This window comes from Kitasatospora sp. NPDC004723 (assembly GCF_040609255.1).
Classification (GTDB): domain Bacteria; phylum Actinomycetota; class Actinomycetes; order Streptomycetales; family Streptomycetaceae; genus Kitasatospora.
On sequence record NZ_JBEXJT010000004.1, the window covers coordinates 113218 to 228560 of the forward strand.

Genomic DNA, 115343 nt, shown 5'->3' on the forward strand with positions numbered 1-115343 from the left:
CCAGGTCGACCTGGTGGAGCCGGACCCGGCGGCGTCGACGTTCCTGCGGCTGGCGAAGCGCTACGGGGTGGAGGACGCGACGGTCCCGCCCGACGCGCCGTCGCGCGTCGTCTACCGGATGACGCCGCGGCACGTCACGTTCCAGTGACCGACGCGTCGACGGGCGGCAGTTCGTCGGCCGGCGGCTCGGTGAGCGGACGGTCCGCCAGGACCAGGTCCAGCAGGCCGGGGAACTGCTCGTCGAACTCCGCCCGGCGCAGCCGGTTGAGCCGGCGCGAGCCGTCGTCGTGCTGCAGCAGCAGCCCGGCCTGCCGCAGCACGGTGAAGTGGTGGCTCAGCCCGGACTTGCGGATCGGCAGATCAAAGGTGCCGCAGGCGAGTTCGGCGGGTTCGGCGGCTGCGAGCTGCCGCAGCAGGGACAGCCGCACCGGATCGGCGACCGCCTGCAGCACCGTCAGCAACGGCACCTCACACGGATGACGGTGCGTCAGAGTGGCGGCCCGAGCGGTGACTTTCGCATCCGACTTGCGCGAAGTGGTGTTTGAGCGGGATCGTACACTCCTAGGATCTGTTTGATTCATGTCGTACACCTTACCCGGCCGGTCCCGTCCTGGCCGCCCGTCAACGAAGGAAGACGCCCATGACCTCGACCGCCTTACCCCAGGACGACGTCCGCCGGCCGGGGCTGACGCTCCTCGCCATCTGCCTCACCGTGGTCCTGTTCCCGCTGGCCATCACCGGCGCGTCGGTCGCACTGCCGTCGATCGGCTCCGACCTCGGCAACTCCCTGGCGGCGGGGCAGTGGGTGGTCAACGGCTACGACCTGACCTACGCCGGCTTCATGCTCGCCAGCGGCTCGATCGCCGACCTCGTCGGCCGCCGCAAGGTGTTCCAGGTCGGCCTGGTGCTGTTCGGCGGCGGCGCCCTGATCTCCGCGCTGGCGCCGAACATCCTCGTCCTCGACCTCGCCCGCGCGGTGGCCGGCATCGGCGCCGCCGCGGCGACCACCAGCGGCAGCGCCATCCTCGCCCACGCCTTCGACGGCCCGGCCCGGGCCCGCGCCTTCGGCCTCTTCGGCACCTCGATCGGCCTGGGCCTCGCCTTCGGGCCCAGCATCGCCGGCCTGCTGACCAGCAACCTCGGCTGGCGCTCGGTCTTCCTGGTGCCCGCGATCATCGGCCTGGTCGTGCTGCTGCTCACGCCCACCCTCGCGGACTCCCGCAACCCGGCGGCGAGCAAGGTCGACCGGCCCGGCACCATCACCTTCACCCTCGCGCTGCTGCTGCTGATCCTCGGCCTGGTCGAGGGCCCGCAGGCCGGCTGGAGCAGCCCGCTGGTGCTCGGCAGCTTCATCGGCTTCGTCGTCCTGCTGGTCCTCTTCGGCGTGGTCGAGCAGCGCCAGTCGGAGCCCATGTTCGACCTGGGCCTGCTCAAGCACCGCAAGTTCGTCGGCGTCTCGCTCGCCACCATCCCGGTGGTCTTCGGGTTCACCCCGCTCGCGGTCTACCTGCCCTCGTACTTCATCGCCGCCGACGGCGTCAGCGCCCAGCAGGCCGGTCTCATCCTGATCATGCTCACCGGCCTGACGCTGTTCTTCCCGGCCATCGCCGGCTACGCCACCCGCTGGATCCCCGCCCAGGTGCAGATCGCCTTCACGGTGATCCTCACCGCCGTCGGCCTCGCCTGGCTGACCGTGCTGGAGCCCGGCGTCGGCTACCTGACGCTGCTGCCGCCGCTGGCCCTGATCGGCATCGCCGTCGGCCTCTCCTTCGGCCTGCTGGACGGCGCCGCCGTGAGCAGCGTCGAGGTCTCCCGGGCCGGCATGGCGGCCGGCATGTTCAACACCGTCCGGCTGGCCGGCGAGACCATCGCCATCGCGGTCGCCGGCTCGCTGCTGGTCAGCTTCACCCAGTCCGAGGTCAGCGGGAAGCTCGGCGGCTTCAGCAGCCGCTACGCCGACGACCCGGCCGCGCTCGCCAACCTGATGAACCAGGGCGAGCTGAAGAGCGCCGTCGAGACCGTCGAACCCGCCTCGCAGCGCGGCGCGTTCGCCGACACTGCCGCCTCGGCCTTCGCCCAGGGCTTCCACGGCCTGCTCTGGGTGCTGGCCGCGCTGTGCGCGGTCACCTTCGTGGTCGTCGCGCTGCTGCTGCGCGAGCCGCGCGGCGCCGTGGCCGGCGCCACCGAGGAGAGCGCGCTGCCGCGCACCGCCGAGGTGGCCCACGCCGCGGACTGAGACCGCCGACCACCACGACCGAGGGGCCGCCGGATCTCCGGCGGCCCCTCGGCGTTGCGCGTCCCGCGAGGGCTCAGGCCAGTTGCGGCAGGACCTCGGAGGCGATCAGCTCCAGGTGGTCCAGGTCGTGCAGATCGAGCACCCGCAGATAGGCGATCTGCGCCCCGGCCTCGGCGAACCGGCCCAGCCGGTCGACCAGTTCGGCCGGCGTGCCGCGCAGCGCGTTGCCGTCCAGGGTCTCGCTGAACGCCTCGTCGCGCGCCTTGACCTCGGCGTCGTCCTTGCCCGCGCACACGGTCTGGATGATCGAGAACTCCGGCGACCGCGGGTCACGGCCCACCGCCAGGCACTCCTCGCGCACCCGCTCGTACAGCTCGGCGGCCCGCTCGGGGGTGACGAAGGCGGTGTTGAACTCGTCGGCGTACTTCGCGGCGAGCGCCGGCGTCCTGCCGGTGCCGACCCCGCCGACGATGATCTGCGGCCGGCCGTCACCGGCCCGCAGCGGCGCCACCGCGCCGGTGAGCCGGTAGTGCTCGCCCTCGAAGTCGTAGCTGCCGCCGGGCGGCGTCTCCCAGAGCGACTTGACGATCTCCAGCTGCTCCTCCAGCAGCCCGAACCGCTTGGCCGGGAAGGGGATGCCGTAGGCGGCGTGCTCCGCGGCGTACCAGCCGGTGCCGATGCCCACCGACACCCGGCCGCCCGCCATGTGGTCGACCTGGCCGACCTGGATCGCGAGCTGGCCCGGCCAGCGGAAGGTGACGGGGGTGACCAGCGTGCCGAGCCGGATCCGGGAGGTCTCCCGGGCGAGACCGGCCAGGGTCACCCAGGCGTCGGACGGGCCCGGCAGGCCGTCGACGTCACCCAGCTTCAGGTAGTGGTCGGAGCGGAAGAACGCGTCGAAGCCGAGCTCCTCGGCGGTCCGGGCGACCTTCAGCACGGTGTCGTAGGAGGCGCCCTGGGACGGCTCGGTGTGGATGCGCAGACGCATGAACGGCCTCTCGTGAAAGGAAGGAAGGAAAGGGCGGGGAAAGGTGGGGAACCGCCGGCCGGGCACCGGCGCGGGTCGCCCCGGGCCGGCCGGAGACGTCACGCGGGGCGGGCGAGACCCCGCCGGCCGCGGTCGGCCAGCCGGCGGGACGCCGCACCGCCGAGCGCCGTGACGGCCTCGGGCAGCTGGTCGCCGGCCAGGATGACCTGCTGCAGCGCCCTGACCTGGGAGGACGGCTCCAGGCCGATGTGCTCGATCAGCCGGGTGCGCAGCTGCTGGTAGACCTCCAGTGCCGAGGCGCGCCGCCCGCAGCGGTGCAGGACCGTCATCAGCTGGGCGTGCAGACCCTCGTTGAGCGGGTGCTGCACCGCCAGCGCGGTGAGGTCGCCCAGCACGTCCTGGTGCTGCTGCAGCGCGAGCTTCGCCGCGATCCACTGCTCCACGACGCTGAGCCGCGACTCCTCCAGCCACCCGATGTGGGCGTGCAGCAGCGGGCCGGCCTGGACGTTGGCGAGCGCCGGACCGCGCCACAGCGCGAGCGCCGAGGTGAACAGCATGGCGGCCTTGGCGTGGTCCTGCGCCGCCGCGGCGCTGCGCGCCCGGTTCACCAGGCGCTCGAACTCCCGGGTGTCGAGGGTGACCGCGCCGCCGCGCAGCATGTAGCCGCGGCCCTCGGTGACCAGCATGTCCTTGGCCACCACGGCGGTGGGCAGGCCGGTGGCGTCGGCCAGCAGCTTGCGCAGCTGCCCCAGATAGGTCTGCACGGTCCGCAGCGCGGTGCGCGGGGCCTCCTCGGGCCACAGCTCCCGGAAGATCGCGGAGACCGGGACCACCTGGTGGGCGTTGACGGCGAGCAGCGCGAGGACCTGTCTGACCTTCGGCGCGCTGGGCGTCGCGCAGCCGTGGTCCCCCTCGGCCTGGAAGTGGCCGAGCACCTGGATGCGCACCGGGGGTTGACCGGAGGTGGGGATGGAGCCGAACACGTCGTTCCTGTGGAGGACGGACGCCGAAGGGGACACGAGCACAACCTCCTTGCTGACTGATGGCCCGTGGTGGATGTGCCGCCGAGCCGGGCACAGACACCGGGGGCACGACGCTGTGCTCCCGAGCTGAACGGTTTCCACGGTGTCAGACGGCGATGTCGGGTCGCTTTCATCGCTCTTGCATTCGAGAACCCCCGGTCGCCGGGCCCCGCCCGCGCGCCCGGGACCGGACCGCGCCCCGGCTCAGCTGTCGAAGCCGCAGGCCGACTGCGCCAGCACGGTGGTGGCCAGCGGGACGAACCGCGGCGCCGAGCGCAGGAACTGGGTCAGGTCGAACATCCGCAGCTCGGCCTGGCGGACCAGCTCGCGCGAGCGCTCCTCGCCGCAGGTGCCGCCGAGCGCGTGGTACGCCCGCACGGCCTCGGTCGCCGACCGCACGGCGTCGGGCCAGGCGCCCATCGCGCAGAAGGCCATCGAGCGCAGCAGCAGGCTCTGCGCCTCGCAGAGCACCAGGCGGTCCCCGCGGGCGGCCCCCATCGCCCGGGCGAGGCAGTCCAGCGCCTCCTCCGGGAGGCGCCGCTCCATGCGGATCAGCGCCAGCCCGAACAGCGCCTCGACGGCCGACTGCGCGTGCCCGGCGAGGGCGGCCAGCTCGGCGGCCCGCTCGTGCTCCTGCTCCGCCAGGTCCAGCCGCCCCGACATCCGGCTGCAGGACGCCAGGATGTTGTACGCGTCGGCCGAGACGATCTGGTCGCCGAGGTCCTTGGCCAGCATCTCGGCGGCCCGCGCGTGCTCGGTCGCGATCTTCGGCTGACGTTCCATCAACTGTCCGACGGCCAGCCGTGCGTGGGCGGCGACGCGGTCGAACCGCCCGCCCAGGTCGTGGCTGGTGCGCAGCGCGAGCCAGAGCGCGCGCAGACCCTCCTCGGACCGGCCGAGGGCGCACAGGGTGAGCCCGATCCGGCCCAGGTTCTCCGACTTCGTGAACTCGACCCCGTGCTCCCGGTCGATCTCCTGTGCCCGGGCGAACTGGGCCAGGGCGTTGTCGAAGTGGCCGCGCGCGTGCTCGACGCTGCCCAGGTGGCGCCGGGCCCTGGCCTCCGCCATCGGCAGATCCAGCTCGCGGTCCAGGTCGAGGCCGCCCTCCAGGGCCCGCGCGGCCTCGCCCAGCCGGCCCTGGGCGAGCAGCAGGAGGCCCATCGCATTGCTGGTCTCGGCGGCGAAGGCGCGCAGGCCGTGCCGCGCGGCGAGGCCGCAGGCCTCGGTCAGGTGCGCGTGGGACCGGTCGTAGTCGGCGCTGCGGTAGTTGGCCAGGCCCAGGCTGTAGTTCATCGCCCACTGGGCCGGCGGATCGCCGGCCTTGCGGGCGGATGCGAGGCCCCAACCGGCGGCCGTCTTCCACTCGTTGCCGTTCCAGCCCGACCAGAAGTAGCCGCGCAGCACGTCGGTGAGCAGCCAGCCGATCTCGTGGGCCTGCCGGGAGTCGCCGGCGGCGGTGCAGGCGATGACGGTGATGAGGTTGGCGCGTTCCACCAGCAGCCACTGCAGGGCCGCCTCGTCGGTGGCGAAGGACAGCGGGTGGACGGCCGCGGGCCGCTCGGCCAGCGGCAGCCGGATCATGCCCGGGTAGCGCGGGACCACGGCCGAGGCCGCGCTGTGCAGGTACCAGCCGAACAGCCGCAGCTCGGCGGCCCGGCGGGCCTGCGGGGTGTCCTCCTCGCGCGCCCGCTCGGCGGCATAGATCTGCATCAGCTCGTGGAAGCGGTAGCGGCCGGGCAGGTGCTCCTCCAGCAGGCTGGCGAAGGCGAGGTCCTGGAGCAGCAGTTCGGCGTCCGGGACGGACAGGTCGAGCAGGGCGGCGGCGGAGGCGGCGGTGTAGTCGCGCACCGGAACCAGCCCCAGCGTGCGGAAGAGCCGCTGCGCCCGCGGGGTCTGGGCGTGGTAGGAGAGGTCGAAGGCGGCCTGCACGGCGGCGCGCCGGTTGCTGCCCACGGTCAGTTTCGCCACCCGGTTGCCGTGGCGCAGTTCCTCGACGTAGGTGCGCAGCGGCAGCCGCGGTCTCGACAGCAGGCTGGCGGCGGCGACGCGCAGGGCGAGCGGGAGGTGGGCGCACAGCTCGGCGAGTTCGGCGAGTTCCCGCCGGGCGGCGGAGCGTCCCGGGCCGAGCATGGTGCCCAGCAGCGACTCCGCCTCGCCCGCGGTGAGCACGTTCAGCGGGACCAGCCGGGCGCCGTGCAGGGCGACCAGCTCGGTCAGGTTGCTGCGGCTGGTGATCAGTACCGTGCAGCTGGAGGTCCCGGGCAGCAGCGGGACGATCCGCTCGGCGTCGCGGACGTCGTCCAGCAGCAGCAGGACGCGCCGGTCGGCCAGCCGGGCCCGGAACAGGGCGGCGCGCGATTCGACGTCGGAGGGGATGGCGGCGCTGGAGACACCGGAGCGGCGCAGCAGCTCGGCCAGCACCTCGGACGGGGACTCGGGCCGGTCGGCGCCGTCGAAGCGGACGAACCACTGGCCGTCGAGGAAGTGCGAGCGCACCTGGTGGGCCGCCCGGACGGCGAGCGCGGTCTTGCCGACGCCGGCCGGGCCGGTGACCACCACGATGGGCAACGCGCTGCCCGCAGCGTTGCCCTTCAGCAGGGCGGCCACCTGCTCGAGCGGTTCCTCGCGGCCGACGAAGTCCGCGACGACGGGCGGGAGCTGGCAGAGCTCGGTCCAGCTGTGGGGGGCGATCGGCGCGCCGTCGTGCTCGGGTTCCGGCTCCGGCGGCGCGACGGCCGGGTACGCGCCGGGCGGTGCGTAGGAGTCGTCCAGGATGCTCCGGTGCAATTCCTGGAGTTCCCGGCCGGGATCGATTCCGGCCTCCTCGGCGAGTGTCCGGGAAAGCGCGCGGTAGGCCTCCAGCGATTCCGCCTTGCGGCCGGTCTCGTAGAGCGCGCGAATGAGTTGTGCCCACAGCACCTCGTGCAGCGGGTAATTGATCAGGGCGCTGCGGATTCCGCCGATCGCCTCTTCCTGGGCGCCGGTGCGCAGTTTCAGCTCGAATCGGCATTCCATGAGGGCGAGCCGGCGTTCGGCGAGTTGCGCCGCGATCCGCCGGCGGACCCGCTCGCTGGGAATGTCGCACAGCGCCGGACCGCGCCACAGCGCCAGCGCCGCCTCGGCCAGGTCGGATTCGGCCTGCGGGCCGAGCCGGCCGCGCTGCCTGCGGAATTCGTGTTCCAGTTGTTCGAAGCGGAGGATATCCAGCTCGTCGGCGCCGACGTCGATGGCGTAGCCGTCGGGGGTGGTGCGGATGAGGTCGCCGCCCGCGCCCGCGGCGTCGGTCAGCGTACGACGCAGGCGGTTGATGTGGATGTGCAGGGCGCCGCGACTGTTCTTGGGAGGCTCCTCGCCGTCCCACAGGAGCGAGACGAGCCGGTCGTTGCTGACTCCGCGATTTCCGCCGAGCAGGAGTGCGGCGAGCAGAATGCGCGGTTTCTTGGCATTGATCTGGACCGGCCGGTCGTCGACCGCTACTTTTAGCGGCCCGAGCAGCTGGAAAGTTAACACGTGAATCCCCCTGGGAACTTGCGGGAGGCCGACGGGTCGGCCGTCGGGCAAGAAAACATCATGGCAAATGACATGGACACGCAAATATGACCCGCGTCACATTCCGGTGCCTTCGAATCGCAGCTTTCCTGCACGACCGGCTGTTTCTCGGCTAAACCGGCCGGCCGCGTTTGGCCGGAACTTGACGCCCGGCGTGAACGCGTCATTTCGGTTGTGTGTGGCGACGCGGACGCCGGACCGCCTAGGCCGCGGCTTGAGTGGCCCTTGCATGCCCGCTGCGAGCATGGGTCCACCGCGCCGCCACCGACTCGCGAGGGTCGTCGTGCCCGCGGCTTCATCGAGCTCAGATCACGAGGGGGGGCATTTCAGATGACCGCAGGGAACGTTCTTCCGGCGGCCGACATCGGTGCGCTGGTGCACCGCGGTGCCGGGACGGAGGTCTTCCTCGTCGACGCGCGGCCGACCGGGGAACACGAATTCACCGCAACGGCCCGGCTGCCCCACCGGCACGCCTACTACAACGACCTTCCGGACAATCCCCGGGGCGCCGATCCGCTGCTGCTGCTGGAGGCCTGCCGCCAGGCCGGGAGCTATCTCGCCCACACCGCCTTCGAACTGCCGCTCAGCACCGCCTTCCTGGTGACCGGCTGGGAGGTCCGCACCCGTCCCGCCGCGCAGCGGCTGTTCGAGGACGGCGACGGCGCGCTGACCCTGCACATCACCGCGGAGAACCAGGTGCAGCGCGCCGGCACCGTCCGCTCGGTGCGCTGGCGGATCGCCCTGAGCGCCGGCCGCGCGGAGCTCGGCGAGGTCGTCATCGGCGTCGTCTACGCCGGCGCGACGGAGTACCGGGCCCTGCGCACGCTGCAGTACGGCGGACCACCACCGCGGTCGGACGCGCTGCCCGACCGGCCCGCCGGCTCCCCCGCGACGCCCGCGGAGGTCGGCCGCGCCCGGGCGGAGAACGTCCTCGTCGCCGGCCTCTCCACGACGGCCCCGGTACGGGAGGCGCGACTGGCCGTCCCGCTGCGCCACCCGACGCTCTTCGTCCACCCCAACGACCACTTCACCGCGCTGATCCTCACCGACGCGGCCCGCCAACTGTGCTTCGCCCGGCACGCCCGCGCCACCGGCGCACCCGCCGCCGGACTCGCCCTGACCGGCTTCACCGGCACCTTCAGCCGGTTCGCCGAACTCGACGCGCCCGTCCTGCTGAGCATCCCCGAAGCCCCCGGCGGCGGCGCCGCGACGGCGCCCGCGGGCACGGCGGGGGTCGAGGACACGGCGGCTGCCGAGGACACGGTGCCGGCGGAGGGCACGGTGCCCGTCGAGGTGCGCCAGCACGACCGGACCATCGCCGACCTCGGCATCACCTACGCGCCCGTCACCGCCGCCAGGAGGAACGCATGACGACGCCCGACAGCCCCGCCACCGGTCTCGCGGCCGGCACCGTCTCCGCCGTCTGGACCGACTTCGGGGGCGTGCTCACCCCGCCGGTCGCCGAGGACACCGCGGTGTTCTGCGCCCGCCAGGGCATGACCCCCGAGCAGTTCCAGGGCGCCATGCGGATCGTCGGCGAGCGCTACGGCACCGACCCGATGGGCCCGCTGGACACGCCCCTGGTGACCGAGGACGTCTGGGCCGCCGAGGTCCAGGCGGTGCTCGCCGAGGAGTACGGCGTGCGCACCGACCTCTCCGGCTTCGCCGACCGCTGGTTCGGGGGCCGCAGCGGCAACCCTGCCTGGGAGCGGTGGCTGCGCGCCGCGCACGGCGACGGCGTCTTCGTCGGACTGCTGTCCAACATGCCGCCCGCCTGGGACGTCCACTGGCGCCGGATGGTGCCGCCCGAGGGCCTCTTCGACGACCTGGTGATGTCCTTCGAGGTGGGCAGCCGCAAGCCCGAGCCGGAGATCTTCGCGCTCGCCGCCGAACGGGCTGGCGTCGACCCGGCCCGGTGCGTGCTGGTCGACGACCTGGAGAAGAACTGCGCGGGCGCCCGAGCCGCCGGCTGGCAGGCCGTCCACTTCACCGACGCCGAGCAGGCCATCCGCCGGCTCGAGCCGCGGCTGGCGCGGTCCGCGCCGGGGGCCTGAGATGCGCCTCGCCACCGAACTGGGCATCGCCGCCGTGGAGGCGTACTTCCCGCCGGCGCGCGAGAGCGCGCGGCAGGCCCTCGCGCAGGGCCGGCTCGACCCGGACGATGTCGAGGACCTCGGCTACCGGGAGGTCCCGGTCGCCACCGCCGAGGCACCGCCCGAGATGGCGCTGCGGGCCGCCCGCACCGTCCTCGCCGACGCCGGCTGGCCGAGCGACGGCCTCGGGCTGATCGCCCACTCCTGGATGTACCACCAGGGCCACGACGTGTGGTCCGCCCCGCACTTCCTCGCCTCCGCGCTCGGCGCCGAGCGGGCCCAGCCCATCGGCGTGCAGCAGGTGTGCAACGGTGCCGTCGCCGCGCTGGAGGTCGCCGCGACCCGGATCGCCGCGGACCCCGCGGTGGACCGGGCGCTGGTGACCACCGCGGACCGCTTCACGCCCCCGGCCTTCGACCGCTGGAACGCGGACTACTCGCTGGTCTACGGCGACAGCGCCACCGCCGCCCTGGTCGGACCGCTGGACGAGGGGCGCGACCTGTTCCGGCTGCGCGCGCTGGTGACGCACTCCGCCCCGCGGCTGGAGCTGCTGCACCGCGGCGAACTCCCCTTCGGGCCCGCCCCGTTGTGGCCCGACCAGCGGGTGGACATCCGGCGCGCGAAGAAGTCCTACCTGAGCCGGCACGGCCTGGACGCCTTCACCACGACCACCCGCGCGATGGTCCAGGCGGTCGTCCGGGACTGTCTGGCCGACGCCGGCCTCACCGCCGACGCCGACCGGCCGGCCCACGTGGTGCTGCCGCGCCTGGGCGCCAAGACGCTCCGGCAGGCCTGGGTGCCGGCGATCGCCGAGGTGACGACCGCGCCGACGCTGTCCGTCGGGCACCGCACCGGGCACCTGGGACCGGGCGACGCCCTGGCCGGGATCGCCGACCTGGTCGACCGGCTCGCCCCCGGCGAGAGCGGACTGGTGCTCAACGCGGGCGCCGGCTTCGCCTACTCCGGCGTGCTGGTGACCCGCCTGACGGCCCGCCGCACCCGGCCCGCACCGACCCCCGCCGACCGAGCGAAGGAGGAGACCCGATGAGCGGGACGCACATCGACGTACTGATCGTCGGCGCCGGGCCGGTCGGCCTGGTGACCGCCTGCGAGCTGCTGCAACGCGGCGCGCGGGTACGCCTGGTGGACGCCGAGCGGCGCTTCACCCGGCACTCGCGGGCCAATGTGCTCTGGCCGAGGATCATGGAACTGCTCGACCGCACCGATGTGACCCGGCGCCTGATCGGCCACGGCCACCCGGTCTCCGGCGTCGGCTACTACTCCCGGGGCCGCCGGATCGGCGAGGTCCCGATGGGCGGTACGACCCGCTACCCCTTCGCCCTGGTCATCTCCCAGAACACCGTCGAGGAGGCGCTGCGCGCCCGGTTCGCCGAACTCGGCGGCACCGTCGAGTCCGGCCTGCGGCTCACCGCCCTCGACCGGACGTCGCCCGACGGCAGCGTGCTGGCCACCCTGGAGGACGACGCCGGCACCGTCCGCACCCTGCGCAGCGACTGGCTGGTCGGCGCGGACGGCGCGCACAGCACCACCCGGCAGCTGCTCGGCGTGGAGTTCGACGGCGATGTCGTCGACGTCAGCTTCGCCGTCGCCGACGCCCCCGTCAGCGGCGCGCCGGACGACGACCTGACCTACTACTGCTACTCCCCCGACGGCGGCCTCGCCCTCGGCCCGTTCGGCGAGGGTGTCTGGCGACTGGCCATCACCGTCCCCCACCAGGAGCCCGGCACCCCGCCGCCCGGCCGCGAGGTCTTCCAGCAGGCCGTCGACGCCCGCGCCCCGGGGCACCCCGTGGTCGGCGAGCTGCGCTGGAGCGCCGTCTTCCGGGCCCGGTGCCGGATCGCCGCCACCTTCCGGGTCGGCCGCTGCCTGCTGGCCGGCGACGCCGCCCACATCACCAGCCCCGCCGGCGGCCAGGGCATGAACACCGGCATCCAGGACGCCGTCAACCTCGGCTGGCGGCTCGCCGGCGTCGTCGACGGCAGCCTGCACGAGGACGTCCTCGACCACTACGACCACGAGCGCCGGGCGGCCGCCCACTTCGTCGCCCGCACCACCACCGCGCAGACCAAGTGGGGCATGGCCCGCACCCCGAAGCGGATCCTGCTGCGGGACGGCCTGTTCCACCTCGCCCACCGCGCCGGACTGCTGCGCCGCAGCATCACCCCCCTGGTGAGCCAGCTCGGCGTCCGCTACGACACCCCGGCCTCCAGCCGCTCCGAGGCGCCCGGCCTGCGGGCCGGCGACCGGGTGCCGCTGCCGCTCACCCCGGTGAACGGGCGCCGGCTGATCGCCCGCGACGAACCCGGCGTCCTGCTGTGGCCGGGGCGCGCCCGCCCGGCCAACTGGGAGCGCGTCAAGGAGCGGCTGCTCAAGGAGCTCGCCGGACTGGCCCCGGTCGTCGAACCGGACGCCCTGGTGCGCCGGCGGCTGCGCGCCGCCCTCGGCAGCAGCCCGCTCGCGGTGGTGGTCCGGCCGGACGGCCACCTGGCCGCCGCGGTACCGCCCGAGGACCCGGACGCCGTCGTCCGCGCCCTCCACCGGCTGGGCGTGCGGCCCGACCGGCCCGACCGGCCCGACCGTCCCCAGGAACCGACCCCGACCGGAGGTGCCCGATGACCCGTGCCGCCGTCCTCGCCGGCGTGGGGGCCGCACTGCCCCCGCGGGTGGTGACCAACGACGAACTGGCCCAGCGCCTCGACACCTCCGACGAGTGGATCCGGACCCGGACCGGCATCCGGCAGCGCCATGTCGTCGACCCCGGCACCGCCACCGGCGACCTCGCGGAGCGGGCCGGCCGGCGGGCCCTGGCCTCGGCCGCCGCGACCAGCGGCCGGCCGGCCGGCGCCGACCTGCTGATCCTCGCGACCACCACGCCGGACCGGCCCTGCCCGGCCACCGCTCCCGACGTCGCGGCCAGGCTGGGCCTCGGCGGCATCCCCGCCTACGACGTCAACGCGGTGTGCAGCGGGTTCCTGTACGCGCTCGCCGCGGCGCAGGGGCACATCGCCGCCGGGCTCGCCGAGCACGTGCTGGTGGTGGCCGCCGACACCTTCTCCACCCTCCTGGACCCGCGGGACCGCACCACCCTCGCCGTCTTCGGCGACGGTGCCGGGGCGGTGCTGCTGCGGGCCGGTGAGCACGGGGAGCCCGGCGCCCTGCTCGACCTGAGCCTCGGCAGCGACGGCACCAGGGCGGACCTGATCACCGTCCGGGCCGGCGGCTCCGCCCGCCCGCTGCGCGGTCCCGGCGCCGACGCGGACGTCGCCGACGGGGACCGGTACTTCAGCATGATCGGCGGCGAGACCTTCCGGGAGGCCGTGCTGAAGATGACGGAGTCCTCGCGCGAGGTCCTGGGCCGGGTCGGCTGGGACGTCGAGGACGTCGACGCCGTGGTGGGCCACCAGGCCAACCTGCGGATCCTGCACGCCGTCGCCGAGCAGCTCGACCTGCCCACCGAGCGCCTGGTGGCCAACATCGACCGGGTCGGCAACACCGCCGCCGCCTCGATCCCGCTCGCCCTCGCCGACGCCGTCGACGCCGGGCGGCTGACCAAGGGCGACCACGTCCTGGTCACGGCCTACGGCGGCGGCGCGACCTGGGGCGCCGGCGCCTTCGAGTGGCCCGGCCTCGCCCCGGCCCCGGCGGACTCCTGACCGCACGGCCACCGCTCCCCCGAACCGCACCCGCATCCGCACCTGTTCTTCCGACCGAGGAGTCACCGACATGAGCAAGATCACCGAGGACCTGACCGCGATCCTGACCTCCCGCTACGGCGTCCCGGCGGCCCGGATCGAGACCGGCGGCACCCTGAACGAACTGGGCATCGACTCGCTGGTCACGGTCGAGCTGACGCTGACCCTGCAGAAGGCGCTGGGCGTGCCGCTCGCCCCGGACGAGATCACCTCCGCCCACACCGTGGCCGAGATCGTCGAGCTGATCGAGTCCAAGGGGGCGGCGGTCAAGTGAGCGCACCGACCTCCCGTCAGGAGACCGCCGTCACCGGCCTGGGGCTGGTCTCCCCGGCCGGGCTCGGCGTGCCGGGCAACTGGGAGCGCGTGCTGTCCGGCGCCCCGACCGCCGCCACGGACCCGGAACTCGCAGGTCTCCCGGTGGACATCTCCTGCCGGGCCGCCGCCTACCGGGCGGACGAGCACTTCGCGCCCGGCCAGGCCTGGAAGCTCGACCGGGTCAGCCAGCTCGCCCTGGTGGCGGCGCGCGAGGCGGTGGCCGACGCCGGGCTCGACCCGGCGACCTGGGACGGCGCCCGCGTGGGCGTCGTCCTGGGCACCTCGATGGGCGGCATGGGCACCCTGGAGGCCGAGCACCGCAGGACCCTGGAGGAGGGACCGGCCTGGATCTCCCCGCTGGTGTGGGTGATGGCGCCGGTCAACATGATCGCGGCCTACCTCGCGATCGAACTCGGCGCCCGGGGGCCCAACCTGGTCACCGCGACCGCCTGCGCCTCCGGCCCGACCGCCATCGGCACCGCCCGCCAGCTGCTCGCCTCCGGAGCCTGCGACGTCGTCATCGCCGGCGGCGCGGACGCCCCGGTCACCCCCATGACCATGGCGGGCCTCGCCCAGATGGGCGCGCTCTCCCGCCGCGTCGACGACCCGGCCGCCGCCTCACGGCCGTTCGACACCGCCCGCGACGGCATGGTGGTGGCCGAGGCCGCCGGCGTGGTGGTGCTGGAGCGCCTGGAGGACGCCAGGGCACGCCGGGCCCGGGTGCGGGCCCGGGTGCTCGGCTACGGAGCCTCCGCCGACGCCCACCACCCGTCGGCCCCGCACCCCGAGGGCGAGGGGGCGGAGCGGGCCCTGCGCGCCGCCCTGGCCGACGCCGGGGTCGGCCCGGGCGAGGTCGACCACGTCAACGCGCACGGCTCGTCCACCCCGCTCAACGACGTGACGGAGGCCCGGGTGCTGCGCCGGGTGCTGGGCGAGCGGGCGGCCGTCACCTCCACCAAGGGGGTCACCGGGCACGCGCTCGGCGCGGCCGGCGCCATCGAGACCGTGTACACGGTGCTGGCGCTGGAGGACGGCCTGGTGCCGCCGACCGCCAACCTGGAGAGCCTGGACCACCGGATCGAGATCGACGTGGTGGCGAAGGAGGCCCGGAAGGCGCCGCTGGAGGTGGCCGTGAGCAACTCCTTCGGCTTCGGCGGACAGAACGGCGTGCTGGTCCTGGGGCGCGGCTGACAGTCCGCGCCCGGCGGGAGTTCGACGACAGCCCCTGACCCCGAGCAGGGAACACGGAGAGGGAAGGAAGCAGTGAGTCGTTCGGTACTGGTGACAGGTGGGAACAGGGGCATCGGCCTCGCCATCGCCCACGCCTTCGCGGACGCGGGGGACGAGGTGGCCGTCACCCATCGCTCCGATCCACCGGAGGGGAAGTTCTTCGCGGTGCGCTGCGACGTGACGGACGCCGGTTCCGTCGAGGAGGCCTTCACCGCGGTCGAGGCCCGGCAGGGCCCGGTCGAGGTGCTGGTCGCCAACGCGGGCATCACCCGTGACGGGTTGTCGCTCACGCTGTCGGACGACGACTTCCTGGCGGTGCTGGAGACCAACCTCGCCGGCGCCTTCCGGGTCGCCCGGCGGGCGGCGCTCGGCATGCTCGGCCGGCGGCGCGGGACGATGGTGTTCATCTCCTCCGCCGTCGGCATGGCGGGCGCGCCCGGGCAGGCCAACTACACCGCCTCCAAGACCGGCTTGATCGGTCTGGCGCGTTCGCTGGCACGGGAGTTGGGGCCGCGCGGGATCACCGCCAACGTGGTCGCGCCCGGCATGGTCGAGACGGACATGGCCGCCGCGATCACCGAGGCGCGGCGCGCGGAACTGCTGGCGGCCACGCCGCTGGGCCGCCCCGGCACGGCCGAGGAGGTCGCCGCGGCCGTCCGCTTCCTCGCGGACGAACGGGCGCGGTACATCACGGGCGCGGTCCTGCCGGTGAGCGGCGGACTGGGAATGGGGTACTGATGGCACTGCACGAGGAGATGCGGGCGTTCCTGGACTCGGCGCCCGAGGGGGAGGTCGACTTCCACGACTTCACGGTCCCCGAGGTGCGGACCGCCGTGGACGGCTGGATGGAGGTGGCGCTGGAGGGACCGGAGGTCGCCGAGGTCAAGGACATCGCCGTACCCGGCCCCGGCGGCACGACGATCCGCGCCCGGCTGTACCACCCGCGGCCCGAACAGGCCCTGCCGCTGCTGGTGTTCGTGGTGGGCGGCGGGTTCGTGGCCAACTCCCTGGAGGTGGAGGACACCCCGGTGCGGCGGATCGCCGCCACGGCGCAGGTCGCGGTGCTCGCCGTCGAGTGCCGCTCGGCCCCCGAGCACCCCTTCCCGCTCCCCAACGAGGACGCCGCCGCAGCCCTGGCCTGGGCCGTCGAGCACGCGGCCGAACTCGGCGCCGACCCCGGGCGGATCGGCGTGGGCGGGCACAGCTCCGGCGGCGCGCTGGCCATCGGCGCCGCCGTGGGCCTCGCCCGGACGCGGCCGGGCCGGCTGCGGGCGCTCGCCGTCATCACCCCGTCCCTGGACGCGGACTTCGACACGCCCTCGTACCGGCGCTACGCCCACGGGTACGCGCTCACCCGCGTCAACGCCAAGTGGTTCTGGACGCAGTACCTCGGCGAGCGGCTGGCCGATCCGCCGGTCGAGGCCACCCCGGCGCGGGCACCGCTGGTGGACGGACTACCCCCGGCGCTCTTCCAGCTGGCGGAGTTCGACGTGCTGCACGACGAGGCGCTGACGCTCGCCGGGCGCCTGCGGGACGCCGGCGTCCCGGTGACCGTGTCCCGGGGCGAGGGGCTGATGCACGGCTTCTTCTACATGGACCGGGTGAGCGGGGCCGCCGCCGCGGCCAACCGGGGTTTCGCCGAGCGGATCGGACAGCTGCTGCGCGCGGCGGACTAGCGGATACTCGCCGCGGGAGGCTCAGTTCGCCAGGCGGAGCACCAGCTTGCCGACACTGGCCCCGCTCTCCAGCAGGCGGTGGGCCTCCCAGGCCGCCTCCAGCGGCAGGACCTCGCCGATGTCGACGGTCAGCCGCCGGTCTGCCAGCAGACCGGCGGCGGCCAGCGCCTGCTCGCGCAGCAGGTGCGGGGCGCGAACGGCGATCTCCCCCAGGTTGTAGCCGACCACGGCCCGCGAGGAGAGCCAGAGCTCCTGGGCGGAGAGCCGGGTGTCGCCGTGGCCGCCCGGGTTGCCGTAGACGACCACCCGGCCCAGGGTGCGCAGCGCCCGCAGGCTCGCCTCGGTGGTCGGGCCCGCGATCGAGTCGAGGATCAGGTCGAAGCCGCCGTCCGGGCCGTCCGGCCGCGCCCAGCCGTCGAGGTCCTCACGCAGGTAGAGCCGGTCGTAGAGCGCGGCCTCGGGCCGGTCGAGCTTGGCCGCCGTCCCGACCGTGCCCAGCACCCGCCGGGCCCCGAGCAGGCGGGCGACCCGGGCCGCGGTGCCGCCCACGCCGCCGAGTGCGGCGTGGATCAGCACGTCCTCCCCGGGCGCGAGCCGGCCCGCCGCCAGCAGGCCGTAAGCGGTGGTGACGGTGCACGGCAGCGCGGCCGCCGCCAGCAGGTCGACCTCACCGGCGGGGGTGCGCAGCGGGTACACCAACTCCTCCGGCGCGACCGCGAATTGCGCGTATCCGCCACTGGCCCCGGCCTGGTCGTGGGTGAGCGCGGCCACCGGGTCGCCCACCGACAGCCCGCCGACCCCCGCACCCCAGCCGGCCACCGTCCCGGAGACCTCCAGCCCGGGCACCACCGCCTCGCCGTTGGTCCGCGCCCAGCCGCGGCGGCGGTAGACCTCGGCGAAGTTCACACCCGCGTAGGCGACTTCGACCAGGACCTGGCCCGGCCCCGGGGCCGGCCTGGGCACGTCCATGACCCGCAGTGCCTCGGGCCCGCCGGGTGAGGTGAAACCGACCGCGCGCATAGTGCTCCCCTCGGTGGTGGACTCCCCCGGTGACCGGGAATCCCAAGTGTTCGATCCAGTTTAAACACGCAGTCATGACCATGCCTTGTACAGCGCTTTAGAGCCCTTCGAAAGAGTGAATCCCAGGCGTCCGAGCGCGAGGAGGGAATAGAGATGGCCGGGATTCCGATGCGACTCGTCTGCTTGCACCACGCAGGAGGCGACGCCTCCCTGTTCTCCGGGTGGCAGCACCGCCTCGGCGAGGACCTGGAGGTCGTCCCGGTCAACCTGCCGGGCCGCGGCGGCGAGCCGCGGGCCGCGGACCTGGACGAACTGGTCGACCGGCTCGACGAGGGCCTCGCACCGCTGCTGACCGGCCCGCATCTGGTGTACGGGCACAGCCTCGGCGGCCTGGTCGGCTACGAGCTGGTGCGCCGCCGCGCCGCCCGCGGCCTGCGCGCCCCCGAGGCGCTGTTCGTCGGCGCGTTCCCGGCCCCGGAGGCGGCCCACACGCTGGAGTCCCTGGATCTCGACGAGGACGCCCTCATCGAGTTCGTCCTGGAGATCACCGGAATGCCGCGGGAGGTGCTCGCCTACCCCGACTGGGTCGACTCCGTGACCACCGCGCTCCGCGACGACCTGGCGGTGTGGCGCACGCACCGGGACGATCCCGCCCCCCGGCTCCCGTGCCCGATCCACGTGTTCGCGGGCACCGCCGACCCGCTGGTGCACCGCGACCGGATGACCGGCTGGGCGCAGCGCACGACCTCCGGCTTCCGCCTGCACGAGGTCGACGGCGGGCACTTCTTCGTCCGCGACAACCGCGCCGAGTTCCTGGACCTGTTCCACGGCGTCCTCGCCGAGTACGTCGCCTCTCCCCCGCCGGCGCTGCCCTGGGTGCTGTCCGCCGAGGACGGCGCCGGGCTCGCCCGGCAGGCCGCTCGGCTGCGGACCCACGTCGAGCAGCACCCCGAACTCGACCTGGGCTCGGCGGCGTTCGCACTCGCGACCGCGACCTCCGCCGGCGGCGGGACCGGGAGCGCCGCCCGGCCGCACCGGGCCGCGCTCGTCGCCACCGACCGCAGCGAGGCGCTGGCCGCCCTGACGGCGCTCGCCGAGGACGGCTTCGCGCCCAACGCCGTCCCGGCCGCCCTCGCCGGTGCCGGGCCGACGGCGTTCCTGTTCACCGGCCAGGGCAGCCAGCGGCCCGGCATGGGCCGCGAACTCCACGCCGAGTACCCGGTGTTCGCCACGGCGATCGAGGAGATCGCGGCCCGCTTCGACCGGCACCTCGAACAGCCCCTGCTGGAGGTGATGTTCGCGCCCCAGGGCTCCGAACCGGCCGCGCTGCTCCACCTCACCCGGTACGCGCAGCCCGCCCTGTTCGCCCTGGAGACGGCCCTGTTCCGCCTGGTCACCGACTGGGGGCTGGCCCCCGGCCAGGTGATCGGCCACTCCCTCGGCGAACTGGTCGCCGCCCATGTCGCCGGGGTGTTCACGCTCGACGACGCCTGTGAACTGGTCGCGGCCCGCGCCCGGCTGATGCAGTCCGCGCCGGCCGGCGGGGCGATGATCGCGATCGCCGCGGACGAGGCCGCCGTCGCCGAGGCGATCGGCCGGCACGGCGGCGGCCGGGTCGACGTCGCGGCCGTCAACTCGCCCGGCGCCACGGTGATCTCCGGCGAGCAGGAGCAGGCCGAGGCGGTCGCCGCCGCGCTCGCCGCCACGGGGGTCAAGACCACCCGGCTGCGGGTGAGCCACGCCTTCCACTCACTCCACATGGACGGGATCCTGGAGGAGTTCCGCGCCGCCGCGCGCGCCGTGGACTACCGCGCCCCGCGGATCCCGGTCGTCTCCAACCTCACCGGCCGTCCGGCGGGCGCCGACGAGCTCGGCGACCCCGGCTACTGGGTCGAGCACATCCGGCGTCCCGTGCGCTTCGCCCAGGGGATCGGCTGGCTCGCGGAGCACGGCGTGCGCACCTTCCTCGAACTCGGGCCCGCGCCCGTGCTCAGCGCCCTCGCGCGGACGGCCGCCCCCGAGGGCGGCTTCGCCCACGCGCTGCGCGCCGGCCTTCCCGAACGGGCCACCCTGCTCACCGCCGTCGCCACGCTCTTCACCCTGGGCGCCGAACCGGACTGGCCGGCCGTCTTCGGCCCCGTCGCCGACCGCCGCCCCGCCCTGGTCCTGCCCGTCGACCTGCTCGCCGCGGCGGACGGCCTTCCCGGGTGACCCGCTGCCGCCCGCCGCGCCGGGCGGCCACGAGTCCGGCCTCGCAACGGCCGGTGGCACCGAGGCGCTCCATCACGGGCCTCCCGGCCGCCCTCGGCCGCCCCGGCCGTCGTCACAGCTCGCGGATCTCACGCCTGGTCAGCGCGTACCCGAAGGCGCCCAGCAGGCAGAGCCCGGTCGTCGCGAACACCCCCCGGCTCCCGAACGCGTCCACCGCCGCGCCGGCCGCGATCACCGAGAGCGGGAAGACCCCCAGCCCGCAGAAGGTGATGGCCGCCATGACCCGGGCGAGCAGCGCGGGCGGGGTGCTCTTCTGCACACCGGTGACGACCAGGACGTTGGTCACCGTGCTGGCGCCGCCGGCCAGGCAGAGCAGCAGTACGGCACCGGCCAGCCCGGTGAACGGCACCAGCCCGATCGCCGCGCCCATCACCAGGCCGGAGCGCATCGCCGTGCGGCCCCGCGAGCGCACCTCGGTGAGGCCGGCCGCGAACAGGCCGCCGACCAGCGCACCGCCGGTGAACGCGGCCAGCAGCAGGCCCAGCCCGACGGCACCGGCGGCGAATCCGTCGGTGGCCAGCGTCGGCAGGGCGACCCTGGTGGCGCCGCCCACCGTCAGGTTCGCGATCACCGTCACCGTCAGCACGGCCCGCAGCAGCGGCGACTCCCGCAGCAGACTTCGGAAGTTCCGCGGCACGGAGGCCCGTTCGGAGATCGGGCGGGGCGGGGCGACGCTGCTGCCGCGACCGATCAGCAGCAGCGTCGCCGCCGACACGGCGAAGGTCACCGCGTCCAGCCCCAGGGCGGCGGCCGGGTTCAGCCAGGCAACCAGCGGGCCGGCCACCGCCGGACCGACCAGACCGGCGCCGAAGGTGACCGTACTGTTCAGCGCGTTGCCCGCGTGCAGGTCCTCGGCGGGCAGCAGAGTCGGGGTGATCGCCCAGGCGGCCGGCAGGAACACTCCCGCCCCGAGGCCGACCAGCAGCGCGAGCGCGCCGATCAGCCAGAAGTCCGCCCGCCCGCCGGCGGCGACCGCGCACAGCCCGGCGGTGGCGAGCAGCCGGCCGAGGTCGGCGGCCAGCATCACACGCCAGGCGCCGAACCGGTCGGCGAGGACCCCGCCGAGCGGGGTGGCGGCCAGCCGTCCCGCGCCGTAGGCGGCGACCACCAGGCTCAGTTGGCGGGCGCCTCCGGCGAGGGAGTAGACCAGCAGCGGCAGGGCGACCACCTGGAAGGCGTTGCCGAACTCCGAGGTGGCCTGCCCGATCACCAGCAGCCGGTAGCCGCGCGAGCGCAGCGGCGCGACGCCGATCCGGGGCCGGAACCGCGCCAGTCCCCCCACGCGGCCCGCCTCCGCACCGCTAGCCATCGAACGAGACCGGCAGCGACTCCAGACCGCGCAGCATGATGGTGTTGCGCCAGGGCAGGGTCTCCTCCGCGGCGGCCAGCTCGATCCTTCCGAAGCGCTCCAGCAGGCCGGTCAGCGCGACCTCGCTCTCCAGCTTGCCGAGGAAGGAGCCGAGGCAGCGGTGCAGCCCCTGTCCGAAGGCCAGGTGGCCCGGATCGCCCCGGTCCAGGATCAGCCGGTCCGGGTCGGTGAAGCGGGCCGGGTCCCGGTTGGCCGCGCCGAGCGAGAGCAGCACCAGTTCGTCCGCCGGGATCTCCACGTCGTCGACCATCACGTCGGCGTTGGTGAACCGCAGGGTGGCCATGCTCACCGGGGACTCGTAGCGCAGGAACTCGTCGATCGCGACCGGCATCATCGCCGGGTCGGCGCGCAGCCGGGCGAGCTGGTCGGGGTGGTGGAGCAGGGCCAGGGTGGCGGTGCCGAGCAGGTTGACGGTGGTCTCGTGACCGCCGATCAGCAGCAGGAAGACCATCGAGAACACCTCCTGTTCGGTGAGCTCGCCGGCGTCACTGGCCTGCACCAGGTCGGTGAGGATGTCCGCGCGCGGCGACGCCCGCCGGGCCGTCATCAGCTCCCGCAGGTAGTCGTTCAGTTCGGCCGTGGCCTGCTGGAACGTCAGCTCGCCGCCCTGGGTGAGGATCGCCGTCGACCAGGTGCGGAAGGCCTGCATGTCCTCCGGGGGGAAGCCCAGCAGCTCGCAGATGACCATGATCGGCAGCGGGAAGGCGAAGTCCGTCACCAGGTCGGCGGTCTCCCGCCCGCGCAGCCCGTCCAGCAGGCCGCCGGCGATGCGCTCGACCAGCGGTCGCATCAGGTCGACCCGGCGACGGGTGAAGACGCCCTGGATCTGGCGGCGCAGCCGGGTGTGGTCCGGCGGGTCGCTGTTGAGCATGTGGACGACCTCCGAGCCGAGCGTCAGCGCGGAGCCCCGCCCGCTCGCGATGGCCTGGCTGCGGCGGACGTCCTGCCCGAACCGGGGGTCCATCAGCGCGGCGCGGACGTCGTCGTGGCGCGTCACCAGGTAGACCGGCAGGCCCTCGCCGAACTCCACGACGGAGACCGCGCCCGCCTCGCGGATCCGGGCGAGCGTGGGGTAGGGGTCGCGGATGAAGGCGGACATCCGGGCGGCGGCGTCGTCGACCGCGGTGCTCATGATCTCTCCTCGGACTGGGGCTCCGGGCTCGGGGCTCGGGGCTCCGGCGGTTACACGGTCAGGGACGGGAAGGGCCAGCGGCGCACCCGCATGGGCAGGAACCAGGCACGCCCGGCCTGTTCGGCGATCAGACCGGCCCCGGCGAGGTCCCGGTGGACGGCCTCCGGCAGCATCCCGAGCTCGACGCCTTCCGCCAGCGCGTCCAGCTGTGCCAGGTGGCCGGGCTCGTCGATGGTGAACAGCTCCAGTGTCCCGAACCGGCGGTCGCGCACCTCGACGAAGCCGGGGCCGCGCCGGACGACGCACTTGCTCGGGTAGTACGTGGCCCGCCAGTCGGCGAGGACGTCCTGCGGGGCCCCGTCGCCGGTCAACCGCTCGGGCGGGTACAGGTGGTGGAACCGGCGCTGCGCCGCGCAGCCGTCCGTGCAGACCGCCTGCCAGAGCACGGCCAGCCCCTGTCCGGTCGCCTCGCGCAGCAGCATCAGCGCCCGCGCGGAGGCCGCCGGCGCGTCCGCGCAGAGCCGTACCGGCGCGGTCAGCCGCAGGCAGCGGACCCCGGCCCGGTGCAGCTCGGTGACCTCCTCCTGCGCCGGGCCGGACAGGGTGCGGTGCCCGAGCGCGTAGCCCGGCAGCGCCCTCGCGGCGGGGTCGTGGTCGAGCCAGAGCTCGACCTCCGGGGCGGCCGCGCGCCAGGCGGCGGCGTCGGTCCGCTCAGCCGGTCGCGACGGCATCGAGCACCTCCTCGGTCCGCGGACGGGCGGCGGCGGGGCCGTGCCGGTGGCGCATCCGCATCAGCACCTGGTTGTCGGACTCGACGGCGACCTGCAGATAGCCGTCCCCGTCGTGGAACAGCAGGCCCAGCGCGGTGAAGCGCTCCAGCACCGGCTCGACCGCCGCCGCGCCGCCGGGGACCCTGGCCGCCAGCGCGGCGGCCGAGCGGGGCTGCGCCAGCAGCCGGAAGGCGGCGAGTTCCACCGGATCGGTCAGCTCGACCACCCGCCAGTCGAACCCGGGCCGGGTGTTGACCAGGACGATCCGCCCGTGCGCGTCCCGGTAGGTGAGCCGGCTGTCGGGGAACCGGGCGAGCCAGGTGTCCACCGCCGCGCTCAGCCGCTCCGCGAGCTCGCCGCCGATCCCGCGCGGCGGCGCGGTGAAGACGTAGGCCAGGTCGTTCAGCTCGCTCTCCGGGAGGCGGTAGGTCGCCCGGTACTGGAAGGCCGGCCGGGTGATCGCGAAGCCCAGCTCGGGGCGGTCGAAGTACGGGCTGAACCGCTCGATCGCGATCCGTCCGGCTCCGGTCGGCGGGTCCAGGTGGTGCAGCACCGGCAGCTGGCGGATCACCGACTCGTAGTCGTCCGGCTGCTCGCCGGGGAAGCCGTAGAGGTAGTTCCAGGTCACCGAGACCCCGGCGCTCTGCGCGTCCCGCAGCGCGCGGACGTTCTGGCAGCCCGTCACGCCCTTGTCCATGATCCGCAGGACCCGGGTGCTGAGGTTCTCGATGCCGGGCTGCACCTGGGCCGCGCCCGAGTCGCCGAGCAGCTGGAACTGGTGGCGGCGCAGATTGGCCTTGATCTCGAAGTGCAGCCGCAGATCGACCGGGAGCTCGGCCAGCGACTTCAGGACGGTGTCGAAGTAGCCCATGTCCAGGATGTTGTCGACCACGTAGACGTCCAGCAGCCGGTGGCGTTCGGCGAGCGTGAGCACCTCGGCGAGGAAGTCCGCGGGCGGCTTGGAGCGGAACTCCATCGAGGAGCCGTTGAGCCCGCAGAAGGTGCAGTGGTGCTTCTCGCCCCACCAGCAGCCGCGGGAGCCTTCGAGGACCAGCTTGGGATCGACCCAGCCGGCCGCGACGGAGGCGTCGAGCCGCTCGTAGAAGCCGTCGTAGCGGGGCGCCAGGATGGCCGCGGGCGGCAGCGGACGCGTCGTCATCGCGTTGGCCGTCGACGTCCCGGAGTCGTCGCGCCAGCACAGCCCGGGCACGGCGGAGAGGTCGCCGCCCTCCAGGAGCGCCGGGAAGGCGGCCTCGCCCTCGCCGCGCACCACGTAGTCCAGGAAGGGGAAGTTGCGGTGCAGTGCGGCGCCCTGCGGGCCGTCGCAGTTCGCGCCGCCGAACACCGTGCGCACCCGCGGACAGCGCTGCTTGAGCAGCCGTGCGGCGGCGAGGCTCGCCGTGTTCTGCTGGAAGGTGGTGGTGAAGCCGACCAGGTCCGGCGGGTCGGCGGCGATCTCCTCGACCAGCCGGGCGATGAACGCGGGGGCGAGGGCGCGGGTGGCCCGGGTCAGGGCGATCTCGCGCTCGCTCGCGCCGTTGGCCGCCAGGTACGCGAAGTAGCCCGCGGACTCGTCGCCGTCCGCGCCGCCCTCGCCGTCGCCGTCGCCCTCGCTCTCGCCCTCGCCCTCGCCGTACAGCGCGCCGGCGAACGCCCAGTCGCCCGCGCCCTGGAAGTAGGACTTCTCGGAGAAGTACTGGTAGTCGTCCGCGCCGAAGCCCGCGTTCCCGGCCGCCCAGTCGACGAAGTCCAGGTTGGCGTACCGCACCTCGACCCGATGGCCGGCGCGTGCGGCGGCGGTGTGCAGGATCCCGAGCGCCAGCGACGGCACGTCGATCGCGCCCCAGGGCATGTGCAGCAGGACGATACGCATGATGGCCACTTCTGTTGTCCGCGGGCGGTGGGCGAGGTGTCGCTCCGGGGCACCGCGGGCGCCCCGGAGCGACGGAGGGTCACTTGCCCTCGGGTGCCTTCTTCGGCTTCGGCTGCCCCTTGAGGGCAGGCGCGACCGCTGCGGCCTTGGTGATGTCGAGCGCGAAGTTCTGGACCACCACGGCGCCCCGGTCACGCTCCGGGGTGCTGATCGGGTCGTTCTGAATGCTGCGACGCTTCATGGCTGTTCACCTCCTTCCACCGGTTCGGCGGGTCCCCCGGGGCGATCGCCGCGGGGTGTCCTGGGGGCCGGTGCCGGCCAGGCGCGCCCGGCGAACCGGACCATCGTGGCCAGCACCGACCGGTGGTCGGCGGTCCGGCGGCTGTAGTGGCCGCCGTCCACCCAGAGCAGTTCGTGCGGCACCGCCAGCCGGCGCAGGTCCGCGGCGTACCGGGCCACCTGGTCGGGCGGGCAGCGCTCGTCGGTCCGCGAGGCGACCAGCAGGACGGGCGCGCGGACCTGGTGCACGTAGGACCGCGGGTCGGCCGCGCGGTAGCGCTCGGGCACCTCCTCCGGGGTGCCGCCGAACAGCTGCCGGTCGAGTTCGCGCAGCGCGGGGGTGGTGCCGCGGTAGGCCGCCGGGTAGTCCGCGATCGGCTGGGCGGCTAGGCCGAGCGACCACAGCTCCGGCTGCGCGCCCAGCGCCAGCAGGGTCAGGTAGCCGCCCCACGAGAATCCGCACAGGCCGGTGCGCTCCGCGAGCGCCGTGCCGTCGGCGACCAGCTCCGCGCGCACGGCGGCCAGGTCCTCGATCTGCGCCAGTCCGACCCGGTGGCCGTACTCGTGCTGCCAGCGGGCGCCGTAGCCGGTGGAGCCGCGGTAGTTGGTGCGCACCACCGCGTAGCCCTCGCCGACCAGGGCGTTCACCCGGGGGTCGTAGGAGTCCCGGTCGTGGGTGGCGGGGCCGCCGTGCACCAGGAAGAGGGTCGGCCACGGGCCCGGGCCCGCCGGGGTGCTGACGAAGCTGTGGATCCGCCCGTACGGCCGGGGAGTCCAGCGCCGGGTGCGGGAGGTGCCGTCCCGGTCCGGGGCGCAGTCGTCCGCCGTCTCCGCACCGGGGCCGAGGACCAGCGGGCGGGGCGGTGTCGACTCCCGGCTCCAGACGCAGTGCAGGGTGCCGTCGGGGGCGCAGGACAGGTCGTGGATCGTGCCGCCGGGGGTGCGCAGCTCCCGGGCGGACGGTTCGCGCTCCGGCGTTCCCCGGCCCGCCGGCGGATCGAGGTCGGCGAGGAGGAGGCGGCTCCGCCCGGCCCGCTCGTGCTGGATCAGCACCCCGCGCGGCCCCCGGTACCAGCCCGCCGAGATCTCCGTGTCGAACGACAGTCCCGGGTAGCGGCGCAGGCCCTCGCCCGCCCGCCAGGTCGCGACGGCGTACCGCTCGTCCTGCTCGACCACCAGCAGCAGCTCCGGCTCCCGTACCGCGAGCGGGTTGAACTCGATCGGCCAGAGCCGCAGGCGGCGGCTTCCGGCGAGCCGCGGCGGAGCGTCCGCCCGGGCGTGCGGGCGGGCCTCCGTCGGCCACAGGACCACCGCGTCCTCCCCGTCGGGCCGCCCGCCGAGGGCGAGCAGCCGGCCGTCCGGCGACAGGTCGGCCAGGCTCAGGTACCCCGGTGCCGAGCCGACCGGCCGGGCCTCGCCGGCGGGCGGTCCGACGTAGCAGTGCGAGACGCCGTCGACGCCGACGGCCACCGCGGCGAGCGCGCCCGTCCGGTCGAAGGCCACGCCGTACGGCCGCCCGCGGGGCACACCGTGCAGCGCCTCACCGCCCCGCTCACCGCCCGGCTCACCCCCCGGCTCACCGCCCGCGAACGGCTCGCGGCGCCACCGCCCCTCCCCCGCCGCGTCGGCGTCGAACCACCAGATGGCGTCGCCGTCCGGCTCGATCTCGCTCAGGTGGACGCCCCCCGGCCGGTCGGTGACCACCCGGCGCCGCCCCGTGCCCAGGTCCCAGGCCACCGCCTGCCAGCAGTCGTCGACGAGCCGGGTCTCGACCGCGCGGCCGGCCGCCAGCGCGGCGAAGCCGGGGGACTGGAACGCCTGTGTCACTGGCCCGGCCCTTTCCGGCTCGATGATGGGAACAGGCTGCGCCGAACATCTCGAGGGCCAGTGAACTGGCGTGAAGAAAAGGACACTTGCGGAAGGTCGCGGTCACTCTAGGGGGATGTCGTGCCCACGACCAGACCTTTCGCACGGTTGGCCGAAAGACGGTTGACGTGAACACCGGGGGGCAGCGGACGCCGACGCGGCCGTTGACACGGCGTCGACGCGCCGTGGACATGCCGCTTCCAGACTGGCCGGGACAGCACATCCCCCAGCAGAGGAAGGAAGGGGACACCCATGCGCATGCGCGGTCTCCTCGCGGCAGTCGTGGTCTCGGTGGCAGCCGCCGGCCTGGTCGCACCGGTCTCGTCCGCCGCACCGGCCAAGAGCGCCGGGCCGATCGAACGGGTCGGCGGCGGCACCCACGTCCTGATCAACCCGGCGAACGCCGCCACCACCACCTGGACACCCGAGACGCGGAGCTCCCTCGACGGCCGGCCACTGAAGATCCACGCGACCGAACCCGCCGTCGCCCCGACGTCCGGCGCGCCCTCGCTCGCCAAGGCCAGCGTCTGGGTCACCACCGGGCGCCTGCTCACCGGCGGCGGCGTGTGCACCGCCAACGTCGTCTCCAGCGCCAACCGCGACGTCATCGCCACCGCCCGGCACTGCGTCGAGGGCGGCAGCGACTTCAAGTTCGCGCCCGGCTACGACGCGGGCAACGCCCCCTACGGCTGGTGGTCCTGGCGGTCGGCCGGCTGGGTGGACGCTCCCGCCCCGCAGGGCGACATCGCCTTCATCGTGCTGAACACCCTCAACGGCCGGCACATCGCGGACGTCGTCGGGGCCACCGGCATCGGCTTCAACCAGCCCATCAACAACTACGCGCACATCATCGGCATCCCCGGGAAGACCCCGGCCGCCCAGGAGCACATGCTCTGGTGCGGCGGCCAGCCGGTGGCCGGCCCCGAGCAGCCGTCCACCGCGCTGATCGACAACTGCAACGGCCTGAGCGGAGGTTCCAGCGGCGGACCGTTCTTCGTGAACTACGACCAGACCGACGGTTCGGCCGTGCAGACCGGCGACTTCGTGACGGGCTACAGCTGGCAGGGCAAGTGGTGGGCGGTGAGTTCCTACTACCGCGACGACGCCTACAACGTCTTCAACGGGGCGCAGCACGCCTGATCGCCCCCCGGCACCGACCGCACGCGCGGTGCCACCCCCGCCGCCGGGCCCCACCGACCCGGCGGCGCGGGCGCGTTCCGCCGCCGAACCCGGCGGCGGCGGCCGGCACCTCCCCGCACGCCAAGGCAAAGGTTCTACCAAGAACGCAAGTATGGCGCGGGCGAGGGTCTATGCTTTTCGAGGTTTGAAGAGGCACCTCGTTCGGTGAGGCGTCTTCACGGACACAGGCCACTGACCCGACGACGTCGAGAGACGCCCAGGTTCAGGACAGGTCTTCCCGGGTTAAGGGTTGATCCCAAGTGGCTTCCGGCCGGTGGGCCGGATTACGCCGTGGAGTGCCAAAGCTCTGACGAGTTGGGGTGAGCCGGCCGCTGTCGCGCGCCGGCGAACTCCTTGCCGCGTCGATGACACGCACCGTGAGGGTGCGTCCGGCCGGGAGGAGGCGAGAGACATGGATTGCAGTAGTCCGGGCCACAGTCGCCCCTGCACCCGCCTGCCCTCGTTCACCTCCGGCACGCGGTAACCGTTCTCCCCGCACACGATTCCGGCGCCGCACCGCACGCCGCCGCCTCGGCTCCGCCATGCCCTCATCGGCTCCCGGGCCGTCGCGGCGCGTCGCGGCGCGCCCGCCCTCGGGGGGACCTGCTGCCGCGCGCCCCCTGACCTCCCCCGCTTCCGGGGGCCGGGAGGCCCGTCATGACCGCCGCCAACGCCACACCGATGATCGTCCCGACCGTCGACTTCCTCCTCCGCCTCGCCACCGGCGTCGCCTGCGGCGCGCTGATCGGCGTCGAACGCCAATGGCGGGCCCGGATGGCCGGCCTGCGCACCAACGCCCTGGTCGCCGCCGGCGCCACCCTGTTCGTCCTCTACAGCGAGGCCGTCGGCGACCCCAGCAGCCCCACCAGGGTCGCCTCCTACGTCGTCTCCGGCATCGGCTTCCTCGGCGGTGGCGTCATCCTGCGCGACGGCGCCGGCGTCCGCGGTCTCAACACCGCCGCCACGCTGTGGTGTTCGGCCGCCGTCGGAGTGCTCGCCGGCTCCGGCAAGCTGGAGCTCGCCGCCCTCGGCACCCTGACCGTGCTCGCCGTCCACCTGGTCCTGCGCCCGGCCGGCCGGCTGCTCGACCGTGCCCCGCAGTCCGGCAGCGACCCCGACTCCGCCACCCGCGCCACCATCCACCTGGCCTGCGACCGCAAGTCCGAGACCCACATCCGCGCCCTGCTCCTGCAGGCCCTCGCCGCCTCCGGCCTCGCGCCCACCGGCCTGCGGGCCCGCCGCACCGACAGCGGCGAGATCACCAGCCTGCGCGCCACCGTCGCCATCACCGGACAGGTCGCCCCGGCGCTCGAACAGGTCGTCACCCGGCTCTCGCTGGAACCGGGCGTGCGCGACCTGCACTGGCACCTGGAGGACGAGCACGACCGCACCGAGCAGTCCGCACTCGCCTGAGGACAGCACCGCACCACCGGCACCACCCGAACCACAGCAGATCAGACGTCAGAAGGAGGCCGTCCCCATGACCGTAGTCGCACGCCCCCGCCGGACGGGCAGAGGCATCGCCATCACCGGAGTCCTGGCAGTCCTGGCCCTCGAGGCCGTCGCCCTGGGCACCGCTCCCACCGGTCTGCGATCCGTGATCGGCGGCGTCCTGTTCGGTTCCTCCGTCACCGGCCTCGTCCTCGCCCTCCTCCTGGCCCGCACCGGCAGCCGCACCACGCGGACCAGTCCCACCGCTCCCGCGGGCGACAACCGGCAGTTCAGCGCACGGAGGTTCTCGGCATGACGTTCCCCAAGCCGTTCCCCGCGGCCCCGGCCCGGACCTCGCTGCCGTCCCGCGTGGCCGGCCGGCTGTCCCGGATGACCTGGGTGGACGTGGTCGTCGCCGCCGCCGTCCTGGTCCTGCTCTACCTCGCGCTGCGGGTCGGACAGGGCACCACGGTCCGTTTCTCCACCGGCCGCGGCGCCGATGTCGACACCACCCCCGCCCGGCTCCCCTACGACGCCGCACGCTCGCTGCTGCGGATGTTCGCCGCCCTCGCCGCCTCGGTCGTCTTCACCTTCGGCTACGCCTACGCCGCCGCCAAGAGCCGCCGTCTGGAGCGCATCCTCATCCCGGCACTGGACATCCTCCAGTCCGTCCCCGTACTGGCCTTCCTCACCGTGGCGGTCACCGGCTTCCTCGCGCTGTTCCCCGGCTCCGTGCTCGGCCTCGAATGCGCGGCGGTCTTCGCGATCTTCACCTCCCAGGCGTGGAACATGACCTTCGGCTTCTACGCCGCCCTCACCTCGCTGCCGCGCGAACTCGACGAGCTGTCCCGCTCCTTCCGCTTCACCAGGTGGATGCGCTTCTGGAAGGTCGAGGTGCCCTCCGGCATGATCGGCCTGGTCTGGAACGGCATGATGAGCTTCGGCGGCGGCTGGTTCTTCCTCGTCGCCTCCGAGGCGATCAGCGTCAACAACCAGACGTACGCCCTGCCCGGCGTCGGCTCCTACGCGGGCGCCGCCATCGCCGCCGGCGACCTCGGCAAGGTCGGCTGGGCGATCGTCACCATGGCCGTCATGGTGATCGGCGTGAACTTCCTGTTCTGGCGCCCGCTCACCGCCTGGGCGGAGAAGTTCAAGAACGAGCAGTCCGAGGCCACCGAGGTCCAGCGCTCCGTCGTCCTGGACTTCCTGCGCCGCTCCCACTGGCCCGAGCTGCTCGGCCGCCTGTTCCGCCCGGCCGCCCTGGCACTGTCCCGCGCCGGACGGCTGCTGGGCACCGACGACCGCCCGCTCGCCGTCGGCACCGGCCGCCGGCGTGCCGGCGACCTCGCCTTCGCCGTCGTCGCCGGGGGCCTGATCCTCTGGGGCCTGATCGACCTGGGCCGCTACCTGGACGACCGCACCGGCCTCGGCGTGTTCGGCGAGCCGCTGCTGCTCGGGCTGGCCACCCTGGCCCGCGTCGTCGTCCTGGTGGCGGTGGCCACCCTGGTCTGGGTGCCGATCGGTGTGAAGATCGGCTTCTCGCCGAGGCTCACCCGCATCGCCCAGCCCGTCGTCCAGGTGCTGGCCAGCTTCCCCGCCAACTTCCTGTTCCCCCTGGTCGTCTGGTTCCTCCTCAGGACCGGTCTGTCGATCGACGTCGGCGGCATCGTGCTGATGGCCCTCGGCGCCCAGTGGTACATCCTGTTCAACACCATCGCCGGCGCCATGGCCATCCCCACCGACCTGCGCGAGGCCATGGACGACCTCGGCGTGCGCGGCCGGCAGCGCTGGCGCCGCCTGATCGTGCCCGGGATCTTCCCCGCCTACGTCACCGGCGGCCTCACCGCCTCCGGCGGCGCCTGGAACGCCTCCATCGTCGCCGAGGTGGTCACCTTCGGCAGCACCACCCTCACCGCGACCGGCCTCGGCGCCTACATCGCCCGGGCCACCGAACGCGGCGACCGGCCGCACCTGCTCGCCGGGGTCGCGGTGATGAGCCTGTACGTCGTCCTCCTCAACCGGCTGGTCTGGCGCCGCCTGCACCGGCTCGCCGAGACCCGCTACTCCCTCTGACCACGCACGCGCCGCCCCACCCGCACCACGACGCACGGAGATCCGCCATGAGCTTCAAGAGCCTGCGCGACCTGCTCGCCCCCCGCACCGCCACCCGCACTCCCCTGACCACCGTCCCCGCCGCGGCGCCCGCCGCACCGTCCGCACCCGCCGCCCGCCCGGCGGACGGCGAGGTGCTGCTGGAGACCGCCGGCCTGACCAAGGCCTACGCCGGCGCGGACGGCGAACTGCCCGTCCTGTCGGGCATCGACCTGAAGGTGCGGGCCGGCGAGATCGTCGCGCTGCTCGGCAAGTCCGGCTCCGGCAAGTCCACCCTGCTGCGCTGCCTGGCCGGCCTCATTCCGCCCAGCTCCGGCACCGTCCGCTACCGCGGCACCCCGCTCACCGGCGCCAACCCGGGCACCGCCATGGTCTTCCAGACCTTCGCCCTGCTGCCCTGGCTCACCGTCCAGCAGAACGTCGAACTCGGCCTGGAGGCGCGCGGGGTGGCGCCGAAGGAGCGCGCCGGGGCGGCGGTGCGGGCCATCGACCTGATCGGCCTGGACGGCTTCGAGTCCGCCTACCCCAAGGAGCTCTCCGGCGGGATGCGCCAGCGGGTCGGCTTCGCCCGGGCGCTGGTCGTCGAGCCGGACGTGCTGATGATGGACGAGCCGTTCTCGGCGCTGGACGTCCTCACCGCCGAGAACCTGCGCGGCGAGCTGATGGAGCTGTGGGAGTCCGGCCAGTTCCCCACCCGCGCCGTCGTCCTGGTCACCCACAACATCGAGGAGGCGGTGCTGATGGCCGACCGGATCGTCGTCCTCGGCGCCCGCCCGTACGGCACCATCCGGGAGACCGTCGAGATCACCCTGGACCGGCCCCGCGACCGCGACTCCGCCGCCTTCGACGAACTGGTCGACCGCGTCTACCGCATCATGACCGGCCGCCCCAAGGAGACCCGCCTGCCCGGCCGCGCCGACGCCGTGCAGCCCGACCGGCGCACCGTCGCCAACACCCCGCTGCCCGGCGCCACGGTCGACGGCCTCTCCGGCCTCGCCGGGATGATCGCGCACCGCGGCGGACGCTGCGACCTCGCCGGCCTCGCCGACGAACTCGCGCTGGACATCGACGACATGCTCCCCCAGGTCGACGCCCTCGACCTGCTCGGCTTCGCCGAGATCAGCGGCAACGACCTCGTCCTCACCGACACCGGCGCCGCCTTCGCCGACGCCGACGTCCAGGAGTCCAAGACCGTCTTCGCCGCGGCCGCCCTCGACGTCCCGCTGGTCAAGCTGATCGCCAACAGCCTGCGCGGCAACCCCGGTACCGTCGTCCGCGCGGGGTTCTTCCGCGACCTGCTCGCCCACCACTACACCAGCGAACAGGTCGACCGGCAGCTGGAGACCGCCACCGACTGGGGCCGCTACGCCGAGCTGTTCGGCTACGACGCGGCGCCGCAGGAGTACCGGCTCGACGAAGGCGCCGAACTCCCCCGCTGACGCGCACACCGGCCGGACGGTTCGTCCGGCCCCGCTCAGCCCACCCGGCCGGTGGCCGGGCGCCGCCGCCCCACCAGGGCGGCCCGGGCAGGCCGCGTCTCGGCCACCGAGGCGACCGCGGCCTCCCCACCGGCGCCGCCGTACCCTCCGTCCCCGCGCTCCGGCATCCTGGTGGCGACCAGCGCCGCTTCCGTCAGCAGCCCCCGCACGTCCGCCGCCCGGTAGAAGATCCGCGTCCCCTCCCGTCGCGACACCACCAGCCCGGCCGCCCGCAGCCTCGACAGGTGCTGCGAGGTGGCCGCCACATGCGCGCCCAGGAGCTGCGCCAACTCGCTCACCGGCAGCTCCCGCCGGCTCAGCGCCCACAGCAGCCGGTAGCGCGACGGGTCGGCCACCGCCTTCAGCACCGCCACCGCCCGCTCCGCCGCCTCCGTATCCCAGGCCTCTCCTTGCGCATCCATGCAAGGATCGTACCGGGCGCACAACCGCCGCACCCGGGCCGCCGTCCCCCGGCCGCCGCACCCCGCCGTGCGCCGTCGTCGCCTGCGGCCGGCGCACCCGGGCGGCCGGGCGGAATGGCCAAATCGGCAGCCGGTGACACGAGTTGGCTGATTTGATGGGAGCACACAGCCGGCGGTTCCTGGGGGGCGCGATGGTGCGGGCGGATGGCCGGGAGAGTGAGCGGGTTCGGCTGCGGCCGTCGGGGAAGTACCGCCGCCGGCGGGCGGCGACCGCGGTGTTCGCCGCCACCGCGCTGCTCGCGTGCGCGCTGGAGTTGCTCGGCGGGGAACCGGGGCGGCCGCTGCCGACGGTGGTCGACGTCGTGGCGACCGCGGTGTGGACGGTGGTCCTGATCCGGCAGGCGACCCTGGCGGTGGCGCCCCCGACGGTGGTGGTCGATCCCGGCTACCTCGAACTCCGCGGCGGCCTGCGGAAGGTCAGGCTGCCGTGGGACGCGATCGCCGGTCTGTGCGTGCTGCCGGTCCGGGGATCCGCGGCCGTCTACGAGGCCCCGTTCTACCGGGGCTCCCTGCTGGTGCGCACCTCGGAGGGCAGCCCGACGGCGCTGCCGGGGCGCGGTTCGCCGCGCTGGTCGGCGTCGTGGCAGGGCATCCTCGTCGACCTGGCCCCGCTGACGGTTCCCCTGCAACGCCTCGACGAGGTGTTCACACCGTGGGCGTCCGACCGCTGGGGCGGGACGACCCGGCTGCCGGACGGTCCCGGCGGGGCCGCGGTGTTCGCGGCCGGCGCGCTGCTGTCCCGGCCCGCCCGCATACTGCTGCGGCTGCAGGGGATCCTGCTGCTGGTGGCCGTGGCGGCTTCGCTCCTCGTCCTGCGCTCCCTCGACACGCCCGTCCTGGGGCAGCCGGTCCTGGCGGCCGTCGCCCTGGTCCTGCTCGGGTCGGTGGGTGTGCGGCGGCTGGTCCTGGGCCTGTCCCGGCCCTGCGAGCTGCGGGTGGAGAGCCGGGCCGTCGTGGTGCGCGTCGGCGGCCGGGAGCGGGCCCTGCCGTGGTCCGGGATCGCCGCCCTGGAGACCGCGCAGCAGGACGTCTCCCTGGTCGGTCAGCGGTTCCGGGTGACGTCGGTGCGCGCCCGGTTCAACACGGGGGCGGACCGCCCGGCGCCGCTGCCGCACTGGCCGCTGCCCGCCAACGGACTGTCCGTCGACCTGCTGCCGGTGCACTCCCCCGCGCTCGGCCACCTGCACGGACTCACCGTCTTCCCCGCGCAGTTGGCGGACGCGCTGGCCTCGTACGGGGCGAACCTGCTGGCCGACCGCACCGGGCACGGCGGGCCCGTCACCGGCGAAGCCGTCACGGTCCGCGTCGGTCCGGGGCGCGGGACGGCCCACCGGACGCTGGCCTCGGCGCTGCGTGCCGCGCCGAGGGACCGGCCGCTGCGCCTGCTGATCGAGCCGGGCCGGTACCGGGAGGCGGGGCCGCTGGTGCTGTCCGGCACCGTCGAACTGGTCGGGGCGCCGGGCCAGGAGCCGGTGGTGATCGAGACGCCCGAGCAGTCCGCCCTCCAGTGCGAGGGACACGTCACGCTGGACTCCCTGACCGTGCAGGGCCGCGGCGCGACGGCCGTCGCCACCACCGGCCGGCTGGAACTGCGCGGCTGCCGGATCGACGGGCCGGGCGAGTACGCGCTGCTCGCCTCCCAGGGCTCCGAACTGATCCTGCGGGACTGCGAGATCATCGCGGGCCGGACCGAACTCGTCGGCGCCACCGGCACGCTGGAGCGCACCCGGTTCCTCTCGGCCCGGGACCACGCGCTGGTGCTGAAGGACCGCGCCAAGGCCGAGATCGCCGACTGCGCGGTGACGGACAGCCGGGGCCGCGGCATCGACGTGACCGGTTCCACGGCGGAGATCCGCGGCTGCGAGTTCCGCGGCACCGGCGACACCGCCATCGCCGCCGGCGACCACTCCGCGGTGCAGGTCCTGGGCTCCCGGATCGACGAGGTCCACGCGTCCGGCATCGCCTACGACCGCCAGGCGCACGGCACCGTCCAGGACACCACGGTCAACGGCGCCACGACCGGCCTGTACGTCGCGCGGGGCGCCGACCCCAGGGTCCGGGACTGCCTGTTCGCCCACTGCCGGGCCGAGGGGGTGCTGGTCGAGGACCAGGGGCGGGGGCGGCTGGAGACGTGCCGGATCGAGAACGCCGGCCAGCACGGCATCCGGGTGGTGTCCGGCGGCTCCCCGGTCGTCGACGACTGCGCGGTGGCCTTCGGCGGCACCGGGGTCACCGTGCACAAGGCGCGCGGCGACTTCACCCGGCTCCGGGTCCACGACCACTCCGAGAGCGCGGTCGAGGTCCAGGAGGGCTCGGTGGTGGACCTCGCCGAACTGCGCCTGGAGCGCTGCCAGTACGGCGTGCGCGGACACGGCACCGGTGTGACGATCCGGCTGGTCGGCGCCGTCATCGCCGACGCCACGTCCTCCGGGCTGCTGCTGCAGAACGCCGTGCGCGCCACCGCCGAGCACGTCACGGTGGAGCGGGCCGGCCTGTACGGCCTGAACTGCCGTGACGACAGCCGGCTGACGGCCCGGGACTGCACGGTGTCGAAGCCGGGTGAGACCGGGCTGCTGGCCATCTCCAACACCAGCGTGGAGATCGACCGGCTGGAGGTCTCCGGCAGCCGGCTCAACGGCATCTGGGCGCGCAACGCCAGCCGGGTGATCCTCACCGGGGTGCGGGTGTACGGCGCCGGCGGCGACGGCCTGCGCCTGGACGACGACGTGTTCGGCAGCGTGACGGACGGCGAGGTCACCGGCTGCGCGGGCGAGGCGGTGGCGGTCAACAACCGGGTGCTGCTGGAGAACGTCCGCACCGGGGCCACGGCGGAGGACATCCTGCAGCCGGAGGCCGGCCCGATCGCCGAACTCCAGCGCATGATCGGGCTGGCGGAGGCCAAGCGCCAGGTCGCCGTCCAGGTCGACCTGCTCCGGCTGGCCCGCTGGCGCTCCGATGCCGACCTCCCCCCGCCGCCCCGGGCCCACCACCTGGTCTTCTCCGGCCCGCCGGGGACCGGGAAGACCACCGTGGCCCGGCTGTACGGCCAGATCCTGGCCGCGCTCGGGGCCTTGAAGAAGGGCCACCTGGTGGAGGTCGCGCGCGGCGACCTCGTCGGCCAGTACCTCGGACACACCGCGCAGAAGACCCACCAGGCGTTCGAGCGGGCGGACGGCGGTGTGCTGTTCATCGACGAGGCGTACAGCCTGGCGCGGCGGTTCGGTTCGGGCACCGACTTCGGCCAGGAGGCGATCGACGTCCTCACCAAACTGATGGAGGACCACCGGGACGACGTCGTGGTCATCGCAGCGGGCTACACCGAGGAGATGCGGGCCTTCCTGGACTCCAACCCCGGTCTGCGCTCCCGCTTCTCCCGCATCCTGGAGTTCACCCCGTACGGCCCCGCCGAGCTCACCGAGATCATGCTCCACGAGGCGGAGCGCCACACCTACCGCCTCGCTCCGGGCGTCGCGGAGCGCCTCACCGAGCGCTTCACCCGCCGGGAGCTGCGGGGCGACCCGGCCAACGCCCGTGACGCGCGGACGCTGCTGGAGGAGATGGTCGAACGGCAGGCCACCCGGCTGGCCGGGGCGGGCACGCCGAGCCGGGAGGACCTGGTGGTGCTGCTGGCGGAGGACATCCCCGCCGAGGGCGGCTGGCTGTGACCCCGGACGAGGCCAACGACCTGCTCGCCGCCCGCCTCGACCAGGCGATGGCGGACCCCGCGGCGGCGGCGTGGTTCGCCACGGCCGAGGCGTCCGCGGCGGCGGCCGTGCTCCGGGCCGCCGGACCGCCGTCCGCCGCGGACCTCCCGCTCGTCCACGCCTACACGCTCGGCTACAGCGATCTGTTCGCCTTCCTGACCGCCGATCCGCGCGACCCGGCACTGCTGGGCGAGGCTCTGCTGCACCTGCTCCCGGTCCGGCGCCCATGGCCGGACCTGATGCCGCCCGCGTTCGCCGCCGTGCTGGCCGTGGCCGCCGGGGAGGACACGGCCGGCGACGGGGTGGGCGTCGAGCAGACGCACGCCGCGGGGATGGCCGTCGTGCTGGCGTTCGAGCGCTGGCGGTACCCCGGCGCGCCCGCGGTGGCGGTGAGGCTGCTGCGCCACACGGCGGCCGGGTGCCCACCGGAGGGCCCGCTGCTGGGCTCGGTGCTGTCGACGCTCGGCGTGGCCCTGCTGAACGACTACATCGACCGGTTCGACGCCTCGTCGGTCGCCGAGGCCGTGGAGGCCGGCCGCGCCGCGATCGCGGCGGCGCCGGCCACGCCCGGCGAACAGGCCCGCCGGCACGCCAACCTCGGCACGGCGCTGCGGTTCTGGTCCGACGTCACGGCGATCGACGAGGCGGTCCGCGAAGCCGTGTCCGAGGGGCGCACCGCACTGGCCCTGTGCCCGCCGGACGACCCCGGCCTGGCGGCGTACCGCGTCGAGCTCGGGATGTCCCTGACCCGTGCCGCCGTGCTGGCCGGCGACCACGCCGGCCTGCCGGAGGCGGCCACGCTGCTGCGCGCGCCGGACCACGGCGCACCGGACGACGCCCCCGCGGCGTCCACCGGTACCGCCGTGCAGACGGACCGGCTCTCCTTCCTGGGCATGGCACTGATCGCCCGGGGCACGCTGGAGGACCGGCCCGCGCTGCACGCCGAAGGCATCGCCCTGGGCCGGCAGGCCGTCGAGGCCTCGACCGGCCCGGCCGTACGGCTCCAGTACCTCTGCAACCTGGCCCTCGTCCTGCTGAGGTTCCCGGCCGGGGACGACGACGCCGGGACCACCACCCTGGCGGTCGCCACAGCCCAGGAGGCGGCCGGCCTCGCCCCGGCCGGGACACCGCGGTTCGCCGACACCCGGATGCTGCTCTCCGGCACCCTGGTCAGGCGCTACCTGGAGGCGCGGCGCCCGGAGGACCTGTCGGCGGCCGTCACCCATGCCACCGAGGCCTTCGACGCCACCCCGGCGGACCTGCCGCCGCGCCGCCTGGACCGGGCCCTCGCCCTCGCCGACCTGCTGGGCCTGCGCGCCGACGCCGAGGGCGCCGACGACCCGTCGGCCGAGCCGATCGCCCTGCTGCGCCGGCTCCTGCGCGAGCGGCCGCAGGCCACCGCCGACCGCGCGCAGGCGCAACGCCGGCTGGCCGACGCCCTCGTCGAGTCCGCGGCGCGGGAGGGACGGCCCGAGCGCGCCGCCGAGGCGGTGGAGCACTACCGGGCCTGCCTCGACCTGCCGTCCCCCGGGCCCGCCTTCGAGGCGGAGGTGCGCTTCGCCATGGGCTGGGCACTCGCCGTCCGGGCCGGCCGGGAGGACGAGGCGGCCTGGCAGCAGAGCCTCGCCTCCATGAACCGCGCGCTCGCACTGCTGCCCGCCGACGACCCGCAGCGCCTGGACCTCACGGGCCGGCTCGGCATCCACTGGGCCCAGCGCGGCGAGGACACCGGCGACCCGGCCGACTACCGGGAGGCCGTCGCGCTGCTGAGCGAGGTCACGGCGGCCGACGCGGACCGCCCCGCCACCGACCGCGCGGACCACCGGTACCAGCTCGGCTCCGCCCTGCTGGGCCTCGCCGACCTCGGCATCGAGGAGGACCTGCTCGACCGGGCGATGGACCAGCTCGACCAGGCCCTGGCCATCGCCCCGGCCGACCACCCCGGACGGCTTCCGATGATCTGCCGGCTCACCGACGCGCTCAACTCGCTCGCCTGGCTGCGCTCGGACACCGCCGCACTCGACCGGTCCCAGGTCCTGCTCTCCGAGGCCCTGGCCGGGCCCGGCGGAGGCCGGGAGAGCCGGGTCGCCTGCCTGATCGGCCTCGGCACCAGCCTGCGCATGCGCTTCCAGCTCAACGGGGAGCCGGCCCACCTGGAGCACGCCGTCGGCCACTACCGCGAGGCCATCGCCCTGATGGCGCCCGAACCCCAGCCGTACGCCCTCTTCGGACTCTCCATCTGCCTCGGAAGCCTGTACGGCTTCCGGCCGGACGGACAGCTGCGCACCGAGGCGATGGACACCTGCCGCGCCGCGCTGGAGCAGCTGCCCGGGCACCACCCGGAACGTGCCTCCGTCCTGGCCGGTCTGGGCTACCTCGAATGGACCCTGGCCGCGGAGTCCGGCTCGGAGGAGCAGATGGACGCCGCGCTGGACACCCTGAAGACCGCCGTCGCCACCGCGCCACCGGGTTACGGGGACCGGGGCCTGGTCCTCACCAATCTCGGCGCCGCCCTCCTCGACCGGGCGAACAGGACGGGCGACCGCAGCTGGGAGGCCCAGGCCGCCGCCGTGTTCCGCACCGCCCTGGAGCACACCGGCCCGACCTCGGCCCAGCGTCCGCTGGTGCTGAACAACCTCGGCATGGCGCTGTTCACCCTGTTCACGACCACCGGCGACACCGCGCTGCACGACCGGGCGATCGCGCTGCTGAGCGAGGCCGCGGACCACCGCCACGGGATGTCGATGGCCCGGGAACGCGCTGCGCTCAACCTGGCCATGATGCGGTTCCAGCAGGCCCGCATGGCCTCGGACACCGAGGCCTCGGTCGAGGCCTGCCGCCGGCTCGAGGAGCTGATCGGGGAACTCGGCTCCCCCCACCCGCTGCGGACCCTCGCGCTGGCGCGACTGGCCTACGCGGGTCTCGGCACCGCGGAACTGCTCCCCGAGCACGCGGCGCGAACGGCGCTGCGCCGGGCCGCCGCAGCCGCTCGGGAGGCCCTCGCCGATACGCAGGACGCCGACCAGTTCCAGGTGCTGGCCCGCCGGGTGCTGGCGACGGCCCAACTGCGGCGCGCCGAACTCGGGGAGAGGGTCGACCTGGCCGAAGCGGTCCGGCTGCTCCGCAGCAACGCCGAGGACACGTCCCTTCCGCCGCACACCCGCCTCCAATCGGCGCGCCTGTGGGGCGGCATCGCCGCGCGCACCGGCCGGGACGCGGAGGCCCTGGAGGGCTTCGCCCACGCGGTCGGCCTGCTGTCCCGGGTGGCCCCGCGTCACCTGGACAGGCTGGACCAGGAGGAACGGCTGAGCTCCGGCCGGGGGCTGGCCAGTTCGGCCGCGGCGCTCGCGATCCGGGCCGGCGATCCCGAACGGGCACTCGCGCTGCTCGAACAGGGCAGGGGGGTGCTGCTCGCCCAGGGCCTGGAGAACCAGGGCGACCTGTCCCGGCTGCGCGCGCTCGACCCGGCCCGCGCCGAGGAGTTCGAGCGGATCCGGGACCGGCTCAGCCAGGACCACCCGGTCGCGCTGCAGCTCACGGGCACCGAGGCGCCCGACGCCTTCTTCGTCCAGGGGGCCGCCGGCGCGGCCGGGAGCGCGGCCGGCCTGCGCGACGCCGAGGAGCGGCACACCCTGTCCCGCCGCTGGGACCAGTTGCTGGAGGAGATCCGCGCGCTGCCCGACCTCGGCGACTTCCTGCGTCCGCCGACCACCCGGGAGCTGCTCTCGGTGGCGGAGCGGGGCCCCGTGGTCGTGGTCAACGTCAGCGACTACGGCTCGCACGCCCTCGTCCTGGCCGAACCGGCCGGCGGCGGCACGCGCATCGACGTCGTACCGCTGCCGGACCTCACCCCGAGCGAAGTGGCCGTCGCCGCACAGGCGTTCACCGAGCGGTGGATCGACGTCGCCTACGGGGACGAGGGCGTGGCGCGGGCCAAGGAGCTGATGAACCTGCACCGCTCCGTCCTGGCGTGGCTGTGGGACAGCCTGGCCGGCCCCGTCCTGGAGCGCCTCGGGCTGCGCGGCACCCCGCTCGGCGAGGAGGAGTGGCCCCGGCTGTGGTGGTGCCCGACCGGCCGGCTGGCGTTCCTGCCGCTGCACGCCGCCGGCAAGGGCCCGCGGATCCCCGGCACCTGGGTCATGGACCGGGTCGTGTCCTCCTACACCCCGACCCTGCGGTCCCTGCTGCGTGCCCGCCGCCGGGCCGCCGGCCCGCCCCGACGCCGCCCCGCCCCGCTGGTGGTCTCGCTCGCGCAGACGCCGGGCGGCCCGCCGCTGCCCGGCGCCGGACCCGAGGCCGCCCTGGTGGCCGAGCTCTTCCCCGGCGGCCTGCGGCTGGACGGCGAGCACGCCTCCGTGGAAGCGGTGCGCCGGGAGCTGTACCGCCACCCCTGGGTGCACTTCACCTGCCACGGCGTCAGCGACCCGGAGAGTCCGTCGAACAGCGGCCTGATCCTCCACGACGGCAGGCTCAGCGCTCTCGACATCTCGGTACGGCGCCCGGTCGACGCCGAACTCGCCTTCCTGTCGGCCTGCTCGACCTCCCAGGGCGGGCTCGGCCTGCCGGACGAGGCGGTGCACCTGGCGCCGTCGTTCCAGCTGGCCGGTTTCACCCACGTCATCGGCACGCTGTGGACCGTCTCCGACAAGATCGCGCGTCAGCTCACCGGGGAGTTCTACGCCGCACTGCGCGGGGACGCCTCCCACGAGGGGCCGTTCGACCCGGCGCTCGCCCTGCACCACCCCGTCCGGGCGCTGCGTGAACGCCTGCTGCCCGCACCGCACCTGTGGGCGGCGCACGTGCACGTCGGCCCCTGAGACCGGCGGGCGCGCCGTCGGGACGCCCCGCTCAGGACGTCCCCGTCAGGACGCCTCCGGACCGCCGGCCTCGGGCGCCGCCGACGGCTCGGTCTCGCTCTGCGCCGTGCCCGAGGCGCCCTCGGGGCCCTGCTCGGGCTCTGCCGCACCGCCGGTGATCCGCAGGACCCGCCGGTCGCGGTACTCCTCGATCAGGCTCTCCACCGACTGGTCGTCACCGCTGCGCCCGTCCCGTGCCGCTGCCATCACCCTGCTCCCTCCGCGTCTCCGGTACCGGTACCGGCGCCGGCGCCCGCTCCGGGCCCGGCGGCGCCAGCAACTCCAGCACCTCGACCTCGCTGCCCTTGATGTAGACGCCCGCGGTGCCCGCCACCCGGCCGAGGAAGGTCCCGTCGCCGCTGAGGCGCCACTGCGATTCCAGATAGATGTCCTGCTGCTGCGGGAAGGCCGACACCGCCGACCGCGAGCCCAGCCAACCCCCCACCCACAGGCCGCCCTTGAGCCGGATCCGCACGAAGCAGGGCTCACGGTCGGCGAACAGGAAGTCCCAGGCCGTCGGCGTCGGCTCGTAACGCGCCCGTTCACGCCGGCGGCCCACCACCGCCGCGGCCCACGCGAGGCCGGACGGCACCGCGACGACCAGCAGCAGTACGACGAACCCGGCCTGCCGCGGATGCCGCAGCACCCCGGCGAGCGGCCCGCCGTCGCCCTCGCTCAGCAGCCGGGCCGGCCAGGGGCCCGCGACCACCGCGTAGACGGCGTCGAGCAGCCCGCTGATGGCGATCGCCCGCAGGGCCCGGTTCTGCGGCTCCTGCTCGGAGGCCCGCGGCCCGCGCAGGCGGTCGGCGACGGCCTGGTAGAAGATCCCGGGCAGCACCAGGGCCAGCAGGATGGCCAACTGCTGCACCGTGTTCGGAAGCACCCCGCCACCCCTCCCCGCCCCGTGCGGACCGCGTCCCCCACGGCACCGGAGCGTCTCCCCACCCTAGCCGAGCCCCCACCGCCCCGGGCCCGTTTTCCCCGAGTGCACCGGCGGTCCGGGCCGGGCGCGCGGGGGCGCGCCGTGGATCCGCGCAGCCGCGGTGAACGGTCAGGCCGGCCCGTACCGGTCGGCGTCGTGCGATCCGCGCGACGCCTTTCCGACCGCCTTGTGCAGGGTGCGCAGAGCCACCAGGAGCAGCCCGATGTCGTCCAGCAGAATGGGGTCCGGGAGCAGGTCGACGGGGCTGATCAGATAGGCGATGGACACCCAGAACAGGACCTTGGCCGACATCGGGACACCGGTCGCCACCAGGAGCTTGCGGACCCGGACCAGCTTCACGACCAGCACCACCGCGACCGCCAGGGAGACGGCCACCAGCGCGCCGAGGACCCACCACAGAACGTCGCCGCCGTTCACCGGCACACCTCCCGCTCACGCCCGCACATCCCGCCTCCGGCGCGCCGAGCGGCCCGGGCGGGCACGCGCGGACCCACCGCGCGGCCCTGCCCAGGGTACGGGAGGCCGGTTTCCGGAGCCGGTCCCGCTCAGGCGTCGAGAACCCCGCCCGCGCGCCGGACCACCGGCGCCTCCGTCGACCACGGGAAGTTGATCCAGTCGTCGGTCCGCTTCCACACGTACTCGCACTGCACGAGGCTGTGCGACTTCTCGTAGATCACGGCCGAGCGCACCTCGGCGACGTGGCCGAGGCAGAAATCGCGCACCAGCTTCAGCGTCTTTCCGGTGTCGGCGACGTCGTCGGCGATCAGGACCCTCTTGTCGGTGAAGTCGATCGCCTCGGGAACGGGTGCCAGCATCACGGGCATGTCGAGGGTGGTGCCCACCCCCGTGTAGAACTCGACGTTCACGAGATGGATGTTCTTGCAGTCCAGCGCGTAGGCCAGCCCGCCGGCCACGAACACACCACCACGGGCGATGCTCAGGATGAGATCGGGCTCGAACCCGTCATCCGCCACCGACTGTGCCAGCTCGCGCACCGCCCGGCCGAACGTCTGATAATCCAGGACTTCACGTACATCGCTCACCTGCACATTGTCCACGGCCGTCGACCCGACCACGAACGCCACCCCATGAGGACAGGAGATTCTTCGGCGCTGATGGCGTCAAGTGAGGTCGTCCCACCGTCCGGGGACGAAGATTCTTCGGTGCATGACGTCCTCCAGCTGCTGCTGGCGGGTGGCGGATCAGCGGATACCGACGGCGCTACCGTCCGTGATGTGGTCCGGCGCGGCGTGTCGTACGCGCCGACCGATTAACCTGGGCCGCTTCCCCGTCCCGGAACCACCGAGGAGCCCAGCGCCGTGTCCGACAGCTTCGCGCACCTGCACGTCCACACCGAGTACTCGATGCTGGACGGGGCCGCGAAGAACGGCAAGCTCTTCGCCGAGGCGGAGAGACAGGGCATGCCCGCCATCGCGATGAGCGACCACGGCAACATGTTCGGCGCCTACGAGTTCTTCCACGCCGCCGCCAAGACCGGTGTGAAGCCGATCATCGGCATCGAGGCGTACGTCGCCCCGGCCTCCCGCTTCGAGAAGAAGCAGGTGTTCTGGTCCCCCGGCGGCCAGCGCCCGAGCGGCGCCGACGGCGAGGGCGGCAAGGACGTCTCCGGCGGCGGCCGCTACACCCACATGACCATGTGGGCGCAGAACCCCACCGGCCTGCGGAACCTCTTCAAGCTCTCCTCGCTCGCGTCGATGGAGGGCTACTACATGAAGCCCCGGATGGACCGCGAGCTGATCGCCGCCAACGCGACCGGCATCATCGCCACCACCGGCTGCCCCTCCGGTGAGGTGCAGACCCGGCTGCGGCTCGGGCAGTACGACGAGGCGGTCAAGGCGGCCGGCGCCTACCAGGAGATCTTCGGCAAGGAGAACTACTTCCTGGAACTGATGGACCACGGTCTGTCCATCGAGCAGGACGTCCGCGCGGACCTGCTGCGCCTGGCCAAGCAGCTCAACATTCCGCTGCTCGCCACCAACGACTCGCACTACGTGACCGCCGACCAGGCGGACGCCCACGACAGCCTGCTCTGCGTCGGCGTGGGCAAGAACAAGGACGACCCGAACCGGTTCAAGTTCCAGGGCACCGGCTACTACGTCAAGACCGCCGAGGAGATGCGCGAGCTCTTCCGCGAACTGCCGGAGGCCTGCGACAACACGCTGGCGATCGCCGAGCGGGTCGAGTCGTACGAGGAGGTCTTCACCTACGTCGACCGGATGCCGCAGTTCGACGTGCCCGAGGGCGAGACCCAGGCCTCGTACCTGCGGCAGAAGATCGCCGCGGGCCTCAAGCACCGCTACGGCGACAACCCGAGCCAGGAGGTGCTGGAGCGGGTCGAGCTGGAGATGGGCGTGATCACCCCGATGGGGTTCGACGCCTACTTCCTCGTGGTCGCCGACATCTGCCAGTACGGGCGGGACAGCGGCATCCCGGTCGGCCCGGGCCGTGGCTCGGCGGCCGGCTCGATGGTCGCCTACCTGACCGGCATCACCCAGCTCGACCCGCTGGAGCACGATCTGCTGTTCGAGCGGTTCCTCAACCCCGAGCGCATCAACCCCCCGGACGTCGACATCGACTTCGACGACCGCCAGCGCGACCAGATGGTGCGCTACGTCACCGAGAAGTACGGCTCCGCCTACACCGCCCAGGTCAACACCTTCGGCACGATCAAGGCGAAGGCCGCGGTCAAGGACGCCAACCGCATCCTCGGCTACCCCTTCGCGATGGGCGACCGGATCACCAAGGCGATGCCGCCGGACGTCATGGGCAAGGGCGTGCCGCTGGCCGACCTCTTCAACGACAAGCACCCCCGGTACAACGAGGGCACCGAGATCCGGGCGCTGTACGACAACGAGCCCGACGTCAAGAAGATCATCGACACCGGCCGGGGCATCGAGGGCCTGATCCGCGGCACCGGTGTGCACGCCGCCGCCGTCATCCTCTCCTCCACCCCGCTGCTGGAGCTGATCCCGCTGCACAAGCGGGACAAGGACGGCACCATCATCACCGGCTTCGACTACCCGTCGTGCGAAGCCATGGGCCTGATCAAGATGGACTTCCTGGGTCTGCGGAACCTGGGCATCATCGACCACTGCATCAAGATCGTGAAGGCCAACCGGGGCGTCGACGTCGACATCGAGAAGATCCCGATCGACGACCCCACCACCTACCAGCTGCTGGCCCGCGGCGACACCCTCGGCGTGTTCCAGCTCGACGGCGGCCCGATGCGCGCCCTGCTCAAGCTGATGAAGCCGACCGAGTTCGCCGACATCTCCGCCGTCTCCGCGCTGTACCGGCCCGGGCCGATGGGCATGAACTCGCACACCAACTACGCGCTGCGCAAGAACGCCCAGCAGGAGATCATCCCGATCCACCCCGAGCTGGAGGCCCCGCTCGCCGACGTCCTCGGCCCCACCTACGGCCTGATCGTCTACCAGGAGCAGGTCCAGCGCGCCGCCCAGGTGCTCGCCGGGTACTCGCTCGGCCAGGCCGACCTGCTGCGCCGGGCGATGGGCAAGAAGAAGAAGGAGGTCCTGGAGAAGGAGTTCGTCCCCTTCCACGCCGGCTGCAAGGAGCGCGGCTACTCCGACGAGGCCATCCAGGCCGTGTGGGACGTCCTGGTCCCGTTCGCCGGCTACGCGTTCAACAAGTCGCACTCCGCCGCGTACGGCCTGGTCTCGTACCAGACCGCCTACCTCAAGGCCAACTACCCCGCCGAGTACATGGCCGCGCTGCTCACCTCGGTCGCCGACGACAAGGACAAGATGGCGGTCTACCTGGCGGAGTGCCGCCAGATGGGCATCCGGATCCTCTCCCCCGACGTCAACGAGTCGGTGGTCGACTTCACCGCCGTCGGCAGCGACGTGCGCTTCGGCCTCAAGGCGGTGCGCAACGTCGGTGTCCCGGTCATCGAATCGCTGGTGCGCACCCGGGAGGAGTCGGGCAAGTACACCTCCTTCCCCGACTTCCTGGACAAGGTGGAGCTGGTGGTGTGCAACAAGCGCACCGTCGACTCCCTGGTCAAGGCGGGCGCCTTCGACTCGCTCGGGCACACCCGGCTCTCGCTCAGCACCGTGCACGAGAGCGCGATCGACGCCGTCACCGGACTGAAGAAGCAGCAGGCGATCGGCCAGGACGACCTCTTCGGCTCCCTGGACACCGGCGACGGCGGCGGACCCGGCATCGGGCTGGACTTCGAGCTCACCGACCGCGAGTGGCCGCGCCGCCAACTCCTCTCCCTGGAGCGGGAGATGCTCGGCCTCTACGTCTCCAGCCACCCGCTCGACGGCGCCGAGCACATCCTCTCCCAGAACCGGGACACCTCGATCGCCGACCTCCTCGGCTCGGGCCGGACCGAGGGCGAGGTCCGCCTCTCCGGCCTCATCACCGCCGTGGACCGCCGGATCAACAAGGCCGGAAACGCCTGGGCGATCATCACCCTCGCCGACCGGGACGGCTCGGTCGAGGTGCTGTTCTTCCCCGCCACCTACAACCTCATGGCCGAGCAGATGGTGGAGGACAACGTCATCTCGGTCCGCGGCCGGCTCAACGAGCGCGACGGCTCGCTGAGCATCTTCGGCCAGGAGATCACCACGCTGGACGTCTCCTCCGCCGAACTGGGCACCAAGCCACCGGTCCAGATCACCGTGCCGACCGCCCGGATCACCCCCGAGATCGTGGCCGAGCTCAAGCTCGCCCTCCGCGCCCATCCCGGCGACGTCCCGATCCGCCTCCTGACCACCGGCTGGGACAAGGACACCCTCTACGAGCTCGGCTTCCTGGTGAACCCCGAGAACGGACTCGCCTCGGACATCAAGACCCTGCTCGGCAACCGCGCCTGGACGGGCACCGCCGTCCGTTCCTGAACCGGGACCACCGGCCGGGCGGCCACCGCTGTCGCCGCCCGGCCGGGTCGGCGGTCCGCGCCGTACGCGCGGACCGCCGGCTCCTCACGGCGATCCCGTCACTTCCGGTCCGCGTGAACGGAGTTGGCGTCCTGGATCTTCCGCCAGGACTTCGGTTCCGCCGGCCGCCGCCCGTCACCCCGATCCGCCGCCGCACCCGCGCCCGCACCCGGCGACGCGGCGGCCGCGGTCCCGTTCGGCACCGGGCCGGTGGCGGGCTTGCCCGGGGTGAACAGCCAGGTGTTCAGCAGGTCGCCGAGGTTCCGGCCGGAGACCTTCTCCGCGTACGCCTGGAACTCCGCAATGGTGGCGTTGCCGTAGCGGCGCTCGGTGGGCCAGCCCTTCAGGATCCGGAAGAACGTCTCGTCCCCGACGGCGTTGCGCAGCGCCTGAATGGCGACCGCGCCGCGCTGGTAGACCGCGTCGGAGAGCTGGTTCTCCTCTCCCGGGTCGCCCGGCTTGACGCTCCAGAACGGGTCGTCGGCCGGGTAGAAGGCGTAGATGTAGTCGGCCAGCTCCTGCGCGGTGCCCTCGTTCTCGTGCTCGGACCAGAGGAACTGCGCGTACTGGGCGAAGCCCTCGTTCAGCCAGATGTCGCTCCAGCGGGAGAGCGAGACGCTGTCGCCGTACCACTGGTGGGCCAACTCGTGCACGACGACCGACGTGTTGGATCCCCGCGCGAACAGCCCGGGCCCGTAGAAGACCCGCGTCTGGGTCTCCAGGCCTCCGCTGCTCCGGACGTTGGGCACGACGCCGCCGACCGAGCTGAACGGGTAGGCGCCGAAGTAGCCGCTCAGCCAGTCCACCAGCTCGCCGGTGCGCTCCACGCTCGCCCGGGCCGCGCCCGCGTTCGCCCCGAGGTCCTTGCTGTAGGCGTTGTAGACCGGCAGCCCACTGGCCGTGGTGTCCTGGCTGATGTCGAACTTCCCTATCGCCAGCGTCGCCAGATAGGTGGCCTGCGGCTTGTCCTCGCGCCAGTTGTAGCGGGTCCAGCCCGCCCGCGAGGCGGTGCCGGTCAGCACGCCGTTGCTGACCACCTGGGTGCCGTCCGGCACCAGCACCGAGACGTCGAAGGTCGCCTTGTCGCTCGGGTGGTCGTTGCTCGGGAACCACCAGCCCGCCGACACGGGCTCGCCGGCCACCACCGCGCCGTCCGGGGTGCGGCGCCAGGCGGTGTAGCCGCCGTACTTCTCCACGGTCGACGGCACGTCCTTGTAGCGCACCACCACGGTGGCCTGGGATCCTCTGGCCAGCGGCCGGGCCGGAGTGATCTCCAGCTCCTGATCGCCGCTGGTGGCGAAGGTGGCGAGCCGCCCGTTGACCCGGACCTCGGAGACCCTCAGCGCGAAGTCGAGGTTGAACCGGGAGAGGTTCTGGGTGGCCGTGGCCAGGATGGTCGTCGTGCCCTCCAGCTCGTCGGTGGCGGGCTGGTACTTCAGCCGCACGTCGTAGTGCGAGACGCGGTACCCACCGTTGCCGAGGGTGGGGTAGTACGGGTCCCCCAGGCCGTCCGCACCCGGCTGGAAGCCGGAAGCCGAGGCGGGGACGGCCAGGAACAGACTCAGGGCACCGGCGGCAGAAGCGATCAACCTCTTGCGCACGTGGTCCTCCAGGGATCACCGGAACGATCGGGTCGAACCGATCCTTGTCCCGGCGACCGCCCCGCTACTCCCCGATGGTGAGAACTTCATGAAGAGGCCCCGGCGGCGCCCCTCCCGTCGGCGCACGTGGGCGGGCGCCTCGGCGCCGCGACCGACGTCGGGGCCGTGGTTCTAGGATGCGGACATGGACAGGATCACGCCGCCACCCGGAGAACCGATACCGATGACGACGCGGCGAACCCGCTGGCAGGAGGCGGGGCAGAGCGGGAGCTTCGGCAAACGGTTCGCCGAGCTCATCGCCGCCGGCGAGGACGTCGACGGCGAGGCCCGGCTCGCCGACACGCTCCTGCGGCGCGGCGCCCGGGTGCTCGACGCCGGCGCCGGCATGGGCCGGGTGGCCGCGGCCCTCCTGCGCCGGGGGCACGACGTGGTCGCGATCGAGCCCGACGAGGCCCTGGTCCGGCAGGCCCGGGAGACCTACCCCGGGCTGCCGATCGAGGAACGCGACATTCTCGGCCTCGGTCCCGAGGACGGCCCGTTCGACCTGGTCGTCTGCGTGGGCAACGTCCTCGTCTACCTCGCCGAGGGTACGGAGCGCAGGGCGCTGGGCGCGATGCGCGACGTGCTCGGCGAGAACGGCCGGATCCTGGTCGGCTTCCACCTGCAGGACCCGCCGCCGCACGCCAGGAACTACACCGCGGCCGAGTTCGAGGCGGATCTGGCCGCCGCCGGACTGCGGGTCGACCTGCGAGCGGGCACCTACCAGCTGCATCCCGCGAACGACACCTACGGCGTCTGGGTCCTGAGCCGCGCCTAGGGTTCCCCCGTCTCCCGGGGCCGCCCCCCGGGAGACCTCCAGGACGACTCCCCCACCATGACCACGCCGCCTCGCCGCCGGACGCCGGCGCCGCGTCCCGGCCAGGTGATCATCTATCGGACAGGCCACAACCGGCCGGCCATGGCCAGGCCGGCCTCGCAGTTGTCGATCGCCCGCTCGTCGCGGCTCTGCGGGGGCTGTTCCCGCAGTATCGCGAGGGCCTCGCGGAAGTAGGTGGTGGCGGCCTCGTACTGCTCGGTGAGCAGGCTCTGGTGGCCCAGGTTCCCGAGCACGTGGGCTTCGCCCGCGCGGTCGCCGACCGAGGCCAGCAGCGCGCGGGCCGTGCGCAGTTCGCCGAGGGCGGGTTCGTGCCGGCCCTGCGCGCTCAGGGCGGTGGCCAGGTCGTTGCGGGCGTGGCCCTCGCCGCCGCGGTCACCGATCCGGCGGGCCGCCGCGACCGCCGACCGGTCCGCCGCCATCCAGTCCGCCAGGTACGGGCCGGCCTGGAAGTGGCCCCAGAGCGCCACGGGCAGCTGCCAGGCGTGGCCGTCGAGGCCGTGCTCGGCGGCGTACCGGACGGTCTCCATCAGCTGGGGGTGCTCGCTCTCGCACCACTGCCGTGCCTCGGCCGGGGTGGTGAAGCCCGGCGGCTCGTACCAGGGGCCGGCGGCGGTGAGCGGCAGGCGCCGACGCTGCGGGGTGAGCAGGCGGGCCGCCGCCTCCGCGTGGTGCAGGTACCAGGAGCAGAGGCGTTCCCGGGCGGCGGCGCGGTCGGCGGGACCGGTTTCGGCGGTGGCGCGTTCGGCGGCGTAGCAGCGCAGCAGGTCGTGCAGGCGGTAGCGGTCCGGGCCGGCGGGGTTGAGCAGATGGGCGGCGGCGAGGTGTTCGAGCACCGGCCCGGTCGCGGCGGGGGCCGAGCCGGAGAGCGCGGCGGCCGCGGCCGTGCTGATGCGGCTGCCGGGGGCCAGGCCCAGGAGTCGGAAGAGCCGCTGGGCGGTGGGTCGCAGGGCGCGGTAGGAGAGGTCGAAGGCGGCCCGGACGGCCGAGGTGGCGTCGCCGTCGATCTGGAGCGCGGTGAGACGGTCCTCCGCGTCGCGCAGTTCGGCGGCGTGGTCCACCAGGGTGCGGTGGGGTCGTTCCGCGAGGCGGCCCGCGGCGATGCCGAGGGCGAGCGGCAGGTGACCGCAGGCGGCGGCGAGTTCGGCGGCGGCGCGGGGTTCGGCGCGGGTGCGGTCGACGCCGGTGATCCGGGCGAGCACTTCGACGGCTTCGGGCTGGGGCAGGACGTCGAGCACCAGCCGCCGGGCGCCGTCGCAGGCGGTGAGCCCGGCCAGCCCGTCCCGACTGGTCACCAGGGCCAGCGAGCCCGCCGAACCGGGCAGCAGCGGGCGGACCTGCTCGGCGTTGCGGGCGTTGTCGAGCAGTACCAGCACCCTGCGGTCGGCGAGCAGCGACCGGTACAGGGCGGCGCACTCGTCGATGGTGCCGGGTATCTGCTCGCGGTCGGTGCCGAGGGCCCGAAGGAAGCGGGCCAGCGCCTCGTACGGGGCCAGCGGCGGGCCGAAGGCGTACCCGCGCAGGTCGAGGTGGAGCTGACCGTCGGGGAAGCGCTCGCGGACCCGGTGCGCCCAGTGCACGGCGAGGGCGGTCTTGCCCGTCCCGGCGCCGCCGGTCACCACGCCGATGCCGGCGGCGACGACCGGGCCGGCCGGGTCGGCGAGGCCGTCCAGGACGGCGAGTTCCGCCCTCCGTCCGACGAAGGTGGCCAGCGCGGGCGGCAGTTGGGCGGGCCTGGGCACCTGCTGCCGGGTCCCGGGCGAGCGCACCGCCGGGGCGGGCCCGCCCTTCAGCAACTCCTGGTGCAGCACCTGGAGTTCCGGTCCGGGATCGAGGCCGAGTTCGTCGGCCAGCTGTCGCGCGAACCGGCGGTAGGCGGCGAGCCCGTCGGCCTGTCGGCCCGCCCGGTGCAGGGCCCGGACGAGCTGTGTCACGAAGCGGTCCCGGAGCGGGTGTTCGGCGACCAGCGCGGTCAGCTCCGGGACGGTCTGCCGGTGCCGGCCGAGTTCGGCCTCCAGGTCCAGGCAGTTCTCCCAGGCGGTGAGCCGCAGTTCGTTCAGTGCCACCGAGCCGGCCGCCAGCAGGCTGCCGGACAGCCCGTCCAGCACCGGGCCGCGCCACAGGCCGAGCGCCGACCGGAACTCCTGGACGGCTGCGGCGGGTTCGCCGCGCTCGGCCAGCCGGCGCGCCACCGACACCCGGTGGGCGAAGGTCAGGGCGTCCACCTGGTGGCCGTCCGGTGCGATCCGGTAGCCGGGGCCGTCGGTGAGCAGCACCGGCGACCCGTCGTGCGCGGCGGCGAGCTTGCGCCGCAGCAGCCCGGCGAGGTTCCGCACCTGGCGGTGGGCCGTGGCCGGCGGTTCGTCGTCCCAGACCGCGTCGACCAGGCGGGCCACCGGGACGACGGCCCCGGCGTTCAGCAGCAGGGTGCCGAGCATCCGCTCCTGCTTGGCGCCCTCCGTCCGGGTCCGCCGACCGTCGTCGGCCCACACTTCCAGTGGCCCCAGGATCTTGAACTCCATGTGTCCCTCCCGTGGTTGGCCGACGTCGAGGCGCCCGGGCACCTTCGAGGCTTGTGACCATTTCATGACGGACTCGTGTCGACTTTGTGCATCCGGTTGGGAGTCTTCTCCCACCGGCCCCGCTGGGCCGGCTCCCCCACACTCAAGGAGCAGTTGGATGAAGCGCATGAAGCAGGCCGCGGCCCTGGCCGTCGCACTCGGCCTGGCCCTCGTACCCCTCTCGGCGAGCACCGCGCAGGCCGCCGGACCGGCCACCCACAAGGGGATGACCTGGCAGGTGCTCGCGACGGGCCCGGACGGGACCGTCCAGGTCGGCGGCCCCCAGCACTCGACGCCGAGCGACCCGTACAACGGCGACACCCTGCCGTCCGTCTCGCTGCCGGTCCTCTGCATCAACGTGGACGACAGCCCGGCGCCGGACGGCATCAGCATCGGCTTCTACAGCGGCTGGTCCGGCGGCACCGTCGCGCTCAGCCAGCCGGTGAAGGGCTCGCGACTGAACAGCCAGGCCGCCGCGAACAGCGTCTGCCAGGCGTCCTTCGGCATCGGCTGGCGCCAGGCCGAGTTCCACGACGGCCGCTACGGCCCGAACCTGGAGTACGTCGGCGGGTGGAGCTTCTGGGCGTACGGCAACATCAGCCCCAACGCCCGCTTCTGGACCGCCATCAACGACCAGCAGGCCAACCCCTGGAACTGACGGCGGCGCGGTGGTGACGGCCGGGCGGGGCGGTGGGCAGTCCGCCCGGCGGTACCGCCTACGGTGCCGGTGCCGGTGCCGGCCCGGAGCCCTCGGGGCACGGCGTGAGGGCTCCCGTACGAGCGGCCCGGTCACCCTCGGGTGGCCGGGCCGTCCGGCGTTCGGGGTTCCTCGGCGGTACGGGAGGCAGGGCGGGGGTCTCGTCGGCCGGCGGGGACTCCGGGGTGAGGGGCGCGTGGCACGGGGCAGGAACTCCTCTGCCGGGAAGGTGTCATGGGTGCGGGGCGGACCCCGTCGCAGGGGCGGCGCCGGGACAGACCCTCCCATCCGGCGGCGACCGGTGACATCCCAGGTTTGCAGGGGGCGCGACGCCTCTTCCCTGTGGTAGGAGGACGACCTGCTGCGGACCGCTCAACGACCAAGCCCCAGGTCAGTGACCTGGGGCCCGCGTGCTGTCCGGGCGCGTGCCGGGTTCCGGGGCGGGACCGGCCGGGTGGGGGCGTCAGGCCGGGGGACGGCCGAGTCCGGCGGTGTACGGGGCCGCGAGGAGCGCGACGAGTTCGCGGCGGCTGCGGACGCCGGTCTTGGTGAAGGCCGACTTCAGGTGGTCCTGGACGGTGGCCGGGCTCAGGAAGAGCCGGTGGGCTATGTCCCTGGTGCTCAGGCCCCGTACTGCCTGGAGCACCACCTCCTGCTCGCGGGGGGAGAACCGGTGTGCCAGCAGGGACAGCGGGATGACGTCGACCGGGCTCGCGGGCTGGGCGACCAGGGCGACGCTGCCCCGCGGGCTCTGGTCGAGCAGCGAGGCGCGGACGGCGAGCCACTGGCCGCTGGGACGGCGCAGCCGGGCCCAGGCGTGGGCGCCCGCGTTCGCGGAGGGCACGTGGGTGCGGGCCCGCTCCGAGAGGTAGACCAGCGCGGTCGGTACTCCGGCGGGGCGGTACTGCGGCTCGGAGAGTTCCTCGAACAGCTGCCGGGCCCCGGAGTCCGCGGAGGTGAGCTGACCGGTGGGGCCGATGACGGCGACCCCGAGCCAGTACGGTCCGTCCTGCGGGTCCGCTCGGACGTCCTGTCCGTCAGGGCCGCCCGCGGCGGGCAGCGCATAGTCGCGAAGGGCGGCGGCCACCGCCCGGGCGGCCCGTTCGGCCAGTCTCTGCTCGCGCGCGCCGAAGGGCGCCGAACCGGCCTCGCGCATCAAGGCGGCGGCTCCCCACCGCCCGCCGCCGACGTCGAAGTTCATCCGCAGCTCGTCGCCCAGTCCGAACTCGGCGAGCAGCTCCCGGTAGCGCACGCTGCGTTCGGGGCGGCCACCGGTGGCGCGGTGGACGGTCTCCACGACGCGGCCGGCGGCCCGGATGTCGACGAACCGGGTGGTGTCGTCGGACCACATCTCCAACCGGATGGCGTGCTCGAAGGCGGTCGGCTGCAGGCCCTCGGCAACGGTGGAGGTCAGGAAGCCGGTGACCGGATCGGCCCCGTGCAGGCAGCCCGCTTCGGATCCGAGAGCGGGCCCGAGGACGGTGAGGAGCTGCCGGAAGAACTGTTCGAGCGGAAGCTTCGCCGCCGCCAGATCGTCGATCTCTCCCATCATGCGGCGTTCCCTGTCGCGGAATGAGGTCATCTCTTTACCATAGGGCCGAAGTTGGCGTACTCCCCACAGTCCTGGGACGTCGCCGGTCGCCACCGACCGAGGAAGTGCGGCAGTCGCGCCAGGTGCCGGCCGGCACCGACCTGACCACGCCTGATACCTTGCAATCGCCATGGTGTTCGGGAAACCGGTCTGAGTCCGGTGCGGCCCTCGCCACTGTTGCCGCGGAGTACCGCGGCCCTCGCTGACCGGCTCTGCCAGCGGTCAGGACCACTGGGCGGGCTGGAAGAGCCGCCCGGGAAGGTCGGCTGCGGTGTGTCGATGCGGAAGCCAGGAGACCGGCCACGGCGCGACATGTTCCACGAGGGTTTTGGAGAACACGTGCCCAGCGCTCTGCCGCGCCCGTTCCGATCCATGCGTTCCGCACGCCCCGCAGGCCCGACGCGTGTCGGCCGGACGGTCGCGGCCGTCCTGTTCACCGGCGTGCTCAGCGCCTGCGCGGGCGCCCCCGCGCCCGTCGCGTCCAGTGCGACGACCGGAAGTGCCGAGCCGGTCAGCGTGGACAACTGCGGGACCACCGTGACGGTCGGCGCTCCGCCCGACCGGCTGGTGACGCTCAACCAGGGTGCCACCGAGGTGGCCCTGGCCCTCGGCCTGCAGTCCCGCATGGCCGGCACCGCCTACCTCGACGACGCCGTCCCGGAGAAGTGGAAGGCGGCCTACGACTCCGTTCCGGTGCTCTCCAAGGGCTATCCGACCAAGGAGAAGCTCCTCGCGGCCCGTCCCGGCTTCCTGTACGCCTCCTACTCCAGCGCGTTCACCGACAAGGTCGCGGGCACCCGGGAGGAGCTGCGCGGCCAGGGCATCCCGTCGTACCTGTCCCCGTTCGGCTGCTCGGACAAGAGCCAGGTGCCGCCGACGACCTGGCAGGCGATGTGGGGCGAACTGAACGACGTCGCCAAGGTCTTCGGCGTCGCGGAGCGGGCCACCGAGATCCAGCGCCAGCAGGAGCAGCAGCTGGCCCGGTTCACGGCGGCGGCCGCGGGCAAGGACCTGAAGATCCTCTGGTTCGACTCCGACACCAAGACGCCCTACGTCGGCGCCGGCCACGGCGGACCTCAGCTCGTGCTCGACGCCGTGGGCGCCCGCAACGTCTTCGGCGACCTGCCCGGCAGCTGGCAGAACGTGAGCTGGGAGAAGGTCGTCGCCGCGGACCCGGACGCCATCGTGCTCGCGGACGCCGACTCGGACACGGCCCAGTCCAAGATCGACTACCTGGAGAACGACCCGGTGCTGAGCAGGCTCACCGCCGTGCAGCGCAAGGCCTTCGTGGTGGTGCCGTTCTCGGAGTCGACCCCCGGCGTGCGGCTCGCCGACGGCGCCGCCCGGGTGTCCGAGGGGCTGGCCGAGCTGCGCCCGGGTTCATGACCACCGCAGCCCGCAGCGCCGTACGGTCCGCCGGTCCGGGCCGCGCGGCGGCGGCCCTGGCCGTCGCCGCGGCCCTGCTGCTGACCACCGTGCTCCTCGGCCTGGCCGTGGGCTCGCACCACGAGCCGGTCCGGACGGTGATCGATGTCGTGGTGCGCCGTCTCGGGCTGGGCGACCCGCAGGTGACGCTGCTCGACGACCAGATCGTCTGGCAGCTGCGGCTGCCCCGGGTCCTGGGAGCGGCCGCCACCGGCGCCGGCCTCGCGGTCTGCGGCGCGGTGTTGCAGACGCTGACCGGCAACGACCTGGCCGATCCCTTCCTGCTCGGGATCTCGGACGGAGCCGCCGCCGGCGCGGTCACCGTGATCGTGCTCGGCGTCGGCGTGTCCGGCGCCGTGGGCACCGGCGCGGTGGCGACGGCGGCCTTCGCCGGTGCCCTGATCGCCGCCGTCGTCGTGCTGGCACTGGCCGGCGCGCGCACCCGGTCGCTGCCGACCACCCGGACCGTGCTCGCCGGCATCGCCGTGGGACAGATGTGCGGGGCCTACACCTCGTTCGTCGTGCTGGTCCTCGGGGACCGCAACGCGGCGCGCGGTGTCATGGAGTGGACGCTGGGCTCGGTCGCCGGCGTGCGGTGGCCCACCGCCGTCTTCCTGACCGCGGTCGCGCTGGCGGGTGTCACGGTCCTGGCCTCCTCGGCCCGCGACCTGGACGCCTTCGCCTTCGGCGAGACCGCCGCCCGCTCCCTCGGCGTCCACGTCGAGCGCACCCGCTGGCTCCTCGTCGCCACCGCCGCGCTGGTGACCGCGTGCCTGGTCGCCAGCACCGGCGTCATCGGCTTCCTCGGCCTGGTCGTACCGCACGTGGTCCGGCTCGTCTGCGGCCCGCGCCACGCCCTCCTGCTGCCCGTGTCGGCGCTGGTGGGCGCTTCCCTCCTGGTGGGCAGCGACATCGTGGCGCGCTCGGTCCTCCCCGACCGGGAGATCCCCGTCGGCGTCATCACGGCCGGGCTCGGAGCGCCCTTCTTCGCCTGGCTGCTGTGGCGCCAGGGGCGGGCCGACGGGAGCGGTCAGTGACGGCGACGCCCGCCGGGCTGCGCGCGGAGGGACTTCGTGTGCGCATCGGCGGAGCCACGCTGCTCGACGAGGTCTCGCTCGCGTTCGCCCCCGGCCGGGTCACCGGTCTGCTCGGACCCAACGGCGCCGGGAAGACCACCTTGCTGCGCGCGGTCTCCGGACTGACCCGGCCGAGCGCGGGACGGGTCCTCCTGGACGGCGAGGACCTCCACGCGCTCACGGCCCGCCGGCGAGCACGCCAGGTGGCCTTCATGGAGCAGCAGGCGGACACCCGGCTGTCGCTGTCGGCCCGTCAGGTCATCGACCTCGGACGCACCCCGCACCGCGGCCGCTGGCCCGTGCCGGCGGACGCCGCCGCCGACGCCCACGAGCGGGCGGTGTTCGCCGGTGCCGTCGCGGCGGCCGATGTCGGCCACCTGCTCGACCGGTCCTGGCCGACATTGTCGGGCGGCGAGCGCCAGCGGGTCCAGCTCGCGCGGGCGCTGGTGCAGGAGCCCGGGGTGCTCCTGCTCGACGAGCCCACCAACCACCTCGACCTGCGCCACCAACTCGCCTTCCTCGGCACCGTGCGCGGGCTGGGCATCACCACGGTGGCCGCGCTGCACGACCTCGAACTCGCCGCCGCCTACTGCGACGAGGTCGCCGTCCTGCTCGACGGCCGGCTGGTCGCCCACGGGCCCGGCTCCGACGTGCTCACCTCGTCGATGATCGCGGACGTCTACGGCGTCGACGCCACCGTGGAACGACACCCCCGGCACGACCGACCGCACATCCGGTGGAACGGACTGCTCCACGAAAGGACAGCACCATGACCTCCCCGGTCCCGGGCGCCCCCGCCCGCCGCAGCGCCGTGCTCCTGGTCGGCATGTCGGCCGGGGAGGCCGTGCGCCGTGACGAACTTCTCCGCACGGCCGCCTCGCACCGGGCCTCGATCGCGTTCCTGCAGCAGGCGGACCCCTCCCTGTCGGCCGAGCTGACCAGGCTGGCCGACGCGGGCGCCGCGACCGTGGTCGTGATCGGCGTCCGCCTCGCGGCGTCCGGCCCCGCCCAGTCCTGGCTGCGGCGGATCGCCGCGTACTGGTGGCGCGAACGCGCGGGCCACCGCCCCGAACTCCTCGTCGCGACCCGCCTCGCCGACTCGCCGGACGCGGTCGCCACCGTGGCCGCGGCGACGAAGGCCATCACCGGCGAGGAGCCCGGCCTCACCTCCGCGGCCTGGGAGGACGTCCCCGGTCACCGGCACCAGGTCCTGGTGTGCCGCGGCCCGCGTTGCACGGCCAAGGGCGCGGAGGAGGGGCTACGCGCCCTGGTACAGAAGCTGACCGAACAGGGCCTCGGCGACGACGACGTGCTCGTCACCCAGACGGGGTGCCAGTTCCCCTGCAACCAGGCCCCCGTCGTCAGCGTCCAGCCGGACGACATCTGGTACGGGAGGATCGACCCGGCCGCCGCCGGCCGCATCGTCACCGAACACCTCGCCGACGGCCGACCGGTGGAGTCCCACCGGCTCCCCCGCCACAAGAGGGAGCAGGCGGACCACCACGGCTGATCGCGATCACCAGGATCGGGGCGAACTCCATGACCGGCTCACCGCGATCCACCCGCGCCGACCTGCGCAGCCAGGCAGACGGCGGCGCGGAGGGGCTCACGCGATCGGGGACCGCCAGTGCGCGGTGGAGCTGACGACGACGATGCCGACGCCGCCGTGCCGCTGACCGGGTTCGCCGGCGAGGCGGGCGATGGCCTCGGCGTCGGTGACGCGCCGGCGGTCGCGGCCGGTGAGCCGGACGAGAACCGCCCCGCTCCACCCGTCCCCGCCGTGCTGCCGAGCACCGGCCGCCGTTACGGGGCGGGCGGTACCCGCGTCCTGCCGATCAGTGACACCGTCCCGTGTCACCGGGCCGCGGATCCGATCGGCCGCTAGCGTCGGCGGCATGAGAATCCTGGTCACCGGCGGCGCCGGCTTCATCGGCGCCGCCGTGGTACGAGCCCTGGTCGCGGCCGGACACCGCGTGCGTGTCCTGGACGCCCTGCTGCCCGCGGTCCATCCGACCGGGAGGGCGCCCGCGCTGCCCGCGGATGCCGACTTCCGGCGCGGTGACGTCCGGGACGCGGCGACCGTCGAGGAGGCGCTCGCCGGGGTGGACGCGGTCTGTCACCAGGCGGCGATGGTCGGCCTGGGACTGGACCTCCAGGACGCACCGCAGTACGTCGGCTGCAACGACCTCGGTACGGCGGTGGTGCTGGCCGCGATGGTGCGGACCGGCGTCCGGCGGCTGGTCCTGGCCGGATCCATGGTGGTCTACGGGGAAGGGCGCTACCACTGTGCGAAGCACGGCGAGGTGGCACCGGGGCCGCGGCGGCCCGCCGATCTGGACGCCGGACGGTTCGAGCCGCCCTGCCCGGTCTGCGGTGCCCCCCTGCGGCCGGGCCTGGTCGCGGAGAGCGCACCGGCCGATCCGCGCAGCGTCTACGCGGTGACCAAGCTCGGGCAGGAACACCTCTGCGCTGCCTGGGCACGTGTCTGCGGAGGAACCCTGCTGACGCTGCGTTACCACAACGTGTACGGCCCCGGGATGCCGCGCGACACCCCGTACGCGGGGGTGGCGTCGCTCTTCCGGTCGGCCCTCGCCCGGGGCGAGGCGCCCCGGGTCTTCGAGGACGGCGGCCAGCGCCGGGACTTCGTCCACGTCGACGACGTCGCCGCCGCGAACCTCGCGGCGCTGGCGGCCGTGGGTGACCGGCCGCCGGGCAGCGTCCGGGCGTACAACGTGGGCAGCGGCGAGGTGCGCACCGTCGGTGAGATGGCGGCCACGCTGGCTTCGGCCTACGGCGGTCCGGCGCCGACGGTGACGGGCGAGTACCGGCTCGGCGACGTGCGGCACGTCACCGCCGACTCGAACCGGCTGCGCGCCGAGCTGGACTGGCTGCCTCGTGTGCCGTTCGACCAGGGCATGGCGGACTTCGCCGCCGCACCGCTGCGGGTCTGAGGCCGGCTCCGGCGGGCGGCAGGGCGTTCCCCGGGCAGCAACCGTCCGTCACGCTGTCCACGCGGTCACGCCCGGGTGGCCACGACGGTGCCCGGGTGGGCCGTCGGCGGGACGTTCGGCTTCCGCGAGGAAGCGGCACCACCATCCCGGGCCGGCACACCCTTAGCGTGGGCGGCGTGACCTCCGTTACCCCTCGTTCATCCGGTGTCGACGTCATCCTGCCCTGCCTCGACGAGGCCGAGGCACTGCCCTGGGTGCTCGGGCGCGTCCCTCCGGGCTGGCGGGCGATCGTCGTGGACAACGGTTCGCAGGACGGCTCGGCCGAAGTCGCCCGATCGCTGGGAGCGACCGTGGTCGAGGAGTTCCGGCGCGGATTCGGCGCCGCCTGTCATGCCGGGCTCCTCGCCGCCACCGCCGAGCTGGTCTGCTTCCTCGACTGCGACGGCTCGCTCGATCCCGCCCAACTGCCCCGGGTCACCACTCCGGTGACCGAGGGCCAGGCAGACCTGGTCCTCGGCCGCCGTCGGCCGGTGACCATGAACGCCTGGCCCGCGCACGCGCGGCTCGCCAACACCGTGCTGGCCCGCCGGCTGCGGGCGCGCACCGGCGCCCCGCTGCACGACCTGGGCCCGATGCGGGCCGCCCGACGGGAACGCCTGCTGGCGCTGGGTCTGGGCGACCGCCGCTCGGGGTACCCGCTGGAGATGGTGCTCGCCGCCTCGGCCGCCGGGATGCGGATCATCGAGACGCCGGTCGACTACCTGCCGCGCGCGGGCCGGTCGAAGGTCACCGGCACGGTGCGCGGCACCAGGCAGGCGGTCCGGGACATGCGGGCCGTGCTGGCCGCCCCGCCGCCCACCCTGCTGGTCATCGCCAAATCGCCCGTACCGGGCCGGGTGAAGACCAGGCTCGTCCCGGCATGCACGCCCCGGCAGGCGGCGGCACTGGCCGAGGCCGCGCTGTCCGACACACTGCACACCCTGTCGACCGTACCGGCCGGGCGGCGCCTGCTGGTCCTGGACGGCGAACCGGGCGGCTGGCTGCCGCCGGGGTGGCACGTGCTTCCGCAGAGCGGCGGCGGGCTGGATGTGCGGCTGGCGGCGGCCTTCGGGCACGCGGCCCGGCTGGCCCCGGACGCGCCCGCGCTGCTGGTGGGCATGGACACTCCGCAGCTGAACGCGGCCACCCTCGCCGAGCCGCTCTCACCGATGGGCCGGGCCGGGGCGGACGCCTGGTTCGGGCCCGCGTCGGACGGCGGTTTCTGGGCTCTCGGCCTGGCCCGGCCGACCGAGGACCTCGCCCGCCGGCTCCTCCTGGGGGTGCCGATGTCGGCCCCGGACACCGGGCAGGTACTCCTCGACCGGCTCGGGACGGCTGGCCTGACGGTGCACACCCTGCCCGAAGCCACCGATGTGGACACCATCGAGGACGCCCGGCTGGTCGCCTCCCAGGCGCCGCGGAGCCGGTTCGCCGCCAGCCTGCGATCCTTCCGGGCAGCCCCCGAGGTGGCGGGTTGACAGGCACCTCGACGGCATGGATCGACGACCCGTTCGCCGACGCCGTCCGCACCGGACGCGGTCCGCTGTGGCTGCGCGACGCCGACGGGCGCCGGATCCCGCTCGACATCGAGCGCTGGTGCGCACCGGCCGCCGGCGGCGACCACAGCCTCCTGATGCGCTGCTTCCACCTGTCCGCGCCGGTCGTGGACCTCGGCTGCGGGCCCGGCCGCCTGGTCGCCGCGCTCCTCGCTGTGGGTGTCCCGGCGCTCGGTGTGGATGTCACACCCGCGGCCGTCACCCGCACCCTGCGGATCGGCGGTGCGGCCCTGTGCCGGTCGGTGTTCGACCGGCTTCCCGCCGAGGGCCGCTGGGGCGCGGCCCTGCTGGCGGACGGCAACCTAGGAATCGGAGGGAACCCCGAGGCCCTGCTGCGGCGCGCGGCCGAGCTGATCGCGCCGGACGGGCTGCTGCTGACGGAGGTCGAGCCGCGCGAGGTCGACGAGCGCGTCACCGTCCGGGTCGAGGGCCTGGACGGGCGACTCGGGCCGCCCTTCGCCTGGGCGCGCCCAGGACCTCTCTTTCGGATCACGCCGGGCGGTCGCCGCCGGAGCACGCACCTCGCCGACTTGTCGTCCGTCGCCGATGCTCCGCATGGACTCCCTCCTCCGCGCCGCCGATGCACGCACTCCAACGACGCCCGCTTGTCCGACGTGATCCGAAAGAGAGGCCCTAGGGGCCAGGGCCGCCGTGCGGCGGGCCTGCGGTGCCGGGCTCGTCGAGGCGGAACGGTGGACCTCCCACGGCCGGCACTTCCTCGCCCTGCGCAGGTGCGACGCACCCGCCCGCTGAGACCGTCCGCCACCCCGACGGCAGCGGGTCCGGGTCCGCCGGCACCGGCGGCTCGACCGGGACGGCCGCGGCCCCGCCAGGGTCGGCCGCCATCGCGTCAGAGGTCCGCCGGTTGCCGGCCCCCGCCACCGCGGCTGCCCGCCCCACCCGGTACCGGCGCAGCAACGGGACCAGGAGGACGACGCACAGGGCCGTCCCGTAGGCGAGTCGCTGTGCCTCCTGGCCCGCCGTCAGGTAGAGCGCCTGTCCGGCGGCCGGGACGGCCAGCCACTCCCAGCGGCCGTCGAGCGCCACCAACGCGACCACCAGGAGCCCGTACCACGGGTAGGTGGGCGAGACCAGCAACAGCGCCGTACCCGTCACCAGGAGCGCTCCGGCCCACGGCCGGCACCGGTCGCCGCGCCGGAGGACCCGGACCACCACCGCTGCCAGGACGAGCGCCGCCGCCCACGGCGCAAGGCGGTCGGACAGCACCAGCCGCAGCAACCCGAACCGGTCGATGTGGCCCTGCTCGTAGCCCTCCTCCTTCAGGTAGCCCGGCAGGTAGCCCAGGACCGAGGTGCCCGAGACCACGACGTACGGGAGGTAGGACAGGGCGAAAGCGCCGAGCGCCGATCCGACCAGCAGGACGTGCTTCCGAGACGGACGCCCGGCCGGCAGGCCCGACAGCGCGCCGGGGAGGACCAGGGCCGGCAGCAACTTGGCCGCGACCGCGCCGCCCAGGAGGAGCCCCCCTCGCACGGCCCTCCCGCGCGCCGCGCAGCCGAGCCCGGCGACCGTCAGCAGGGCTCCGAGCGTGTCCACGTGCGCGTCGTTGACCGCCCACACGGCCACGCCGGGGAACCACCCCCACAGCGCGGCCCGCCGCTGTTCCCGCCCCACCCTCAGCAGCAGGGCGGTCGTCGCCACCGCCAGCACCGCGCCGCCGGCCTGCATCCCGCGGACCCCACCGCCGAACGGGTGCACCACGGCGAACCAGGCCTGCGCCACCGGAGGATAGACGGTGTGCACAGCCGGGCGGTTGATCCGGGTGCAGTCCCCGGCGGTGGTGCGCCGCTCGTCCCAGCCCGTGCAGCCGTCACCCGCCGGGAAGAGTCCCGGATCACGCAGCCGGGCGAGCACCGGATCGTCCGGGGTGTGGGCGTAGGGCGAGATCCCGGCGGCCTGGACCCGGCCGTCCCAGACGTAGCGGTAGGCGTCGTCGCTGGTGCGCGGCGGAGCCAGCAGTCCGACGGCGGCGACGGCCGCGCTGCCGGCCAGGACCAGCGGCGCGACCCGTCGGCCGGGCACCCCGCGCAGCAGCAGCACCGCGACCGCGAAGAGGGCCGCGTCGAGGAGGTACCAACCGGGGAGCGGTACGGAGCCGTCGTCGGTGACGGTCAGCGCCAGAGCGGTGACCAGGGCCGCGAGCGCGAGGGCGCAGGACGGAACGGTACGGTCGATCACGCTGCCCACCCTCCCACCGGCGAAGCCTCGCAGCCCCGGTGGCGAGGCCGCCGTTCGGGTTCCGTCGGCGCGTCGAAAGCCACGGGGGGGGGGACGTGCCGGGGTGCTTCGACGGACGGGTGGGATGCGATTCCCGGCGCCCTGGCCGCCCGCCACCACCACCCGCCGCCGCCACCCGCTCCCCGCCGTTCCTGCGCCGGGGCGGGCCGTCAGACGCCGGGTACCCCGGGAAGACCGGTCGTGAGACCGTCCAAGGCGTGCGGGCAGGGGCACTCACGCACCAGCGGCAGCCGTTCCACCGCCTTGAACAGCACGGTCCGCAGTCGGTCGACGTTGCGGGCGAACTCCTTCAGCACCTCACCGTGGGTGACGCCCGCACCGCGTTCCACCCCGGCGTCGAGATCCGTGACCAGGGCCAGTGAGGTGTAGCAGAGCCCGAGTTCACGGGCGAGTACGGCCTCCGGATGTCCCGTCATGCCGACCACCGACCAGCCGTTGCCCGTGAACCAGCGGGACTCGGCGCGGGTGGAGAAGCGCGGGCCCTCGATCACCACCAGCGTGCCGCCGTCCACCGGCGCCCAGGCCGCCTCCCGGGCGGCCCCCAGCACCGCCTCCCGCCCCGCCGGGCAGTACGGGTCGGCCATGGACACGTGCACCACCTCCGGCACCACGCCGTCCGGCAGCGGCAGGCCGTCGTAGAAGGTCTGCGGGCGCCCCGAGGTCCGGTCCACGAACTGGTCGGGCACCAGCAGCGTGCCCGGCCCGTACTCCGGGCGCAGCCCGCCCACCGCGCAGGGCGCGACCACCGTCCGCACGCCCAGCGTGTGCAGCGCCCACAGGTTCGCGCGGTAGTTGATCCGGTGCGGGGGAAGCCGGTGGCCGCGCCCGTGCCGGGGCAGGAACGCGACCCGGCGGCCGGCCACCTCTCCCAGGAACACCCGGTCGCTCGGTTCGCCGTACGGGGTCTCCACCCGCACCTCGGTCACGTCGTCCAGCAACTCGTAGAGCCCGGAGCCGCCGATGACGCCCACCTCGGCGCTCAACAGGACGTCCTGGTCGACCGTCATCCCGGTCCACCTCTCTTCTCGGGAACAACCTCCCGGCAACTGTAGGAACGGACCGTGCCGGAACCCGGACGCCATGCCTGACGCATCACGAAGGTTCCCGCACCGCGGGCTGGACGGCGGTCGAACAGCGAGCACCCGGGAGGCGCATCCTCGCGGCCGGTCCCGGCGCCTACTCGGGTTCTGCCACCGCCGGCTCGCGGCGGGGTCCGCCCGGCCGCCGCCGGACCGTCGCGGCGAGCAGGCAGAGCGCCGAACAGGCGAAGAACGCCGCGGTCAGCAGCAGCCAGCGTCGGAGAAAGACCTCGGGATCCAGGCCGGTGGCCGAGTGGTAGCCGGGGACACGGCGCAGGACGAGCGGGTACCAGACGACCAGCAGCAGCAGCGAGAGGAAGGCGGGGACACGGACGTAGTTGACCGCCGGCGTCCGGTGCGTCCCGCTCACCGGAGCCCCGCGGACGCCGGTCAGGGCCTGGGCGGCCCGGTCGGTGAGCGTGTAGAGCGGCAGCAGGACCAGGTCGTGGAGCAGCGCGGCCCCGACGAACCAGATCGCGACCCCGAGCGGATCGCCCTCGAGGAGGCGGATCCCGGCGTACAGGGCCAGGGCGAAGGAGCACACGACGAGGAGCAGGTGCAGGGGGGAGGCACCGTAGCGCTCGCGGAATCCGCCGAGGCGGGTCATCCGGTGGCTCCGAAGGTGAGACGGGTGACCCATTTGGTGTTGTGGACACCAGGGTTGGCGGGAACGATGATCCGGGCCGGGTAGCCGTGGTCGGGCGAGAGGTCGGCGCCGTTGACGCGCAGGGCCAGCAGGGACCGGGCGTCGCGGACCTGGTTGTCGCGCAGGACGGTGGAGCTGAAGGACCCGCCGCGCTGGACGGACTCCACGAAGACGTCCGGTGGGCCGTCGGTCAGGCCGACGAGCGCGGCCAGGTCGGTCAACCGGACGCCGGTCCAGTCCTGGTCGGGGGTGGACCATCCCTCGACGCAGGCGATGGGCAGGGCCGCGGTGGTCTGCGGCAGGCGCCTCAGCTGGTCCAGGGTGAGGACGGCTTCGCGGCCGGGGCCGCGGACGGTCAGGCGCCAGTCGGGGCCGATGTCGGCGGGGCGGATGCCGACGTCGGCGGCGGTCTTGTTGATCTGGAAACCGTTCGGGCCGGTGCCGGGCTCCTGGCCGTGCGGGGCGAGCAGCGCGGTCCTGCGCCACCATCCGCCGATGCTCTGGCCGACCGTCACCGCGAACAGCGTCAGGGAGCCCGCACCGACCACGGCGAGGGCTCCGCGCCGGGAGACGGTCGCGGGGGCGGGACTCGGGGAGACCAGGCCGGTGGCGTCGAGCGGCTCGGGCAGCGTGTCGGCGGCGCCCGTGCGCAGTTCGGTGCGCAGGCGTCGGCCGCGCACCGCCCGGACCGCGACCGGGATGCGGAACACCACGTGGACGACGAAGGCGCCGATGAAGACCCACGCGCCGTAGAAGTGCAGGGTGTAGAAGGAGCCGGGGAAGATGTAGTGCAACTGGATGTTGAGGACGCCTGTGGCGAACTCGAACAGTGCGCCGCCGACCAGGAGCAGCAGCGACAGGCGCTCGACCGCCTGGGCGGGCGAGCGGAGCGGGGGCCAGGAGAAGAGCCTGGGGATGACCGACCAGAGCTTGGCCAGCAGGACCGGGATCAGCACGACGCCGAGGGTCACGTGGATCCCCTGGTTCAGCCGGTAGAGCCAGCTGGGACTGGTCGGCCAGGAGAAGAGGTAAAAGCCGAGCCGGCCCTTGTCCGGCGTCTGGTCGTTGACCGCGGCGAGGTCGGGATTGTAGGCGGCGTAGGACAGCAGCCCGGTCACGAACATCACCGTGATCCCGAACAGCAGTACCAGGCCGAACACCGAGGTGATCCAGGGGCCGCGCAAGGGGCTGCGCCAGAACTCCGGGCGCGCGGGCCCGGGTGGCGGTCCTCCGGCGAGCGCGGCGTGCAGGCGGGAGCCCCTGGGCCGGGGAGCTGTGCGCGTCAGCGCGCGGGGGGCCGGCCGTCGTCCTTCCACGGTGTGGCCGCGTGACGGCTCCGGAGGCTGGTCGGGCCGCGGCGGCGACGGTGGGGGTCCGGCGGCCGGCTCGCCCGCGGAGGGCTGCGGTGCCGGAACCGGCCCGGGCTCCCGCTCGGGGCCGGGTGGGGGGTGACGGGGCCCGTCGGCGTCGTCGTCGTGAGCGTTCAGGGTGGCGCTCCTTCGCGGATGCGCGCGGAGGCGGAACGGCCGCGCTGACACGACCGTATGCCGCGGATCACCCGTGGTCCGGCAATCGGCCCATGACGGATTTCGGGTCGTCGTCGGCAGCGAGGGAGCGCCCTGCGACTCGAGTCCCCTCGTCACGGATGTCGACGGCCTGCACGCCGCTGCCGGGATCACCGGGCGCGAGGATCCGCACGCCCTGCGCGCCACGGCGCAGCCACCACGACAGCCGGCCCACCGGAGTCCTCGCGGGGCGGCCCTGCCGGCCACGGTCTCCTGACCGGGGGGCCTCCGACCCGGGGACACCAGCCGGCGGCCCGGGTCGGATGCGCCCTGCACCCTGTCGTCGCCTCGGGGCGACGGTTCAGTAGAGGCCCTCGGGGGACGAACTGGTGGTCTGGAGGGGGCGGACGTTGGCGACGCCGTCGGTGGGCCAGCGGTCGGTCGGGTGACGGAGGGCTTGGTCGCGTTCCAGGATGTTGGGGAGGAAGAGGTCCTCGTGGAGGACGGTGAGCCGTACCTGGCCGACCGTGCCGGGGGGGACCGGGGTCGAGGAGTCGGCCTTGTCGACCACCGCCATGGTGACCTGCGGGTAGTTCGGGACGTAGCTGATCAGCTCGCCGTCCCGCTCGATGTCCAGGCAGGCGGCGTTGCCGAAGGTGTTGCCGTAGGTCAGTCCGCAGATCCCGCCCTGCAGGGCGGTGGTGAAGGTCCGGTACATGTCGGCGCTGATCTGGGTGCCGCTCAGGCGTACGCCGTCGAGGGCGGCGACCAGTTCGGGCCGGTGCTGGCGGAGGGCCTGGAAGAGGGCCGGGGTGGTGTTGAGGTAGTGGACCCGGCCCTGCTTGAGGACGTCGGTGATCTGCTCCAGCAGGTGGGTGGTGTAGTCGCTGACCTCGGCCAGTCGTCCCGCCCGGATGAGGCGCTTCACCCACCGGGGGTCCATGTCCACGGCGTAGACCTGGCCGGCGTGGAGCTCGGAGACCTCCCGGACGCCGTTCCCGATCAGGTGCGGTCCGGTGGGGGTGGCCTGCAGCCAGGTGCGGCCCGGTGCGAAGCCTTCCCTGACGAAGGACCAGCGGCGCCAGAGCGCCCGGTGCAGCAGCATGTCGGGGGTGTAGAACGCCCGGCAGGGGGTGCCGGTGGTGCCTCCGCTGTCCCAGACCCGCCCGGCGAGCGGCCTGGGCACCGACAGCGGGACGAGGTCCGCGGGGTCCTCCGTGCGCAGCCGGTCGAGCGGGAACGGGCCGAAGGCACCGAGCTGGTCGTAACGGGTGATGTCGCGGGGGTCGAAGTCCAGCCGGGGGGCTTGCCCGAGCCAGTAGGGGCTTCCGGACACCGGGTCGAAGTGCCGTCGGACCACGGTGCGGGTCCACTCGTCGAGGTCGGTGTCCAGCCATCGCGCGATCTGGGCGTCCGGGTCGGCGCGGGTGGCGGCGGTCACGGCAGGGCCGGGGCGCCGGAGAGGTCGATGCCGAGGTCGTAGGCGGTGGTCAGGGCCTGCTCGATGTGCTCGGGCTGCTCGATGTGCACCACCGGGAAGGGGAACGCGAGGATGCCCTCGGGGATCGAGGGGCCCATCACCAGCCCGAGCTGTACGCCCTGCTCCTTCATCCCGGCGTAGACGTCGACCAGGCTGATCGGGTCCGTGGAGTTGCGCTGGAAGAGGTCCCTGACGTCGGCCGCCGTGCGCAGGACCTTGGGCTCCAGGCAGGACAGCAGGGGGATTTCGGGGGCGGTGAAGGGGATCGCGTCGATGCGCGGGGCCATGAAGTCACGGTAGGGCCGGCGCAGCGGGGTGTGGACGGCGATGGTGCGTCCGGGGAGCGGTACGACCGTTCCCGGCGGGGCCTCGGCGGCGAGCAGGCCGAGTGCTTCGGCATGGCCGGCGAGCATCATGATGCGCTGGGTGCCGTCGGCCGTGGGGCCGAAGTCGCCTGCCAGGTAGATGCCGGGGACGTTCTCGCCGGGGTGGGAGGGGGCGCCTTCGGCGAGGGAGCCGAAGGCGATGGCGATCCCCTGCTGCGGGTCTTCGGCGGGCGGTTCCGGGGTGTCGCGGGAGCCGGCCAGCATCTCGAACAGTTCCCGTCGCCCCAGCGATCCGGCGAGGCAGCTGGCGGTCATCGCGCCGAGGCTGAGGCCGCCGATGGCCGCGGGCCGCAGGTTGAACGAGGCGAGTACGTCGTGCACGCCGATCGCGAGGGCGGCTTCGCGGACCGTGCCGACGCTCTGGCGCTCCTCCTGGGCGGTCGGGAGGTCTTCCTCCAGGATCTGTCCGACCGTCAGCCCGGTCCATGCGGAGACTTGCTCGTACCAGCCCCGCACGACCTCGTAGGCCCGGTAGAGCTCCAGGCCGTGCGGCTCGGTCCCGACGCCGCCGCCGAACAGGTACCCCAAACTCATGACAGCTCCTGTGAATCGGTGTGAAAGGAGGGGACGGTGGTGCAGCCCATGCGTAGTGCGGCAGAAACGGGCCCGGCAGCACAATGCCGCAGAATCCGGTGTTCGACCGGACGCCGGGAACCCGTCTCGTGGCGCGACATCGATGCGATATCCGGGTCCGGGAGAATATCCGACAGCACACCGGCGGAATGCGTTTCCGCCTTCGGAAAGGACTTCTGTGCGGCCCGTCCTCCGGGAGGCGGCTTACGGGGGGAGATCAGGGAAATGTGCGCTCCGCCCTCTTCTGGGACTCAAGGAATTCCGGGAGAACGCGTGGTGGCCATGCCCCGACGCTCAGCACACCGAGGGAGTGCGCCCGGGATACCAGGGCGGGCCGGTTCGCGGCCTGGAAATGGCGCATCATCAGCCCGATGCGGTACTCGATGCCCTGCCGGCTCAGGTAGAGCGATGCCGCCAGCCGTGCGGTCGAGGTGCCGATCGCGACGCCTTCCAGGATGCGGACGTCCACGGCGGTCAGCCGCCGGACGCCAGGGCCGCCGGCAGGGCCCCCGCCCTCCGGCGGGGCGTCGTCGGCGGGCTCGGACCGCGGCGGCGGCGCGGGCTCGATCTCCTCAGTGGTCGCTGACGCTGTCACTCCTCCGTCCCCCCTTTCCTGTCGTCCGTGGTCTCAGGTGCGCAGCGCGCCGGCGAGGTGGTCGCGGAGCATGCCGGTCACCTCGTTCGCCCGGCTGCTGAGGTAGAAGTGCCCGCCGGGGAAGACCTTGAGGTCGAACGCCGCCGTCGTGCGGTCGCGCCAGCTCCCGGCCTCGGGGACCGGCGTCCAGGGGTCCCGGTCCCCGACCACGGCGGTGACCGGGCAGGTGACCGCGGCGTCGTGGTCGGCCCGGTAGGCCCCCAGGGCCCGGTAGTCGCCGCGCAGCGCGGGCAGCACCATCCCCAGCAGTTCGTCGTCCTCCAGGAGCCGGGCGTCGGTGCCGCTCATGGCCCTGACCTCGGCCACGATGCCCTCGTCGTCGAGCGGGTGGGAAGGCTCGGGCCCGTCCGCGGACGGCCCCTTGCGGCCGGAGACGAAGAGGTGGTCGATCCGACCGCCCGCGCGCTCGATCCGCCGGGCCACCTCGAAGGCGACGAGCGCGCCCATGCTGTGCCCGAAGAGAGTCAGGGGGAGGTCGTCCCAGCGGCGCAGCGCTTCGGACACCTCGTCGGCCATGCGGTGCAGGTCCTGGACGCCGGGTTCCTCCCGGCGGTCCTGCCTGCCGGGGTACTGCACGGCCAGGACGTCGACCGGGCCGCACAGTGCGGCGGACACCGGGAAGTAGAAACTCGCCGAGCCGCCGGCGTGCGGAAAGCAGACCAGTCGGCGCGTGGCCGTCGGCGAGGGATGGAAGCGACGGCACCACCGGTCGCTGTCCAAGGAGAGGGAGGTCATGTCGGCCTTTCATTCCTTTCTCGAAATCCGCGCGGTGCCGGCGGGCGGGGTGTGGTGAGCACGTGGGACATCCGCGGCACCGGTGGGCCGGCTGGCACTTTCCAATACGGGGAGATCCGCTCCACGGCGATCGGCGAGCCACGGGCACGGCATATGACAGCCTGCCATGCCCGTCGGAATGTCAGCAAGTACGCATCGGAGCGCATCCCGGCCCACTCATGTCCGGGTTCAATTCCGGCCGATACTTCGGCAAATGGTGAGAACGTCGCAGTGCGGAGCAATCCTGTGGGATCCACTCGGCTCCGACTCGGCGGCAACGGTCCGGCCGGACCGCGCACCGCGGCCCGGTCGAGGAGGCGGGGGCGCCTCAGGGCAAGGCCGTACGCCGTCAGCGACCTCCGTGTCGCCCCTCCGGAGCACACGCCGGGATGGGCGGCCCGGTCCCGGCTGCCGTGATGGTGCCGCGCAGCGTAAACCCGGCATGAACACAAGACCTGCGCTCTAGGAATACATCTAGATACGACGGGACCGCGTTGACCCGCACATGGCCACCCAAGACGCTGGAGGCAGTCTTGCCCACCGGTCGTGCGATCAAGAGGACTCCCGTTGAACTTCCTGTTGCTGGGCCCGCTCTCCGTCCGGTTGAACGCGCGTGAGGTGCACGTGTCGGCGCCGAGGCAGCGCGTGGTCCTGGCGGCGCTCCTCCTCAACGCCAACCGGGTGATCTCGGTCGACCGGATCGCCGAGTACGTCTGGGACGACGCGCCGCCGCCGAGTGCCGCCGCGACCGTCCGCACCTATGTGATGCGCCTGCGGCAGTCACTGGGGGAGCACGCCTCCGCCCGGATCCTCACCCGGGCGCCCGGATACCTCCTCGAACTCGGCGAGCACGAGAGCGATCTCGGGCAGTTCACGGCCCACCGCCGGCGCGCGGCGGAGCTGGCCGACCGCGGAGACCTGGAGGGCTCCTCCGCCGAGCTGGCCGGGGCGCTCGCCCTGTGGCGCGAGGAGCCGCTGGCGGACATCCCGTCGCGGACGCTGCGCGATGTGGAGGGCCGCTACCTCCAGGAGCTTCGCCTGCAGACCATGGAGCTGCGGTTCGACGCGGAGCTGGCGCTGCTGCGGCACGCCGAGGTCGTGCCGGAACTGGTGCGGCTGGTGCGGAAGCACCCCATGCGGGAGGCCCTGGTGGGCAAGCTGATGCTGGCGCTGTTCCGCTCGGGACGGCAGTCGGAGGCCCTGGACCTCTACCGGCGCACCCGGGTGCTGCTCGTCGAGCAGCTCGGCGCCGAGCCGGGCGCCGATCTGCGCGAGATCCACCGGAACATCCTCTCGGCCCACGACCGGCCCCGGCCGCCCGACCGGCTGGAGCAGCCCGCGACGGCCCCGGAGGCGGCCGTCGCGACGGCGCCGGCCGCGGTCCGGGAAAGGTCCTGCTGGCCGAGTCCGGCGCAGCTCCCCTCGGTGCCGCTGCCGCTGTCGGCCCGCTCCGGTGCGCTGGCGCGGCTGCAGCACTTCCTCACGACCGGCACGATGCCCGCGGGCATGGTGGCGACGGCGGTGGTGACCGGCCGGGGCGGTGTCGGCAAGAGCGCGCTGGCCCTGCACGCGGCGCACGCCGTGCGCGGTTCCTCGGTGCACGGCCAGCTCTACGCGGATCTCGGCGGAGCTGGGCGGCCGCTGACCGCCCGGGCGGTGCTGCCGCGGTTCCTGGCGGACCTCGGTGTGCCCCGGGACGAGGTACCCGAGGAGGAGCCGGAGCAGGAGAGCCTCTACCGCTCGCTCACCGCGGGCCGCCGTCTGCTGGTGGTACTCGACAACGTCTCCAGCACCGCGCAGGTGCGGCCGCTGATACCGGGCAGCGGGGGCAGCAGGCTGCTGGTGACCAGTAGACGGCGGCTGGCCGATCTGGAGGGGGCGCGCACCCTTCTGCTCGACCCGCTGGACGAGGCCGGATCGCTGGAACTGCTGGGCAGCATCGTCGGCCCGGCCAGGGTCGGTGCCGAGCCGCGGGCGGCCCGTTCGGTGCTGACGGTCTGCGCGGGCCTGCCGCTGGCGATCCGGATCGCCGGGACCCGGCTGCTGGAGCGCCCGCACTGGAGCATCGGGCACTTCGCCCGACGGCTCACGGAGGCCCCGCGGCTGCTGGACGAACTGTGCGCGGGCGACAACGGTGTCCGGCCCTGCCTCGACGCCGACCACGCCGGGCTCCGGCGGACGGCTCCGGCCGGGGTCGACCCGGCCGAGGCGTTCACCGCGCTGGGGGCTGCCGGAGCGTGTTCGGTCTCCAGCAGTAGGGCCGCGGTGATGTTCGGCTGCTCCGAGACGCAGGCCGAGGAGGCCCTGGACGCCCTGGTCGAGGCGAATCTGCTGGGTGCGCCGCTGGGGGGCCGCTACCGGCTGGACGCACTGCTGCGGGCGTACGCCCGTGAGCGGGCCGAGGCGGTCGCCGTACAGCAGCACGGTCACCCGTACATGCGCGCCGGGTGACCGTCCCGGCGGCCCGGCGACGGACACCCGGCGCCTGATCCCCCTTCGCCCCGATCCTTTCCGCCCCGATCTCCTTCGCCCCGATCTCCTTCGCCCCGATCTCCTTCGCCCCGATCTCCTTCGACCCGATCTCCTTCGAGAGGACCCCCTCGCCATGGCCGACCAGACAGCAGCCACCCCCGCCCTGCTCGCCTACGTCCGGGAGGTCTCCCTCCGTGACGACGATCTGCTCAGGGAGCTGCGGGAGACCACCGCGGACCTGCCGGGCGGCACCGCCATGCAGGTGATGGCGGAGGAGGGCCAACTGCTGGCCCTGCTGGTCGGGTTGACGGGGGCGCGGGCGGTGCTGGAGATCGGCACCTTCACCGGCTACAGCACCCTGTGCATGGCCCGCGCGCTCCCCGCCGACGGGGTGCTGGTGTCCTGTGACATCGACGACCGGTGGCCGGCCGTCGGCGCCGACTTCTGGAAGCGGGACGGGGTCGACTCGCGGATCGACCTGCGGATCGGCGATGCCGCCGCAACCCTGGACGCACTGCTGGCGGAACGCGGGCCGGAGAGCTTCGACCTGGTGTTCATCGACGCGGACAAGGCCAACTACGTCCGCTACTACGAGACTTCGCTGGCCCTGCTGCGCGCCGGCGGCCTGATCGTGGTCGACAACACCCTCTTCTTCGGCCGGGTCGCCGATCCAGCCGCCACGGACCCGGAGACCGCCGGGGTCCGGGCATTGAACCGGCTGCTGCACGAGGACCCCCGGGTGGAGCTGTCGCTGCTGGTGATGGCCGACGGGATCACCCTCGTCCGCAAGCGCTGAGGGCAGCGGACCGGAGCCCGGGAGCGCCGGCCGCTGCGGCGGTCACGACGTTCCCGGGCCCCCTTCCGGCACGTTCAGGTCGGGTGCGTCCACGCTGATGACGGTGGACACCACGCGCGGGCCGGGGACCAGGTGCAGGCGCTGGAGTCCGGTGTCCTCCGCAGCCGGTGCGAGGACGGCGGCGCACGGGCACGGGGCTTCGTCCAGGCCCTCGAAGCCCGCGAACCGGTAGGCGATCTCCATCATCCGGTTGCGTTCGGTCGCCCGGAAGTCGGCGACCAGGTGGACTCCGGACCGGGCGGCGGCGTCGGCCAGCCAGTTCAGCAGGGTCGCGCCGGCGCCGTAGGCGACGACCCGGCAGGAGGTGGCGAGCAGCTTGAGGTGCCACAGGCCCGGGCGCCGCTCCAGCAGCAGGACGCCGACCGCGCCGTGCGGGCCGAACCGGTCGGTGAGGGTGACCACCAGGACCTCGTGCCGGGGGTCGGTGATCAGGCCGCGCAGCACCGCGTCCGGGTAGTGCACCCCGGTCGCGTTCATCTGGCTGGTGCGCAGGGTGAGTTCCTCGACCCGGGACAGCTCCTCGCCGGTGGCCCGGCCGATGCGCATCCGCAGGTCCAGGGAGCGCAGGAACTCCTCGTCGGAGCCGGGGGCGGCCGCCCGCTCGGCCTCGCGGCGGAAGCCCGCCTGGTACATCCGGCGGCGCCGCCGGGAGTCGACGGTGCTGGTCGCGGGGGTGAACTCGGCGAGTTCGGGAAGGGCGAGGACCTGCTCGGCCGGGTAGCACCGCACGTCGGGCAGGTGGAAGGCCACTTCGGCGCGTTCGGCGGGGCGGTCGTCGACGAAGGCGACGGTCGTGAGCGCGAAGTTCAGCCGGTCGGCGATCCGGCGCACCGACTCGGACTTGGCGCCCCACCCGATCTCCGGCAGGACGAAGTACTCGGCCACGCCGAATGCCTCCAGCCGGGCCCAGGCGTGCTCGTGGTCGTTGCGGCTGGCGACGGACTGGAGGATGCCGCGGGAGTCGAGCTCGATCACCACCTTGCGCACCTCGTCCGGCAGGTGCACCTCGCCGTCCTCCAGCAGGGTGCCCTGCCAGAGGGTGTCGTCCAGGTCCCAGACCAGGCACTTGACGGTCTCGGCCATGTCGTCCTTCCTCGTCTCGTCGGCCGCGGGCCCGCTCACGGTGCCCCCTGAGCGGAGAGGGCGTGCTGGGCCAGCATCAGCCGGCACAGCTCGTTGCTGCCCTCGATGATCTCCATCAGCTTGGCGTCCCGGTACGCCCGGGCCACCGCGTGCCCGTCCCGGGACCCGGCCGAGGCCAGGACCTGGACGGCCGTCGCCGCGCCCCGGGCGGCCTGGGTCGCGCTGACGTGCTTGGCCAGTACGGTCGCCACCACCTGGTCCGGCGACCCTTCGTCCCAGCAGCGGCTGGCGTGCTCGCAGACCCGCGCGGCCACCTGCTCGGCCGTGTAGAGGTCGGCGAGGTGCCCGGCGACCAGCTGGTGCTCCGCGAGCGGCCTGCCGAACTGCTCCCGTCCGGCGGCGTGTGCGGTGGCCGCCGCCAGACAGGCCCGCAGGATGCCCACGCACCCCCAGGCGACGGACATCCGCCCGTAGGCCAGCGCGGTCGTCACCAGCAGGGCGGGCGGCAGTCCGTGACCGCCCAGGACGCTGTCGGCCGGCAGCCGGACCCCGTCGAGGTGTACGTCCGCGTGTCCGGCCGCGCGGCAGCCGAGCGGGTCGGCGATCCGCTCGATCCGGACGCCGGGCGTGTCGGCGGGCACCACGACGGCCACCGCGCCGTCCTCGAAGCGGCCGACGATGACCAGCAGGTCGGCGTAGTGGGCGGCGGTCACCCACTTCTTGTGTCCGTCGACGACGACCGCGTCGCCGTCGCGGCGGATGGTCGTCGTCATCGCCGCGAGGTCGCTGCCGGCGCCGGGCTCGCTGAAGCCGACCGCCGCCAGTCCGCCACCGGTCAGCCGGGGGAGGTGGACGGCCGACTGCTCGGCGGTGCCCAGGCGCTGGATGGTCCATGCCGCCATGCCCTGGGAGGTCATCACGCTGCGCAACGAGCTGCACAGGCCGCCCACGTGGGCGGTGTACGCGCCGCTGTGCGTGCTGCTGAGCCCCCAGCCGCCGTACTGCTCCGGGACTTCGGCGCACAGTCGGCCCTCGGCGCCCAGTTCGCGGAGCAGGTCCAGCGGGATGAGACCGGTCCGGTCCCACTCCCCCGCCAGGTCGCCGACCCGCAGGGTGACCGAGGCCATGGCGCCGCTCAGGTCCTCACCCATGCCGGCCCCCGGCGGCGGCCACCCGGAGCCGGTCCACCAGCTCCGCCATCCGCCGCACGGTGCGGAAGTTGTCCAGCCGCAGGTCCGCGCCGCGGACGGCGATGGCGTAGGTCTTCTCCAGGTGCACCACCACCTGCATGGCGAACAGGGACGACAGGCCGCCGGCGTCGAACAGGTCGGTGTCGGCGTCCCAGGCGGTTCCGGTGCGTCCTTCCAGGAATCCCAGCAGTTCCTTCTCCAGGTCGTGGGTGTTGGGCGTGTCCGCTGTGGTCATGGCCGTCTCCTTGTCGGGGTGATCAGGTGTAGTCGTAGAAACCGCGCCCGGACTTGCGGCCCAGTCGGCCCTCGCGGACCAGCCGGAGCAGCAGTTCGGTGGGGCGGCAGCCGTCGTCGCCGGTGCGTTCGTGGAGCACGGTGAGGGAGTCGACGAGGTTGTCGATGCCGATCAGGTCCGCGGTGCGCAGCGGGCCGGTGGGGTGTCCCAGGCAGCCCTGCATCAGGGCGTCGACGTCCTCGGCGGTCGCCGTGCCCTCCTCCACGACCCGGGCCGCGTCGTTGATCATCGGGTGCAGGATGCGGCTGGTCACGAAGCCGGGTGCGTCCCGGACGACCACCGCCCGCCGCCGCAGTGCCGTGAGCAGGGCTGCCACGGCGGCCATCGCGGCGTCCCCGGTCCTGGCGCCGCGGACCACTTCGGCGGTTCCGATCAGGTAGGGCGGGTTCATGAAGTGGGTGCCGACCAGTTCCTCGGGCCGCTCCAGGGCCCCGGCCAGTTCGTCGACGGGGATGGAGGAGGTGTTGGTGATCAGCACGGTTCCGGGCCGGACCAGTCCGGAGACCTCGGACAGGACAGCGGCCTTGATCGCGGCGTTCTCGGTGACCGCCTCGACCACGGCGGTGGCTCCGGCCGCGGCCTTGAGCGAGGTGTCGGTGGCCAGGGTGCCGAGGGCCGTCCCGGCGGGCAGGGCACCCATCAGCTCGGCCAGCCGGAGTTCGCCGTCGATCAGGTCCGCGGCCCGGTCGAGCCGTTCCCGGTCGATGTCGACCAGGTGGACCGGCAGGCCGTGTCCGAGGGCGAGGACGGTGATTCCGACGCCCATCACCCCGGCTCCCAGCACGGTGAGGGCGTGTCGCGGGGGGGAATCGTCGTACGGGGCTGTGGTCAACGGGTTCTCCTTCGTCTTCACAGGTCGTCGGGGGTGCGGAGGGTGGTGCCGAGCCAGTCGGCGACGGTGTCGCCGGTGCTCGCGACATGCTGTTCCATGATCGAGAAGTGGTCTCCGGGAACGTCGACGACGGTGTCGGCACCGGCCCAGGACGAGCGCCAGTCACCGGCTTCGGCGGACGGGCGGCCGAGCGGGGTGGAAGCGCGGACCAGCAGCAGCGGGGCGCGGACCGCCGGGGGTTTCCAGTCGTCGAGCAGGCGGAAGTAGCCGCCCATCGCGGTCAGCCGGGTCCCGTCCATCGGGGCCGCCCGGTCCTCGCGGGCGAACATGCCGCCCAGCAGGACGTCGTTGAACTGGGTGATGCCCTGGTTGTCGGAGAGGTAGGTGTCCAGCAGCACCACGGCCGCCGGGCCCTCGCCGCGCCGCTCCAGCGCGGCGGCCACTCCGTGGGCGAGCGTGCCGCCGGAGGAGGAGCCGGCCAGGACGAGCGTCCGTCCGGGCAGTTCCCGGAGCAGTGTCGTCGCCTGGAAGTCCAGCAGCGCCGACATGTCGGCGGGCAGTTCCTCCTCGGGGGCGAATCCGGGGGCGTCCAGGGCGGCGACGGCATAGCGGTCCCGGAAGCGGGCGGCGAAGCGGGCGTACTGGTGGGCGCCGCCGAGGGCGACGACGGAGCCGAAGCAGACGAGTACGGGGGCGTCGGCGCGCTCGTGCAGGCGCAGCAGCCGCGGGCCGGTGCCGGCGGCCGCGAGGTCGCTGCCGCTGTGGAAGGCCGGGCGCAGGGCGGAGGCGTTCTTGAGCAGGGCGATGCCCTCGTCGATCCGGCCGAGTTCGCAGGCCCGGCGGAACAACACGCTCACCGGGTCGGTGTCGGCGGCGTCGGATGCAGCGGCTCCGGTTCCGGTTGCGGGTGCCGTTCCGGGCCGGGGGGTGTCTTCCGTCCGGGCCTCGGCGGCGAGGCGCGCCGCGAGCGCGGCGGGGGTTCCGCTGTCGAAGACGGCGGAGGGCCGCAACCGCAGTCCGGTGGCGGCGGCCAGCCGGTTGCGGAGCTCGACCGCGGTCAACGAGTCGAATCCGACGGAGAGGAAGGGCACCGTCGCGGACAGCGCCCCGGAGTCCGTGTGGCCGAGGACTTCGGCGGCCTGGGCCAGGACGAGTTCACGCAGGACCAGCTCGCGTTCCTGTGCGTCGGCGGCGGCGTCGAGCCGCTGCCGCAGCACTGCGGCAGCGGTCGGCGTCCTGTTCGCTCCGGTCGTCGCGGTCGGGCTGCGCCGGGCCAGGGAGCGCAGCATCGGGTGCACCTGGCCGTCGCCGCGCACGGTGAGGTCGAGGTGGGCCAGGACGACGGGACTCCCGTCTCCCGGCGGGGCGGCGTCCGCGGCGCACACGGTGTCCAGCAGGGCCATGGCCTCCTCGTCGGAAAGGCCGCGGGCGCCGCGCCGGTCGATGCGCCGCCGTTCGGGGCCGCCGAGCTCCGCCGTCATCCCGCTCACCCGCTCCCAGGGCCCCCAGGCCAGGGACAGGCCGGGGAGCCCGAGCCGTCGGCGTTCCGCGACAAGGGCGTCGAGCGCGGCGTTGGCGGCCGAGTAGGACGCTTGGCCGGGGCTGCCCAGTACGCCCGCGGCGGAGGAGAAGACGACGAACGCGGAGAGGCCCGCTCCGCGCGTCAGCTGGTCGAGGTGGCGGGCGGCGTCGAACTTGGGCCGCAGGACGGCGGTCATCCGCTCCCCCGTCAGCCCGTCCAGCAGACCGTCGTCGAGCACTCCGGCGGTATGGACCACGGCACACAGCGGATGGCGTTCGGGGATGGCCGCCAGGGCGCCGGCGAGCGCCTGACGGTCGGACACATCGCAGCTGAGGGCGGCCATTTCGGCTCCGGCCCCGGCCAGCTCCGCCGTCAGCTCCGGCATGCCGGGGGCGTCGGCGCCGCGGCGGCTCAGCACGAGGAGGTGGCGTACCCCGTGCGCGGCGACCAAATGGCGCGCCAGGACGGCCGCGAGAGCGCCGCCGCCGCTCACCAGTACGGTCCCCTCGGACGGCCCGAACGGGCCGGCCGACCGGTTCGCTGTCGCGGGGGCGGACGCGGAGGTGGTGGCCGTGGCCGTGGTGGCCGGCGGCCGTACGAGTCGGGGCGCGTACAGGACGCCGCCGCGCAGGGCTGCCTGTGGCTCGCCCGTGGCGAGGAGGTCGGCGAGCGCGTCGCCGAGACCGTCCGGGTCCGGCCCTTCGGTGTCCAGCAGCACGAACCGGTCGGGGTGTTCGAGCTGAGCGGCCCTGAGCATGCCCCAGACGGCCGCCGCGCCGAGGTCCGCCGGCCGCGGCTGCGCACCGAGCGGGCCGGTCGCACCCCGGGTGAGCACCACCAGGGGCGTACGGGCGGTGGTGTCGTCGGCCAGGTGGGCCTGGAGGCGCTCCAGGACCCCGGACGCGACCGCGTGCACCGCCGCGTGCACCGCCGCGGGGTCCGCGTCCCGGGCGGGGGCGTCCGCGGTCGCACCGTCCGCGGTCACGGCGTCGGCGGACGGGGGGCAGGTCAGCAGCATCGCGTCGGGTGTCGCGGACAGGGGTTCGGCGGCGAAGGCGGCCGGCAGCAGCCGCTCGTCCCGCGGGCCGAGGAGGCCCCAGCGGGTCACCGGGCGCGGCCCGGGCCCGGCGGTGACCGGTGTCCAGCCGACGTGGAAGACGGAGCCGGAGGACGCCCGCAGTGCGGCGGTGGACGCCGCGCGCAGGGTGAGCGAGCCGACCGTCGCCACGGTACGCCCCGAGGGATCGGTGATCCGCGCGGCGACGGCGTCGGGGCCGTCGGGGCGCAGCCGGACGCGCAGGACCGACGCGTCGGAGGGTTCGATCGCCACGCGCTGCCAGGAGAAGGGCAGCGGGACGCCGTCGGCGGGCTCCGCGGTCGCGGCGCCTTCGCGCAGACCGGTCGTCTGGAGGGCTGCGTCCAGGAGGGCCGGGTGCACTCCGAAGCCGTCCGCTCCGGTGCCGGGGAGGCCGTCGGGCAGGGCCACTTCGGCGTGGACCGCGTCCGTGGTGCGCCATGCGGCGCGCAGGCCCCGGAACGCCGGGCCGTAGGCGACGCCCCGGGTTTCGAGCAGCCCGTACAGTTCGTCCACGTCGAGGGGGACCGCGTCGGGCGGGGGCCACGCGCCGGCCGGTTCGGCCGTGTCGTCCCGGTCGGCCGAGGGGTCCCGGGGGCCGACCGTGCCGGTCGCGTGCCGGGTCCAGGGCGGGTCGGCGGCTCCGGGGGCGGCCTCGGGCCGGGAGTGGAACTCCACCGGGCGCCGCCCCGTGCCGTCCTCGGCACCCACCCGTACGCGCAGTTGCACGGCCTGATCGTCGGGCAGCAGCAGCGGGGCGGCGAGGGTCAGCTCCTCCACGAGGGCGCAGCCGAGGCGGCGGCCCACGTGCGCGGCCAGCTCCACGAGGGCCGCGCCGGGCAGGATCACGGCTCCGGCCACGGCGTGGTCGGCGAGCCAGGGGTGGGTGGCCGAGGAGAGCCGGCCGGTGAAGAGGGTGCCCGCGTCGTCAGGCAGTTCGACCGCGGCGCCGAGCAGCGGGTGGTCCGCGGCGGACTGACCGGTGGCCGCCTGGTCCCGGGCCGCCGGCAGGGCGTCGAGCCAGTAGCGGCGTCGCTGGAAGGCGTAGGTGGGCAGGTCCACCCGCCGGGCGCCGGTTCCCGCGAACAGCCGCTCCCAGTCGACGCGCAGGCCCCGGACGTGTGCCTCGGCGAGCGCGAGCTGGAGTCGGCGGAGCCCTCCGGCCCCGCGCCGCAGGGTGTCGAGCACCAGCGTCTCCGGAGCGCCCGCGTCGGCGGCCGTGTCCTCGATCGCGTACATCAGGGCGGGCTGGGGGCTGGACTCGATGAAGACGCGGTGCCCGGCCGCGAGGAGCGAGCGGGTCGCCCGCTCGAACTCGACGGTCTGCCGGAGGTTGCGGTACCAGTACTCGGCGCCCAGGGACTTCGTGTCCAGCAGGCCGCCGGTCACGCTGGAGTAGTACGGCACCGCACCCGCGAGGGGGGTGATCCCGTCAAGGTCGGAGAGCAGGCGCTCGCGGATCTCCTCCACGTGCGCGGAGTGCGACGCGAAGTCGGTTTCGATGCGAGTCGCCCACACCCCTTCCTCCAGGAGTTCCTCCACCAGGGCCGTGACCGCGTCGGCGTCGCCCGACACCGCCACCGACGACGGGCCGTTCACCGCCGCCACCGAGAGCCGGCCCGCCCACGGGGCGATGCGCTCCCGTGCCACGTCCACCGGCAGGGGCACCGACGCCATCCCGCCACGGCCGGCCAGCGCACCCACCGCACGGGAACGCAACGCGACCACCCGCGCCCCGTCCTCCAGGCTCAGACCACCCGCCACCACGGCCGCGGCGATCTCGCCCTGCGAGTGGCCCACCACCGCGTCCGGAACGACGCCGAACGCACGCCACACCTCCGCCAGCGACACCATCACCGACCAGAGCACCGGCTGCACCACATCGACGCGCGCCAACAGCGCCTCCGAACCCAGCGCCTCCGCCAACGACCAATCCGCGTAAGGCGCCAGAGCCCGCTCGCACTCCGCCATCCGTTCCGCGAACACAGCCGACTCGGCCAACAGCTCCGCGGCCATCCCCACCCACTGCGAACCCTGACCCGGGAACACCAGCACCGAACGGCCCGGGAGCAGCCCGCTGCCGACCGTCACGCCCGCCGCACGCACGCCCCGCGACAGGGCGGCGACACCGGCCAGCAGTTCGCCCCGGTCCGCTCCCACCACCACCGCGCGCTCCGCGAACCGCGAACGCCCCGCCGCCAGCGAATGGCCGACGTCCGTCACGCTCAGGCCCGGTTCCGCCACCACCCGCTCGTACAGCGCTGTCGCCTGGGCGCGCAGCGCATCCGGAGTACGCGCCGACAGGATCCAGGGGACGGCGGCGGGCACCGGTTCCGGCGTGGCGGGCCCGTCGGAAGCCGCCGGGTCGGCCGGGGCCTGTTCGAGGACGACGTGGGCGTTGGTGCCGCTGGCGCCGAAGGAGGACACCCCGGCCCGGCGCGGACGTCCCGTCTCCGGCCAGGGGGCGGCCTCGGTGAGCAGGGAGACGGCTCCCTCGGTCCAGTCGATCTGGGGCGAGGGACGGTCGACGTGCAGGGTGCGCGGCATCACGCCGTGCCGCATCGCGAGCACCGACTTGATCACCCCGCCGACGCCCGCGGCGGCCTGGGTGTGGGACAGGTTGGACTTCAGCGATCCCAGCCGCAACGGCCGCCCGGCGGGCCGGTCCTGCCCGTACGTGGCCAGCAGCGCCTGGGCCTCGATGGGGTCGCCGAGGGTGGTGCCGGTGCCGTGCGCCTCCACCATGTCCACCTCGGACGGGGCGAGTCCGGCACGGGCGAGTGCCTCGTTGATGACGCGCTGCTGCGCGGGCCCGTTCGGAGCGGTCAGCCCGTTGCTGGCGCCGTCCTGGTTGACGGCCGAGCCGCGGATGACGGCCAGGACGGGATGCCCCGCGCGCCGGGCGTCGGAGAGCCGTTCCAGCAGGAGCAGGCCCAGGCCCTCCCCGAACCCGGCTCCGTCCGCCGCGGACGAGAAGGACTTGCTGCGCCCGTCGGGCGCCAGGCCGCGCTGGCGGCTGAATCCGACGTACAGGCCGGGGGTGGACATCACGGTCACCCCTCCGGCCAGGGCGAGGGTGGTGTCGCCGGAGCGCAGCCCCTGGCAGGCGAGGTGGACGGCGACCAGGGAGGACGAGCAGGCGGTGTCCAGGGTGACCGCCGGGCCTTCCAGGCCCAGGGTGTAGGCGATCCGGCCCGAGGCGACGCTGGGGATGGTACCGGTGCCGAGGAAGCCTTCCACTTCGTCGGGCACCCGGCCGAGCCGGGACCCGTATTCGCTGTAGATCACTCCGGTGTAGACGCCGGTGCGGCTGCCGCGCAGGGTCGTCGGGTCGATGCCCGCGCGTTCCACCGCCTCCCAGGACGCTTCCAGCAGCAGCCGCTGCTGCGGGTCCATGGCCAGGGCCTCGCGCGGAGAGATGCCGAAGAAGCCGGGGTCGAAGCCGGTCGCGTCGTGCAGGAAGCCGCCTTCACGGACGTAGAAGGTGCCGGGGGCGTCGGGGTCGGCGTCGAAGCCGCCCTCGACGTCCCAGCCGCGGTCGGTGGGGAACGGCGAGACCGCGTCGCGTTCCTTGAGCAGCAGCTCCCACAGGTCTTCCGGGGTGCGTACGCCGCCGGGGTAGCGGCAGCTCATCGCCACGATGGCGATGGGCTCGGCGGAGTCGTCGCGGAGCCGTCGGTTCTCCTGCCGCAGGCGCTGGTTGTCCAGCAGCGAGGCACGCAGGGCGGCGACCACCTGGTCCGTGTCGGTGGGCATGGGGTCGGGCTTCTCCTTCTGCGACTGTCGGTCAGTCACGTTCTGCGGCTGTCGGTCAGTCACGTTCGCCGTCCAGGGCCATCCGGACGAGTTCGTCGACGGCCATGCCGTGGATGTCGGCGGCGGGAGCCGGTGTCTGCGGTCGGTCGGCGAGGTCCAGGAGCGCGTCGAGGAGACCGGCCCGACGCAGTGCGGCGGGCGGGATCGCGGCGAGCAGGGAGCTGATCTCGTGGTCCTCGCGGTCCACCCGGCGCGGCGCCCCGGCGGCCTTCCCGGTGGCGGCGGGGCCGCCCGGCCCGTCGGGTACCAGGCGCCGGGAGAGGTAGGCGGCGACGGCGGCCGGGGTGGGGTGGTCGAAGACCAGGGTCGCGGGCAGCCGGCGGCCGGTGGCGGCGCTGAGCCGGTTGCGGAGTTCAACGGAGGTGAGCGAGTCGAAGCCGAGGTCCTTGAACGCCTGGTCCGGGTCGACGGCCGCGGCTCCGCCGTGGCCGAGGACGTCGGCGCTCCGGCTCCGTACCAGGTCGAGCAGGGTGGCCACGCGTTCCTCCGGGGCGAGGGCGGTCAGCCGGCGGCGCAGCGAGTCCGCTTCGGCGGCGTCCGCCCCGGAGGCGGGGCGGCGTGCGGTGCCGGGGACCAGGGCGGAGAGCAGGGCCGGGACGGGTGCGGTCCGGGCCGCCGTCCGGAGCCGGCCGAGGTCGATCTTGACCGGGACGAGCAGCGGTTCGTCCAGGGTGAGCGCCGCGTCGAACAGTGCCAGACCTTCTTCGCTGCCGATGGCCGCCGTGCCTCCCCGGGACATCCGCCGCAGGTCAGCGGCGGTGAGCGTGCCGGTCATGGTGCTGCGGCGCGCCCACAGGCCCCAGGCGAGTGACTGGGCGGGCAGCCTCAGGGCCCGGCGGTGCTGGGCGAGCGCGTCGAGGAAGGCGTTGGCGGCCGCATAGTTGCCCTGCCCGGCGTTGCCGACCGTGGCGGAGGCGGAGGAGAACAGGACGAAGGCCGACAGCGGCAGATCACGGGTGAGGGCGTGCAGGTTGAGGGCCGCGTCGACCTTCGGCCGCAGTACGTGGCGCATCCGCCCGGGGGTCAGCGACTCGACCGTCCCGTCATCCAGGACGCCGGCCGCGTGGACGACCGCGCTCAGCGGACGGCCGGCGGGGATGTCGGCGAGCAGGGCGGCGAGCGCGTCCCGGTCGGCGACGTCACAGGCCTCCACGTCCACCCGGGCGCCGAGTCCGCGCAGTTCGGCGGCGAGGTCGGCCAGGCCCGGGGCGTCCATGCCGCGCCGGCCGACGAGCAGCAGGTTCCGTACGCCGTGCGTGGTCACGAGGTGCTGTGCCACCAGGCCGCCGAGCGCGCCGCCGGCCCCGGTGACGAGGACGGTTCCCCCGGTCGCGGAGATACCGGACGGTGTGTCCGGGGCCGGGGCCGGGAGCGCGTCCGTGCCCGGGTTCGGGTCCGTGGCGAGGGTGGCCCTGGTGAGGCGGGCGGCGAGGAGTTGTCCGGCGCGTATCGCCAGTTGGGGTTCCGTTCCGGCCAGTGCCCGGGGCAGCAGGCCGGTCACGGCGTCCGGGTCGTCGGTGTCGATCAGCAGGAAGCGGTCCGGGTGCTCGGACTGGGCGGAGCGGACGAGGCCGCGGACCGCGGCGCCGGTGAGGTCGGTGACCTCCTCGCCGGCGGCCGTGGAGACCGCGCCCCGGGTGACGAGGACGAGCCGGGTGCCGTCGTCCCACCGCGGGTCGGCCAGCCAGTCCTGGACGAGCCGCAGGGCGTCGTCCAGTGCGGTGTGCACGGATGCGGCCTCGGGCGGGGACGGGAGGTCCGGGGCGCGGTCGCACCAGGCCAGCACCGCTGCGGGCGACGGTGCTCCCCCCTCCAGCGCGGCACCGAGCGCGGCCAGGTCCGGATGGCCGTCCGGGAAGAGCTCCTGGCCCCCGAGGACAGCGACGTGCCCGAGGGGCTCGGCAGGTGCGGTGGCGGGCGCCGCCGACCACTGCACCCGGTAGAGGGATTCCGGGCCGCCGCCCGGGCGGAGGGCGTCGAGGTCGATCGGGCGGACGGCGAGCGCCTCGACCGACGCGACCGGGAGGCCGTTCGGGTCGGTCGCGTCGATCGACACCGACCCGTCCGGCCGGAAGCCGAGCCGCACCCTGAGCGCGGTGGCACCGGAGGCGTGCAGCCTGACCCCGCTCCAGGAGAACGGCAGTCCGGCGGACGGTCGGTCCGGGCCCGGTTCGCTCTCCGGCCGAGCGCGCAGGAACAGCCCCTGGAGGGCGGCGTCCAGGAGGGCGGGGTGCACACCGAAGGCGGAGGCGGACCGGTGCTGGTCCTCGGGCAGGCGAACCTCGGTGAAGATCTCCTCGCCCCGGCGCCAGGCGGTGGTGAGCCCGCGGAAGGCGGGGCCGTAGCCGTAACCGGAGGTGTGGAACCGCTCGTACAGGTCGTCGACGGGGATCGGGACGGCGCCGGGCGGGGGCCAGGAGCCGGCGTCGTCCGGTCCGGGTGCGGGCGACGGCTCGTGGGTCGTGGCGTCGGCGGTGAGTGCGCCGGTCGCGTGCGCGGTCCAGGTCGGGGTCGCCGCGTCCTCGCGGCAGGAGAACACGTCCAGGGAGCGGCTGCCGTGGGCGTCCGCCGCGCCGACCCGCACCTGCAGGCGAACGGCGGTGTCGGCGGGTATCAACAGCGGTGACTGGAGCGTCAGTTCCTCCACCGTGCGGCATCCGGCCTCGTCCGCGGCGCGTACCGCGAGCTCCGCGAAGGCCGCGCCGGGCAGCAGGACCGTACCGGCCACGGCGTGGTCGGCGAGCCAGGGGTGGGTACGCAGCGACAGCCTTCCGCTGAGCAGCAGTTCACCCGTGTCGGCCAGCTCGACGGCCGCTCCGAGGACGGGGTGGTCGGTCGGGTCGAGCCCGGCCGAGCCCACATCGGCCGCCGCGGTGGACGCCGGCTCGGGCCAGTAGCGGGTGCGTTGGAAGGCGTACGTCGGCAGCTCGACGCGCCGCGCCCCCGGGAACGCACCCGACCAGTCCACCCCCAGCCCCCGCTCCCACGCACGACCCACCGCACGCAGCACCTGCTCCAGGCCGCCCTCCCCACGGCGCAACGTCCCCAGCACCGCGGCATCCGCACCGGCGGCCTCCACCGACTCCCCCACCGCGACCGACAGCACCGCATGCGCGCTCGGCTCCACGAAGAACCGGAAACCCTCCCCCAACAGAGCTTCCGTGGCCCGCCCGAACTCCACCGTCTCCCGCAGGTTCCGGTACCAGTACCCGGCGTCCAACGCCTTGGTGTCCAACCAGCCACCCGTCACCGTCGAGAAGAACGGCACCGAAGCGGAGAGCGGGGTGATGCCCTCCAGGTCGGACAGCAGGCGCTCGCGGATCTCCTCCACGTGCGAGGAGTGCGACGCGTAGTCCACCTCGATCAGACGCGCCCGCACACCCTCCGCGACCAGTTCTTCCACCAGGGCCGTGACCGCGTCCGCGTCACCCGACACCACCGTCGACGACGGACCGTTCACCGCCGCCACCGACAACCGGCCCACCCACGGGGCAATCCGCTCCCGCACCGCATCCACCGGCAGAGGCAACGACGCCATCCCACCCCGACCCGCCAGCACCCTTATCGCGCGGGAACGCAACGCCACCACCCGCGCCCCGTCCTCCAGACTCAGACCACCCGCCACACAAGCAGCAGCGATCTCACCCTGCGAATGACCCACCACCGCGTCCGGAACAACACCGAACGAACGCCACACCTCCGCCAACGACACCATCACCGCCCACAGCACCGGCTGCACCACATCCACCCGCGCCAACAGCGCCTCGGAACCCAACGCCTCCGTCAACGACCAGTCCACGTACGGCGCCAGAGCCCGACCACACTCCGCCATCCGTCCCGCGAACACCTCCGACCCGGACAGCAACCCCGCAGCCATCCCCACCCACTGCGAACCCTGACCCGGAAACACCAACACCACACGACCGTCGACCGGGCGGCCGCCGTCCCACGCTCCCGAGTCGTCGTCGGCCATCTGGCCCAGCAGGGCGCGGAGTTGCTCCTGGTCCCCGATCAGTGCCTTCCGGTACTCGAAAGCGGTGCGCGCGTGCAGGGCGGACCCGACGTCGCGCGGGTCGGGTCCGGGGCCGCCGTCGAGGTGGCGGCGCAGACGGTCGGCCTGGAAGCGCAGTGCCCGCGGGCTCTTCGCCGACAGCAGCCAGGGCACCGCCGGCAGGGGGGTGCGCTCGGCCGGCGGGCCGTCGTCCTCCAGGGGGGTGTGTTCGAGGATGGCGTGGACGTTGGTGCCGCTCAGGCCGAAGGAGGACACCCCGGCCCGGAAGGGGCGACCGTGGGACGGCCAGGGCTGCTGCTCGGTCGCGAGGGCCAGCGCTCCGCGCGTCCAGTCGACGTGGCCGGAGGGCCTGCCGACGTGCAGGGTGCGGGGCACCTGCCCGTGGTGCATGGACAGCACCGTCTTGATGACCCCGGCCACACCCGATGCCGCCTGGGCGTGGCCGAGGTTGGACTTGAGGGAGCCGACCAGCAGGGGCCGGTCGGCGGCCCGGTCCTGGCCGTAGGTGGCCAGCAGGGCCTGGGCTTCGATGGGGTCGCCGAGGGTGGTGCCGGTGCCGTGCGCCTCCACCACGTCCACCTCGGACGCCGTCAGGCCCGCGTCCGCCAGCGCCGCACGGATCACCCGCTGCTGCGACGGGCCGTTGGGGGCGGAGAGCCCGTTGCTGGCGCCGTCCTGGTTGACGGCGGAGCCGCGCACCACCGCCAGTACCGGATGCCCGTTGCGGCGGGCGTCCGACAGCCGCTCCAGCAGCAGGACGCCGACGCCCTCGCCCATGCCCATGCCGTCCGCGTCGTCCGAGAAGGCCTTGCAGCGGCCGTCCTCGGCGAGTCCCCGCTGACGGGAGAAGCTGATCAGGGCGCCGGGGGTCGCCATCACGGCGACGCCGCCGACCAGGGCGAGGGAGCAGTCACCGCCGCGCAGCGCCCGGCCTGCAAGGTGCATGGCGACGAGTGAGGAGGAGCAGGCCGTGTCGATGGTCACCGCGGGGCCTTCGAGGCCCAGGGTGTAGGCGACCCGGCCGGATACGACGCTGGGCGCGCTGCCGGTGAGCAGGTGGCCGTCTCCTTCCTCCGACCGGGCGACGACGGCCGCGTAGTCGGCGTAGTTGACGCCGGTGAACACTCCGGTGCGGCTGCCGCGCAGGGCGGCCGGGTCGATGGCGGCGCGTTCGATCGCCTCCCAGGTGGTTTCCAGGAGCAGCCGCTGCTGGGGGTCCATGGCCAGGGCTTCGCGCGGCGAGATGCCGAAGAACTCGGCGTCGAAGTCGGCGGCGTCGTGGAGGAAGCCGCCCCGCCGGGTGGTCGAGGTGCCGGGGCGGTCGGGGTCGGGGTCGTAGAGGGCTTCGATGTCCCAGCCGCGGTCGGTGGGGAGGTCCGAGACGGCGTCGCCACCGTCGGCGAGCAGGCGCCACAGGTCTTCGGGGGTGCCGATGCCGCCGGGGAAGCGGCAGGCCATGGACACGATCGCGATCGGCTCGTCGTCGGGCGCGGGCGGGTGCGCGGCGGCGTCCGGGTCGGAGGGGCGCGGCTCGGTGGCCTGCCGGCCGAGCAGTTCGGCGCGGATCTCCCGGGCGAGCGCGGTGGACGACGGGTGGTCGAAGATCAGGGTGGACGGCAGCCGCAGTCCGGTGGCGGTGTTGAGCCGGTTGCGGAGTTCGACCGCGGTGAGGGAGGCGAAGCCCAGGTCCTGGAAGGCCATGCCGGGCCGGATCGCGTCCACCGTGGGATGGCCGAGGACGGCCGCCGCGTGGGTGCGGACCAGATCGAGCAGCAGGCGGTGCTGTTCGGGTTCGCCGAGGGCGGCGAGCCGTTGGCGCAGCAGTGCGGCGGCGGGTGCCACCGTGTCGCCGGTCGCGGCCTCCAGGGCACGGCGGGCCTCGGGGATGCCGGTGAGCAGCGGGCTGGGGCGGGTGGAGGTGAAGACGGCGGCGAACCGCTCCCAGTCGACGTCGGCGACCGCGAGTACGGTCTCGTCGTCGTCCAGTGCCTGTTGCAGGGCGTGGACCGCGAGGTCGGGGGCGATCCGGGGCAGGCCGTGCTGCTCCAGTTTGAACAGGTCGGCGTCCGCTCCGGCGACGCGGTCCTGCCAGGGGTTCTCGGCCTGCCAGATGCCCCAGTCGACGGTGGTGGCGGTGAGGCCGCGGGCCCGGCGGTGCTGGGCCAGGGCGTCGAGGTAGGCGTTGGCCGCGGCGTACGCGCCGTGGTCGCCGCTGCCCCAGACTCCGGCGATCGAGGCGAACAGGACGAAGGCGTCGAGTTCGCGGTCGAGCAGGGCGTCGAGGTGTTCGGCGCCGGCGGCCTTGGCGGCGACGATCTGTTCGAACGCGGACATCGGTGTGCCGTCCAGGGGGGCGAGCGCGACGAAGGCGGCCGCGTGGACGACCGCGGTGACCGGGTCACCCGCCGCCTCCAGGCCGGTGAGCAGCGCCGCTACGGCCTGACGGTCCGCCAGGTCGCAGACGGGCAGGGTCAGTCGTACGCCGAGGGCGGCCAGTTCCGCGGCGAGTTCGGCCGCGCCGGGTGCCTGGGGGCCGCGGCGGCCGGGCAGGACGAGGTGGGTGGCGCCGCCGCGGGCCAGCCAGCGGGCGAGGTGCGGGCCGACGGCTCCGGTGCCGCCGGTCAGCAGGACGGTGCCGCGGGGCTTCCAGTGCGTCGTACGGCCGTCGTTCCGGGGGGCGCGCCGGAGGCGGCGGGCCAGGAGGCCGGTGGGGCGCAGGGCGAGCTGGTCCTCGCGGCCGACGCCGGCCGTGCCGGTGCCGGGGCCGCCGCCGGTGGCCGTCAGTACAGCGGCGAGCCGGGCCCTGGCGCGGGCGTCGAGGTCCGGCGGCAGGTCGATGAGTCCGCCCCAACGGGCGGACAGTTCCAGCGCGGCCACCAGTCCGGTGCCCCAGACCAGTGCCTGGCGGGGGTGGGTGACGAGGTCGTCCGGGCCCGTGGAGACCGCCCCGGTGGTGGCGCACCAGAGGGGTGCGGTGACGGCGAGGTCGCCCAGGGCCTGCACCAGGGCGACGGTGAGTGCCGTCCCGGTGGGCAGGGCCGGGTGGTCGGAGTGGGGCTGGTCGGCGGCGGCCAGCAGCGACAGCACGCCCGTCGGGACGCGGTCGCCGAGGGCGGTGGCGAGCGTGTCCGCGAGGTCGGTGCGGCGGACGGCGTCGGCCGTGAGTGCGGCCGTGACGACGGTGGCGCCCGCTTCGGCGAGGGCGAGCAGCGGGCCGCGCACCCGTGCGTCGTCCTCGTGTCCGGCGGGCAGGACGACGAGCCAGGTTCCGGCGGCGGCGGGCGTGGCGGCCGGCGGGTCGGGCATCGGCTGCCAGCCGATGCGGTAGCGCCAGGAGTCGATGACGCTCTCGTCGCGCCGCTGCTGGCGCCAGCCGCGCAGGGCCGGCAGGACGGGGGCGAGGGCGTCCTCGTCGACGGCGAGGTGGGCGGCGATCTCGGCCGGGGCGTCGTGGTCGACCATGTGCCAGAAGGCCGTGTCGTGCGGGTCGGCGGCGGCCGGTCCGGTGTCCGGCACCGCCTCCGGCTCCAGCCAGTAGCGCCGCAGCTGGAAGGGGTACCCGGGCAGGGCGGTCGGGCGGGCACCGGTGCCGGCGTACACCACGGACCAGTCGACGGCCGCGCCCGCCACCCACAGTTCGGCGGCCGAGCGCAGGGCCCGGCGCAGTCCGCCCTCGTCGCGGCGCAGGGTGCCGACGACCACGGGAGGCTCCGCGGCGCCGGTGGCCTCGGCGGTGTCCTGGAGGGCCATGGTCAGCACCGGGTGCGGCGACACCTCGACGAAGACCTCGTGGCCCTGCTCGACCAGGGAGCGTACGGCCGCCTCGAAGCGGACGGTCCCGCGGAGGTTGCGGTACCAGTAGTCGGCGTCCATGGCCGTGGTGTCGAGCCGGTCTCCGGTGACGGTGGAGAACAGCGGGACCCGGGCCGGGAGCGGGCGTACGCCGGCCAGCGCCGCCAGCACCTCGGACCTGATCCGTTCGACCTGGGCCGAGTGCGAGGCGTAGTCCACGGGTACGGACCGCGCCCGTACGCCCTGTGCGTCGCAGTGGGCGAGCAGTTCGGCCAGGGCCCGGGTCTCCCCCGAGACCACCACGGCGGCGGGCCCGTTGACGGCCGCCACCGACAGCTTCCCGGCCCAGGGGGCGATCTCGGCGCGGACCCGGTCCTCGGGCAGGGACACCGCGACCATGCCGCCGAGTCCGGCCAGCGCCCGGATGGCCCGGCTGCGCAGGGCGACGACCTTCGCCCCGTCCTCCAGGCTCAGCGCTCCCGCGACCACGGCGGCGGCGATCTCTCCCTGGCTGTGCCCGACGACGGCGTCGGGCCGGACGCCCCAGGACTCCCAGTGCGCGGCCAGTGACACCATCACCGCCCACAACACCGGCTGCACCACGTCCACCCGTTCCAGGGAGGGTGCGCCGGGCGCGCCCTCCAGGACGGCGGGGAGCCGCCAGTCGACATGGGCGGAGAGGGCGGCGTCGCAGGCGACGAGGCGGTCCCGGAAGACGGGGCTGGTGGCGAGCAGGTCCCGGGCCATGCCGGCCCACTGGGAGCCCTGGCCCGGGAACACCAGTGCCGTCCGGCCCTCGACGACCCGGCCGGTGCCCACGACGACGTCAGCGGGCGTGGCCGGGGCGGGAGCCGGGGCCGGGCCGGTGGGGTGGTCCGTGCCCGGCCCGGACAGGGCGGCGAGCCCGTTCAGCAGTGCGGGGTGCCCGTCGCCGATCACGACGGCCCGGTGTTCGAAGGCGGACCGGGTGGTCGCCAGCGAGAACCCGATGTCGGCCGGCCGTGCGGGCGCGTCCGTGGCGAGCCGGGCGCGCAGCCGGGCCGCCTGGTCCCCGAGCGCGGACGCGGTGCGGCCGGACAGCACCCAGGGCAGCACGGCCCCGGGCGCGCCCGGCCCGGCCACGGTGTCCGGCCCGTCGGTCACCGCTTCCGGTCCGTCGGCCGGTTCCGGCTCCGGTGCCTGTTCGAGGACGACGTGCGCATTGGTGCCGCTCATGCCGAACGAGGACACCCCGGCCCGGCGCGGCCGGTCGACGGCGGGCCAGTCGCGGGCCTCGGTGAGGAGTTCGACGGCGCCCGAGGACCACTCGGCGTGCGGGGTGGGCGCGTCCACGTGCAGGGTGCGCGGCAGGACACCGTGCCGCAGCGCGAGGACCGTCTTGATGACCCCGGCGACCCCGGCGGCGGCCTGGGTGTGCCCGATGTTCGACTTCAGCGACCCCAGCCACAGCGGACGCCCGGCGGGCCGGTCCTGACCGTACGTGGCCAGCAGCGCGTCGGCCTCGATCGGGTCGCCGAGGATGGTGCCCGTGCCGTGCGCCTCCACCATGTCCACCTCGGACGCCGTCAGCCCCGCGTCCGCGAGCGCCGCCCGGATCACCCGCTGCTGGGAGGGGCCGTTGGGGGCGGTCAGGCCGTTGCTGGCGCCGTCCTGGTTGATCGCCGACCCGCGCAGCACGGCCAGCACCGTACGGCCGTTGCGGCGCGCGTCCGACAGCCGCTCCAGCAGCAGCATCCCCACGCCCTCGCCCCAGCCGGTGCCGTCCGCGGCCGCCGCGAACGGCTTGCAGCGGCCGTCGGGGGACATCGCGCCCTGCCGGCTGAACTCGACGAACACCGCCGGCAGCGCCATCACGCTGACCCCGCCGGCGAGGGCAAGCGAGCACTCACCGGCCCGCAGGGCCCGCGCCGCGAGGTGCAGCGCCACCAGCGAGGCCGAACAGGCGGTGTCCACGGTGACGGCGGGACCTTCGAGACCGAGCGCGTAGGACACCCGCCCGGACATCACGCTCATCGAGTTCCCCGTCATCAGGAACCCCTGGACGGCTTCGGCGGCGCCGGAGCCCAGCGTCGCGTACCCCTGGTCGATGGCCGCGGCGTACACCCCGGTACGGCTGCCCCGCAGGGTGAGCGGGTCGATGCCGGCCTGCTCGACGGCCTCCCAGGACGCCATCAGCAGAAGCCGCTGCTGCGGGTCCATCGCGACCGCCTCACGGGGCGAGATGCCGAAGAACCCCGGGTCGAAGTCCGCCGCGCCGTCCAGGAACGCCCCCTGCCCGGGGACCGTGCCGCCGGACGGCCAGGCGGTCTCCCAGCCCCGGTCGCCGGGGGCGGGCGCGATGGTGTCGCGGCCTTCGACGAGCAGTTCCCACAGGTCCTCCGGGGTGCCGACACCGCCGGGGAAGCGGCAGCTCATCGACACGATCGCGATCGGCTCGCTCGTGCGCGCCTCGGCCTCCCGGAGCCGCTGCCGGGTGTCCCGCAGGTCGATGGTCACCCGGTTGAGGTAGTCGCGCATCCTCTGGTCGCTCACTGGACACCGCTGCTTTCGTCTCGGGCTGCTCGGGTCTCGTCTCGGGCTGCGCGGGGTGCGCGGACGGCGCGGACCGGTGGCCTGGTCATGCGGATCCCAACTGCCGGTCGATGTAGTCGAACACCTCGTCGTCGCTGGCCGCCTCGATCAGCTCGGGGGCGAGGTCGTCCACGTCGCCCGTGGGGCGGACGGTGGTGGCCGGTGTCCCGCCGGGCAGCGGGCGGGACAGCACTTCCCGTATCCGGGCCGCGAGTTCGTCGCTGACGCCGTCCGGCGGCAGGGCGTCGAGCAGGCTCTCCAGGGTGTCGAGCCCGGCCCGGACCGCCTCGTCGCCCGTCGGGCGGGCGGCGGCGGCCCGCTCGGCGAGGTGGCGTGCCAGTGCCTCCGGGGTGGGGTGGTCGAAGACGAGCGCGGCCGGCAGCCGCAGCCCGGTCGAGGACGCCAGCCGGTTGCGCAGTTCGACCCCGGTGAGGGAGTCGAAGCCGACGTCCTTGAACGGGCGGGCCGGGCGGATCAGGTTCGGCGAACTGTGGCCGAGCACCGCCGCGGCGTTGCCGCGCACCAGGTCGAGCAGGGTCCGGTACAGCTCGGCCTCGGGCAGCTCGGCGAGCTGCCGCGCCATCGAGCGGGCCGGTGCCGCGGCGGAGGCGGCGCCGGTACGGGCGGGGCGGACCAGGCCGCGGAGCACGGCGGGCAGCCGGTCGTCCGCCCGCAGCACGGACGGGGCGATCCTGGCCGCGAGCCGGTAGGCGTACGGGGAGTCCAGTGCCGCGTCGAACAGGGCGAGGCCCTCCGCCGAGGTCAGCGCGCCCGCCCCGGCGCCCCGGCCCGCGGTGACCGCGGCGGTCATCCCGCTGCGCTCCTCCCACAGGCCCCAGCCGATGGACAGGCCGGGCAGCCCCTCGGCCCGGCGTTCGGCGGCGAGGGCGTCGAGGACCGCGTTGGCGGCGGCGTAGTTCGCCTGCCCGGCCGCGCCGAACTGGGCGGCGCCCGAGGAGAACAGGACCAGCGCCGCGAGGTCGAGGTCGCGGGTGAGTTCGTGCAGGGCCAGCGCCGCGTCCGCCTTGGGCCGCAGGACGCGGTCGAGCCGGTCCGGCGTCAGCCCGGCGATCGTGGCGTCGTCCAGGACACCGGCCGCGTGGACGACGGCGGTCAGCGGGTGCGCGGCGGGCACCGACCCGAGCAGGGCGGCGAGCGCGGCGCGGTCGGCGACGTCGCAGGCTGCCACGGTCACCGACGCCCCGAGCCCGGTCAGTTCCCGTACCAGCTCCGGCATGCCGTCGGCGGATCCGCCCCGACGGCCCGCCAGCAGCAGGTGCCGGGTGCCGTGCGCGACGACCAGGTGCCGGGCCAGGAGCCGTCCCAGGGTGCCGGTGGCCCCGGTGACCAGGACGGTCCCTTCGGGGTCCGGCGCCGCGGGCAGCAGCAGGACGTTCTTGCCGACGCCCCGGGCCTGGCTGAGCGAGCGCAGGGCGGCCGGGGCCTGCCGGACGTCCCAGCCGGTGACGGGCAGGGGACGCAGCACTCCCTGCTCGAACAGGCCCAGGACGTCGGCGAGCATCTCGCCGATGCGCTCCGCACCGGCCTCCATCAGGTCGAACGCCCGGTAGCGCACCCCGGGGTGCTGCCGGGCGACCGTCCCGGGGTCGCGGACGTCGGTCTTGCCCAGCTCCACGAACCGGCCGCCGTTCGGCAGCAGCCGCAGACCGGCGTCGACGAACTCCCGTGCCAGGCTGTCGAGTACGACGTCGACGCCGCGCCCGCCGGTGGCCGTCAGGAACTTCTCGGCGAAGTCGGTGGTACGGCTCGAGGCGATGTGCGCGGTGTCCAGTCCGCCGGCCCGGAGGACGTCCCACTTGGCGGGGGAGGCGGTCGCGAACACCCGCGCACCGGCGTGCCGGGCGAGCTGCACCGCCGCCATGCCGACACCGCCGGCCGCGGCGTGGACCAGGACGGATTCCCCGCGCCGCAGTCCGCCGAGATCGAACAGACCGTAGTAGGCGGTGAGGAACACCACCGGCACGGATGCGGCGCGGGCGAAGGACCAGCCCGCCGGTATCCGGGCGACGGTGCGGCGGTCGGCGACGGCGGTCGGGCCGAACGCGCCCCTGAAGATCCCCATCACCCGGTCCCCGGGCACCAGGTCGTCCACACCCGGGCCCACCTCGACGACGGTTCCGGCGCCCTCGCTGCCCAGGCCCTGCTGTTCGGGGTCGGGGTCCAGGCCGAGCGCGGCGATGACGTCGTGGAAGTTCAGCCCGGCGGCGCGCACCGCGATCCGTACCTCACCCTTGCCCAGCGGGGCGAGGGCCGCGGGAGCGGGCTCCGCCGCGATGTCCTCCGGGGAGCCCCGGCCGTCGGTGGTGAGCCGCCAGGCGGCGCCCTCCGGCAGGGACAGCGTGCCGTCCGGCCGGCCGCCGCGGACCAGCCGCGGCAGCAGCGGCGGGCCGGTCCGCAGCGCCAGCTCGGGTTCTCCGGCGGCGAGCGCCGTGGGCAGGGCGTCCGCCGGCTCGCCGTTCCCGGCCGCGTCGATGAGGACGAAGCGCCCGGGGTGCTCGGCCCGCGCGCTGCGCACCAGGCCCCACAGGGCGGCCTGGGCGGGATCGACGGGACGGTCGACCGCTCCGGTACGGACCGCGTCCCTGGTGAGCAGGGCCAGCCTGGCCGCGGCGAACCGCTCGTCGGCCAGCCACTGCTGTACGAGGGCGAGGCCCCGGCGCGCGGTGGCGCGGACCCGGTCGGCGGGGTCGGGCAGGTCGGCGGTGGCGATGGCCGCCACGATCACCTCGGGGAGGGCGGTACCGGCTGCGAGGGCGGCCCCCAGGGCGTCGATGTCCGGCCATGACACCGCGCCGGGGACGGCACCGCCGAGGGCGGCCCAGGTGGGCACGGCGCTGTCGGCCGGGTCGGTGGCCGGGGTCCAGTCGAGGCGGTACAGCAGGTCGGCGTGGGCGGTCGCGGAGAGCGGCCCGCCCGCGGCCGGAGGCCGCAGCAGCAGGGACTCCACGCCGAGCACCTGCCGGCCGGACAGATCGTGGGCGTGCAGGGTGACGGTGTCCGGCGCGTCGGTCGCGAGCCGCACGCGCAGCGTGGTGGCCCCGGTGATCCCGCCGGTCACACCGTTCCAGCTGAAGGGCAGCCGGGCCCGGCCGTCCTGGTCGGGCAGCAGGGCGGCGATCTGGAGGGCCGCGTCCAGCAGCGCGGGGTGCAGCACGCAGCCGACGGCGTCGGCGTGCTGCGGCTCCGGCAGCACCACCTCGGCGAACACCTCACCGCCGCGGAGCCACGCGGCACGGATGCCGCGGAAGGCGGGGCCGTAGAGGTAGCCGGCCTCGGCGAAGCGCTCGTAGAGGTCGCCGGTGTCCACGGGTTCGGCACCGGACGGCGGCCAGTTCAGCAGACCGGACGCGGCTCCGGCCGGGTCCCCGGCGGGCCGGGGTGCCAGGGTGCCGGTGGCGTGCTCGGTCCAGGGCGCGTCGGCGTCCCGTGTCGTACGGGCGAACACGCTGAGCCTCCGCCGACCGTCGCCGTCGGGCGCGGCGACCCGGAGCTGCAGGTGGACGGCTCCCTCGTCCGGGAGCACGAGCGCCGATCCGAGGGTGAGCTCCTCGACCACCGGGCAGTCCGCCTCGGCCCCGGCGCGCAGCGCGAGTTCGAGAAAGGCCGTGCCGGGGAGGAGGACGACGCCCGACACCGCGTGGTCGGCGAGCCAGGGGTGGGTGCTCAGCGAGATCCGGCCGCTGAGCAGCAGTTCGTCGGCGTCCGCGACCTGCACCGCCGCACCGAGCAACGGGTGCCCGGTCGTGGCGAGCCCCGCCGAGGCGACGTCCCGGCTCGTGGTCGGAACGTCGAGCCAGTAGCGGCTGCGCTGGAAGGCGTACGTCGGCAGCTCGACGCGCCGCGCCCCCGGGAACGCACCCGACCAGTCGACCCCGAGCCCGCTCTCCCACGCACGGCCCACCGCACGCAGCACCTGGTCCACGCCGCCCTCCCCGCGGCGCAAGGTCCCCAGCACCGCGGCATCCGCACCCGCGGCCTCCACCGACTCCCCCACCGCCACGCCCAGCACCGCATGCGGGCTGGACTCGACGAAGAACCGGAAACCCTCCCCCAACAGCGCCTCCGTGGCCTGCCCGAACTCCACGGTCTGCCGGAGGTTGCGGTACCAGTACCCGGCGTCCAGGACCTTCGTGTCCAGCCAACCGCCCGTCACCGTCGAGAAGAACGGCACGGAACCGGAAACAGGCACGATGCCGGCCAGGTCGGCGAGCAACTGCTCGCGGATCTCCTCGACGTGCGCGGAGTGCGAGGCGTAGTCCACCTCGATCAGACGCGCCCGCACCCCTTCGCCGACCAGGGCGTCGACCAGCTCCGCCACCGCGTCCGCGTCGCCCGACACCACCGTCGACGACGGACCGTTGACCGCGGCCACCGACAGCAGGCCCGCCGAGGAGGCGATCCGCTCCCGCACCTCCTCCACCGGCAACGGCAGCGACGCCATACCGCCACGACCCGCCAGCACCTTGATCGCGCGGGAACGCAACGCCACCACCCGCGCACCGTCCTCCAGACTCAGACCACCCGCCACACAAGCGGCCGCGATCTCACCCTGGGAGTGGCCGACCACGGCGTCCGGAACCACGCCGAACGAACGCCACACCTCCGCCAGCGACACCATCACCGCCCACAGCACCGGCTGCACCACATCGACCCGCGCGAGCAGGACCTCCGAACCAAGCGCCGCCGTCAACGACCAGTCCACGTAAGGCTCCAGAGCGCGTTCGCACTCCGCCATCCGCCCCGCGAACACCTCCGACCCGGCCAACAGCTCCGCAGCCATCCCAACCCACTGCGAACCCTGACCCGGGAACACCAGCACCGAACGACCGGAAACCAACCCGCCGCCGGACACCGCAGCACCCTGCGACAGCGCGGTCAGACGCTCGGCGAGGTCCTCCTCCGTACCCACCAGCACCGCGCGGTGTCCCAGCGCGCTGCGGCCCGTGGCCAGGGAGAAGGCCACGTCCGCGGCGCGGACGCCCGACCCGTCTCCGATCCGTGCCGACAGCGCCGCGGCCTGGGCGCGCAGCGCCTCCGGAGTGCGTGCCGAGAGGAGCAAGGGGACGGCGGCGGGTGCGGTCTCCGGTGTCCCGGACCCGTCAGCGAGCGTGGCCGCGGAAGCTGTCGGGTCGTCCGGGGCCTGTTCGAGGATGACGTGGGCATTGGTGCCGCTGACGCCGAAGGAGGACACACCCGCCCGGCGCGGACGGCCCGTGTCGTCCCACGCACGGGCCTCCGTCAGCAGTCGGCCGGCCCCCGCCGACCAGTCCACCTCGGGCGTCGGACCGTCCACGTGCAGCGTCTTCGGCATCACACCGTGCCGCAGGGCGAGCACCGACTTGATGACCCCCGCCACACCGGCGGCAGCCGAGGCGTGTCCGATGTTGGACTTCAGCGAACCGATCCACACCGGACGGTCCACCGGACGGTCCTGCCCGTACGTCGCCAGCAGCGCCTGCGCCTCGATCGGGTCGCCCAACCGCGTCCCCGTACCGTGCGCCTCCACCACATCCACCTCGGACACCGACAACCCCGCGTCCGCCAGCGCCGCACGGATCACCCGCTGCTGCGACGGACCGTTCGGCGCCGTCAGACCATTGCTCGCACCGTCCTGATTCACCGCCGAACCACGGATCACCGCCAGCACCGGATGCCCGTTGCGCCGCGCGTCCGACAACCGCTCCACCAGCACCATGCCCGTGCCTTCGCCGAAGGCGGTCCCGTCGGCCGCCGCGGCGAAGGACTTGCAGCGGCCGTCCGGGGCGAGTCCGCCCTGTCGGCTGAACTCGACGAACAGTTCGGGGCTGCACATCACGTTGACGCCGCCGGCCAGCGCCAGCGAGCATTCGCCGGACCGCAGCGCCCGTACCGCGAGGTGCAAGGCGACCAGGGAGGACGAGCAGGCCGTGTCCACGGTGACCGCGGGGCCCTCCAGGCCGAAGAAGTAGGCCAGGCGTCCGGAGACGATGCTTCCCGAGTTGCCGGTGCCGAGGAACCCTTCGACGTCCTCGGGGATGTGGGGCAGCAGCCGGGCGGCGTAGTCCTGCTGCATCAGGCCGACGTACGTGCCGACCGGGGCACCGCGCAGGGTGGACGGGTCGATGGCCGCGCGCTCGAAGAGTTCCCAGGTGGTCTCCAGGAGCAGCCGCTGCTGCGGGTCCATGGCCAGGGCCTCGCGCGGCGAGATGCCGAAGAACTCCGCGTCGAACTCGGCCGCGTCGTGCAGGAAGCCGCCGTTGCGGGTGATGGAGGTGCCGATGCTGTCGGGATCGGGGTCGTAGAGCGTCTCCGGGCTCCAGCCCCGGTCGGTGGGGAACGCGGAGATGCCGTCGCGGCCCTCGGCCAGCATCCGCCACAGGTCCTCGGGCGAGCGGACACCGCCGGGGAGGCGGCAGGCCGCGGAGACGATCGCGATCCGGTCGTCGTCCGCGTCCCGGTTCCGGACGGCCGGCCCCGCGGGTACGGCGGCCGTGGCGGCTCCGGTGTCCGTGAGTCCGGCGCCCAGGAAGTCCGCGAGCGCCGCCGGGTTCGGGTGGTCGAACACCAGGCTGGCGGGAAGCCGCAGGCCGGTGGCGGCGGTCAGACGGTTGCGCAGTTCGACCGAGGCCAGTGAGTCGAATCCCAGTTCGCGGAAGGCCCGTCCGGGGTCGAGGGTGTCCGGGGAGGCGTGGCCGAGGACTGCTGCCGCGTGGGTGCGGACGAGTTCGACGAGCAGCCGGGTCCGTCCGGTGCCGTCGAGGGCCGCGAGGCGAAGGCGCAGGGCGTTGTCGTCGGCCGTCGCCTCCGCGGCCGTGGCCGCCCGGCGCGGCGGTGTGCGCACCAGGCCGCGCAGCAGCGGCGGCAGGGTGCCGTCCGCCGCCGCGGACCGCAGGGCCGCGGTGTCGAGGCGCATCGGGACCAGGACGGCCCGGTCCACGGTGAGGGCGGTGTCGAAGAGCGCGAGTCCTCGCTCGGTGGAGAGCGGCGGCATCCCGGACCGGGCGAGGCGTCGTACGTCGTCCTCGTCCAGGTGTCCGGTGAGGGCGCTGGGCTGCTCCCACAGGGTCCAGGCCAGGGACTGGCCGGCCAGCCCCGCCGCCCGGCGCCGGGCGGCCAAGGCGTCGAGGAAGGCGTTGGCGGCGGCGTAGTTGGCCTGTCCGGGGCCGCCGAAGGTGCCCGCGGCCGAGGAGAAGAGCACGAAGTGCGTGAGGTCGAGGCCGCGGGTCAGTTCGTGCAGGTGGAGGGCGGCGTCGACCTTGGGCCGCAGCACGGCGTCCACCCGTTCGGGGGTGAGTGCGGTGACGACGCCGTCGTCGAGGGTGCCCGCGGTGTGGACCACGGCGGTCAGCGGGTGCGCGGGCGGCAGGTCCGCGAGTACGGCGGCCAGGGCCACCCGGTCGGCGGCGTCGCAGGCGACGATGGCGGTCTCGGCTCCCAGCCCGGCGAGTTCGGCCCGCAGTTCTTCGGCTCCGGCGGCGGCCGGGCCGCCGCGGGAGAGCAGGAGCAGGTGCCGGACGCCGTGCCCGGTGACCAGGCGGCGGGCGACGTGGGAGCCGAGCAGGCCGGTGCCGCCGGTGATGAGGACCGTGCCGTCCGGGTCGAAGGCCCGGAGGGGCCCCGCCGCGTCGTCCGAGAGGTCCGGGTCGTTCCTGAGGACCCGGACCAGCCGGGGTACGCGCACCTCGTCGCCGCGGACCGCGGACTGCGGTTCTCCCGAGGCGAGGGCCGCGGCGACGCCCGCGGAGGTGCCGTGCTCGTCGTCGGCGTCGAGGTCGAGCAGGGCGAAGCGCCCGGGGTGTTCGGACCGGGCCGAGCGGACCAGGCCCCAGAGCGCGCTGTGCGCGGGGTTGCGTACGTCCTCCCCCTCCCCGGTGCCGACCGCGCCCCGGGTGGCGAACACCAGGCGCGAGCCGGCGAAGCGGTCGTCGGCGAGCCAGGTCCGGACGTCGGTGAGGGCCTGGTGGACGGCCGCGCGGACCGCCGCGGCCGGGCCGGCCGCGTCCGCGGGCTCCGCGCAGTCGAGCAGGACCGTTTCGGGCACCGGGGCTCCGGCGTCGACGGCGGCCAGCAGCGTGGCCAGGTCCGCCGTGCGGTGGACGGGTGCGCCGCCGCCGCGCGGGGGTGCGGTGACCCACTCCGTCGTGTAGAGGTCCTGGTGGCGGCGGCCGTGGGGGGCGCGGTCGGCGCCGAGGCCGACGGTGCCCGCGGGCCGCAGGACCAGCGCGTCCACGGTCGCCACGGGGGCGCCGGTCGCGTCGGCGACGGCGAGCGTCACCGCGTCGGGTCCAGCCGGGGCGAGCCGGACGCGGATCGCGTCGGCGCCGGTGGCGTGCAGGGTCACGCCGTTCCAGGAGAACGGCAGCCGTCCCTCGGGGTGGGCGTCCGCGCCGGGGGTACCGGGCACGCCGGTGGCGTGCAGGGCCGCGTCCAGCAGGGCCGGGTGCAGGCCGAAGCGAGCGGCGTCGGGTGCGGGCCCGGCGGGCACGACGGCCTCCGCGAACAGCTCGTCGCCGCGCCGCCAGGCCGCCCGCAGCCCCTGGAAGGCGGGACCGTAGGCGAATCCGCCCGCCGCGAAGCGGTCGTACAGTCCGTCGAGGGCGAGGGGTTCGGCCCCGGGCGGCGGCCAGGGCATCGGCCCGTCGGCCTCGGCGCCGTCCGCGCCGTCCTGGGCCAGGACGCCTTCGGCGTGCCTGGTCCACTCGTCGTCGGGGTCGCCGTCGGCGGGTGTGTCCGGCCGGGAGTGCAGGCTGAGCGGGCGGTGGCCCACGCCGTCGGGGGCGCCCACGGTGAGGCGCAGCACGGTGCCGCCGTGTTCGGGCAGCACCAGGGGGGCCTCCAGGGTGAACTCCTCGACCCGGGGGCAGCCGACGCGGGCTCCGGCCTGGAGCGCGAGTTCCAGGAAAGCGGTGCCCGGGAGCAGTGCCCGGCCGCCGACGGCGTGGTCGGCGAGCCACGGGTGGGTGCGGGCCGACAGGCGGCCGGTGAGGAGCAGGCCCTCGTTGTCGGCGAGGACCACGACGGCGCCCAGCAGCGGATGGTCCGCGGGGGTCAGTCCGGCGGAGGTGACGTCGGCGACGGGCGCGGCGCCGTCCTCCAGCCAGTACGGGTCGCGCTGGAAGGCGTAGGTGGGCAGTTCCACCCGTCCGGGGCGGCGGCCGGCGAAGACGGCGTCCCAGTCCGGGGAGACTCCGCGCAGGTGGAGTTCGGCCAGCGACTCGGTGAACCGGCGCGGGCCGCCGTCGTCGCGGCGCAGGGTGCCCACGGCGGTGGCGTCGGCGCCCGCGTCCTCGGCGGTCTCCAGGACGCCGACGGTGAGGACGGGGTGCGGGCTGCTCTCCAGGAGGACGTGGTAGCCGTCGGCGAGCAGGGCGCGGGTCGCCTGTTCGAAGCGGACGGTCCCGCGGAGGTTGCGGTACCAGTAGTCGGCGTCCAGGGCGGTGGTGTCCTCCAGCAGGCCGCCGCTGAGGGTGGAGTAGAAGGGGACGGCGGACGGGCGGGGGGTCAGTCCGTCGAGCCGGGCGAGCAGTTCGGTGCGGATGTCCTCGACGTGGGCGCTGTGCGAGGCGTAGTCGACGGGGATGCGCCGGCTGCGGATGTCCAGGGCCGTCGTCCGGTCGAGGAACGCGTCGAGCGCGTCGGCGTCTCCGGAGACCACGGTGGAGGCGGGTCCGTTGACGGCGGCGACGGAGAGCCGGCCGTCCCAGGGGGCGAGGTGTTCGGCGACCTGTTCGGCGGGCAGGGCCACCGAGGCCATGCCGCCGCGGCCGGACAGGGCGCGGATCGCCCGGCTGCGCAGGGCGACGACCCGTGCGGCGTCGTCCAGGGAGAGGGCGCCGGCGACGCACGCCGCCGCGATCTCGCCCTGGGAGTGGCCGACGACGGCGCCGGGGGTGATGCCGTGGGAGCGCCACAGTTCGGCCAGGGAGACCATGACGGCCCACAGCGCCGGCTGCACCACGTCGACGCGTTCGGCCGGCGGGGTGCCCGGGGCGCCGCGCAGGACGGCTTCCAGGGACCAGTCGACGAAGGGTGCCAGAGCGCGCTCGCAGTCCGCGATGCGGGCGGCGAAGGCGGGGGCGGAGTCGAGGAGTTCGACGGCCATGCCGACCCATTGGGTTCCCTGTCCGGGGAACACCAGGGCGACTTCGCCGCCGGTTCCGGCGGTGCCGAGGACCAGGCCTGGGGCTGTGCGGCCGGCCGCCAGGGCGTCGAGGCCGGCCCGGAACTCGTCGGGGTGGGTGCCGATCAGGACCGCCCGGTGCTCGTGCGCGGCGCGGGTCGTCGCGAGGGCGTGGCCGACTTCGGCCGGGCCGGGTCCGGGGTGGGCGTCGAGGTGGTCGCGGAGCCGTGCGGCCTGGGCGCGCAGCGCTTCGGCGGTGCGTCCGGAAAGCACCCAGGGGAGGACGGCAGGGGCGGCGGGGGCGGCGGGGGCGGCGGCCTGGTCCGGGACGGGTTCGTCCGCCTGCTCCAGGACGACGTGTCCGTTGGTGCCGCTGACGCCGAAGGAGGACACCGCGGCCCGGCGCGGCCGTCCGGTCTCGGGCCAGGGGGTGTTCGCGGTGACCAGGCGTACCGCGCCCGCGGTCCAGTCGATCTGCGGGGACGGGTCCTGCGCGTGCAGGGTGGGTGGGACGGTGCCGTGCCGCATGGCGAGGACGGTCTTGATGACGCCGCCGACGCCGGCCGCCGCCTGGGTGTGCCCGATGTTGGACTTCAGCGAGCCGAGCAGCAGCGGCTGCCCGTCCGCGCGGTCCTGCCCGTAGGTGGCCAGCAGGGCCTGGGCCTCGATCGGGTCGCCCAACGGGGTGCCGGTGCCGTGCGCCTCGACCACGTCCACGTCGGCGGGGGTGAGTCCGGCGTTGGCCAGGGCGTGGCGGATGACGCGCTGCTGGGCGGGGCCGTTGGGGGCGGTGAGCCTGCTGCTGGCGCCGTCCTGGTTGACGGCGGTGCCGCGGATCAGGGCGAGCACCGGGTGGCCGTTGCGCCGGGCGTCGGAGAGGCGCTCCAGCAGGAGCATGCCGACGCCCTCGCCCCAGCCGGTGCCGTCGGCGGCGGCGGCGAAGGACTTGCAGCGGCCGTCCCGGGCCAGGCCGCCCTGGCGGCTCATCTCCACGAACGGGACGGGTGTCGACATGACCATCGCGCCCCCGGCCAGGGCCAGGGTGCAGTCGCCGCCCCGCAGGGCCTGGGCGGCGAGGTGGATGGCGACCAGCGAGGAGGAGCAGGCGGTGTCGATGCTGACCGCCGGGCCCTCCAGGCCGAAGGTGTAGGCGACGCGGCCCGAGGCGACGCTGTCGGAGCTGCCGCTGCCGACGTAGCCGGCCACGTCGTCGGGGACCTGGCGCAGCCGTACCGCGTAGTCCTGGTACATCACTCCGGCGAAGACGCCGGTCCTGCTGCCCCGCAGGGTCGCGGGGTCGATACCGGCCCGTTCGAACGCCTCCCAGGTGGTCTCCAGGAGGAGCCGCTGCTGCGGGTCCATCGCGAGCGCTTCGCGCGGGGAGATCCCGAAGAATCCGGGGTCGAAGTGCCCGACGTCGTCGAGGAAGCCGCCCAGGGCGGTGTGGCTGGTGCCCTCGCGCAGTTGTTCCGGGTCGTCCAGGTGGTCCAGGTCCCAGCCCCGGTCGCGGGGGAAGCCGGTGATGGCATCGGTGCCGTCGGTGACCAGGCGCCACAGGTCCTCGGGGGACCGTACGCCGCCGGGGTAGCGGCAGCTCATCGCGACGACCGCGATCGGTTCGCGGCCCGCTTCCTCGGCCTCGGTCAGGCGCCGGCGGGTGTGGTGCAGATCCGCCGTCACGCGCTTGAGGTAGTCCCTCAGCTTGTCGTCGTTCACCATCGGGAGCCGCCGTCCTGGTTCGCGTGTCGGGTCGGTGTCATGACAGGCCGAGTTCGTTGTCGATGAGGTCGAAGAGTTCGTCGTCGCTGGCGCCGTCCATCCGGTCCTCGATGGAGTCCGCCGCCGTGCCGTCGCCGCCGGCCGCGGTGACCGCCAGGCCGAGGCGGCCCAGGACCTCCCGGAGCCGTTCGGCGAGCCGGTCGCGGTCCGCCGGGTCGTCGGGGGCGCCGGCGAGGGCGTCCTCCAGGCGGTCCAGTTCGGCGAGGCCGGGGACCGGGCCGGGCCCGGCGTCGGGGACCAGTTCGGCGGCGAGGTGTCCGGCGATCGCAGCCGGGGTGGGGTGGTCGAAGAGCAGGGTCGCCGGCAGGGGGTGACCGGTGGCGGCGCGCAACCGGTTGCGCAGTTCCACCGCGGTCAGCGAGTCGAAGCCGACCTCCAGCAGACCGCGTCCGGGCTCGACCGCGGCCGGGCCGCTGTGGCCGAGCACCAGGGCGGCGTGGGAGCGGACCAGGTCGAGGAGGACCCGGCCGCGCTGGGTCTCGTTGAGGGAGCCGAGGCGCTGCTTCAGGACTTCGGGCGCGTCGGCGCCGGTGCCGGCGGCGGGGCCCGCCGCGCCGCGCCGGGCGGCGGGGCGCACCAGACCGCGCAGCAGGGCGGGGACGCCGCCGGTGGCGGCCTGGGCGCGGACGGCCGCGGTGTCGAGCCGCAGCGGGAGGACGACCGGCTCGTCGAGGGTGCCGGCGGTGTCGAAGAGCGCCAGTCCCTGGGCCGGGTCGAAGGCGACGATCCCGCCCCGGGCGATCCGTCGCAGGTCGGCCTCGGTGAGCCCGCCGGTCATCCCGGTGCTGTTGGCCCACAGGCCCCAGGCGAGGGAGCGGCCGGGCAGCCCGTCGGCGCGGCGCCGGTGGGCCAGTGCGTCCAGGAAGGCGTTGGCGGCGGCGTAGTTGCCCTGGCCCATGCCGCCGAAGACTCCGGCGATGGACGAGAACAGGACGAACTCGGACAGGTCCAGGCCGGCGGTGAGTTCGTGCAGGTTGACCGCCGCGTCCACCTTGGGGCGCAGCACGGCGTCCAGTTGCTCGGGCGTCATGGTGGCGACGACGCCGTCGGCGAGGACGCCCGCGGCGTGCACCACCCCGGTCAGCGGGTGTGCGGCGGGCAGGGCGGCCAGCAGGGCCGCGAGGGCGTCGCGGTCGGCGGCGTCGCAGGCGGCGATCTCGGCGTCCGCGCCCAGGGCGGCGAGTTCGGCGAGGAGTTCCGCCGCGCCGTCGGCGGTGGGGCCGCTGCGGCTGGTCAGCAGCAGGTGCCGGACGCCGTGTTCGGCGACCAGGTGGCGGGCGACGTGGGCGCCGATGGCGCCGGTGCCGCCGGTGATCAGGACGGTTCCGTCACCGCCCCAGCCGGGAGTGCGACCGGTGGCGGCCAGCGGTACGCGGGCGAGCCGGGCGATGTGGACGGCCCCGGCCCGGATCGCGAGCTGGGGTTCCCCGGAGGCGAGGGCTTCGGCGAGTACGGCGGGCGGGGTCTCGTGGGCGTCCAGGTCGAGCAGGACGAAGCGGTCGGGGTTCTCGGTCTGCGCCGAGCGGACCATGCCCCAGAGTGCGGCCAGGGCCGGGTCCGGGATGTCGTCGCCGGTCACCGGGACCGCACCCGCGGTGACCAGGACCAGCTTGGAGCCGGTCAGGCGCTCGTCGGCCAGCCAGTCGCGCAGCAGGGCGAGGACCGTTCCGAGGCCGTCGTGGACCGCGTCGCGGAGGGCGCCGGGCGGCGCGTACGGGGCCGGGGCGGGCGGGCAGGCGGCCAGGACCAGCCGGGGCGGCAGCGCGCCCGCGTCGAGCAGCGCGGACAGCGCGGCGAGGTCGGTGACCGTACGCCCGGGGAGCGGTGCGGCGCCGGAGAGCAGGGGCGTCCCGGTGCCGAGCACGGTCCAGGACTCCGGGCCGGGGACGGAGCCCGCCGCCGCGGCACGCTCGGGCAGGGCCTGCCACTCCGGGCGGAACAGTTCCTCGTGGTGTCCGGCGCGGGTGGCCTTGAAGCGGTCGGGCGAGACGGGCCGCAGGACGAGGGAGCGGGCCGAGACCACCGGCCGGCCGGTGGCGTCGGTCGCCCGTACGGCGACGGCGTCGCGGCCGGTGGGGGTGAGCCGCAGCCGGAGTTCGGTGGCGCCGGAGGCGTGCAGGCGCACCCCGTTCCAGGAGAACGGCAGCCAGCCCTGCGCGGGTCCCTCCAGGACGTCGAACACCAGCGCGTGCAGGGCGGCGTCCAGCAGGGCCGGGTGCAGGCCGAACGCGGCGGCGTCCGGCTGCTGCTCCTCCGGCAGGCTCGCGACGGCGTACACCTCGTCGCCGAGCCGCCAGGCCGCGCGCAGGCCCTGGAACGCGGGGCCGTAGGCGAATCCGCCCTCCGCGAAGCGCTCGTACAGGCCTTCCGTGTCGAGGGGGACGGCTCCGGGCGGCGGCCAGGCCGCCGGGTCCACCGGGTCGACCGGGGCGACCGGGGCGGGGTCTCCGGCGGAGCTGAGCAGGCCGCTCGCGTGCCGGGTCCAGGGGGCGTCGGGGCCGTCGTCGGCGGCCCGGGCGTGGACGCTCAGCGGGCGGGTGCCGGAGGCGTCCGGGCTTCCGACGGTGAGCTGAAGTGCGACGGCTCCGCCCGCCGGGAGCACCAGCGGTGCCTCCAGGGTCAGTTCCTCGACCTGGTCGCAGCCGACCTGGTCGCCCGCGCGGACCGCGAGTTCGAGGAACGCGGTGGCGGGGAACAGCACGCCCTCGTAGACGCCGTGGTCGGCCAGCCAGGGGTGGCTGCGGACCGAGAACCTGCCGGTGAAGAGGAACCCGTCGGAGTCCGCGAGTTCCGTTCCGGCGCCGAGCAGCGGGTGGTCGACCGTCAGCAGTCCGGCCGCGGGCAGGCCGGCCGCGGCCGGGCCGGCCTGCAGCCAGTAGCTGCCGCGCTGAAAGGCGTAGGTCGGCAGGTCGACGGCGGAGCGGGACGGGCCGCCGGCGTGGACGGCGTTCCAGTCCACGGGGACGCCCGCGACGTGCAGCCGGGCCAGGGCGGCCGTCGCCGCGGGTGCTTCGGGCCGGTCCCTGCGCAGCAGGGGCACCAGCACGGAACCGCCGGTGGCGCCGGTCAGGCAGTCCTGGCCCATGGCGCTGAGCGCGCCGTCGGGTCCGAGTTCCAGGAACGCGGTCACGCCGTCGCGTTCCAGGTGGCGTACGCCGTCCTGGAAGCGGACGGTGCCGCGCACGTGCTCCACCCAGTAGTCCGGTGAGCCGAGTTGCTCGGCGGTGGCCGGCTCGCCCGTCAGGTCGGAGATGACGGGGATGGTGGCCTCCCCCGGGACGATCCGTGCCGCGACCTCGCGGAACTCGGCGAGCATGGGCTCCATCAGGGGCGAGTGGAAGGCGTGGGAGACCCGCAGCCGTCGGGTCTTGCGGCCGCGCGCGGCGAGCTCGGCGGCGATCTCGTTCACCGCCGCCGCGTCGCCGGAGATCACGGTCGAGGCCGGGCCGTTGACCGCGGCGAGGCCGACGTCGCTCTCGCGGCCCGCGAGCAGCGGCAGTACCTCCTCCTCCCCGGCGGCGAGGGCGGCCATCGCGCCGCCCGCCGGGAGGGCCTGCATCAGCCGTCCCCGCGCGACCACCAGCGCCGCGGCGTCGGGGAGGGTGAACACCCCGGCGACGTGGGCGGCGGCCAGCTCTCCCACGGAGTGGCCGAGCAGCCGGTCGGGGCGCAGGCCCCAGTGCTCGACGAGGCGGAACAGCGCGACACCGAGGGCGAACAGGGCGGGCTGGGTGTACTCGGTGCGGTCCAGCAGGCCGTGGTCGGGCTCGCCGACGGCCGCGTCGATCACCTCCCTGAGCGGGCGGTCGAGCAGCGGGTCGAGTTCCGCGCAGACCGCGTCGAAGGCGTCGGCGAAGACCGGGAACCGCGCGTACAGTTCGGCGCCCATGCCGGTGCGCTGGCTGCCCTGGCCGGGGAACAGGAAGGCGGTCTTCGCGGCCGGGCCGGTCACACCGCTCACCAGGTCCGCCGACGGCTCGCCGGCGGCGAGCGCGGTGAGCCCGTCGAGCAGGGTCTGCCGGTCCGTGCCGGTGAGGGCGGCCCGGTGCTCGAAGGCGCTGCGGTTCAGCGCCAGGGAACGGCCCAGGTCCGCGACGTCGAGGGCCGGGGTGTGCTCCACGTACCGGAGCAGCCGGGCGGCCTGCTCCCGCAGCGCGTCCGCGCCGCGGGCGGAGAGCAGCCAGGGCAGGGCGGGGGCGACGGGCGTGTCAGGGGTCGGCGCGGGGACGGCGGCCGGGGCCGGCTCGGTGGGCTGTTCGAGGATGGTGTGGGCGTTGGTGCCGCTGACTCCGAACGACGACACCGCGGCCCGCCGGGGGCGGCCGGTCTCCGGCCACGGGGTGTCCTCGGTGAGCAGCCGGACCGCGCCGGCCGACCAGTCGACGTGGGGTGTCGGCGCGTCGACGTGGAGGGTGCGCGGCAGCGCCCCGTGCCGCATGGCCTGCACCATCTTGATGATGCCGGCGACTCCGGCGGCGGCCTGGCTGTGTCCGATGTTCGACTTCAGCGACCCCAGCCAGAGCGGCTGCCGCGCGCCGCGTTCCCGGCCGTATGTGGCCAGGAGTGCCTGGGCCTCGATCGGGTCGCCCAGCCGGGTCCCGGTGCCGTGCGCCTCCACCGCGTCGACCTCGGAGGCGGTCAGTCCGGCGTCGGCGAGGGCCGCCCGGATGACCCGCTGCTGGGACGGTCCGTTGGGTGCGGTCAGGCCGTTGCTGGCGCCGTCCTGGTTGACGGCGGAGCCGCGGACGAGGGCGAGCACCGGGTGGCCGTTGCGCCGGGCGTCCGAGAGGCGTTCCAGGACGAGCAGTCCGGCGCCCTCGGCCCAGGAGGTGCCGTCGGCGGCGGCGGCGAACGGTTTGCAGCGGCCGTCCTCGGCGAGCACCCGTTGCCGGCTGAACTCCACGAACGCGCCCGGTGTCGACATCACGGTCACCCCGCCCGCGAGCGCCAGCGAGCATTCGCCGGCCCGCAGCGACCGGGCCGCGAGGTGGACCGCGACCAGCGACGAGGAGCACGCCGTGTCGACGGTCACCGCGGGCCCTTCGAGGCCGAGGCTGTAGGAGATCCGCCCGGACGCCACGCTGCCCGCGCTGCCGATGCCGAGGTAGCCCTCGAACTCCTCGGAGGGTTCGGTGACGCGCGACCCGTAGTCGTGGTGGCTGCATCCGACGAAGACGCCGCTCGCGCTGCCCTTGAGCGACAGCGGGTCGATGCCGGCCCGCTCGAACGCCTCCCAGGAGAGTTCGAGCAGCAGCCGCTGCTGGGGGTCGATGGTCAGCGCCTCGCGCGGGGAGATCCCGAAGAAGGCCGGGTCGAAGCGGTCGGCGTCGTGGAGGAAGCCGCCTTCCCGCGCGTAGGTGCTGCCGGCCCGGTCCGGGTCCGGGTCGTAGAGGCCGTCCAGGTCCCAGCCGCGTCCGGTGGGGAAGCCGGTGATCGCGTCCTGTCCGCCCGCGACGAGCTCCCACAGCTCCTCGGGGGTGCTGACGCCGCCGGGGTAGCGGCAGCTCATGGCGACCACGGCGATCGCCTCGTCCTCGGGCACCGTGGCGGCTGCGGGCACCTGCCCGGGAGCGTCGGGCGTCTCCGTGGCGGGCGCGCCCGGCAGTTCGGTGCGCAGGTGTCCGGCCAGGGCCGTGGCCGTGGGGTAGTCGAAGGCCAGGGTCACCGACAGGCGCAGGCCGGTGGCCACGGCGAGCCGGTTGCGCAGTTCGACGGCGATCAGCGAGTCGAAGCCGATGTCCTTGAACGCCTGGTCGGGGCCCACCGCCTCGGGCCCGGGGTGGCCGAGCACGGCGGCGACCTCGCGGCGGACGAGGTCCAGCAGGGCCCGGTCTCGTTCCGCCGGGGGAAGTGCGGCCAGCCGCAGGGCCGGCGGCTCGGTGCCGTCGGCCGTGCTCCGGGACCCGCTCACGGCGGCGAGAACATCCCGTACCTCGGGCAGGTCCCCGAGGGCGGCACTGGGCCGAAGCGCCGTGAACGCCCGGGTGAAGCGGTCCCAGGCGAAGTCGGCGACGAGGACGGCCGTGTCGTCGTGGTCGAGGGCCTGGCGCAGCGCGATGGTGGCCGCGGCGGGATCCATGGCGGGCAGGCCGTCGCGGATCAGCCGTTCGGCGACCGCTCCGGAGGCGAGGCTGTCGCCGCCCCACAGGCCCCAGGCCACCGAGGTGCCGGGCAGTCCGAGGTCGCGGCGCTGCCGGGCCAGCGCGTCGAGGTAGGCGTTGGCGGCGGCGTAGCTGCCCTGGCCGGTGCCGCCGAGCGTGCCGGCGAGCGAGGAGAACAGCACGAAGGCGGTCAGGTCGAGTTCACGGGTGAGCGCGTCGAGGTTGCGTGCGCCGTCGAGCTTGGGGCGCAGGACGCCGGCCGCGCGTTCGGGGGTGATCGAGTCGATCACCCCGTCGTCGAGGACGCCCGCGGTGTGCAGTACGGCGCGCAGCGGGCGCTCGGCCGGAATGCCGGCGAGCAGTTCCGCCAGTGCCTCGCGGTCGGCGACGTCGCAGGCCACCGCGGTGGCGGTGGCACCGAGTCCGCGCAGTTCGGCCAGCAGGGCGGCGGCCCCCGGGGCCTGTGCGCCGCGCCGGCTGGTGAGCAGCAGGTGCGCGGTGCCGGTGCGGGCGAGCCATCGGGCGATCTGGGCGCCGAGGCCGCCGGTGCCGCCGGTGATCAGGACCGTGCCCTCGGGTGTCCAGTCGCGGACGGGGGCGGTGTCACCGAGTCCGGCGTGGACGACCCTGCGGCCGTAGAGGCCGGTGGCGCGTACCGCCAGCTGGTCCTCGCCGTCGGGGCTCGTCAGTGCTTCGGCGAGCCGGGTCGCGGCCCGGTCGTCGAGCCGTCGCGGCAGGTCGACCAGGCCGGCCCACCGCTGCGGGTACTCGACACCGGCGACCCCGCCGAGGCCCCAGACCAGGGCCTGGAGCGTGCTGTCGATCCGGTCGGAGCGGCCGACCGACACCGCGCCCCGGGTGGCGCACCAGAGCGGGGCGTCGGTGCCGAGGTCGCCCAGGCCCTGGAGGAGTGCGACCGTCAGGGTGAGGCCGCGGGGAAGCGCCGATCCGTCGCCGTGCGGTTCTTCGGCCAGGGCGAGCAGCGACAGGATTCCGGCGGGCGGCCCGTCGGTGTGGTCGTGGGCGTCGCGGAGCAGTGCGGCGAACCGTGTCCGCTCGGTCGCGTCGGGGCCCGCCTCGACCAGGACGGGTGTGGCGCCGTGTCCGCGCAGGGAGTCCACGGCGAACGCGACGGCCGGGTCGTCGGCGGCGCCGGCCGGGGCGACGACGAGCCAGCTGCCGGTGAGCCGGGGCTGCTCGGGTGCCGGCAGGGGCTTCCAGGCGACCCGGTAGCGCCAGCTGTCGGCGGTCCGGTCGGCGGCCCGGCCGCGTGCCCACTCGGCGAGGGTGGGCACCAGGGAGGCGAGGGAGGCCCTCAGTTCCCCGTCCTCGACCCGCAGGGTGGTGGCGAGGGCGTCCAGGTCACCGTGGTCGACCGCCTCCCAGAAGCCGGAGTCGGCCGGACCGGTGCCGGTCATGGCGTCGGTGCCGGTGATGGCGTCGGCGGGCCGGTCGGGGGTGGTGTCCAGCCAGTAGCGCTGCTGCTGGAAGGCGTAGGTGGGCAGGGGCCGTTTGCGCGCGCCGGTCCCGGCGAACACCGTGCCCCAGTCCACCGGCAGTCCACGCACCTGGAGTTCGGTGAGCGCG

66 protein-coding genes, 2 pseudogenes and 2 riboswitches (2 of these 70 only partly in view) are annotated in these 115343 nt (G+C 74.5%); of the genes and pseudogenes, 32 read left to right on the forward strand and 36 right to left on the reverse strand.

Translation table 11 applies throughout. The features are described from left to right. Window positions 1-148, forward strand: partial view of a PPOX class F420-dependent oxidoreductase gene (locus ABZW10_RS07080; protein ID WP_355361193.1) — the end only. Its footprint begins 236 nt before the window's first position; only the last 148 of its 384 coding nucleotides appear in the window; its start codon lies beyond the left edge, outside the window; the stop codon is at window positions 146-148. Here ABZW10_RS07080 and ABZW10_RS07085 read toward each other — a convergent pair. After that, window positions 135-467 (reverse strand): helix-turn-helix transcriptional regulator, encoded by a 333-nt coding sequence (locus tag ABZW10_RS07085; protein ID WP_355361195.1) that lies wholly within the window; start codon window positions 465-467, stop codon window positions 135-137. The two genes, ABZW10_RS07080 and ABZW10_RS07085, sit on opposite strands and share 14 nt — an antisense overlap. 173 nt (window positions 468-640) lie before the next feature. On the opposite strand from ABZW10_RS07085, the gene ABZW10_RS07090 reads away from it, so the two are divergent. After that, the gene (locus ABZW10_RS07090) at window positions 641-2236 is read left to right on the forward strand and encodes an MFS transporter (RefSeq protein ID WP_355361197.1); all 1596 of its coding nucleotides are present in this window, start codon (window positions 641-643) and stop codon (window positions 2234-2236) included. A 73-nt stretch (window positions 2237-2309) separates the two neighbouring features. On the opposite strand, the gene ABZW10_RS07095 is transcribed toward ABZW10_RS07090, so the two are convergent. From ABZW10_RS07095 to ABZW10_RS07105, 3 genes are all read right to left on the reverse strand, one after another. Next, entirely contained in the window at window positions 2310-3224 is a 915-nt protein-coding gene (locus tag ABZW10_RS07095) for a TIGR03560 family F420-dependent LLM class oxidoreductase (protein ID WP_355361199.1), read from the reverse strand. Window positions 3225-3322: 98 nt separating this feature from the next. Continuing rightward, window positions 3323-4243 carry an AfsR/SARP family transcriptional regulator gene (locus tag ABZW10_RS07100; protein ID WP_355361201.1) on the reverse strand — a complete coding sequence of 307 codons (921 nt, stop codon included), beginning with the start codon at window positions 4241-4243 and terminating at the stop codon, window positions 3323-3325. A 207-nt stretch (window positions 4244-4450) separates the two neighbouring features. Further along, window positions 4451-7756 (reverse strand): BTAD domain-containing putative transcriptional regulator, encoded by a 3306-nt coding sequence (locus ABZW10_RS07105; RefSeq protein ID WP_355361203.1) that lies wholly within the window; start codon window positions 7754-7756, stop codon window positions 4451-4453. A gap of 369 nt (window positions 7757-8125) precedes the next feature. Here ABZW10_RS07105 and ABZW10_RS07110 point away from each other — a divergent pair, with 369 nt between their 5' ends. The 9 genes from ABZW10_RS07110 to ABZW10_RS07150 all read left to right on the forward strand — a co-directional run bounded on the left by ABZW10_RS07110 (window position 8126) and on the right by ABZW10_RS07150 (window position 16822). Then, on the forward strand, window positions 8126-9166 hold the full coding sequence (locus ABZW10_RS07110) for an AfsA-related hotdog domain-containing protein (protein WP_355361205.1): 1041 nt from the start codon (window positions 8126-8128) through the stop codon (window positions 9164-9166). Next, window positions 9163-9849, forward strand: a complete 687-nt coding sequence (locus tag ABZW10_RS07115; protein ID WP_355361207.1) for an HAD family phosphatase — start codon at window positions 9163-9165, stop codon at window positions 9847-9849. The genes ABZW10_RS07110 and ABZW10_RS07115 overlap by 4 nt, the downstream gene beginning before the upstream one ends. Before the next feature lies 1 nt (window position 9850). Next, complete coding sequence (locus tag ABZW10_RS07120) at window positions 9851-10936, forward strand: ketoacyl-ACP synthase III family protein (protein ID WP_355361209.1); 1086 nt, start codon at window positions 9851-9853, stop codon at window positions 10934-10936. Next, complete coding sequence (locus tag ABZW10_RS07125) at window positions 10933-12525, forward strand: FAD-dependent oxidoreductase (protein ID WP_355361211.1); 1593 nt, start codon at window positions 10933-10935, stop codon at window positions 12523-12525. The genes ABZW10_RS07120 and ABZW10_RS07125 overlap by 4 nt, the downstream gene beginning before the upstream one ends. Then, window positions 12522-13562, forward strand: a complete 1041-nt coding sequence (locus ABZW10_RS07130) for a beta-ketoacyl-ACP synthase III (RefSeq protein ID WP_355361213.1) — start codon at window positions 12522-12524, stop codon at window positions 13560-13562. Before ABZW10_RS07125 ends, ABZW10_RS07130 begins: the two co-directional genes overlap by 4 nt. 70 nt (window positions 13563-13632) lie before the next feature. Further along, window positions 13633-13875, forward strand: a complete 243-nt coding sequence (locus ABZW10_RS07135) for an acyl carrier protein (protein WP_355361215.1) — start codon at window positions 13633-13635, stop codon at window positions 13873-13875. Continuing rightward, on the forward strand, window positions 13872-15107 hold the full coding sequence (locus ABZW10_RS07140) for a beta-ketoacyl-[acyl-carrier-protein] synthase family protein (RefSeq protein ID WP_355361217.1): 1236 nt from the start codon (window positions 13872-13874) through the stop codon (window positions 15105-15107). Before ABZW10_RS07135 ends, ABZW10_RS07140 begins: the two co-directional genes overlap by 4 nt. Before the next feature lie 72 nt (window positions 15108-15179). Next, window positions 15180-15884 carry a 3-oxoacyl-ACP reductase FabG gene (fabG, locus tag ABZW10_RS07145; protein ID WP_355361219.1) on the forward strand — a complete coding sequence of 235 codons (705 nt, stop codon included), beginning with the start codon at window positions 15180-15182 and terminating at the stop codon, window positions 15882-15884. After that, window positions 15884-16822: an alpha/beta hydrolase gene (locus ABZW10_RS07150; RefSeq protein ID WP_355361221.1), complete on the forward strand. Its 939-nt coding sequence runs from the start codon at window positions 15884-15886 to the stop codon at window positions 16820-16822. The genes fabG and ABZW10_RS07150 overlap by 1 nt, the downstream gene beginning before the upstream one ends. 21 nt (window positions 16823-16843) lie before the next feature. Here ABZW10_RS07150 and ABZW10_RS07155 read toward each other — a convergent pair whose 3' ends face one another. After that, complete coding sequence (locus ABZW10_RS07155; protein ID WP_355361223.1) at window positions 16844-17842, reverse strand: zinc-binding dehydrogenase; 999 nt, start codon at window positions 17840-17842, stop codon at window positions 16844-16846. Between the two features lie 183 nt (window positions 17843-18025). On the opposite strand from ABZW10_RS07155, the gene ABZW10_RS07160 reads away from it, so the two are divergent. Next, on the forward strand, window positions 18026-20053 hold the full coding sequence (locus ABZW10_RS07160) for an acyltransferase domain-containing protein (RefSeq protein WP_355361225.1): 2028 nt from the start codon (window positions 18026-18028) through the stop codon (window positions 20051-20053). Between the two features lie 112 nt (window positions 20054-20165). Here ABZW10_RS07160 and ABZW10_RS07165 read toward each other — a convergent pair whose 3' ends face one another. The 6 genes from ABZW10_RS07165 to ABZW10_RS07190 form a co-directional block, all read right to left on the reverse strand. Further along, entirely contained in the window at window positions 20166-21395 is a 1230-nt protein-coding gene (locus ABZW10_RS07165) for an MFS transporter (RefSeq protein ID WP_355361227.1), read from the reverse strand. Between the two features lie 19 nt (window positions 21396-21414). Further along, window positions 21415-22614 carry a cytochrome P450 gene (locus tag ABZW10_RS07170; RefSeq protein ID WP_355361229.1) on the reverse strand — a complete coding sequence of 400 codons (1200 nt, stop codon included), beginning with the start codon at window positions 22612-22614 and terminating at the stop codon, window positions 21415-21417. A gap of 50 nt (window positions 22615-22664) precedes the next feature. Beyond that, window positions 22665-23345, reverse strand: coding sequence for a DUF5825 family protein (locus ABZW10_RS07175; RefSeq protein WP_355361231.1), 681 nt, complete (start codon window positions 23343-23345; stop codon window positions 22665-22667). Next, entirely contained in the window at window positions 23326-25257 is a 1932-nt protein-coding gene (locus tag ABZW10_RS07180) for a RiPP maturation radical SAM C-methyltransferase (protein WP_355361233.1), read from the reverse strand. Before ABZW10_RS07180 ends, ABZW10_RS07175 begins: the two co-directional genes overlap by 20 nt. Before the next feature lie 79 nt (window positions 25258-25336). Beyond that, entirely contained in the window at window positions 25337-25498 is a 162-nt protein-coding gene (locus tag ABZW10_RS07185; RefSeq protein WP_355361235.1) for a hypothetical protein, read from the reverse strand. Continuing rightward, on the reverse strand, window positions 25495-27363 hold the full coding sequence (locus ABZW10_RS07190; protein ID WP_355361237.1) for a prolyl oligopeptidase family serine peptidase: 1869 nt from the start codon (window positions 27361-27363) through the stop codon (window positions 25495-25497). The genes ABZW10_RS07185 and ABZW10_RS07190 overlap by 4 nt, the downstream gene beginning before the upstream one ends. Window positions 27364-27654: 291 nt before the next feature. Between ABZW10_RS07190 and ABZW10_RS07195 the strand changes: the two genes are divergently transcribed. From ABZW10_RS07195 to ABZW10_RS07215, 5 genes are all read left to right on the forward strand, one after another. Then, window positions 27655-28542, forward strand: a complete 888-nt coding sequence (locus tag ABZW10_RS07195; RefSeq protein WP_355361239.1) for a peptidase — start codon at window positions 27655-27657, stop codon at window positions 28540-28542. Between the two features lie 189 nt (window positions 28543-28731). After that, window positions 28732-28908: riboswitch (M-box (ykoK) riboswitch) on the forward strand. A gap of 330 nt (window positions 28909-29238) precedes the next feature. Next, window positions 29239-29994, forward strand: coding sequence for an MgtC/SapB family protein (locus tag ABZW10_RS07200; RefSeq protein ID WP_355361241.1), 756 nt, complete (start codon window positions 29239-29241; stop codon window positions 29992-29994). A gap of 67 nt (window positions 29995-30061) precedes the next feature. Continuing rightward, window positions 30062-30328, forward strand: a complete 267-nt coding sequence (locus tag ABZW10_RS07205) for a hypothetical protein (RefSeq protein ID WP_355361242.1) — start codon at window positions 30062-30064, stop codon at window positions 30326-30328. Next, a complete protein-coding gene (locus tag ABZW10_RS07210) occupies window positions 30325-32085 on the forward strand; it encodes an ABC transporter permease subunit (protein ID WP_355361244.1) in 1761 nt (586 codons plus the stop codon). The genes ABZW10_RS07205 and ABZW10_RS07210 overlap by 4 nt, the downstream gene beginning before the upstream one ends. Before the next feature lie 47 nt (window positions 32086-32132). After that, window positions 32133-33563: a nitrate/sulfonate/bicarbonate ABC transporter ATP-binding protein gene (locus ABZW10_RS07215; protein WP_355361246.1), complete on the forward strand. Its 1431-nt coding sequence runs from the start codon at window positions 32133-32135 to the stop codon at window positions 33561-33563. Window positions 33564-33598: 35 nt separating this feature from the next. Here the strand turns inward: ABZW10_RS07215 and ABZW10_RS07220 are convergent, their stop codons facing one another. Continuing rightward, window positions 33599-34024: a metalloregulator ArsR/SmtB family transcription factor gene (locus ABZW10_RS07220; RefSeq protein ID WP_355361248.1), complete on the reverse strand. Its 426-nt coding sequence runs from the start codon at window positions 34022-34024 to the stop codon at window positions 33599-33601. 155 nt (window positions 34025-34179) lie between these two features. Between ABZW10_RS07220 and ABZW10_RS07225 the strand changes: the two genes are divergently transcribed. Together ABZW10_RS07225 and ABZW10_RS07230 are read left to right on the forward strand one after the other, a co-directional pair. Further along, complete coding sequence (locus ABZW10_RS07225) at window positions 34180-37749, forward strand: right-handed parallel beta-helix repeat-containing protein (protein ID WP_355361250.1); 3570 nt, start codon at window positions 34180-34182, stop codon at window positions 37747-37749. After that, window positions 37746-42605 (forward strand): CHAT domain-containing protein, encoded by a 4860-nt coding sequence (locus tag ABZW10_RS07230; RefSeq protein ID WP_355361252.1) that lies wholly within the window; start codon window positions 37746-37748, stop codon window positions 42603-42605. Before ABZW10_RS07225 ends, ABZW10_RS07230 begins: the two co-directional genes overlap by 4 nt. 45 nt (window positions 42606-42650) lie before the next feature. Here the strand turns inward: ABZW10_RS07230 and ABZW10_RS07235 are convergent, their stop codons facing one another. The 4 genes from ABZW10_RS07235 to ABZW10_RS07250 all read right to left on the reverse strand — a co-directional run bounded on the left by ABZW10_RS07235 (window position 42651) and on the right by ABZW10_RS07250 (window position 44630). After that, entirely contained in the window at window positions 42651-42851 is a 201-nt protein-coding gene (locus tag ABZW10_RS07235; RefSeq protein ID WP_355361254.1) for a hypothetical protein, read from the reverse strand. After that, window positions 42820-43527 (reverse strand): DUF6338 family protein, encoded by a 708-nt coding sequence (locus ABZW10_RS07240; RefSeq protein ID WP_355361256.1) that lies wholly within the window; start codon window positions 43525-43527, stop codon window positions 42820-42822. Before ABZW10_RS07240 ends, ABZW10_RS07235 begins: the two co-directional genes overlap by 32 nt. Window positions 43528-43695: 168 nt before the next feature. Then, window positions 43696-44004 (reverse strand): YkvA family protein, encoded by a 309-nt coding sequence (locus ABZW10_RS07245; protein WP_355361258.1) that lies wholly within the window; start codon window positions 44002-44004, stop codon window positions 43696-43698. Window positions 44005-44132: 128 nt separating this feature from the next. After that, window positions 44133-44630: a phosphoribosyltransferase gene (locus ABZW10_RS07250; RefSeq protein ID WP_355361535.1), complete on the reverse strand. Its 498-nt coding sequence runs from the start codon at window positions 44628-44630 to the stop codon at window positions 44133-44135. 276 nt (window positions 44631-44906) lie between these two features. Between ABZW10_RS07250 and dnaE the strand changes: the two genes are divergently transcribed. After that, window positions 44907-48473 carry a DNA polymerase III subunit alpha gene (gene dnaE / locus ABZW10_RS07255; RefSeq protein WP_355361260.1) on the forward strand — a complete coding sequence of 1189 codons (3567 nt, stop codon included), beginning with the start codon at window positions 44907-44909 and terminating at the stop codon, window positions 48471-48473. A gap of 98 nt (window positions 48474-48571) precedes the next feature. On the opposite strand, the gene ABZW10_RS07260 is transcribed toward dnaE, so the two are convergent. Further along, window positions 48572-50113, reverse strand: a complete 1542-nt coding sequence (locus ABZW10_RS07260) for a M1 family metallopeptidase (protein WP_355361262.1) — start codon at window positions 50111-50113, stop codon at window positions 48572-48574. A 223-nt stretch (window positions 50114-50336) separates the two neighbouring features. Here ABZW10_RS07260 and ABZW10_RS07265 point away from each other — a divergent pair, with 223 nt between their 5' ends. Next, window positions 50337-50930 (forward strand): class I SAM-dependent methyltransferase, encoded by a 594-nt coding sequence (locus tag ABZW10_RS07265; protein ID WP_355361264.1) that lies wholly within the window; start codon window positions 50337-50339, stop codon window positions 50928-50930. Between the two features lie 113 nt (window positions 50931-51043). On the opposite strand, the gene ABZW10_RS07270 is transcribed toward ABZW10_RS07265, so the two are convergent. Beyond that, window positions 51044-53509 (reverse strand): BTAD domain-containing putative transcriptional regulator, encoded by a 2466-nt coding sequence (locus ABZW10_RS07270; RefSeq protein WP_355361266.1) that lies wholly within the window; start codon window positions 53507-53509, stop codon window positions 51044-51046. Between the two features lie 157 nt (window positions 53510-53666). On the opposite strand from ABZW10_RS07270, the gene ABZW10_RS07275 reads away from it, so the two are divergent. Beyond that, window positions 53667-54206, forward strand: a complete 540-nt coding sequence (locus ABZW10_RS07275) for a hypothetical protein (protein WP_355361268.1) — start codon at window positions 53667-53669, stop codon at window positions 54204-54206. A 502-nt stretch (window positions 54207-54708) separates the two neighbouring features. Here ABZW10_RS07275 and ABZW10_RS07280 read toward each other — a convergent pair. Next, complete coding sequence (locus ABZW10_RS07280) at window positions 54709-55827, reverse strand: helix-turn-helix transcriptional regulator (protein ID WP_355361270.1); 1119 nt, start codon at window positions 55825-55827, stop codon at window positions 54709-54711. A gap of 123 nt (window positions 55828-55950) precedes the next feature. Next, window positions 55951-56156: riboswitch (cobalamin riboswitch) on the forward strand. A 52-nt stretch (window positions 56157-56208) separates the two neighbouring features. Between ABZW10_RS07280 and ABZW10_RS07285 the strand changes: the two genes are divergently transcribed. From ABZW10_RS07285 to ABZW10_RS07300, 4 genes are read left to right on the forward strand one after another with little or no spacing between them, the layout of a single operon-like run. Then, complete coding sequence (locus ABZW10_RS07285; RefSeq protein ID WP_355361272.1) at window positions 56209-57222, forward strand: ABC transporter substrate-binding protein; 1014 nt, start codon at window positions 56209-56211, stop codon at window positions 57220-57222. Continuing rightward, the gene (locus tag ABZW10_RS07290; protein WP_355361274.1) at window positions 57219-58298 is read left to right on the forward strand and encodes an iron chelate uptake ABC transporter family permease subunit; all 1080 of its coding nucleotides are present in this window, start codon (window positions 57219-57221) and stop codon (window positions 58296-58298) included. Before ABZW10_RS07285 ends, ABZW10_RS07290 begins: the two co-directional genes overlap by 4 nt. Next, window positions 58295-59110, forward strand: coding sequence for an ABC transporter ATP-binding protein (locus ABZW10_RS07295; RefSeq protein WP_355361276.1), 816 nt, complete (start codon window positions 58295-58297; stop codon window positions 59108-59110). Before ABZW10_RS07290 ends, ABZW10_RS07295 begins: the two co-directional genes overlap by 4 nt. Then, window positions 59107-59847 (forward strand): (2Fe-2S) ferredoxin domain-containing protein, encoded by a 741-nt coding sequence (locus ABZW10_RS07300; protein ID WP_355361278.1) that lies wholly within the window; start codon window positions 59107-59109, stop codon window positions 59845-59847. The genes ABZW10_RS07295 and ABZW10_RS07300 overlap by 4 nt, the downstream gene beginning before the upstream one ends. Window positions 59848-59943: 96 nt before the next feature. On the opposite strand, the gene ABZW10_RS07305 is transcribed toward ABZW10_RS07300, so the two are convergent. Beyond that, window positions 59944-60195 carry a hypothetical protein gene (locus tag ABZW10_RS07305; RefSeq protein WP_355361279.1) on the reverse strand — a complete coding sequence of 84 codons (252 nt, stop codon included), beginning with the start codon at window positions 60193-60195 and terminating at the stop codon, window positions 59944-59946. Between the two features lie 37 nt (window positions 60196-60232). Here ABZW10_RS07305 and ABZW10_RS07310 point away from each other — a divergent pair, with 37 nt between their 5' ends. From ABZW10_RS07310 to ABZW10_RS07325, 4 genes and pseudogenes are all read left to right on the forward strand, one after another. After that, a complete protein-coding gene (locus ABZW10_RS07310) occupies window positions 60233-61288 on the forward strand; it encodes an NAD-dependent epimerase/dehydratase family protein (RefSeq protein ID WP_355361281.1) in 1056 nt (351 codons plus the stop codon). 176 nt (window positions 61289-61464) lie between these two features. Further along, window positions 61465-62142 (forward strand): annotated as a pseudogene (locus ABZW10_RS07315) (glycosyltransferase family 2 protein); the annotation flags it as partial. Next, window positions 62116-62805, forward strand: a complete 690-nt coding sequence (locus ABZW10_RS07320; RefSeq protein ID WP_355361537.1) for a DUF2064 domain-containing protein — start codon at window positions 62116-62118, stop codon at window positions 62803-62805. The pseudogene ABZW10_RS07315 and the gene ABZW10_RS07320, both read left to right, overlap by 27 nt. Beyond that, window positions 62772-63326, forward strand: a pseudogene (locus ABZW10_RS07325) (class I SAM-dependent methyltransferase); the annotation flags it as partial. The gene ABZW10_RS07320 and the pseudogene ABZW10_RS07325, both read left to right, overlap by 34 nt. 190 nt (window positions 63327-63516) lie before the next feature. On the opposite strand, the gene ABZW10_RS07330 reads toward ABZW10_RS07325, so the two are convergent. The 8 genes from ABZW10_RS07330 to ABZW10_RS07365 form a co-directional block, all read right to left on the reverse strand. Beyond that, window positions 63517-65082, reverse strand: coding sequence for a glycosyltransferase family 87 protein (locus ABZW10_RS07330; protein WP_355361283.1), 1566 nt, complete (start codon window positions 65080-65082; stop codon window positions 63517-63519). Between the two features lie 209 nt (window positions 65083-65291). Next, the gene (locus tag ABZW10_RS07335) at window positions 65292-66149 is read right to left on the reverse strand and encodes an S-methyl-5'-thioadenosine phosphorylase (protein WP_355361285.1); all 858 of its coding nucleotides are present in this window, start codon (window positions 66147-66149) and stop codon (window positions 65292-65294) included. 169 nt (window positions 66150-66318) lie between these two features. After that, window positions 66319-66828 carry a hypothetical protein gene (locus tag ABZW10_RS07340; RefSeq protein ID WP_355361287.1) on the reverse strand — a complete coding sequence of 170 codons (510 nt, stop codon included), beginning with the start codon at window positions 66826-66828 and terminating at the stop codon, window positions 66319-66321. Continuing rightward, window positions 66825-68117: a molybdopterin-dependent oxidoreductase gene (locus tag ABZW10_RS07345; protein WP_355361539.1), complete on the reverse strand. Its 1293-nt coding sequence runs from the start codon at window positions 68115-68117 to the stop codon at window positions 66825-66827. Before ABZW10_RS07345 ends, ABZW10_RS07340 begins: the two co-directional genes overlap by 4 nt. Before the next feature lie 616 nt (window positions 68118-68733). Beyond that, window positions 68734-69813, reverse strand: a complete 1080-nt coding sequence (locus ABZW10_RS07350) for an arylcarboxylate reductase (protein WP_355361289.1) — start codon at window positions 69811-69813, stop codon at window positions 68734-68736. Then, window positions 69810-70772, reverse strand: a complete 963-nt coding sequence (locus ABZW10_RS07355; RefSeq protein WP_355361290.1) for an ACP S-malonyltransferase — start codon at window positions 70770-70772, stop codon at window positions 69810-69812. The genes ABZW10_RS07350 and ABZW10_RS07355 overlap by 4 nt, the downstream gene beginning before the upstream one ends. 256 nt (window positions 70773-71028) lie before the next feature. Then, the gene (locus ABZW10_RS07360) at window positions 71029-71280 is read right to left on the reverse strand and encodes a hypothetical protein (RefSeq protein ID WP_355361292.1); all 252 of its coding nucleotides are present in this window, start codon (window positions 71278-71280) and stop codon (window positions 71029-71031) included. Window positions 71281-71439: 159 nt separating this feature from the next. Beyond that, complete coding sequence (locus tag ABZW10_RS07365; protein WP_355361294.1) at window positions 71440-72201, reverse strand: alpha/beta fold hydrolase; 762 nt, start codon at window positions 72199-72201, stop codon at window positions 71440-71442. A 606-nt stretch (window positions 72202-72807) separates the two neighbouring features. Between ABZW10_RS07365 and ABZW10_RS07370 the strand changes: the two genes are divergently transcribed. After that, a complete protein-coding gene (locus ABZW10_RS07370; protein ID WP_355361296.1) occupies window positions 72808-74691 on the forward strand; it encodes a BTAD domain-containing putative transcriptional regulator in 1884 nt (627 codons plus the stop codon). A gap of 154 nt (window positions 74692-74845) precedes the next feature. Next, window positions 74846-75508, forward strand: a complete 663-nt coding sequence (locus ABZW10_RS07375; protein ID WP_355361298.1) for a class I SAM-dependent methyltransferase — start codon at window positions 74846-74848, stop codon at window positions 75506-75508. 42 nt (window positions 75509-75550) lie between these two features. Here ABZW10_RS07375 and ABZW10_RS07380 read toward each other — a convergent pair whose 3' ends face one another. From ABZW10_RS07380 to ABZW10_RS07415, 8 genes are all read right to left on the reverse strand, one after another. Then, a complete protein-coding gene (locus ABZW10_RS07380; protein WP_355361541.1) occupies window positions 75551-76651 on the reverse strand; it encodes an HAD-IIIC family phosphatase in 1101 nt (366 codons plus the stop codon). A gap of 35 nt (window positions 76652-76686) precedes the next feature. After that, the gene (locus tag ABZW10_RS07385) at window positions 76687-77802 is read right to left on the reverse strand and encodes an acyl-CoA dehydrogenase family protein (protein ID WP_355361300.1); all 1116 of its coding nucleotides are present in this window, start codon (window positions 77800-77802) and stop codon (window positions 76687-76689) included. Beyond that, window positions 77795-78076, reverse strand: coding sequence for an acyl carrier protein (locus tag ABZW10_RS07390; protein ID WP_355361302.1), 282 nt, complete (start codon window positions 78074-78076; stop codon window positions 77795-77797). Before ABZW10_RS07390 ends, ABZW10_RS07385 begins: the two co-directional genes overlap by 8 nt. A gap of 22 nt (window positions 78077-78098) precedes the next feature. Next, the gene (locus tag ABZW10_RS07395; RefSeq protein ID WP_355361304.1) at window positions 78099-78968 is read right to left on the reverse strand and encodes a 3-hydroxyacyl-CoA dehydrogenase family protein; all 870 of its coding nucleotides are present in this window, start codon (window positions 78966-78968) and stop codon (window positions 78099-78101) included. Between the two features lie 17 nt (window positions 78969-78985). After that, complete coding sequence (locus ABZW10_RS07400; RefSeq protein ID WP_355361306.1) at window positions 78986-85321, reverse strand: type I polyketide synthase; 6336 nt, start codon at window positions 85319-85321, stop codon at window positions 78986-78988. A 55-nt stretch (window positions 85322-85376) separates the two neighbouring features. Continuing rightward, window positions 85377-95702, reverse strand: a complete 10326-nt coding sequence (locus ABZW10_RS07405) for a type I polyketide synthase (protein WP_355361543.1) — start codon at window positions 95700-95702, stop codon at window positions 85377-85379. Between the two features lie 100 nt (window positions 95703-95802). Beyond that, entirely contained in the window at window positions 95803-107595 is an 11793-nt protein-coding gene (locus tag ABZW10_RS07410) for an SDR family NAD(P)-dependent oxidoreductase (RefSeq protein WP_355361308.1), read from the reverse strand. A gap of 37 nt (window positions 107596-107632) precedes the next feature. Beyond that, window positions 107633-115343, reverse strand: the 3' portion of a protein-coding gene (locus ABZW10_RS07415; protein WP_355361310.1) for a type I polyketide synthase. 7406 nt of this gene lie beyond the right edge of the window; only the last 7711 of its 15117 coding nucleotides appear in the window; the start codon falls outside the window, past its right edge; the stop codon is at window positions 107633-107635.

Bases quoted from the DNA above. Each gene is read 5' to 3' on its own strand.
- ABZW10_RS07090 (WP_355361197.1), top strand. From the start codon at position 641: ATGACCTCGACCGCCTTACCCCAGGACGACGTCCGCCGGCCGGGGCTG.
- ABZW10_RS07095 (WP_355361199.1), bottom strand. From the start codon at position 3,224: ATGCGTCTGCGCATCCACACCGAGCCGTCCCAGGGCGCCTCCTACGAC.
- ABZW10_RS07110 (WP_355361205.1), top strand. From the start codon at position 8,126: ATGACCGCAGGGAACGTTCTTCCGGCGGCCGACATCGGTGCGCTGGTG.
- ABZW10_RS07115 (WP_355361207.1), top strand. From the start codon at position 9,163: ATGACGACGCCCGACAGCCCCGCCACCGGTCTCGCGGCCGGCACCGTC.
- ABZW10_RS07120 (WP_355361209.1), top strand. From the start codon at position 9,851: ATGCGCCTCGCCACCGAACTGGGCATCGCCGCCGTGGAGGCGTACTTC.
- ABZW10_RS07125 (WP_355361211.1), top strand. From the start codon at position 10,933: ATGAGCGGGACGCACATCGACGTACTGATCGTCGGCGCCGGGCCGGTC.
- ABZW10_RS07130 (WP_355361213.1), top strand. From the start codon at position 12,522: ATGACCCGTGCCGCCGTCCTCGCCGGCGTGGGGGCCGCACTGCCCCCG.
- ABZW10_RS07135 (WP_355361215.1), top strand. From the start codon at position 13,633: ATGAGCAAGATCACCGAGGACCTGACCGCGATCCTGACCTCCCGCTAC.
- ABZW10_RS07150 (WP_355361221.1), top strand. From the start codon at position 15,884: ATGGCACTGCACGAGGAGATGCGGGCGTTCCTGGACTCGGCGCCCGAG.
- ABZW10_RS07155 (WP_355361223.1), bottom strand. From the start codon at position 17,842: ATGCGCGCGGTCGGTTTCACCTCACCCGGCGGGCCCGAGGCACTGCGG.
- ABZW10_RS07170 (WP_355361229.1), bottom strand. From the start codon at position 22,614: ATGAGCACCGCGGTCGACGACGCCGCCGCCCGGATGTCCGCCTTCATC.
- ABZW10_RS07175 (WP_355361231.1), bottom strand. From the start codon at position 23,345: ATGCCGTCGCGACCGGCTGAGCGGACCGACGCCGCCGCCTGGCGCGCG.
- ABZW10_RS07180 (WP_355361233.1), bottom strand. From the start codon at position 25,257: ATGCGTATCGTCCTGCTGCACATGCCCTGGGGCGCGATCGACGTGCCG.
- ABZW10_RS07185 (WP_355361235.1), bottom strand. From the start codon at position 25,498: ATGAAGCGTCGCAGCATTCAGAACGACCCGATCAGCACCCCGGAGCGT.
- ABZW10_RS07195 (WP_355361239.1), top strand. From the start codon at position 27,655: ATGCGCATGCGCGGTCTCCTCGCGGCAGTCGTGGTCTCGGTGGCAGCC.
- ABZW10_RS07200 (WP_355361241.1), top strand. From the start codon at position 29,239: ATGACCGCCGCCAACGCCACACCGATGATCGTCCCGACCGTCGACTTC.
- ABZW10_RS07205 (WP_355361242.1), top strand. From the start codon at position 30,062: ATGACCGTAGTCGCACGCCCCCGCCGGACGGGCAGAGGCATCGCCATC.
- ABZW10_RS07210 (WP_355361244.1), top strand. From the start codon at position 30,325: ATGACGTTCCCCAAGCCGTTCCCCGCGGCCCCGGCCCGGACCTCGCTG.
- ABZW10_RS07215 (WP_355361246.1), top strand. From the start codon at position 32,133: ATGAGCTTCAAGAGCCTGCGCGACCTGCTCGCCCCCCGCACCGCCACC.
- ABZW10_RS07220 (WP_355361248.1), bottom strand. From the start codon at position 34,024: ATGGATGCGCAAGGAGAGGCCTGGGATACGGAGGCGGCGGAGCGGGCG.
- ABZW10_RS07225 (WP_355361250.1), top strand. From the start codon at position 34,180: ATGGGAGCACACAGCCGGCGGTTCCTGGGGGGCGCGATGGTGCGGGCG.
- ABZW10_RS07235 (WP_355361254.1), bottom strand. From the start codon at position 42,851: ATGGCAGCGGCACGGGACGGGCGCAGCGGTGACGACCAGTCGGTGGAG.
- ABZW10_RS07265 (WP_355361264.1), top strand. From the start codon at position 50,337: ATGACGACGCGGCGAACCCGCTGGCAGGAGGCGGGGCAGAGCGGGAGC.
- ABZW10_RS07270 (WP_355361266.1), bottom strand. From the start codon at position 53,509: ATGGAGTTCAAGATCCTGGGGCCACTGGAAGTGTGGGCCGACGACGGT.
- ABZW10_RS07275 (WP_355361268.1), top strand. From the start codon at position 53,667: ATGAAGCGCATGAAGCAGGCCGCGGCCCTGGCCGTCGCACTCGGCCTG.
- ABZW10_RS07280 (WP_355361270.1), bottom strand. From the start codon at position 55,827: ATGACCTCATTCCGCGACAGGGAACGCCGCATGATGGGAGAGATCGAC.
- ABZW10_RS07285 (WP_355361272.1), top strand. From the start codon at position 56,209: ATGCGTTCCGCACGCCCCGCAGGCCCGACGCGTGTCGGCCGGACGGTC.
- ABZW10_RS07290 (WP_355361274.1), top strand. From the start codon at position 57,219: ATGACCACCGCAGCCCGCAGCGCCGTACGGTCCGCCGGTCCGGGCCGC.
- ABZW10_RS07300 (WP_355361278.1), top strand. From the start codon at position 59,107: ATGACCTCCCCGGTCCCGGGCGCCCCCGCCCGCCGCAGCGCCGTGCTC.
- ABZW10_RS07310 (WP_355361281.1), top strand. From the start codon at position 60,233: ATGAGAATCCTGGTCACCGGCGGCGCCGGCTTCATCGGCGCCGCCGTG.
- ABZW10_RS07320 (WP_355361537.1), top strand. From the start codon at position 62,116: ATGCGGGCCGTGCTGGCCGCCCCGCCGCCCACCCTGCTGGTCATCGCC.
- ABZW10_RS07335 (WP_355361285.1), bottom strand. From the start codon at position 66,149: ATGACGGTCGACCAGGACGTCCTGTTGAGCGCCGAGGTGGGCGTCATC.
- ABZW10_RS07340 (WP_355361287.1), bottom strand. From the start codon at position 66,828: ATGACCCGCCTCGGCGGATTCCGCGAGCGCTACGGTGCCTCCCCCCTG.
- ABZW10_RS07355 (WP_355361290.1), bottom strand. From the start codon at position 70,772: ATGAGTTTGGGGTACCTGTTCGGCGGCGGCGTCGGGACCGAGCCGCAC.
- ABZW10_RS07365 (WP_355361294.1), bottom strand. From the start codon at position 72,201: ATGACCTCCCTCTCCTTGGACAGCGACCGGTGGTGCCGTCGCTTCCAT.
- ABZW10_RS07375 (WP_355361298.1), top strand. From the start codon at position 74,846: ATGGCCGACCAGACAGCAGCCACCCCCGCCCTGCTCGCCTACGTCCGG.
- ABZW10_RS07380 (WP_355361541.1), bottom strand. From the start codon at position 76,651: ATGGCCGAGACCGTCAAGTGCCTGGTCTGGGACCTGGACGACACCCTC.
- ABZW10_RS07385 (WP_355361300.1), bottom strand. From the start codon at position 77,802: ATGGGTGAGGACCTGAGCGGCGCCATGGCCTCGGTCACCCTGCGGGTC.
- ABZW10_RS07390 (WP_355361302.1), bottom strand. From the start codon at position 78,076: ATGACCACAGCGGACACGCCCAACACCCACGACCTGGAGAAGGAACTG.
- ABZW10_RS07400 (WP_355361306.1), bottom strand. From the start codon at position 85,321: ATGCCCACCGACACGGACCAGGTGGTCGCCGCCCTGCGTGCCTCGCTG.
- ABZW10_RS07405 (WP_355361543.1), bottom strand. From the start codon at position 95,702: ATGCGCGACTACCTCAACCGGGTGACCATCGACCTGCGGGACACCCGG.
- ABZW10_RS07410 (WP_355361308.1), bottom strand. From the start codon at position 107,595: ATGGTGAACGACGACAAGCTGAGGGACTACCTCAAGCGCGTGACGGCG.